Genomic DNA, 115,343 nt, shown 5'->3' on the forward strand with positions numbered 1-115,343 from the left:
CTTTAGGCGCTTTGACGCCGTAGGCCCGTGAGGATCCCCCCTATCGTGCTACCCGCTACCAGACCTACTTCGCCCGAATCGCCTGAATCGGGAGGGAGGCGTCCATTTCATTCTCCTGTCTGGGTGGGTGGACGGGGTGGGCGGATGTACAACCGGCCGCGACAGCAAAGCTGTGGCGGCCGGTGGCGTGTATCAATAAGGACCAGGCGATCAGTGGCGCGCTTTTGCCCGGCTATTGCTGCCGCCGCGCTGGATGCGCGGTTTCACCAGCGAGATTGGCGCAGCTTGCACCTTGCCGCCCTTGGCGACGCGGCGCAGTGCTTTGGCGGCCCGTTCCGGACGGTCCGCTTCCAGCAGCATGGTGGCGCTGTCGGCGATTTCCTGGGTGATATCCTTGTTCATCGTGGCCGAGGTTTTCGGCACGAGGATGGTGGAGCCGGCGCGCAGGCTGGTGCGCTGGGGAATGTTGTTGGCCTGGCGCAGCACGTCGGCCGTGGTGCCGAATTTCGACGCCAGGGTTTCGATGCGTTCGCGCGCATTGGTGATCTTGTGCGTGGTCCAGCTCGACAAGGCATGGCCCCATTGCGCCAGATTGGTGGTGAACTTGGCGGCGTTTTCCTGTGGCAACAGAATCTTGGTCTTTTCGCCGCCGATGATGACGGGGCGGTTAAATTGCGGATTCAAGGCCTTGAATTCATCCATCGACAGTTCGGCCAGCTGGGCGGCGACGGTGATGTCGATGTCGCTGGTCTTGTCGATGGCCGTGAAATACGGCTGGTTGTCGACCACGGGCAGGGTCAGGCCGAACTGGGCCGGATTGGCGATGATGTTTTTCACCGCTTGCAGCTTGGGCACGTAGTTGCGCGTTTCAGCCGGCATCAGGTCGGCCAGGCTTTCGAAATCGGTGGGCTTGCCCAGCGCCTGGTTTTTCTTGATGGCGCGCTGCACCGAGCCTTCGCCCCAGTTGTAGGCGGCCAGCGCCAGTTGCCAGTCGCCAAACATGTCATACAGGCGCTGCAGATACGTCAGGGCCGCATCGGTCGAGGCCAGCACGCCGCGGCGCTCATCCTTGAACATATTTTGCTTGAGGTTGAAATCACGCCCCGTGGCAGGCACGAATTGCCACATGCCGGCTGCATTGGCGCTGGAGAACGCTTGCGGGTTGAAGGCGGACTCGATGAACGGCAGCAAGGCCAGTTCCGTCGGCATGCCGCGCTTTTCCAGCTCCTGCACCACGTGGAAGATGTAGCGCGAGGCGCGCGCCGTCGTGCGGGCGATGTAGTCGGGGCGGGTGGCGTACCAGTTGACGTGGTTGGCGACCAGCTGGTTGTTGATGTCGGGAATCGCATAGCCGCTGCGGATGCGGCCCCAGACGTCGGCTTCGCGCAGCGGATCGGAATTGTCGCTGAGGTTTTTCAGCAGACGATCGGTCTTTTGCAGGCGGTTGTCGAGAGTGGGGAGTTTTGCCGTGACCTGGGCGGTCATCGGGATCAGGGCCGGTGCGGTGGCGGCGGCGACTGGCGCGTTATCGCTCTCAACACCGGCTTCGTACGCCTGGCTGAGGGCGGGCGCAAGCGCCAGGGCCAACGCCGCCAGGACGGTAGATTTAAAGGAGTTTTCGTGCATAGTGTTCCATTGTTGTCGTCGGAGAAACATCGGACAGACCCATGATTAAGCTGCGAGTGTACGTATATCCACATGCCGGAGTCAAGAATTATGTCAGCATGATGACAGGAAATACGCGGCAATAAGTGGAAAACGACTGGGTTTCCATTCGCAAATGCTGTCATTATTGCAAATTTAATTTGCCCAATGCGTGATTCGGCCGCTGTTATAACATACATGGTGAAGAGACTGGCGCAAGCTTGGCAGCCGTTCAGTATGAGACTGCGCAAAGAGTGCGTACAATTTGGCTTTGGCCGGCCATTCAGCTGCCGGCCGCCATATCGATAGAGAGTCATGCATATGAACACCCCGCCGCGCCACGACGACGACAACGCCGTCATCATCGCCAATACCGTTGCCTGGCTGGAAAAGGCCGTGATCGGCCTGAACCTGTGCCCGTTCGCCAAGGCCGTGCACGTCAAGAAGCAGATCCGCTATGTGGTGTGCGAATCGAGCAATCCGGAAGATTTGCTGGCGATGCTGATGGACGAGCTGCAAACCCTGGCCGACACGGACCCCGAGCAGATCGACACGACCTTGCTGATCCACCCCTACACCTTGAACGATTTCCTCGACTACAACGAGTTTCTCGATGTGGCCGATGCGGCCGTGGAAGACATGCACCTGGCCGGCGAACTGCAAGTGGCCAGTTTCCACCCGAACTACCAGTTTGCCGAGACGTTCGAGGACGACATCAGCAACTACACCAACCGTTCGCCGTATCCGACCCTGCACCTGCTGCGCGAAGACAGCATAGCGCGCGCCGTCGAGGCATTCCCGCAAGCATCAGAAATATTTGACAAGAATATCGCTACCCTGGAAGCGCTGGGCACCGGAGGCTGGGAAAAGCTCGGCTTGCCGAAGGTGGCCTGATGGGTGACAAGGAGTTGCCGCCCCGTCCTGATACGCCCTGCGTGGCCGTGTGCTCGACGACGTTCGATGAAATCTGCCGCGGCTGCGGCCGCAGCGTGGTGGAAGTGGCCCACTGGGTGTCGATGACGGATGAAGAAAAGGAAGTGGTGTGGGTGCGGATTCTTTCTCAAGGGTATCCGCGCCGGAATACTTAGGTAAGCCAGCAGCAACTGCTGGGGTCAGACCCCCTCACATGTCAGCGATGACTTTTGTGTGAACGGCATTGAGGGTCTGACCCCGGTACTATTGGCGTCAACTATTAATAGCTGCCGATAAAATCCTTTTTGCCCACTTCGATACCATTGTGGCGCAGGATGTCGTACGCCGTCGTCGCATGGAAGAAGAAGTGCGGCAGCGCGTAGTGGAACAGATACGTCTGGCCCGTGAAGTGCTTGGTCTTTTCGCCGCTGCCGGTGGTGATGGCGCGCGTTTCGCTGCCGGCTATGTCCGCTTGCGGCAGGCTTTCCAGGAAGGCGATGGTTTTCACGATGCGCGCTTTCAGCTCTGCAAAGCTCTGTTCGCTGTCTTCATACGGTGGCACGGCCACGCCAGCCAGGCGAGCGCCGCAGCCCTTGGCGAAGTCGGTGGCGATCTGGATCTGGCGCACGAACGGCAGCATGTCCGGGAACAGACGGAATTGCAGCAGGGCGTTCGGGTCGATTTTCTTGTCTTGCGCGTGCGTTTCCGCCTTGTCCAGGATGGCGGCCAGGCTGCCCAGGATCTGTTTGAAGACGGGGATGGAAGCGGAGTAGATGGAGAAGGTCATGGTGGTTCCTCTAGGTAAAGTGGCGCGATGATAGCAAGCTGCGGGCTTTTCTGCTGGCGCTGGCCGGGCGCGCCAGCCCGCGTGTGGTTTTTCAACCCTGTCTATATGGCATGACGTCGCCGTTGGTACGTGTTTATTGGTGACTTACCCCGCTTTTTCCATGCATAATTGCTCCTGAAAAAGTTTCTTCCCGCCTTATCACCCGGACTCCCCTGTAAAGTTCCATGATCGCCTGCCTGATCCCTGTCGCCCTGTTGCCGCATGTTTAATTCGCCCTATCAGCGCCTGCGCGCCAGCCTGCGCGTGCTGTACGGCTCGTCGATTTATGGCGCCTTGTTGCTGGTGGTGTTTGGCGGCCTGGTCGTGCCCGCCATTTTCGGCAGCTATCTGCTGGTCGGCGTGCATGAACGCCAGTCGGCGCGCACCAGTCTGAACGAGGCCTTGCAGCGCAATGCCGACATCCTGGCGCTGGGCATGCAGGAATCGCTGTGGAACATGAATGCGGAATCGGCCCATTCGCTGGTCGAGTCGGTGATGCGCGACCGCGCCGTGCTGCTGGTGAAGGTGCTGGGGCAGGGCGGCACGGAATTCATCAGCCTGCAGGCGCCGCAGCGGCCGGTGGGCAATCTGTACCGCGCCGAGCGCGATATCCTCGTGCGCGGCGAACGCATCGGCCACATCGTCGTCGAGATGGACGATGCGCGCAGCCAGCAGGAGCTGCGCGAAAAGCAGATGTCCTACATTTTCGTGCTGGGCGCGCAGCTGGCCGTATCGATGGCGCTGATCGTGCTGTTCCTGAACCGCCGCCTGTTGAAACCCCTGCGCCGCCTGACGCGCTTTTCCGACCGCCTGTCGCACGGCGATTTTGACACGCCGCTGGCCTCGCACAGCAATGACGAGCTGGGGCGCCTGACGGCCCAGCTCGAAAAAATGCGCGCGGCCATCGGCCACTTGTTCGAGGATGTGGGCCAGCGCGAAGAGCGTTTCCGCACCATCGTCACGCAGGTGCCGGGCGCCGTTTTCCGTTACCGGCCCGACGGTCCCATCGATTTCGTCAGCGATGCCATCGAGGACATCGCCGGCTATTCGGCGCGCCAGTTCATGCGCGGCACCACGCACGCCTGGGCCGACCTGATCTGCCCGGAAGACCGCCGCGAGCACCGCCGCGCCGTGTGCCGGGCGGTGCTTGAGGTGCGGCCGTATGCGCTGGAATACCGCATCATCGACGCTTCCGGCATCGAGCGCTGGGTGGCCGAGAATGGCCAGCCGCAGGCGGGCGAGCAGGGCGTCATCTGGGTTGACGGCATCATTGCCGATATCAGCCAGCGCAAGCATCACGAGATGCGCATCGAGGCGCTGCTGACGGAGCAAAGCGCGATACTGGACAATGTAATGTTCGGCGTGATGTTCGTGCGCCACCGGCGCATCATTTCCGTCAATCGCCGCTGCGAGGAACTGTTTGGCTACGGCCATGCCGAAATGACGGGCAGTTCAACCGCCATCGTGTTCCTGACGTCGTATGACTTCGAAGAGGCAGGCGGGCGCCAGTATCCGGCGCTGGCGACCGGCGGCGATTTCAGCGAGGAGCGCCAGTACAAGCGCCGCGACGGCAGCCTGTTCTGGGCGCTGGTGAGCGGCTGCGCGCTCGATCCGCTGCGCCCCAACGAAGGCAGCATCTGGGTGTATGCCGATATCACGGCGCGCAAGGAAGCGGAAGAAAAGCTGCGCCTGTCGGCCACCGTGCTGGAACACATCGCCGACGGCGTGATGGTCGTCGACGCGCATGGCATCATCGTTACCGTCAATCCCGCCTTTACGCAGATCACGGGTTACAGCGAAGCGGAGGCGCTGGGCCGGCATTCGTCGCTGAACCGCTCGGCGCGCCATGACGCGGCGTTTTACGAGGCCATGTGGCACGAGCTGAAGGCCAGCGGTTTCTGGCGCGGCGAAATCTGGCACCAGCGCAAGAACGGTGAAATTTACCTGGAGTGGCTGACCATCAGCGCCGTGCGTGACGCGCGCGCCGACACCACGCATTACGTAGGCGTGTTCAGCGATATCACGTTGATCAAGGAGTCGCAGGAAAAGCTCGACCACATGGCGCACCACGACCCGCTGACGGCGCTGCCGAACCGCCTGCTGTTCCACGACCGGCTGCAGCACGCCCTGCTGCGCGCCGCGCGCGAGCAGGAGCAGCTGGCCGTGCTGTTCATCGACCTGGACCGTTTCAAGAACGTCAACGACACCCTGGGCCACCATGTGGGCGACGAATTGCTGCAAAAGGTGGCCGGCCAGCTGGCGGCCCGCCTGCGCGAAGGCGATACGCTGGCGCGCCTGGGCGGCGATGAATTCATCGTGCTGCTCGAACGCGTCGATGGCGAATACGGCGCCACGCAGGTGGCGGAAAAGCTGATGACCATGTTTGACCAGCCGTTCACGGTGGCCGACCATGAATTGTTCGTCACCTGCAGCGTGGGCATCAGCCTGTATCCGGACGATGCGCTGGACTTGAATATGCTGATCCGCAATGCCGACGTGGCCATGTACCAGGCCAAGGCGCGCGGGCGCAACGGCTACCGCTTTTATGCGCCCTCGATGACGGGCGAAGGCGTCGAACGGCTGCGCCTGGAAACCTTTTTGCGCCGCTCGCTCGAAAAGAACGAGATGTTCCTCAATTACCAGCCGCAGGTGGAAATCGACACGGGCCGCCTGGTCGGCGTCGAGGCGCTGCTGCGCTGGAACCACCCGGAATTGGGCCTGGTGCCGCCGGCGCGCTTCATCCCGCTGGCCGAGGACAGCGGTTTCATCAACCAGCTGGGCAAATGGGTGCTCGACGAAGCCTGCCGCCAGATGATGCGCTGGCAGGCGCAGGGCTTGCACGTGCCGAAGATGGCCGTCAATCTGTCGGTGAAGCAGTTCGAGCGGGGCAGCATCGCCGGCATGGTGGCCGACATTTTGAAGGAAACGGGGCTGGAGCCGCAGCGCCTGCAGCTGGAAGTGACGGAATCGGTGATCATGAACACGGGCGATGCGCTCGGTTTCATCAACGATTTGCATGCCATCGGCGTGGGACTGGCCATCGATGACTTCGGCACTGGCTATTCCTCGCTCGCGTATCTGAAACAGCTGCCCGTGCAGACGCTGAAGATCGACCGCTCCTTCATCAAGGATATCTCGACGGACGTGAATGACGAAGCGATTGCGATTGCCATCATCCAGCTGGGCAAGAGCATGCACTTGTCGGTGATTGCCGAAGGCGTGGAGACGGAAGAGCAGGCCGCCTTCCTGCTGCGCCATGGCTGCAAGCTGGCGCAAGGTTATTTTTATAGTCGCCCGGTGCTGGCACAGGATATGCTGGAGCGCTGGATCGATCACTCACCACTATAAAGGATAGCCCATGGCCGCACAATCTTCCCCGTCGCGCCGCCGCTTCCTGCTCGGCGGCCTGGGCCTGGGCCTCGGCGTGGCCGGCGTGGGCGCCCTGGTACTGGGCTGGGGCGTGCTGCCGCCGCGCCAGCGCCTGCAGGGCAGCGCGCCGCTGCCGCTTCAGGATGGCGCCGTGGCGCTGAATGGCTGGCTGGCCATAGGCACGGATGGCATGGTGATCCTGGCCATGTCGCGCAGCGAGATGGGGCAGGGCGTGCACACGGCCTTGCCCATGCTGGTGGCCGAGGAACTTGACGTGCCTTTGACCAGCGTCAAGCTGATCCAGGCGCCCATGGACAAGATCTTCGGCAATGTGGCCATGCTCAAGGATAGCCTGCCGTTCCACCCGGACGACCAGGGCCGCGTCAAGGCGCTGGCCCAGTGGACGGTGGCCAAGGCGGCGCGCGAACTAGGCGTGATCGTCACGGGCGGCTCGTCCAGCGTGAAGGATGGCTGGGGCCCCATGCGCGAGGCGGGGGCGTCCGCGCGCGCCATGCTGGTGGGCGCTGCCGCCGCGCAGTGGCAGGTGCCGGCCGCACAATGCCGCACGCAGGATGGCGAAGTGCTGCACCCGGACGGACGACGCGCCAGCTACGCCAGCCTGGCGCAGCGTGCCGCCGCCATCGACCCGGGCACGCCCGTGCTGAAACTGCCCAAGGATTTTAAACTGATCGGCCAGCCGGCGCCGCGCCGTGATACGCCGTCCAAAGTGAATGGCGGCGCGCGGTTCGGCATCGATGCCCGTCCGCCCGGCATGCTGTACGCGGCCCTGCATTTGCCGCCGCGCCTGGGCGATGTCCTGGCCGCGTTCGATGCGGCACCCATTCTGGCCATGCCTGGCGTGATAAAAGTGCTGGACCTGACGCCGCAGCTGGCCAAGCGCAGCGTCTCTTGTGTCGCCGTGGTGGCCGATACCTGGTGGCGCGCCAAACAGGCAGCGGCCGCCTTGCCGACGCAGTGGAAGGCTGGTCCGCAAGCGAATTTGTCCAGCGCCGGCGTGTATGCGGAGTTTGCCCGCCTGTTAGATAGCGAAGCGGGCCATGCGTACCACGCCAGCGGCGAGGTCGAGGGCAAGCTCGCGCAGGGTTTGCGGCAGGTTACCGCCGAGTACCGCGCGCCGTTCCTCGCGCACGCCGCCATGGAACCCGTCAACTGCACCGCGCAGGTAAAAGATGGCAAGGTGATGCTGTGGGTCTCGACGCAGGCGCCCGGCATCGCCGTCGACGTGGCGGCGAAAGTGGCCGGCGTCGATGCGAAGGACGTGACCATCGAGGTGCTGCTGCTCGGTGGCGGTTTCGGCCGCCGCCTGGAGGTGGACATGGTGGCGCAAGCCGTGGCCATCGCGCTGCAGTGCAGTGGTGCACCGGTGCAGCTGGTATGGACGCGCGAGCAGGATACAACGCACGATATGTACCGTCCCGCCGCGCTGGCGCGCTTTACGGCACGCCTCGATGAGCACGGCCGCATCGCTTCCTGGGACAATCGCTCCGTCAGCGGCTCCATCACGCACCAGTTTCTGCAGCGCAATTTCGGCTTGCCCGGCGCGGGGCCGGACAAGACCACGGCCGAAGGCGAATTCGACATGCCGTATGAAATCGCCAACCAGCGCATCGCCCATGTGATCGCCGACAGTGCCGTTCCCATCGGCTACTGGCGCTCCGTAGGGCATTCGCACAACGCATTCTTCAAGGAAAGTTTTATCGATGAGCTAGCCCATGCTGCGGGGCAGGATGGCATCGCCTTCCGCCGCGCCATGCTGCTCAGGCATCCGCGTCACCTGGCCGTGCTCGATGCGGCGGTGGCCAAGGCGGGCAGTCCTCCGCCCGGCCATGCGCATGGCGTGGCCTTGCACCAGTCGTTTGGCAGCATCGTGGCGCAAGTGGCGCAAGTGTCCGTGGAAAATGGCGAAATCCGCGTGCAGCGCGTGGTGTGCGCCATCGATTGCGGCATCGCCGTCAATCCGAACATCATCGCCCAGCAGATGGAGTCGGCCGTGCTGTTTGGCCTGTCGGCGGCGCTGGGCGGCGAGATTACCTTCAAGGATGGTAAAGTCGAGCAGAGCAATTTCCACGACTATCCCGTGCTGCGCATGGGGCAAACGCCCGAGGTGGAAACCGTGATCATCGCCAGCGCCGAGCATCCCGAAGGCGTGGGCGAACCGGGTACGCCGCCCATCGCACCGGCCGTGGCCAACGCCGTATTCAGTTTGACGGGGAAACGGCTGCGCAGCCTGCCGCTGCGCCTGGGGTAAAGTTTATTAAGAACACCTAACAAAACCGTAGCGAGCGGCAGTGAGTTGTGGCTGAGAAGCGGAGCTGTGCGGATGCACAGTGAGCATCGGAGGCCGCAAATCGCGACGCGCAGTAGGTTTTGTCGGGTGTTCTAGGCCAGGGTGGCAGCGAGGAGGCTGCGCAGATTGCAGTCGCGCTGCCAATCGCGCCGCTCCTGCGTGCTGCTGGCCAGCGCCGCCAGTTCATCTCCGCTGAGGACTTGCTGCGCCTGCACCATGCGGTGCGCCAGGCCGCCGTCGGGCAGCACGGTGCCGAAGAAGGCCACGTTGTCCTCGCGCTGGATCAGCAGGGTGGGGAAGTTGTCGATGTCGAGGTCGCCCACCACGTCGGCCTGGTCTTCGATGTCGATCCAGACGAACACGGTATCCGGATGGCGCGCGGCCAGTTCCTCGAACGTGGTGCGGTAGCTGCCACAGGTGCCGCACCACAGCGCGCACAGGCAGGCCACCGTCCAGCGCGGGCCGGCCAGTGCTGCCGCGACGTCGGCGCGGTTATCGGTCGTGAGGGTCAGGCTGTGCATGGCTGTATATATTAGTAGGCGGATGGGCGCGGGGTGCCCGATGCGCGTATTCTACCTTGCCCGGCCCCCTCAGTCCTGAGAATGCATGAGCTTGTTTAGCTGTGTTTTTTGATGTAATACACCTTTCTGGTGGATAATGCTGGTTATTGCGCGCTGATTACGCTGGTCCATGCTGTTTCCTGGCCCCGCAGCCTGACTCCTCCAGTCTGTTTCATGCCCTGCCCGGTGTCAGCGCAGCCCCGCCTTTGTTTATTTTTATTATGGAATTAGCCAGCTTATGTTGAGTTACCGCCACGCCTTTCACGCGGGTAATCACGCCGATGTGTTGAAGCATTATGTGCAGATTCAGTTGTTGCAATATCTGAATCAAAAAGATACCGCCTATAGTTATATCGATACCCACTCCGGCGCGGGCGTGTATGCGCTCGACGGTGGTTATGCCTCGAAAAATGCCGAGTACGAAACGGGCATCGCGCCCCTGTGGGACCGCACGGACCTGCCAGCCTCGCTGGCCGAGTACATGAAGCTGATCAAGGAAATGAATCCGAGCGGCAAGATGCGCTATTACCCGGGTTCGCCGTACTGCGCCGACAAGGTCAGCCGCGAGCAAGACCGTCTGCGCCTGTTCGAGCTGCATCCTGCCGATGCAAAGATTCTGGCTGACAACTTCCGCAAGGTCGAGGCGCATGCGCTGGCCCAGGGCGAGCGTCCGAGCGTGCGCGGCAAGCGCGTGCTGATCACCAAGGCCGACGGCTTCCAGAGCCTGAAAGCCCTGCTGCCGCCGCCATCGCGCCGCGCGCTGGTGCTGATCGATCCGCCGTATGAAGACAAGATGGATTACCGCAAGGTCAAGGATACCCTGGCCGACGCCCTCGTGCGCTTCCCGTCGGGCATCTACGCCGTCTGGTATCCGGTGCTGCAGCGCATGGAATCGCGCCAGTTTGCCGACAAGCTCAAGCAATTGCCCAGCTCGGACTGGCTGCACGTGACCCTGACGGTCAACACCCCGTCGCCGGACGGTTTTGGCTTGCACAGCAGTGGCATGTTCATTTTGAACCCGCCGTACACCCTGGAGCCGATGTTGCGCGAAGTCATGCCGTACCTGGTCAAGGTGCTGGGCCGCGACGATGGCGCGAAGTTTGTGCTGGAGACGGGCAAGGGCGGTCAGAAAAATACCGGTACCCGTCGCGTGTAGTGACTGTCGTAGTGGGGTAATGCAAACGCCACGGCTAATGTGCCCGTGGCGTTTGTCGTTTACTGTCCCAACAACAAGAACACTGTCGGCTTCTTGTGGAAGTCGGGCGCCTTGCCTGCCGCCAATTGTTTCTTCCACTGGCCGCCATTCCACGTTTGCACGCTTTCCGTGTCCAGGCTCAGGTCGGTGGCGACGCAGATCAACGTGGAAGGTGCGCATTGTGCCACCAGCGCTTCGAGCATGGCGGCGTTGCGGTAGGGCGTTTCGATGAACAGCTGGGTCTGCTTTTCAGTGCGCGAACGCACTTCCAGTTCCTTGATGCGCTTGGCACGTAGGGCCGCATCGGTGGGCAGGTAGCCGTTGAAGGCGAAACTCTGGCCGTTCAAGCCGCTGGCCATCACGGCCAGCAGGATCGACGACGGGCCCACCAGCGGGCGTACTTTAATGCCGTGCTGATGCGCCAGGCGCACCAGGTCGGCGCCGGGGTCGGCCACGGCGGGCACGCCCGCCTCCGAGACGAGACCCGCATCGCGTCCCGCCAGCAAGGGCGCCAGCAAGCCGGCCAGCGCTTGCGCCGGGGTATTCACGTTCAGTTCGGAAATGGTGATTTCCTGCAACGGCTTGGCCAGCGGGTGCTGGTTGCCGATCAATTTCAGGAAGGCGCGCGCCGTCTTGGCGTTTTCCGCGACGAAATAATCGAGCTGCGAGGTGATCTGCCGCACCTGCTCGGGAATGATGTGGGTCAGCGGATCGATTGCGCCTTCGGACAGGCCAAGATGGTTGGGGATCAGGTACAGGGTGCCGGTCATATTATTAGCTTTGTATTGGCCGGGGTCAGACCCGTCGGGTCTGACCCCAGGGTGATTAAAATGTGAAAAATGCCACGCCCGCCTTGCGCAGCATGCCCGTCAGGGCGATCAGCGGCAAGCCGGTGAGGGCGGTGGGGTCAACGCTGTCGATGCGTTCGAGCAGGGCGATGCCCAGGCCTTCGTTCTTGGCGCTGCCGGCGCAATCGTACGGTTGCTCGATGCGCAAGTAGGCGTCCAGTTCCGCATCGGGCAAGTCGCGCACGGTGACGAGGGTCTGGATATCTTCTACTTGCGCCACGGCGGGCGAGTGGCGCCCGTCGAGCAGGCACAGGGCCGTGTGGAACACGGTCTGGCGCCCGCGCATGGTTTGCAGTTGCAGCAGGGCGTTGCTGTGGTTGCCCGGCTTGCCGATCTGCGCGCCATCCAGGGTGGCGACCTGGTCGGAGCCGATGACGAGGCTGCCAGGGTAGCGGTCGAGCACGGCCTGCGCCTTGGCCTGGGCCAGGCGCAGGGCCGTGGCGCTGGGGCTTTCGCCTGGCAGGGGGCTTTCGTCGAGATCGGGCACGGCCACCTCGAAAGGCAGGCGCAGGCGTTCCAGCAGTTCCTTGCGGTAGCTTGAACTCGATGCAAGAATCAAGCGCAATGGGGCGGAAGTTGGTATCATTCGGTAGTGGATGGCGGCCGGCATGGCCGCGCTGGTCGATGTCAGGGGAATTTCACGCAAATTCCAGGGCGCAGAGCCCATAACTGAGGCCCCATGCGGCATGACGGTGTTGATGAGTTTATAATTGAGTTTGTCACTGAGTTTGTCACGAATACGGCAATCAAGTCGTCAAAAAGATGCTAAGGCTTTGACTCGGTGCTGAAAACCCTGTTATTATCGCAGGTTTTCCGGGGAAATTTTCTACCAATGAATGCTTTTGTGATCGACGCCTTTGATTTTTGTCGTATCAGCGGGAGCCGCGAGGGTGTAACTCCTGTCGCTGAAATGACCCGGTTGACCAAGGATTGTGCAGATAGTTCCGGCGAAATCGCCTGGAAGATCGTCGGCGGCACCAGCAAGCTGGGCTACCCACAACTGACCTTGTCGGTCAACGGCACCGTTCAGCTGGTTTGCCAGCGCTGCCTGACACCGTATGCTTACGCAATTGATTCGACGACTACTCTGATGCTGGGCAAGGATGACGAGCAGGCGGACGAGATCGAAGAAATCATCAACGATGAAACGATCGACGTGATCGTCGGTAGTCGCAGCATGGATGCAGCGGCCCTGATCGAAGATGAAGCCTTGCTGGCCCTGCCGCAGGTACCCAAACACGACGTCTGCCCCGATACGGCGCAGCTCGATGCTCTCAAGACTGAAAAGAAGTCGCCGTTTGCGGCACTGAAGGACTTGAAGCCAGAATAAAGCAGTAAAGGGGTCTCCCCAATCAAGGAACGTGTCAAACGCGTGTAGTAATCGAGTATGGCAAGTGTAGTGAAATGTAATTGTAATAAACGATGTCGGTCCGGGCTATTTTCGGGTAGTCTTTGCCGCTGGGATACTCGATTCGCATGTATTTGCCAATCGATTGTGCTAAAATTTTAGAACTTATGTATTAGGAGTCATCATGGCAGTTCAACAGAACAAGAAAACCCCTTCCAAGCGCGGCATGCACCGTTCGCACGACTTTCTGGTCGCGCCGCAATTGAGCGTCGAGCCAGTTACCGGCGAAACACATCTGCGTCACCATATCAGCCCTAACGGCTTCTATCGTGGCCGCAAAGTGTTGAAGACCAAAAACGACGAGTAATCGACGTTTTTGTTGGGTAAGATGAAAGCGGTGTTGCGTGGTTATTCGGCGTGGCGCCGCTTCTTCTTTTTTATCGGCTGCAATTCATCTTGCATACCCGTCATTTTGAATCACGCTGTCCAGGTCTGTGCATGACATGCTGCGCCCTGCATATGCTCCAGTCCGATTCACATCTTGCCGCACGCCCGCAGCGGTATTGAATCAACACAAATGACAATCAAAATTTCTATCGACTGCATGGGCGGAGATCATGGTCCCTCAGTCACTATCCCCGCAGCAATTTCCTTCGTAAAACATGAGCCTGAAGCCGAACTGATCCTTGTTGGATTGGAAGACGTGATCCGTGCCGAACTGAAGAAACATAAAGCCGACACGCATCCGCGCCTGTCGGTATTGCATGCCTCCGAACAAGTTACCATGGACGATCCCCTGGAAGTGGCCCTGCGCCGCAAGAAGGATTCCTCCATGCGCGTGGCCATTGAACAGGTCAAGAGCGGCGCGGCGCAAGCCTCCGTTTCCGCCGGTAATACGGCAGCCCTGATGGCCGTGTCGCGCTATGTATTGAAAACCATGTCCGGCGTCGACCGCCCGGCCATTTGCAGCATCTTGCCGAATCAAAAGAACGGTCCCACCTATATGCTGGACCTGGGTGCCAACGTCGACTGCGAACCGCATCACTTGCACCAGTTCGCCATCATGGGCTCCGTGCTCGTTTCCGCCATGGAAGGCATCGAACGTCCGACGATCGGCTTGCTGAACGTGGGCACGGAAGATATCAAGGGCAATGAAGTGGTGAAACTCACCTCGAAGCTGCTGCAGGCCGACCACGAGCGTGGTGCGCTGAACTTCTACGGCAACGTGGAAGGCAACGATATCTTCAAGGGCACGACCGATATCGTCGTCTGCGACGGCTTTGTCGGCAATGTCACCCTGAAAGCCATTGAAGGCCTGGCGCGCCTCATGAAGGACGTGCTCACTACCGAATTCAAGCGCAACCCGATCACCATGCTGGGCGCGCTGATCGCCCGCGGCGCCCTGAAAGCCATCGGTAATCGCCTGAATCCTTCGCGTTACAACGGCGCCAGCCTGCTGGGCTTGCGTGGCCTCGTCTTCAAGAGCCATGGCAGCGCCGATGCCTATTCGTTTGAATGGGCCTTGCGCCGCGCCTTTGATGCGGCAAAAAATGACGTGCAAGCGCACTTGGCCAGCCTGATCGCCGAGCTGATGCCGCGCACGCCAGTACCGGACGAACCTACATCAACAAGCTCTACCATTTAGTGGACGGGTACTTGCATGACTGTTTTTAGCAAAACTTACAGCAAAATTATCGGCACTGGCAGCTACTTGCCGCAGAGGCGCGTCACCAACCAGGACTTGACTGAACAGCTCGCCGCCAAGGGCATCGAGACGTCGGATGAATGGATCGTCTCGCGCAGCGGCATTTCGGCGCGCCATTACGCGGCGCCGTCGCAAAACTCCTCGGACCTGGGCGTGGAGGCGGCCAAGAAGGCCCTGGAGATGGCGGGCCTGAACGGCAACGACCTGGACCTGATCATCGTCGCCAGCTCGACCCCCGATTTCTTCGGCAGCTTCCCCAGCACGGCCTGCATCGTGCAGAGCAAGCTGGGCATCACGAATAACTGCGCCGCCGTCGACGTGCAAGCCGTCTGCAGCGGCTTCGTGTATGCAGTCGCCACGGCCGATAGTTTCATTCAATCTGGCATGCACAAGAATGTGCTGGTGATCGGCGCCGAAGTGTTTTCGCGCATCCTCAATTTCGATGACCGCGGCACCTGCGTGCTGTTCGGTGACGGCGCCGGCGCCATCGTCATGACGGCCTCCACCGAGCCAGGCATCCTGGCCACCAAGCTGCACGCGGACGGCCGCCACTCGAACATCCTCAGCGTGCCGGGCAGCGTGGCTGGCGGCGCGCTGGCCGGCAGTGCCTTCCTCTACATGGATGGCCCGGCCGTGTTCAAGCTGGCCGTGTCCGTGCTGGAAAAGGTCGCGCACGAAGCATTGGCGCACGCCAACATGACGGCGGACCAGATCGACTGGCTGATCCCGCACCAGGCGAACATCCGCATCATGAACAGCACGGCCAAGAAACTTGGCTTGCCGCTCAACAAGATGGTCGTCACCGTCGACCAGCATGGTAACACCTCGGCGGCCTCGATCCCGCTGGCGCTGGACATCGCCGTGCGCGACGGCCGTGTCAAGAAGGGCGACAACGTCATGATGGAAGGCGTGGGCGGCGGCTTTACCTGGGGCGCCGTGCTGGTAAAGATGTGATGGCCGAAGGCTGACTTCGGGGTCCGACCCGTTGGGTCGTACCCCAGCAGTTGTATTTGGTTCTCTGAGTAAATAGTAAAAAAACGGAGTCGACATGACACAATTTGCATTTGTTTTCCCAGGCCAAGGCTCGCAAGCGATTGCGATGCTCGACGGTTTCGCCGGCAACCCCGTGGTGGCGCAAACCGTGGCCGAAGCGTCGGACGCCCTGCAATTCGACCTGGGCAAGCTGATCGCCGAAGGTCCGAAGGAAGAGCTGGACCTGACCACCAACACGCAACCCGTGATGCTGACGGCGGCCGTGGCCTTTTACCGCGCCTGGCTGGCAGCGGGCGGCCCCGTGCCGAACGTCGTGGCCGGTCATAGCCTCGGTGAATACTCGGCGCTAGTCGCCGCCGGCGTCATTTCCTTCAAGGATGCCGTGCCGCTGGTGCGCTTCCGCGCGCAAGCCATGCAGGAAGCCGTGCCCGTGGGGCAGGGCACGATGGCTGTCGTGCTGGGCCTGTCGGATGACGACGTGCGCGCCGCCTGCTTGGCCTCGGTGGCGGAAAACCCGGCCCTGGTGGTCGAGCCTGTCAATTTCAATGCACCTGCGCAAGTGGTCATCGCCGGCCATACGGCGGCGGTCGAGCGCGCCTGTGAACTGGCCAAGGCCATGGGCGCCAAGCGCGCCATGAAGCTGCCCGTCTCCGCGCCATTCCACTCGTCGCTGCTGAAACCGGCTTCGGACCGTTTGCGCGACTACATGGCCGGCTTGAGCTTCTCGGCACCGCAGATTGCCCTGATCAACAACGTCGACGTGGCCATCGTCAACGATGTCGCCGGCATCAAGGATGCGCTGGTGCGCCAGGCTGCCAGCCCCGTGCGCTGGGTGGAAACCATGCAGAAGGTCGCTCTTGATGGCATCACACAAATGATCGAGTGCGGTCCGGGCAAGGTCCTGATGGGCCTGGCCAAGCGCATCGATCCGGTGCTGGTGGGCGACGCCATCGTCGACCAGGCCTCGCTGGAACGCATTTTGACGCAGCTCAAATAAACATCAGATCGCGGCAGCTTGCCTGCCGCACTTGCTTTTAAGGATACTCATGAATTTAGCAAATCAAGTCGTGCTGGTCACGGGCGCCTCGCGCGGCATCGGCCGCGCCATCGCCACCGAACTGGGCAAGCAGGGTGCCACCGTGGTTGGCACAGCCACCTCGGAAAGCGGCGCGCAAGCCATCACCGATTACCTGGCCGCCGAAGGCGTGGCGGGCAAGGGCCTGGTGCTGAACGTGACCGATGCGGCGCGCTGCGCGGCCGTCGTCGATGAAGTACAGAAAACCTACGGCAGCCTGTCGATCCTGGTCAACAATGCGGGTATCACGCAAGACCAGCTGGCCATGCGCATGAAGGATGAAGAGTGGGATAGCGTGATTTCCACCAACCTGTCGGCCGTCGGCCGCCTGTCGCGCGCCGTATTGCGCGGCATGATGAAAGCCAAAGCTGGGCGTATCATCAATATTACGTCGGTGGTGGCCTCGTCGGGCAATCCGGGGCAAATGAATTACGCGGCGGCCAAGGCCGGCGTGGAAGGCATGAGCCGCGCCTTGGCGCGTGAAATCGGCAGCCGCAACATTACCGTGAACTGCATCGCCCCGGGCTTCATCGATACCGACATGACCAAGGCCCTGAGCGAAGAGCAGCACGCGGCCCTGTTGACGCAAATTCCCCTGTCCCGCCTGGGCAAACCGGAAGACGTGGCAGCGGCGGTGGCCTTTTTGGCCTCGCCACAAGCGGCGTATATCACGGGCACGACCCTGCACGTGAACGGCGGAATGTACATGAATTGATGTGAAAGGTAGACGGGACGGGCGTTTGTGGCATGATTCAACGGTCGTTTTTGTCTATAATCGCATCTTTTAACAGCAGCTTCGGTCGAATTAGCAGCAGACACCGAAATTAGTATTCGGACGCGCAAACCTGATAAAATGCGCGCACTTTCCGTAACACACACTTTGGAGCCATAACATGTCGGATATCGAACAACGCGTTAAGAAAATCGTCGCTGAGCAACTGGGCGTTGCAGAAGCAGACATCAAAATCGAATCCTCCTTCGTCGACGATCTCGGCGCCGATTCCCTGGACACCGTGGAACTGGTCATGGCCCTGGAAGACGAATTCGAAATGGAAATCCCTGACGAACAAGCTGAAAAAATCACCACCGTGCAACAGGCGATCGACTACGCCACCGCACACGTCAAGGCCTAAGCCTGTCTGACCGACTTCAGGAGAATCGCTTGAGCCGTTCTAAAAACCGTCGTGTTGTTGTAACCGGCCTGGGCTGTGTTTCACCTGTCGGCAATACTATTGCCGAGGCGTGGGGCGCAATCGTTGAAGGTAAATCCGGCATTGCCACGATTACCAAGTTTGATGCATTGCCCTTCACCACGCATTTTGCCGGTGAAGTCAAAGGTTTCAATATCGAAGAGTACATCTCCGGTAAGGAAGCCCGCCATATGGATACCTTTATCCATTACGGCATGGCTGCAGGCATCCAGGCGATGCAGGACTCCGGTCTGGAAGTGACCGAGGAAAACGCCGAGCGCATCGGCGTGATCATCGGTTCCGGTATCGGTGGCTTGCCGCTGATCGAGGAAACCAAATCCGAGTACGAAAAGCGCGGTCCGCGCCGTATCTCGCCATTTTTCGTGCCTGCCTCGATCATTAACATGATTTCTGGCAATCTTTCGATCAAGTATGGTCTGAAGGGCCCGAACCTGGCGATCGTGACGGCGTGTACCACCGGTTTGCACAGCATTGGCGCTGCCGCGCGCATGATCGAGTACGGCGATGCCGACGTCATGATTGCAGGCGGTGCTGAATCGACCGTGTCGCCGCTGGGCCTGGGCGGTTTCGCCTCGGCACGTGCCTTGTCGACCCGCAACGACGATCCGGCAACGGCATCGCGTCCGTGGGATGCCGACCGCGACGGCTTCGTGCTGGGCGAGGGCGCTGGTGTCATGGTGCTGGAAGAGTACGAGCACGCGGTGGCCCGTGGTGCCAAGATCTATGCCGAAGTGCATGGTTTCGGGATGAGCGCAGATGCTTATCACATGACCTCGCCGCTGGAAGATGGTAGCGGCGGCAGCAAATCGGTGATCGCGGCCCTCAACAACGCAGGTTTGAACCCGGATCAGATTCAGTACCTGAACGCGCACGGCACGTCGACCCCGCAAGGCGACGTGGCCGAAGTGATGGGCATCAAACGCACCTTCGGCGAGCATGCCAAGCATATTGTCGTCAACTCGACGAAGTCGATGACGGGACATTTGCTGGGCGGCGCGGGCGGTCTGGAAGCAGTGTTTACGGTCCTGGCATTGCACCATCAGGTGTCGCCACCGACCATCAACATTTTCAACCAGGATCCCGCTTGCGATCTCGATTTCTGTGCCAACACGGCGCGGGATATGAAGATCGATTATGCAGTGAAGAATTCGTTCGGCTTCGGCGGAACGAATGGCACGCTGATTTTCGGTAAAGCGAAATAAGTAGGAACTTTCAAGCGCTCGCTACGGTCAAACCGTAGTGAGCGCTGATTCGGCGCCAATGTTCGTTGGCGCCTGAATTTGCCCGGCATGGTGCCGGCGCGCCTGATGTTTTCCCTTTGAGTTGGCAATATGTCGATTGCGGTAGCGGCTGTTATTCGCACGCCTGTCTGTTTGCGCCTGCTGCAAGCGGTGCTGGGGCTGTGCGCCTTGCTGGTCGCCTGGCCCTTGAGTGGCGCGTGGCGGCCTGAGGCCGTGTCTGGCCAACTGGTGGGCGGCTATGCGCTGGGCTGGGCCGGTGCGCTGCCGAGTGCGGCTGGCGGCGTGTTTTTGCTGGTTTTGCTGCGCAGGCGCAGAAAGCCGCAGACGCTTGATATTTCGCCGGTCGGCCAGTTGCGGCTGGCGGTATATCTGGAGCATGGCGGAGCGCCGTCCGGCTCAGGGGTCTTGGTGCCGTCTGTGCTGCGCCTGTTGCCGGGCTCGACCCTGTGGCCGTCGCTGCTGGTGCTGTGTCTGGCCGATGTTGCGGGGCGGCGCACGCAGGTGCTGGTGCAGCGTGGCAGCAGCTGCGTCGCCTTCCGCCCGCTGGCCGTGGCATTCCGGGCCATCGCGGCGCGCAGTGGGGAAGAATAAAAGTGGGGCGAACACTGAACTTCTTGCAGCGGGCCAACTCTATATCCATACAGGCGCCCACGCTGCATGACTACAGGGACATTGGGCGTGAGGACAGAGCGCGAGTATGATCAGTTACTGGTCGAGCGGGTGCAGGCTGGCGACAAACGGGCATTCGATGTGCTGGTATCGAAATATCAGCGCCGCTTGATGCGTCTGGTGTCGCGCCTTGTGCATGACCCGGCGGAGGCCGAAGATGTGGTGCAGGAAACCTTTATCAAGGCATATCGGGCGCTGCGCCATTTTCGCGGCGATGCCGCTTTTTATACCTGGTTGTATCGCATCGGCATCAATACGGCCAAGAATTATCTCATCACGCAAGGGCGGCGTGCCGCCACGTCCAGCGATGCCGACGCCGAGCGGGCGGAGTCCTTCGAGGATGGCAATAAATTGCGCGATAACAATACGCCCGAATCGGTGCTGGCCAGCAAGCAGATCGCGGCCACCGTCAATGCGGCCATGGAGGTGCTGCCCATCGAACTGCGCACGGCCATCGTGCTGCGTGAGATCGAGGGCCTCAGCTATGAAGAGATATCGGAAATCATGGCGTGCCCCATCGGTACCGTGCGCAGCCGTATTTTTCGCGCGCGCGAAGTGATTGCGGAGAAATTGAAACCGTTGTTGGATATGCCGATTGACAAGCGCTGGTAATCTGGGAAGTATGAGGTTGGCATGGCTGCGTTTAGTTTTCGCAACTATCCTCTTGAAATGGCAGGACCCATCATGGATACGCATACACGATTGCACGAGACGATTTCCGCCCTGGCCGATGGCGAGCTGGCGGCGAGCGAACTCGAACTGGCTTTTGCCGCCCTCGATACGCCATCGGGGCGGCAAGCCTGGGATGCCTATCGCTTGATCGGCGACGTGCTGCGCTCGGAGCAGTGCGGCCATGCCCTGAGCGCCCAATTCGACGCGCGCCTGGCCGGCCACCTGGCCGCCGAGGCGGCGCCAGACGAGCCGGCTACCCATTTGCCACTGTCCGCTGCCATCGTGCCGCCGGGCGCAGCCGAGCCGCTGGAGGCGGGGCCGCTGGCGCAGCGCTAGGGCGATTTTCCATCTTATGCCAGGCTTAACGCCATCTTTGCCCTCTTGACACTGGACTTCGGTACGATTGACACTGCGTACAGGCAATATCTTGCTTTTGCGATATATTGTTGCATTGTTTGCCATGCGTGCTGTCAGGTGTAGTGCCCCTGGGATTCCGTCATGACGGCCAATCATGCACGCAGGCAATCGCCTGATCCGCGTTTTGATCCGTTTATATACTCGAAAAGATCCTTTCCATGAAAAAAAACATGTGTGCCGCCAGCAAGTCGTTTTCAGTGAAGACGCTTTCCGCCTTATTGTTCGGTATGGCTGGCGTCTTTTTCGCCCCGACCATGCTGGGCCTGGGGTCACAAGCGCACGCCGCCGTGCCGGCCGTCAAGTTGCCTGATTTCTCGGACCTGGTCGACGCCGTCGGCCCGGCCGTGGTGAATATCCGCACCACCGAGCGCCTGAAGATGAATGCGCCCGGCGCGGGTGGGCAGGATGAGCAGGAAATGCAGGAATTCCTGCGCCGCTTCTTTGGCGGCGCCATGCCCACGCCGCGCCAGCAGGCACCGCGCGGCGGCCGCCGTGCCGTGCCGCAGGAGCAGGAAGTGCAGCGCGGCGTCGGTTCCGGCTTCATCATCTCGGCGGATGGCTACGTGCTGAGCAATGCCCACGTGGTCGATGGCGCCGACGAGGTGTACGTGACCTTGACGGACAAGCGCGAATTCAAGGCCAAGGTGATCGGTGCCGATGCGCGCACCGACGTGGCCCTGCTGAAAATCGAGGGCGGCAACCTGCCGCGCCTGACCATCGGCGACTCGGACAAGATACGCGTTGGCGAGTGGGTCATCGCCATCGGCTCGCCATTCAACCTGGAAAATACAGTGACGGCCGGCATCATTTCCGCCAAGTCCCGTGATACGGGCGATTATTTGCCCCTGATCCAGAGCGACGTGGCCGTCAACCCTGGCAACTCGGGCGGTCCGCTGATCAATATGCGCGGCGAAGTGATCGGCATTAATTCGCAGATCGCCACCTTGTCCGGCGCCTACAATGGCATCTCGTTTGCCGTGCCCATCGATGAAGCCATGCGCGTGGGCGAGCAGCTGAAGAAGACGGGCAAGGTCGTGCGCGGGCGCATCGGCGTGCAGATCGGCGAAGTGAGCAAGGACGTGGCGGAATCGCTGGGCTTGCCGAATGCCAAGGGCGCGCAAGTGTCGATGGTGGAGCCGGGCGGTCCGGCCGACAAGGCGGGCATCAAGCCGGGCGACATTATCCTGAAATTTAACGGTGCCCAGATCGAGCGTTCGTCCGACCTGCCGCGTCTGGTAGGCGGCGCCGCCGTCAACGGCAAGTCCACGGTGACTGTCTGGCGCAAGGGGGCACAGCAGGATATTCCTGTCACCGTCGTCGAGCTGGAGGGCGAGAAAACGGCGAAGAAGAGTGCCAAGGAGCCGGAAGCGCAAGCCGTCAACGCACTGGGCCTGAAGGTCAGCGACGTGCCGGCCGCGAAGAAGCAGGAATTGAAGATCGACGCGGGCGTGCTGGTCGACGATGCAGATGGTGTGGCGGCCCTGGCCGGCCTGCAGCCTGGCGATGTGATCTTGCAATTGAACAACGTTGCCGTGAAAGATGCCAAGCAGTTCAATGCCCTGGTGGCCAAGCTCGATCCGAAGAAGTCGTCGGCCGTGCTGGTGCGCCGTGGCGACACGGCGCAATTCGTTTCGCTGCGTCCATCGGCAAAATAACTTTTCAACCCGCACCCCGCAAAGGCCGGGGTCGGACCTATGGGACCAGGCGTCCCCGTCCGTCCCCAGTCGCTGCTCCTGGGGTTATTCAAGTTTCCCATGCACTTCACCCTCTATTCCCGCAGTTACTGCCATTTATGCCAGGACATGCTCGACGCCCTGCTCTTGCTGCAGCCGCCTGAAAAACCGTTTACAGTGGATGTGATCGATATCGATGCCTCGCCCGATGCTTCGCTGCTGGCGCGCTTCGACGAGCTGGTGCCGGTGTTGTTTGGCGATCTGGCCCAACCCGAGCTATGCCATTATTTTCTTGACGAGGCCGCTGTACGGCGCTATCTGGTATAGCCTAAATACCAACATTTACACTGCATTGCACCATTCTGCTGCCGGAAACAGCTGAAAATGTCGCCTTGCTCCGGTGCTGGCCTCTGAAAGACGGGCTTTCCGCTCTGAAATCCGGTAAAATGGGGAGGTCGAAAAAGCTACTGTCCGAGGCAGCAGCTTCTGTCGCTTCAAAAGCGCTCGCCTGGGCATGCAGATGTCCTGCTCGGAGCGCTTTTTTCATCATGAGTGGGGTGCCCGGTTTTGGCCCGGTTTGGCCCGAGCATGATCCCCATGATTCCTGTTAAAGCAGTGTTGTCACTCGCACATATATTAGTTAATGAATAACATACGCAACTTCTCCATCATCGCCCATATTGACCACGGTAAATCGACCCTGGCTGACCGCATCATTCAATTGTGCGGCGGCTTATCCGACCGCGAGATGGAGGCGCAGGTGCTCGATTCGATGGATCTGGAGCGCGAGCGCGGCATTACCATCAAGGCGCAAACGGCGGCCTTGCACTACAAGGCACGCGATGGCCAGATCTACAACCTGAATCTGATCGATACGCCAGGTCACGTCGACTTCAGCTATGAAGTGTCGCGCTCGCTGTCCGCCTGCGAAGGCGCGCTGCTGGTGGTTGATGCGTCGCAAGGCGTGGAAGCGCAAACGGTTGCCAACTGCTACACGGCGCTGGACCTGGGCGTGGAAGTGGTGCCCGTCCTGAACAAGATCGACTTGCCGAACGCAGACCCACCGAACGCCATTGCCGAGATCGAAGACGTGATCGGCATCGACGCGGCCGACGCCGTGCATTGCTCGGCCAAGACGGGCTTCGGCGTGCTGGACGTGCTCGAGCAACTGATCGTCAAGGTGCCGCCACCGAAGGGCGACCCCGATGCGCCGCTGCAGGCGCTGATCGTCGACTCCTGGTATGACGCCTATGTGGGCGTGGTCATGCTGGTGCGCGTGGTCAACGGTACCCTGAAACCGAAGGACAAGATCCGCCTGATGGCCACCGATTCGGTGCAGTTGGTGGAAGACCTCGGCGTATTCTCTCCCCGTTCGCAATCCTTGCCGCAATTGTCGGCAGGCCAGGTGGGCTTCATCATCGCTGGCATCAAGGAGTTGAAAGCGGCGAAAGTGGGCGATACCGTCACCCTGGTCAGCCGTCCTGCCGCCGCGCCATTGCCTGGCTTCAAGGAAGTGCAGCCGCAAGTGTTTGCCGGCCTGTTCCCTGTGGAGGCGAACCAGTACGACGCGCTGCGTGACTCGCTGGAAAAGCTGAAATTGAACGACGCGGCCCTGATGTACGAGCCGGAAGTGTCGCAGGCGCTGGGCTTCGGTTTCCGCTGCGGCTTCCTGGGCTTGCTGCACATGGAAATCGTGCAGGAGCGCCTCGAGCGTGAATTCGATATGGACCTGATCACCACCGCGCCAACCGTGGTGTATGAAGTGATCCAGCGCGACGGCACCATGATCAACGTCGACAATCCATCGAAGATGCCCGATCCGTCGCGCATCGAGGAAGTGCGCGAGCCTATCGTCACGGTCAATCTGTACATGCCGCAGGAGTACGTGGGTTCCGTGATTACCCTGTGTATCGGCAAGCGCGGCATCCAGATGGACATGAGCTACCACGGCCGCCAGGTCAAGCTCGTGTATGAAATGCCGATGGCCGAGATTGTGCTGGACTTCTTCGATCGCCTGAAATCGACGTCGCGCGGCTATGCCTCGATGGATTACGAGTTCAAGGAATACCGCGCGGCCGACGTGGTCAAGGTCGACATGCTGATCAACAGCGAAAAAGTCGATGCGCTGGCCATCATCGTCCACCGTTCGAACAGCCAGTACCGTGGCCGCCAGGTGGCCGCCAAGATGCGCGAACTGATCCCGCGCCAGATGTTCGACGTGGCCATTCAGGCGACCATCGGCGCCAACATCATTTCGCGCGAGAACGTGAAAGCCTTGCGCAAGAACGTCTTGGCGAAGTGCTATGGCGGCGACATCAGCCGCAAGAAAAAATTGCTGGAAAAACAAAAAGCGGGTAAGAAACGCATGAAGCAAGTGGGTTCCGTGGAGATCCCGCAAGAAGCATTCCTGGCAATTTTACAAGTGGATGGTTGATCAATGAACCTGCAAGTGATTTTAGGAAATTTTGCTTTAATCCTGTTCGTGCTGATGGTGTTGACGGGCCTGGTCTGGTGCCTGGATGTGTTTTATCTGTCCAAGCAGCGCCGCAAGGCGGCCGACCGCGCCCTGGCTGAGTTCGATGCGCGCCAGTCCAAGCTGGCCGCCGAGGGCATCAAGTCCGATGCGGGCGGCAGCCGCGCGACCATCGAGGCAGCGCTGTTGCGCCAGCCCACCTGGGTCGAGTATTCGGGCAGCTTCTTCCCCGTCATCGCCCTGGTGTTCTGCCTGCGTTCCTTCCTGTACGAGCCATTCAAGATCCCGTCGAGTTCGATGGTGCCGACCTTGCTGGTGGGCGATTTGATCCTGGTCAACAAGTTCACCTATGGCATTCGTTTGCCGATCGTGAACAAGCGCATCATCGAAGTCAACGATCCGCAGCGTGGCGACGTGATGGTGTTCAAGTACCCGAAAGATATGTCGCAAGACTATATCAAGCGTGTTATCGGCGTGCCTGGCGATAAAATCACCTATGAAAACAAGCGCTTGACGGTGAACGGCAAGGAAGTGGCGTACACCCCGCTGGACGACTACCTGGACGATGAAAGCACTGTTTATCACAAGCAGCTGGAAGAAAATCTGACGGGCGTGAGCCACCGCATCCTCAACGACGAGCCTGCACCAACGTTGAACTTGCGCGAAGTGAAGGATTTCCCGCACAAGGATGCGTGCAACTACAACGAAGACGGTTTTACGTGTGTGGTGCCACAAGGCAATTACTTCATGATGGGCGATAACCGCGACAATAGCGCGGACAGCCGCTACTGGGGCTTCGTGCCGAACGAGAACATCGTCGGCAAGGCCTTCCTGGTGTGGATGAACTTCAGCAATCCGAAACGCGTGGGCGGCATACACTAAGCCGGCCTGGTCTGTAATGGACCGACCATGGCTGCCGCGCCGATTCCCCGCGCGGCGGCCAGCCGAATTACTCAGATGATACAGAAACAACAATGAATCTTCAGCTATTGCAAACCCGTTTAGGCTATACGTTCCAGGATGCTGGCCTGTTGCAGCAAGCCTTGACGCATCGTAGCCACAGCAGTTTGCATAATGAGCGGCTGGAATTCCTCGGCGACTCCATTCTCAACTGCGTGGTCGCTTCCATCCTGTACGAACGCTTCAAGTCCATCGACGAGGGCGACCTGTCGCGCTTGCGCGCCAATCTGGTGAAGCAGCAGTCGCTGTATGAAATCGCGCAAAAGCTGGAACTGTCGCAATTTTTGCGCCTGGGAGAAGGCGAACTGAAGTCGGGCGGTTTCCGCCGTCCGTCCATCCTCGCCGATACCCTGGAAGCCTTGCTGGGCGCCATTTTTCTCGATACGGGCTTTGACGCGGCCAGCACGGTGATCCGCGCCTTCTACATTCCCATCCTCGACTCGGTCGATCCGCAAACGCTGGGCAAGGATGCCAAGACCCTGCTGCAGGAGTTTTTGCAAAGCAAGAAAATTTCGCTGCCACAATACAACGTGGTGGCTACCCACGGCGCCGCCCACAGCCAGGAATTCGAGATCGAATGCCTGGTGCCGAAATTGAATATCCAGGTCTACGGCCGTGGCGGAAGCCGCCGCGCCGGTGAGCAAGCCGCCGCCAAACTGGCGTTGGACGTGGCCGAGCAGGCGCTGTTGAAGTCGCCAGCCGCCAGCCGCAAGCCCAAACCGCGCGCCGCCCAGCTCAAGCTGGCCGGTATTGCCACCATCCAGAGCGACGACGCGGCAGCCCCGGCTGTTCCGGCGCACGCCGCTCCTACTAAACAGAATCGACACTAGCATGACAGCCACCAAAATGCCCGACAACTTCCGCTGTGGCTATATCGCCATCGTGGGCCGCCCCAACGTGGGCAAATCGACCCTGATGAACGTGCTGATCGGCGCGAAGGTCAGCATCACTTCGCGCAAGGCGCAAACCACGCGCCACCGCATCACCGGCATCCAGACGGTGCCGGACGCGCAATTCATCTACGTCGACACGCCTGGCTTCCAGACGCGCCATTCGAACGCGCTGAACAAGACGCTGAATAAAACCGTGACGAACACGCTGATTTCCTCGGATGTCATCCTGTACGTGATCGAGGCGGGCACGTTCGGCCCGGCCGACCAGCAAGTGATGGATTTGCTGCCGAAGGAAGTGCCATGCATCCTCGTCATCAATAAATCCGATCGCGTCAAGGATAAGGCTGTATTGTTGCCGTTTGCGCAAAAGATCGCCGCCATGCGCGACTTCTCCGCCATCGTGCCCGTATCCGCCAAGCTGCATTTCCAGCTGGAAGGCTTGCAGAATGAGATCAAGCGTTTCTTGCCGGAAAACCAACCCATCTTTGGCCCGGACGACATCACCGACCGCAGCGAGAAATTCCTCGCCTCGGAAATCGTGCGCGAAAAACTCTTCCGCTTTGTCGGCGATGAATTGCCGTACACGAGCACCGTGCTGATCGAAAAATTCGAGCAGGAAGGCGATTTGCGCCGCGTGTTCGCCGCCATCCTGGTCGAGCGCGATACGCACAAGTCCATGATCATCGGCAACAAGGGTGCGCGCCTGAAGGAAGTCTCGACCCAGGCCCGCCTGGATATGGAAAAGCTGTTCGGCGGCCCCGTGTACCTGGAAATCTGGGTCAAGGTCAAATCGGGCTGGGCCGACAACGAGGCGGGCTTGCGCGCCTACGGCTACGAGTAATCCGCAACCCGGGGGCGACGCTACACGCATGAGCACCACCACGCCAGCGCAGCCTGACATTGCGCCAGCCTCACCTGCTGTCTCCGCACCTGTTCCCGCGCCGGTGGTCATCGCGCCGCCGGCCGCACCTTCCGCACCGCCGCCTCGGCGCAGCCGTCCGCCCGCGCGCGACGGCCGCATCACGGGCCAGCCAGCCTTCGTGCTGCACAGCTATCCGCATAAAGAAACCAGCCTCATCGTCGACGTGTTTACGCGCGAATACGGCCGCATCGCGCTCGTCGCCAAGGGCGCCAAGCGGCCCCATTCGCAGTTGCGCGGCGTGCTGCAAACCTTCCAGCCCCTGCAAGCGGGCTGGACGGGTAAATCCGAACTGCGCATTTTGACGGGCGCCGAATGGGTGGGCGGCATGTTGCCGCTGGAAAAGACCGCCCTGCTGTGCGGATTCTATTTGAACGAATTGCTGGTGAAACTGCTGGCGCGCGACGACCCGCATCCCGTCCTGTTCGACCACTACGTTGCCACCTTGAATCAACTGGCGCACAATGAGCCGCCGCCCATCGTGCTGCGCAAGTTCGAGCGCGCCCTGCTCAAGGAAACGGGCGTGGCGGCCGACCTGACGCGCTGCACGGGCACGCGCCAGGCCGTCGAGGCGGGGCAGGTCTACGTGGTCGACCCGGAACGGGGGCCGCGCCCGGCGCGCGTCGCCGACGCCTGGCCCAGGATCACGGGCAAGACCCTGCTCGACATGGAGCGCGAAGATTATCTTGACGTGGCCACGCAGGCGCAAAGCAAGCTGCTGATGCGCTTTTTGCTGGCCCATCAACTGGGTGGCGCCACCTTGAATACGCGCCAGATACTGATCGATTTAATGCAGCTGTAGCTGCGGTTTACAGCACGACAGCACTTTACGGATACCAACTATGAGCTTTTTGCAGCCTTCCGGCCCCGTCATCGACCTGGGCGTCAATATCGACCACGTGGCCACCTTGCGCAATGCGCGCGGCACCGCCTATCCGGACCCGATCCGCGCGGCCCTGCTGGCCGAACAGGCGGGCGCCGACGCCATCACCCTGCATTTGCGCGAAGACCGCCGCCACATCAAGGATGCGGACGTCATCGCCATCGCGCCGCAATTGCTCACGCGCATGAACCTGGAAGCGGCCGTGACGCAGGAAATGATTGACTTCGCCTGCCGCATCCGCCCGGCAGATGTGTGCCTGGTACCGGAAAAGCGCACGGAAGTGACCACCGAAGGGGGGCTGGACGTGGTGCGCTACTTCAAGGAAGTGCAGGCTGCGGTGAAACAATTGCAAGGCGAGGGCATCCGCGTGAGCCTGTTCATCGATGCGGACGAGCAACAGATCGCCGCCGCTGCCGAGCTTGGTGCTCCCGTGATCGAGCTGCACACGGGGCGCTATGCCGATACGGCAGGCGCCGAGCAATTGGCTGAGCTGGAGCGCATCCAGGCGGGCGTGCTGTTCGGCGTGGGCCGTGGCTTGAAAATCAATGCGGGCCATGGCTTGCATTACACCAACGTGCAGGCCATCGCCGCCATTCCCGATATTACTGAACTGAACATTGGCCACGCCATCGTCGCGCACGCCGTGTTTGTCGGCTGGGAAAACGCCGTGCGCGAAATGAAGGCCATCATGGTGGCCACGCGCCTGGCTGGCAAAGCCTAAACGCGCGGACAAAGGAGCTCAGCATGATCTACGGCATCGGCACCGATATCTGCAAGATTTCCCGCATCGAGGCGGCCCTGGCGCGTCACGGTGAGCGTTTCGCGAAAAAGATACTGGGGCCGCAGGAGCTGGAGAAATTCCGTGCCCGCAGCGCCAGGAATGCCGTGCGCGGCGTGCGTTTCCTGGCCACGCGCTTCGCGGCAAAAGAGGCGTTTTCCAAGGCCATCGGCCTGGGTTTGCGCATGCCGATGACCTGGCCCGCCGCGCAGATGCTGAATCACCCCAGCGGCAAGCCGATGATCGTCTGCAGCGGCGTGCTGGCGGAGTTCATGGAAAAAAACCGGCTGAGCGCGCAAGTGACCATCAGCGATGAAGAAGAATATGCGGTCGCGTTCGTGATCGTGGAGCAAGCAGTGTAACTATAAGTGCGCAATGAGCCAGCAATGACCGAAGCAAGCCCCGAACCGATCCCCGAATCGATCCCTGAATCGACCTTGGCCGAAACGCCGCCCGATCCCCGCGCGCACGTGCTGGCCACTGTCGCCAAGCTGCCGAATTTGCCCGGCGTGTACCGCTATTTCGACGCCGCCGACAAGGTGTTGTATGTCGGCAAGGCGCGCGACTTGAAAAAGCGCGTCTCCAGCTATTTCCAGAAAAACCTGGCCAGCCCCCGCATCGCCATGATGGTCGAGCGCATCGCGCGCCTGGAAACGACCGTCACGCACAGCGAGGCCGAAGCCTTGATCCTGGAAAACAACCTGATCAAGGCGCTGCAGCCGCGCTACAACATCCTGTTTCGCGACGACAAGTCGTATCCCTATTTAAAAATTACCAACGGCGACGCGCCGCGCATGGTGTATTACCGGGGCGCGGTGGACAAGAAGAACCAGTATTTCGGGCCGTTTCCCAGTTCCTGGGCCGTCAAGGAATCGATGCAGATCCTGCAGAAGGTGTTTTTGATCCGTACCTGCGAGGACAGCGTCTACGCCAACCGCACACGGCCCTGCCTGCTGCACCAGATCGGCCGCTGCAGCGCACCCTGCGTGGACCTGATCAGCAAGGAAGACTATAAGAACGACGTGGAAAACGCGGCGCGCTTCCTGCGTGGGCGCCAGAGCGAAGTGATGGCGGACCTGGAAAAGAAGATGCACGCGTTTGCCGCCGAGCTGAAATTCGAGCAGGCGGTGGTGGTGCGCAACCAGATTGCCTCGCTGTCGCGCGTGCTGCACCAGCAAAGCATGGAAACGACGGGCGACGCCGACGTCGATATCCTCGCCGTGCTGGTGCAGGGCGGGCGCGCCTGCGTCAACCTGGCCATGGTGCGCGGCGGGCGCCACCTGGGCGACCGCGCCTACTTCCCCAGCCAGCTCAGCGATGCGGCGGCGATTGCCGAAGAGCCCATCGAGGTGGAAGTGCTGGCCGCCTTCCTGGCCCAGCACTACACGGAAAAATTCATCCCCGGCACCCTGATCCTGAATATCGAGTTCGACCAGCCGGCCCTGATGGTGGCATTGATGGAGCAGTGCGGCCATCGCATCAACCTGATCTTCCAGCCGCAGGGGCAGCGCCGCCAATGGCTGGAGATGGCGCACAAGGGCGCCGAGATTTCGCTGGCGCGATTGCTGTCGGAGCAGGGTTCGCAGCAGTCGCGCACGCGCGCGCTGGCCGAAGCGCTGCGCCTGGAAACGGAAGACCTCGACAGCCTGCGTGTGGAGTGTTTCGACATCAGTCACACGCAGGGCGAGGCGACGCAGGCGTCGTGCGTGGTGTTCCACCACCACACCATGCAGAATGGCGAATACCGGCGCTACAACATCAACGACATCACGCCCGGCGACGATTACGCGGCCATGCGCCAGGTGCTGATGCGCCGCTACGAGAAGGTGGCCAATGAGGTCGCCAATGGCGATGGCGTGATGCCCGACGTGGTGCTGATCGACGGCGGCAAGGGGCAGATTGAAATGGCGCGCCAGGTGTTCGCCGAGCTGGGACTCGATATCAGCTTGATTGTCGGCGTGGCCAAGGGGGAAGGGCGCAAGGTGGGCCTGGAAACCCTGCTGTTCGTCGATGGTCGTCCAGCCCAGGAACTGGGCAAGGAGTCGGCGGCGCTGATGCTGATCGCGCAGATCCGCGACGAGGCGCACCGCTTCGCCATCACTGGCATGCGCGCCAAGCGCGCCAAGACGCGCCAGACCTCGCGCCTGGAAGAGATAGAAGGCATCGGCGCCAAGCGCCGGCAGAAGCTGCTGTCGCGCTTTGGCGGCTTGCGCGGCGTAGTCGACGCCAGCGTCGAGGATCTGATGTCGGTGGAGGGGATTTCCACGCAGCTGGCAGAGGAGATTTACAAGCAGTTGCATTAATGAAGGGATCGCCTGCTCCAGTGCTGCGGCAACCGGACTAGGCTAATACCCCCGGGCCATGTAGACTAGTGGCGCTTTCTTCATGCTTTCTTCATGTTCAATTTACCCGTCGGCCGATTGCTTCCTTATGCCTTTTAATATTCCCATCCTTTTGACCTGGCTGCGTGTGGCTCTGATTCCACTCGTCGTTGGCGTATTTTATTTGCCGCCGTCGCTGCTGCTGCATGGCGACCAGAATCTGGTTGCCACCCTGGTCTTCATTGTTGCCGCCGTGACTGACTGGTTCGATGGCTTTCTTGCGCGCCGCTGGAACCAGACCTCGGCCTTTGGCGCCTTCCTCGATCCGGTCGCCGACAAGCTGATGGTGGCGGGCGCCTTGCTGGTGCTGGTGCAGCTGGACCGTGTCAATGCCGTGTTGGCCTTTATCATCATCGGCCGCGAAATCACCATTTCCGCATTGCGCGAATGGATGGCGCAGATCGGCGCATCGAAATCGGTGGCCGTCAGCTCGATCGGCAAGATCAAGACGGCCGCGCAAATGACGGCCATTCCCTTGCTGCTGTACCACGACGTGATCTTCGGCGCGATCGATACCCACGTGTGGGGCGAAAAGTTGCTGTGGATCGCCTGCGTGCTGACGGTGTGGTCGATGTTCTATTATTTGCGCCTGGCATGGCCGCTCATCAAGGAAAAAGCGGGAAATTTGCACTAAGAATAAGCAGGTGGCTGCTTTATGCGGAATATTTTGCAAAACACCAGATATTGCCCGTTGACAGCCCCTGTAATCCCTCTATAATGCTGGCCTGTTGTTGATGACGCGGGAGTAGCTCAGTTGGTAGAGCGCAACCTTGCCAAGGTTGAGGTCGAGAGTTCGAGCCTCTTCTCCCGCTCCAGTTTTCTGGATCATGTCATAGGTAAAAACAGCAGGTGCTGTAAAAAGTAGTACTGGCGATGTAGTAGAGCTTCTGATACAATGTTGTCCACTGCGGGAGTAGCTCAGTTGGTAGAGCGCAACCTTGCCAAGGTTGAGGTCGAGAGTTCGAGCCTCTTCTCCCGCTCCAGTGAATACTGGATCAGCAGTAAAGAAGCACTGGTAAACGGTAATAAAAGGCAGTAAAATAGTGGTTCGTATGCGGGAGTAGCTCAGTTGGTAGAGCGCAACCTTGCCAAGGTTGAGGTCGAGAGTTCGAGACTCTTCTCCCGCTCCAGCGAAAGCTGGGGGCAGTACAGCAAGATGGCAGTAGCAGAAAATAGAAGCTCCAATGCGGGAGTAGCTCAGTTGGTAGAGCGCAACCTTGCCAAGGTTGAGGTCGAGAGTTCGAGACTCTTCTCCCGCTCCAGAATTCTAAAGGGAAGCTAAGCTGGCTTCCTTTTTTTATCCGCTACAGTACGCAGCGTGATTAAGCAGCAACCAAGCTCCAATGCGGGAGTAGCTCAGTTGGTAGAGCGCAACCTTGCCAAGGTTGAGGTCGAGAGTTCGAGACTCTTCTCCCGCTCCAGTTTTCAAGGTGTGCCGCAAGGCCCATCCAAGCAGTTCCTCTGGCGAGGTAGCAAAGAGGTTATGCAGCGGCCTGCAAAGCCGTTTAGACGGGTTCGATTCCCGTCCTCGCCTCCAGATGAAAAAAAATAGCCCACTTTCGAGTGGGCTATTTTTTTGTCCATATTTTTGCCGGCTGCGCATCTTGTATAATGCAAGCAAGCTCAGCCGCGCCGCCTGGCGCCTTGATGAAACTTCCCCTTTCCGCCATACCGATGTAGTCACTGACGACTTTCCTGCTCCGACCGACCTCAGCGTAGCTTTTCTGTGACGCCCGCTGGCATGGCTGCGCCTGATTATTGTCCATCAGGCCGGCATTTCCCTGTTCCGACCCTGGATTTGAATCAATGACCAACGCAACTTTTCGGGAAGAGTGCTACCCGAACGTACAAAAAATGTCCTGGCCGGCCTGACCACCTCATTCGCCCTGGTGCCCGAATGCATCGCCTTTGCCCTGGTGGCGCAGCTCAATCCCCTGATGGGCCTGTATGGCGCCTTTATCATTTGCGTGCTGACGGCCATCTTTGGCGGGCGTCCCGGCATGATTTCAGGCGCCGCAGGTTCCATGGCCGTCGTCATCGTGGCGCTGGTGGCCCAGCATGGCGTGCAATACCTGCTGGCTACCGTCGTGCTCAGTGGCATCCTGATGGTGCTGTTTGGCATCTTGCGCCTGGGTAAGCTGATCCGCATGGTGCCCCATCCCGTGATGCTGGGCTTTGTGAATGGCCTGGCCATCATCATCGCCATGGCGCAGATGGAACACTTTCGCCAGGCCTCGCCGCAAGGGGAAACCTGGTTGCAAGGCACGCCCTTGCTCGTGATGGTTGCGTTGGTGGCCCTGACCATGGCCATCGTGTACGTGCTGCCGCACATCACGCGTGCCGTGCCGCCGGCGCTGGTGGCCATCCTGGGAGTGGGCGTGCTCAGCCATGTCTTGAACTTGCCCACGCGCACCCTGGGCGACCTCGCGCATATCGCCGGCGGCTTGCCAGCCCTGCATTGGCCCACCGTGCCGCTGGACATGGCCACCTTGCACATCATCTTCCCGTATGCGGTGCTGATGGCCATGGTGGGGCTGTTGGAAACTTTGCTCACCTTTAATCTCACCGATGAGATCACGGAAACACGGGGCCAGCCGAACCGCGAATGCATCGCGCTCGGTGCCTCGAATGTCGTATCGGGCCTGTTTGGCGGCATGGGCGGCTGCGCCATGATCGGGCAGACCATGATCAACCTGAGTTCGGGCGGCCGCTCGCGCCTGTCGGGCGTGATGGCCGGCGTGATGATTTTACTGTTCATCCTGTTCCTGTCGCCGCTGATCGAGCGCATTCCGCTGGCTGCCCTCGTGGGCGTGATGTTTGTCGTGGCGCAGCAGACGTTTGCCTGGGGTTCCTTGCGCGTGCTGGGCAAGGTGCCGTTGCAGGATGCGCTGGTGATCGTCGCCGTGACGGTGATCACGGTATTCACTGACCTGGCGACGGCCGTGCTGTGCGGCATCGTCATCGCCGCCTTGAATTTTGCCTGGCAGCATGCGCGCGAAATCCGCGCCGACATCGATGACAGCAGCCCTGGCATGCGCGTCTACTTGCCGCACGGCACCCTGTTTTTTGCTTCCACCACGCATTTTCAGGAGCTGTTCCAGTCAGCGTCGGACCCGGCCCGCGTGATCCTCGACTGCCGGCACCTGCACATGGCCGATCACTCGGCCATCGCCGCCATCGAATCCCTGTATGAGCGCTATGACAAGGCCGGCAAGCATCTGCAGGTGACGCATCTGTCCGCCCGCAATGAGGCCTTGCTGCAGCGGGCCGGGGTGGACGTGAGCGTGGCGTAAAATGATGGATAGTCTGACCCGCGCAATTGCTCGAAAATGGGCGGGATTGTTGAATGTCTGTGGAGTGTGAATGCTGTCGAACGAACAAGAACAATTATTGCAGCAAAGCCAAACGGCTTTTGATGCCTACTATGACGCGTTGGGTGCCTCGCTGGTGAATTTTGTCGAGCGCCTGGGCATCCAGCCGGCGCACGAGGTATTGACGAACGCGGCCGAATACCTGCCATACATCGACGCAGCCATGCGCACCATCGTCATCCGCGACGAGAGCTGGCAGTGGGTGAAAACCATGCTCGGCTACTTTATCGGCGAATACTTCGTGCAAGGCCATGCGGGCTGCTGGTATGTGGAAACGCGGGCAGAATCGCCGCATTTCTGCCGCATCATGGTGGGCGGCTTCGAGCATGGCTTGCCGCTTGACGCCGCCATCGATCCGGAACAGCTGGCGCTCGATTTCCTGGCGCAGGCGGTGCCGCGCGAGCTGGCAACCCTGGTCGCGGATGCGCAAGCCCGCCTGAGCTGAAATACTGTCGTTGCCCCTGCCAAGGAGGAGGCTTGATGAAATGGATACCCTGTCTGAGACTGGCGCGCTGGTGCATGCCAGCCATTGCCTTTCTGCTCGTCGGTGCGGCGCCGCCGGTTCTTTCGCAGGACGGCCGCCACACCGCGTTTGAAACGGATCACGAATTCGATGCCGGCTCGCGCATCGCATTCGATGCCATGACGCCGGCGCAAGTCGACAACCTCGCCGTGCTCGGCAAGGTGTGGGGTTTCCTGAAATACCATCACCCCTTGATCACCGCAGGCGGGCGGCAGTGGGACTATGAACTCTTGCGTGTCATGCCCCGCATGCTGGCCGCACCTGACAGGGCGGCGGGCGATGTCGTGCTGCGCGACTGGATCGCCGGTTTGGGAGCGCTTGCCGATTGCGACCCTTGTGCCGTCCCGGCGCAAGGTGAGTTGCACCTGCGTCCCGCACTGCAATGGCTGGACGATGACGGCTTGCTAGGCGCCGGCTTGCGCGCCGATCTGCGGCACATTTATCTGCGCCGGCCGGCGTCGGCCAGCCAGTTTTATGTGCGCTTGCAGGAGCGGGTGGGCAATCCCGTCTTTGAGTATGAGATCGCCTACGAGAATATTGCGCTGCCCGATGCCGGCTTTCAGTTGCTGGCCTTGTTTCGCTTCTGGAATATCATCGAATACTGGGCGCCATACCGCGATACGACAGGCGACAACTGGGATGACGTTCTGCGCCAGTCGCTGCCGCGCATCGCGCTGGCCAGGGACCGTGCCAGCTATCAGCTGGAAATGATGGCCGTGATTGCGCGCCTGCACGATACCCACGCAAATCTGTGGAGTTCGCTGCGCGTGCGTCCGCCCGTGGGCGAATGCCACCTGCCAGTCAAGCTCCGCTTCATCGACAACAGTGCCGTGGTGGTCGGTTATCGGGAAGCCGAAGCGGGGGCGGCGACGCGATTGCAGGCCGGCGATGTCATCGCCAGCCTCGATGGCGTGCCGGTGGCGCAACTGGTCGCCGCCTGGCGACCTTACTATGCGGCATCGAATGAAGCGGCGCGGCTGCGCGACATGGCTGGCAAGCTGACGACTGGCGCTTGCGGCGATACCCGCCTGCAGATACGCCGCGGACAGCAGGACATGGAAATGACGGTGCAGCGCGTGCCAGTCAAGCGGCAAGCGGGGCCGGACACGCACGACAGGGAAGGGGGAACGTTCCAGCGCCTGGGCGACGATATCGCCTACCTCAAACTATCGACCCTCAAGCGGGCCGATGTGGCGGCGCATATGGCAGCGGCCGCGGGCAGCCGCGGCCTGATTATCGATATACGCAACTACCCGCGCGAGTTTGTCGTCTTTGCCCTGGGGGCCTATCTGGTCGACCGGCCCACGGAGTTTGCCCGCTTTACCAAAGGCGACCTTGGCAACCCTGGCGCCTTCCGCTGGAGCGGGGCCGTAGCCTTGCGCCCGCAAGCGCCGCCTTATGCGGGCAAGGTCATGCTGCTGGTCGATGAAGTCAGCCAGAGCCAGGCCGAATACACGGCCATGGCCTTGCGCGTGGCGCCGCGCGCGAAGGTGGTCGGCAGCACCACGGCTGGCGCGGATGGCAATATCTCGCCGTTTTCGCTGCCCGGCGGCCTGAGCACCCTGATCAGCGGCATCGGCGTGTTTTATCCGGACCGGCGCCCCACGCAGCGCGTGGGCATCATTCCGGATATCGAGGTCAGGCCCACGATTGCCGGCATACGGGCCGGGCGTGACGAGGTGCTGGAGGCAGCCATTGCAGAGATACGCCGGCAATAGCTGCTCTTGCTGCTGATGCGGACTTAAAACTCTTCCCACTCGCCTTCGGCCGGGCTTGCTGCCTTGCTGCTCTTGCGCGTCACGGGCAGGCGCAGGGCAGGGGGCGAAGCCTTGCGGACGGAAGCGGCAGGCGCTGCCGGCGCGCTGCGCTGCGCCGCTTTCACGCTGAAACGGCCGGTGGCCGCCGCGTTGGCGTCCAGGCGGAAGACGCTGACCACCTGCGCCAGTTCGCTCGCCTGTTCCTGCATCGCTTCGGCCGCTGCCGAGGCTTCTTCCACCAGGGCTGCATTTTGCTGCGTTACCTGGTCCATTTCGGAAATGGCCTGGTTGACTTGCTCGATGCCTGCGCTCTGCTCTTCGCTGGCGTTGCTGATCTCGCTCATGATGGACGTGACGAAGCCGATGCTTTGCACGATTTCTTCCATCGTCTTGCCGGCCTTGTCGACCAGATCCGTGCCTACGTCGACCTTTTGCACGGAGTCGTCGATCAAGCCTTTGATTTCCTTGGCCGCTGCTGCCGAGCGCTGCGCCAGGTTGCGCACCTCTGTTGCCACCACGGCGAAGCCGCGGCCCTGTTCGCCGGCGCGTGCCGCCTCCACGGCCGCGTTCAGGGCCAGGATGTTGGTCTGGAAGGCGATGCCATCGATGACAGAGATAATGTCGACAATTTTCTTCGACGAGGTATTGATCTCGCCCATGGTGGCCACCACTTCGGCCACCACGGCGCCGCCGCGGCTGGCGATGCCGGCCGCGTCGCCGGCCAGTTTATTCGCCTGGCGCGCGTTGTCGGCATTCTGTTTTACGGTCGAGGTCAGTTCTTCCATCGACGAAGCGGTTTCTTCCAGCGAACTGGCTTGCTGTTCCGTGCGCGATGACAGGTCCTGGTTGCCGGCGGCGATTTCCGCGGACGCCGTGGCGATGGTGTCGGTGCCGCTGCGCACCTGGCCGACGATGCCCACCAGGCTGTCGTTCATGGTTTTCAGGGCATGCATCAGCTGGCCCGTTTCATCGCGGCCTTGCGCCGTGATGATGCTGCTCAGGTCGCCTGCTGCCACGGTCTCCGCCACTTTTACGGCGTCGCGGATGGGGCCGGTGATCGAGCGCGTGATCCACCACGCAAAGCCGATGCCCATCAGCACGGCCAGCACGCCCATGGTGATGAGGAAGATGCGGGTGCTGCTGTAGGCCTCGATGATGCTGGCGCCGACGCCGTCGGCGGCCTTGATCTGCATGTTGGCAAAGCGCTTCACTTCGGCCAGGTAAGCCGTGGTGATCGGCGCGACTTCCTTCTCGAACACTTGCTTGGCGCCCGCCACGTCGCCGTCAGCCTTCATCTTGAAGGCGCGTGCGCGCGTCGTCACATAGTCGGTGCGCACCTTGCGCACGATCTTGAATTGCTCGATCACGGCCGGATTGAGCAAGGACGCGATGATGTCGTCCTGCAGTTTGCTGGAACGCTCCGCATCGACTTTCAAGTCTTCCTCGATTTTGGCGCGCACGACGGGATCGGTGATTTCAAACGAGGCGACGCCGCGCACGCTGTTCAGTTCAATGATCTTCGACCATTCAGCCACCATGCGCTGGTTCTTGATGCTGGTATTGATGAGGCGGTAAGTCAGGTCGCTGGCCGTTTGCATGCGCACGAGGGCGGTGACGGTCAAGGCGGCAAGCAACAGCAATACGACAGCAAAGCCGACGCCAAGGCGGCTGCCGATGTTCAGGTTTTTCATGTAAGTCCTAACAATTTAATAGTCATGATCGCCGCCGCCAGCAGGGGCGGACAGGCGCCGCAAGGCGCAGGGGATCGGGGTCTTCAGGTGCCGCGTGATGGCATTGCGGCGCGCCGCGCAGTGCGCGGCGTTGGAGATAAAGCAAGGGGTGTGGCGGCGTAGGGAGCCGCTAACCAGCAACCGCAAGTATAGCATTGACGCACGGAAATAGTTTTCCAAGGCAATTTTAATTTCTTATTGATATTAATTTCTTGTTGCTTTTTTACATCAAGTTGCGTGTATATAAGTACTATCACTTACATTTTGCCTTACGTTTCCCATCGCTGGCTGATATCATAATAATGATAATCATTCGTATTAAAACATCGACCAGGGAATTGTATGCAGCAACAGCGCAAGCCAGGATTCAAACCGATCACCATCGCCGTACTGGGCGCCTTGACCTTGGGCGCCGTGCCACTGGCGGCTTTGGCCCAGGAAAGCTTGCCCGCCGTCACCGTGACGGCATCGAAGGACAAGGATGCCTATGTCGCCGGCACCTCCGCCAGCGGCACCAAGACGGAAATGGCCCTGCGCGATGTGCCGCAGACGATCAATGTGGTGCCGGCCGCCGTCATCCGCGACCAGAACGCCATGTCGATCCAGGACATCATGAAGAACATCCCGGGCGTGGGCTTGTCCACGGGCGATGGCCAGCGCGACCAGGTGTTCATCCGCGGCTTCACGGCCATCGGCGACCAGTTTGTCGACGGCTTCCGCGATGACGCGCTGTATTTCCGCGACCTGTCGAATGTGGAGCGCCTGGAAGTGATCAAGGGGCCGGCCGCCGTGCTGTACGGCCGCGGCTCCTCGGGTGGTCTGGTGAACCGCATCACCAGGAAGCCGGGCGTGGATATCACGGACGTGGCCCTGAGCCTGACCAACACGGCAGGGCGCCGCGGCGAAGTCGACGTGGGCAGAGTGGGCGAGACGGTGGACTGGCGCGTCACGGGCGCGCGCGAATTGTCGGACAGCTACCGCAACCAGCAATTCATCAACCGTACGGCGCTGGCGCCGTCCGTGGCCATCCGCCTCTCTGGCGCCACCAAATTGCTGCTGCAGGGTGATTACCTGGAAGACCGCCGCCTGACGGACTTCGGCATTCCGTCCTACCAGGGCCGCCCGGTGGCTGTCGATGCGAGCACTTACTACGGCGCCGCCAACGCCCGCGATGCGGACTTCAGCCAGTCGCGCGTGGTCTCCACGGCCGCCACGCTGACGCACAAGTTCAGCGATAGCTTGTCGCTGCGCAATGCCTTCCGCTATTACGATTACCACCTGGACCGCAATAACACGAATATTTTCGGCAACGTCAACGAAGTCAATGGCACGATGCAACTGCGGCATGCCAAGCTGAACCGCGACGAGAGCGGCTGGTTCAACCAGACGGAACTGACGCAAAAGCTCGTTACGGGCACTTTGCGCCATGAAGTGCTGTACGGCGCCGAGTTCGGCAAGCAAAACAAGGACTCCAGCAGCTGGGCTGGCCCCGTGCCGAAGACTTCTTTTTCGATCTTCAAGCCTGTCCTGCCGGTGGTCAATCCGCGTGACCTGGGACCGCGCAGCGATACTTTCGGTACCTATGACACGGCCGCCGCCTACGTGCAGGATGCCATCAGCTTCAGCGACGAGTGGAAGGCGCTGGCCGGCCTGCGCTACGACCGCTACAAGCAGCAGTCGCGCCTGGCCAATGCGCTTGGTGTGACGACGGCCGACCTGTCGCGCACGGATTCGGCCTACAGCCCCCGCGCCGGCCTCGTCTGGCAACCCAGCGCGGTGCAATCGTACTACGCCTCGTGGAGCCGCTCGTTCCAGCCCAGCGGCGAAAACTTCGCCCTGGCCGCCAACAATGCCGACCTGGCGCCGGAAACCACGCGCAACATGGAAGTGGGCGCCAAGTACGACCTGTGGGGCGGCCGCGCCAACGCCACCGTGTCGCTGTTCCGCCTGGAACGCGACAACATCAAGAGCAGTGACCCCATCACGAACCGCATCGTGCCCGTCGGCACCCAGCGCACGGACGGCCTGGAGCTGACCTTCAATGCGGATCTGCACGATGGCTGGAAAATGATGGCCGGCTACGCTTACCTGGACGCCACCATCACCGATTCCATCGCCGTCGACAAGAGCGTCAACCTGCCGGGCGGCATCATCGCCAGAGAAGTGCCTGTCAAAGGCAAGCGCGCCACCTTGACGGCGCGCAATACGGCCAACCTGTGGCTGACGAAAGACCTGGGCCACGGCTTCACGGTGGGTGGCGGCGCGAATGCCGTCGGCAGCCGTTTTGCCAATTCCGGCAACACGGTGGTCTTGCCTGGCTACGTGACGGCCGACGCCATGGCCGCATACCGCACGGGCCGCTATGAAGTGCAGCTGAACGTCAACAATATCGGCGACACCCGCTACATCGTCTCGGGCCACGGTTCCAGCCCGAACCTGAGCCTGCCGGGCGCGCCGCGCACTGTGGCGCTGACCTTGCGCTACAGTCTGTAATTTTTCCCGCTTCCATACAAACCCGCTCGCGAGCGGGTTTTTTCATGGGCGGGTAGCGATATGCAAGCGCGCAGCGCGCGGGATGGGCCGGGACCGGCAGGTTGGCATTGTTTAGAGGAACTGTTCGATACCAATAAAATAATGTTGACTATGTGCAATTTTTTCCGGCGGTTTGGGCCTTGATGGGGTTTGAGGGGTAAAATGCTGTCATACGGCACAGGCATGGTGCTTATATCTTAGTGATATGACACTACCACACGTTGTATGACTTTTTATTTACTCACATCATAGAGGCCTGAATATGGTTCAGATGTCCAGGCGCCAGTTCCTTCGGGTAACTGGCGCGACCATTGCTGGTTCCAGTCTCGCCCTGCTCGGTTTCGCACCGGGTCAGGCGATGGCGGAAGTGCGGCAATACAAGCTGTCTCGCACCACCGAGACACGCAATACCTGTCCTTACTGTTCGGTAGGATGCGGCGTCCTGCTGTATGGACTGGGTGACGGCGGGAAAAATGCCGTCTCCAGCATCATCCACGTGGAAGGCGATGCCGATCACCCGGTGAACCGCGGCACCTTGTGCCCGAAGGGCGCCAGTCTGGTCGACTTCATCCACAGCCCGAACCGCCTGAAAGTGCCCGAATACCGCGCACCGGGCGGCACGGAATGGCAACCGATCGCCTGGGATGTGGCGCTCGACAAGATCGCGCGCCTGATGAAGGATGACCGCGATGCCAACTTGATCGAAAAGAATGCCGACGGCAAGACCGTCAACCGCTGGCTCTCCACCGGCATGCTGGCCGCGTCCGCCGGCAGCAACGAGGTCGGTTACCTGACCCACAAGACAGTGCGCAGCATGGGGATGCTGACCTTTGATAATCAGGCGCGTGTATGACACGGACCGACGGTGGCAGGTCTTGCCCCGACGTTTGGCCGTGGCGCAATGACGAATCATTGGGTCGATATCAAGAATGCCGATGTGATTTTGGTCATGGGCGGCAATGCAGCAGAAGCACATCCTTGCGGATTCAAATGGGTAACGGAAGCGAAGGCGCATAACAAGGCCAAGCTGATCGTTGTCGATCCGCGTTTTACCCGTACCGCATCCGTGGCAGATTACTACTGCGCCACGCGTACCGGCACGGACATCGTCTTCCTCGGCGCGATCATCAATTATCTGCTGACGAACGACAAGATCCAGCATGAGTACGTGCGCAACTACACGGACATGCCCTTCATCGTGCGCGAAGACTATGCGTTCGAAGACGGCCTGTTCTCGGGTTTCGACAAGGAAAAAGGCAAGTACACCAACAAGGCCACCTGGGATTACGAGATCGGCGACGACGGTTATGCCAAGGTCGACCCGACCCTGGAGCACCCGCGCTGCGTCTACCAGATGATGAAGAAGCACTACTCACGCTACACGACCGAGATGGTCGAACGTACGTGCGGCGTGTCGCCCGACAAGTTCCATAAGGTGGCGGAAGCATTGGCTTCGACCGCCGTGCCGGGACGCGCCGGCACCATTTTGTACGCACTGGGCTGGACGCACCACTCGACGGGCGCGCAAACCATCCGCACGGGCGCCATGGTGCAGTTGCTGTTGGGTAATATGGGTATCGCGGGCGGCGGCATGAACGCCTTGCGGGGCCACTCGAACATCCAGGGATTGACCGACCTGGGCCTGATGTCGAACCTGTTGCCAGGTTACATGACCTTGCCCAACGAAGCCGAGCAGGATTTCGATGGCTATATCGCCGCGCGCGCCACCAAGCCGCTGCGGCCGAACCAGCTCAGCTACTGGAGCAATTACCGCAAGTTCCACGTCAGCTTCATGAAGACGTGGTGGGGTGATTTCGCCACGGCCGAGAACAATTACGCCTTCGACTACCTGCCAAAGCTGGACAAGCCGTATGACTTGATGCAAGCCATCGAGAACATGCACCAAGGCAAGATGACGGGCTATATCTGCCAGGGCTTCAATGTGCTGGCGTCCGCGCCGAACAAGCAGAAAGTCACGGAATCGCTGTCGAAGCTGAAGTTCCTCGTCATCATGGATCCGCTGGCCGTGGAAACGGGCGAATTCTGGAAGCCGCACGGGCAATACCACGAAGTCGATCCCACCAAGATCATGACGGAAGTGTTCCGCTTGCCGACCAGCTGCTTCGCCGAAGAGCGCGGTTCTCTGGTCAGTTCCTCGCGCGTGCTGCAGTGGCACTGGCAGGCGGCCGAACCGCCGGGCCAGGCGCGCAGCGACCTGGAGATCATGTCGGGTCTGTTCCTGCGCATGCGTAGCATGTACCAGAAAGAGGGCGGCAAGTTCCCCGATCCTATCGTCAACCTGACGTGGAATTATGCGCAGCCGCACAACCCGCAGCCGGAAGAAATCGCCCGCGAATTCAACGGCCGTGCGCTGGCCGATCTGTACGATCTCAAGGATCCGACCAAGCTGCTGGTCAAGAAGGGCGAGCAGCTGGCTTCGTTTGCGCAATTGCGCGACGACGGCACGACGTCGAGCGGTTGCTGGATTTTTGCCGGCAGCTGGACGCAGGCGGGCAACCAGATGGGACGGCGCGACAATAGCGACCCGACGGGCATCGGCCAGACTTTGGGCTGGGCCTGGGCGTGGCCGGCGAACCGCCGCGTGCTGTACAACCGCGCCTCGTGCGACTTGAAGGGCAAGCCTTTCGATCCGACCCGCAAGCTCATCGAGTGGAATGGCACGAACTGGAGCGGGGCCGATATTCCCGACTTCAAGGTCGACGAACCGCCGGAAAACGGCATGGGGCCGTTCATCATGCTGGGCGAGGGCGTGGCGCGCTTCTTTGCGCGTGGCGCCATGGCTGAAGGACCGTTCCCCGAGCATTACGAGCCGTTCGAAAATCCGCTGGGCTATAACCCCATGCATCCGAAAAACCCGCAGGCGACCAGCAATCCGGCCGCGCGCGTGTTCGCCGCTGACCGCAAGCAATTCGGCACGCACGAGGAATATCCGCATGTGGCGACCAGCTACCGCCTGACCGAGCATTTCCATTACTGGACCAAGCATGCACGCTTGAACGCCATCATCCAGCCGCAGCAATTCGTTGAAATCGGCGAAGAGCTGGCCAAGAGCATCGGTGTCGTTGCCGGCGGTGAAGTGCGCGTCAGTTCCAAACGGGGGCACATCATCGCCAAGGCCGTGGTCACCAAGCGCATCAAGGCGTTGATGATCGAGGGCAAGCTGGTGCATACCGTGGGCCTGCCGCTGCACTGGGGCTTTACGGGCGTGGCCAAGCCGGGGTATCTGATCAATACCCTGACGCCGGGCGTGGGGGATGCGAATTCGCAAACGCCGGAATTCAAGTCCTTCCTCGTGAAGGTGGAAAAAGCATGATGGGAGCTCAATAATGGCACTGCAATCCTTAGATATCCGGCGCCTGTCGGCTACCACGGTGACGCCGCCGCAAGCACGCAGCCCGGTGACGGGCACCGTGGCCAAGCTGATCGATGTGTCGAAATGCATCGGCTGCAAGGCTTGCCAGACGGCGTGCATGGAATGGAACGACTTGCGCGATGAAGTCGGCGAAAACCATGGCACCTATGACAATCCGACGGACTTGACGCCGCAATCGTGGACGGTGATGCGTTTTGCCGAACACGAAGACAACGACGGCAACCTCGAGTGGCTGATCCGCAAGGATGGCTGCATGCACTGCGAGGACCCGGGCTGTTTGAAAGCCTGTCCGGCGCCGGGCGCCATCGTGCAATACACGAATGGCATTGTCGATTTCCATCAGGAAAACTGCATCGGCTGCGGCTACTGCGTGGCTGGCTGTCCTTTCGACGTGCCCCGCATTTCGAAAAAGGACGACCGCGCCTACAAGTGCACGCTGTGTTCGGACCGCGTCGCCGTGGGCCAGGAACCGGCCTGCGTGAAAACCTGCCCGACGGGCGCCATCGTCTTCGGCACCAAGGAAGACATGAAGGTGCATGCGGAAGAGCGCATCGTCGACCTGAAGTCGCGCGGTTTCGAGAACGCGGGCCTGTACGATCCGCTGGGTGTGGGCGGCACGCACGTGATGTACGTGCTGCACCATGCCGACAAGCCGAAGCTGTATTCGAACTTGCCGGAACGCCCACGCATCAGCCCGATGGTGGGCTTCTGGAAGGGCTGGTCCAAGCCGCTGGCGGTGGCCGGCATGGCTGCCACGGCACTGGCAGGCTTCTTCCATTACACGCGTGTCGGTCCGAACGAAGTGAGCAAGGACGAAGAGCACGAAGCCTTGGAAGAGGCCAAGCGCATCCGGGAGGAACAGCATGAAGCATAGTGAACAGCACGATGGCAAGCTGCGCGACAAGGATGGCAACCCGCTGATCCAGCGCTATGATCCCAACGAGCGGACGAATCACTGGGTCACCGCCATCACCTTCGTCATGCTGGCCCTGTCCGGCCTGGCCATGTTCCATCCTTCGATGGCGTGGCTGGCGAACCTGTTCGGCGGCGGGCAATGGACGCGCATTTTGCATCCGTTTGCCGGCCTGGTGATGTTTGTCTCGTTCGCGATCCTGGTGGTGCGCTTCTGGCACCACAACAAGTTCGAGGACGGCGACAAGCAGTGGCTGAAACAGATGGACGACGTGCTCCATAACCGCGAGGAAAAGCTTCCGAAGGTCGGCAAATACAATGCCGGCCAGAAGATCCTGTTCTTCGTGTTGTTGGCAAGCATGATTGGCCTGTTGCTGTCGGGCATAGTGATTTGGCGCGCGTATTTCGCGTTCTATTTCCCGATCGACGTGGTGCGTTTTGCCGCCTTGTTGCATGCCGGTTGCGCTTTTGCCATCATCTGCGCCATCATCGTGCACATCTACGCGGCCCTGTGGGTCAAGGGCTCGATCGGCGCCATGGTGCGCGGCACCGTCACCTACGGCTGGGCGCGCAAGCACCATCCGAAGTGGTTTGAAGCGGTGATGCGCAACAGCAAGGATTAAGCTGCTGCAAGCGATACCCTGCTGCAAGAGCCGGGGCCGGTCCCACAGGATCGGCCCCTTTCTCTTTATCGATTAAAATACTTTTACAGCACAGCCAACTCCGCTGGCTCTGCCTTGCTTTTTTTGATGGGAAAACTCCATTGGTACAACGCATTCTTCAACCAGGCGAAATCGAAGGCCTGGACCACAACGCGATTCCGCGCCTGCTGCTGCCGCAGCCTGACAGCCTGTTCACGGCGCGCGCCTTGCGCTTGCGCGAACTGGCGCAAGGCAACATCAAGGGCATCCCCGTCGACGCGGGCATGCAGGGCTACCTGGTGCTGATGGCCGCGCTGGCCGATGCGCAGGCCGCCGTGGTGGGCAAGCTGGCGCCCGGCGCCGTGCCTGCCGCCGACCCCGACGCGTTGCGCCGCGCCATCCAGCACCGCATGCCCGTGCTGCCCGTCAGCGGCGCCCGTCCACCTGTCTGGCGCGACATCTTTGCCAGCCTGCTCGATGAGCTGGCTGCCACGGCGGCCAGCCAGCCGGCCCTGTCCGGCGGCCTGACGCAGGTGCTGGCCCAGCTGCGCGCGCTCGACGCGTCGGCGCTGGACGCCTGCGCTGACGCCGTGCTCGATGAAAACGGCGACAACCTCAATCCCATGCACGCGCCGTTCGTCGCGGCCGCGCTGCAAATCCTGTGGTCGGTGTCGGCCAGCGAACTGCGCGCTGCGCGCGTGCCAGACCTGGAAACGGGTACCTTGTGCCCCGTTTGCGGTTCGCACCCCGTCGCCAGCGTGATCCGCATCGGCGGCCAGTCGCAGGGGTATCGCTACCTGCACTGCGGCATTTGCGAAAGCGAATGGCATATGGTGCGCGTGAAGTGCTCGACCTGCGAACAGAATGGCAAGATCGCCTACCAGGGCCTGGACGCGGCCGATGCAAAGCCGTTCGACCCGGTGGCGGCGAAGGACGACAAATTGCCCAACAAGGCGAATGATCCGAAAAAAGTGGCGCGCGCGGAAACCTGCGACGACTGCCATACTTATCGCAAGGTCTTCAACCAGGAGCACGATTACAACGTCGAGCCCCTGGCCGACGACCTGGCCAGCCTGATGCTCGACCTGCTGGTGGGTGAAGCGGGCTACCAGCGCGCCAGCGGCAATCCGCTGCTGTGGCTGGGGAAGAACGACAGCAGCGAGGGCCAGCAAGCATGACGACGGGGCAAACCGTGCGCTTGCCGTCGGTCGACCGCATCCTGGGCGACGCGGCTTGCCTAGCCCTGATTGCGCACTACGGCCGCGTGCAGACCCTGGCCTGCGCGCGCGCCGTGCTGGCCGAATTGCGCGCGGCCATGCTGGCCGGCGCAGTCTGCGAAGAGGGCGCATCGCTTGCCGCCATCGTCGCGCAAATGGCTGAACGGCTGCAATCGCAATCGCGCTCGCAGCTGCGCGCGGTGTTCAACCTGACGGGCACCGTGCTGCACACGAACCTGGGCCGCGCGCTGCTGCCCGACGCCGCCGTGCAAGCCGTGGTGGAAGCGCTGCAGTGGCCGATGAACCTGGAATTCGACCTGGAAACGGGCAAGCGGGGCGACCGCGACGACCTGGTCGAGGAATTGCTGCGCGAACTGACGGGGGCCGAAGCGGCTACCATCGTCAACAACAATGCGGCCGCCGTGCTGCTGATGTTGAATACCCTGGCGCAGAATAAAGAGGTGATTGTCTCGCGCGGGGAACTGGTGGAAATCGGCGGCGCCTTCCGCATTCCCGACGTGATGACGCGCGCCGGCGCCGTGCTGCGTGAAGTGGGCAGCACCAACCGCACGCACCTGGCCGATTACGCGAACGGGATCAACGAGCAGACCAGCCTGCTGATGAAGGTTCATTGCAGCAATTACGCGATCACCGGTTTCACGAAAAGCGTGGAACTCGACGAGCTCGTGCCGCTGGCGGCAAAACACGGCGTGCCGACGGCGGTGGATCTGGGCAGCGGTACCCTGGTCGACCTGGCCCAATATGGCTTGCCGCATGAAACGACGGTGCACGAAACCATAGCAGCGGGCGCCGACCTGGTGACCTTCAGCGGCGATAAATTGCTGGGCGGGCCGCAATGCGGCGTCATCGTCGGACGCGCCGATTTGATCGCGAAGATCAAGCGCAATCCATTGAAACGCGCACTGCGGGTCGGCAAGCTGACCCTGGCCGCTTTGGCCCCCGTGCTGCAGTTGTACCGCGCGCCGGACTTGCTGGCCGAACGTCTGACCACCTTGCGTTTGCTGACGCGCCCGGCGGCTGCCATGCGCGCGCAGGCGCAAACCCTGCTGCCGCTGCTGCAAGGCGCGCTGGGCATGCAGTACGTGGTGACGGCGGAAGCCATGAAAAGCCAGATTGGCAGCGGCGCCTTGCCCGTCGACCAGCTGCCCAGCTTTGGCTTGGGCGTCCGCAGCGCGCCCGGCTCGCGCCTGAGCAATCCATTGGGAACGCTGGAGCAGCGCCTGCGCGCCTTGCCGTGTCCCGTGATCGGGCGCATCGGGCAAGATACCTTGTGGCTCGATTTGCGTTGCCTGGAAGCGGCGCAGCAAACGGCCTTCATCGCGCAGCTCGCCGAGTTGTCCGCATGATCGTCGGCACCGCAGGCCATATCGACCATGGCAAGACGACGCTCACGCGCGCGCTGACGGGCGTGCACACGGACCGGCTGAAGGAAGAGCAGGCGCGCGGCATTTCGATTGAACTCGGTTATGCCTATCTGCCGCTGGCGGACGGCACTGTGCTGGGCGTGATCGACGTGCCCGGCCACGAAAAATTCATCCGCACCATGGCTTCCGGCGTGACGGGCATCGACTTTGCCCTGCTGGTGGTGGCTGCCGACGATGGCATCATGCCGCAGACGCACGAGCACCTGGCCATTTTGCAGCTGCTGGGGGTGACGCGGGGCGCCGTGGCGCTGACCAAGATCGACCGCGCCGATAGCGCCCGCGTGGCGCAGGTGAAAATGGACATCGAGGCGCTGCTTTCCGGCACGCCGCTGGCGGGCAGCCCCATCTTCCCCACGGCCGCCAGCCAGGAAAATGATCCTGGTGTGGCAGCCTTGCTGGCGCACCTGACGCAGGTGTCGCGCAGCCTGCCGCGGCGCGATGAACGGCGCTTGTTCCGCCTGGGCGTAGACCGCGTGTTCACCTTGTCCGGACAGGGCACCATCGTCACCGGCACGGCGCTGGCAGGACGCGCACAGGTGGGCGACATGCTGCGACTGGCACCCGGTGGCGCGCAGGCGCGCGTGCGCAGCATCCATGCGCAAAACCGCGCGGCCGAGACGGGCATGGCGGGCCAGCGCCTGGCGCTGAACCTGGCCGGCATCGACCGCGAACGCATTGAACGGGGCAACTGGATTGTCGCGCCGGAGCTGGCGCAATGTTCCGAGCGCCTCGACGTGGAACTGACTTTGCTGCCCGACGCCGGCGTGCAATTGAAAGCCTGGTCGCCGCTGCACGTGCATCTGGGCGCTGCGCACCAGCTGGCGCGCGCCGTCATGCTCGATGGCGAGAGCCTGTCGCCGGGGCAGACGGGCAGGGTACAGCTGGTGTTCGACGCCCCCATGCACGGCGTGCCCGGCGACCGCTTCGTCGTGCGCAATGCGCAAGCGACGCAGACGGTGGGTGGCGGCATGGTGCTCGATCCGTTCGGTCCCGCGCGCAAGCGCCGCAGCCCGGCCAGGCTTGCCTGGCTCGATGCCCTGGCCGCTTTTGTCGCGCAGGGCGATTATGCGGCCCTGCTGGCGCAAAGCCCGCTGGGTTTGCGCGAGTCGCTGCTGGTGCGCCTGTCGCTGCTGCCTGCGGCCGCCATCGCGCTGCCGCCCGATACGCGGCGCATCGCCCTGCGCGGCGGCGACGCCCTGCTGCTGGCGCCGGCGGCACAGGCCGCGCTGGAAGAGAGGGTGCTGGCCGCATTGGAAGCCTTCCACGTGCGCGCGCCCGACGAGGCGGGGCCGGAACTGTGGCGCCTGAAGCGCATCGTCGACGCCGAGATGGAAGACGCCTTGTGGAGTCACCTGGTCGAAGGCTTGCTGGCGCAGGGCAGCGTGCTGGCGCGCGGCGCCAGCCTGCACTTGCCGGCGCACAGCGTGGAACTGACGCCGCAGGAGCACGCGGTGGCCGAGCCCTTGCTGGCCACCTTGGAGCAGGGGCGTTCCGATCCGCCCTGGACGCGCGACCTGGCGCGCGACTCCGGCCTGGCCGAGGACGAAACGCGCCGGCTGTTGCGCAAACTTGCCAAGGCTGGGCAGATCAGCCAGGTGGTGCACGACCTGTTTTATCACCAGGCGGCGCTGGCCGAGCTGGCGCAACTGGTGCGGGAACTGGCGCAAAAAGCAGAAGAGGACGGCGGCTTGCCGGCTGGCAATGGCGCCGTGGGCGCCGCCACCTTCCGCGACGCCAGCGGTCTGGGCCGCAAGCGGGCGATCCAGGTCTTGGAATTCTTTGACCGTGTCGGTTATACTCGCCGTGTTGGCAATGGGCATCTATTACGCCCGCAGGCGCTGTGGTCCTATAGTGCAGCCTTGCCCAACAGCTAAGTATTAGCTCAGGCACCGCGGAAAGCACACTCATCCGGTGATGTGGCCGGGCTTCAAACCCGGTGGAGGGCGTCAGACGTTCTCCCGTAGGTTCGACTCCTACTGTTTTCCGCCAGTTATTCTTCCCCTTTTCCCCTGCATGGTGATCGTCCCGGCCTTGGCCTGTTGCCACGTTGCGGAAAATAAATGGTGTAGTTGACAATATGCGGCGATGCTGGCACGGGCCGATGGTAACATCGGTTTGAATCCCCTGTAGCAGATGAAAGCAAGCATGAAACAAGCAAGCATGGCATGGCTGCTGGCAGTGGTGCTGCTGATGCCGGCGCTGGCCGCGGCGGCAGGTCTGCGTATCGTTGGCGAGCACTTGCCGCCATCGAGCATGATGGAAGGCAATGTCGTCGTGGGACGCGAAACCACGAAGGTGCGCCAGATCATGGCGCGCGCCGGTCTTGCCTACAGTATCGAATTGCTGCCGTGGAAGCGCGCGTATGCGCAGGCGCTGCGCGAGCGTGATACCTGCATCTTTTCCACCACGCGCACGCAAGAGCGCGAAGCGCAATTTCGCTGGATCGGCCCCCTCAACGAAGCGGAGTGGATACTGTATGGCCTGGCCGAGCGGCATCTGACGCTGCGCACGCTAGCCGATGCGCGCGGCCTGGTGATCGGCACGGTGCTGGGCGACGCGCGCGATGACTATCTGCGCCAGCATGGCCTGAGCGTGGCGCCCGTGACGCAGGAGTGGCTCAATCCGCAAAAACTGCTGCTCGGGCGCATCGATCTGTGGGCCGTGGGCATGGCGGTGGGCAGCAAGCCGTTTGCCGGCAAGGAGTGGGAGGGCAAGGTGGTGCCGCTGCTGACCTTCAACCGCGTGCAGACTTACCTGGCCTGTAACCTCAAGGTGCCCGAGGCGCAGGTGGCGGCCATGCAGCGCGCGGCAGCCGCCATGCGCCGTGACGGCAGCATGGCGCGCGAGCATACCCGCTAGCTCCCCCGCTTCAGCTTTCCAGCCACTGGCGCACGCAGTTGCGTCCTTCGCGCTTGGCCTGGTACAGGGCCTGGTCGGCATGGCTGTAGGCCGTCTCAAAGGCCGTGCCGGCGCGGTTCCAGCTCAGGCCCACGCTGACGGTGACGGGACGCGTGATGGGCGCCGCATGGCGTTGGCGGCCGACGCTCTCGCAGATGCGCTGCGCCACTGTCGCCGCGTCGTCGCGCGAGGAGGTGGGCCAGACCACGGAAAACTCTTCACCGCCCACCCGCCCGATGGCCGTCTCCTGTCCCAGCAGTCCCTTCAGGCAGTCGACCACGGCCTGGATCACGCCGTCGCCGGCCGGGTGGCCGAAATCGTCGTTGACCTGCTTGAACAGATCGATGTCGAGCACGATCAGCGCCATGTCGCCCTGCGCCAGGCAGCGCGAGGCATGGTCGATCACGGCGCCGCGGTTCAGGGCGCCCGTCAGCGGGTCGTGCGTGGCGCGGTATTCGAGCTGGCCGGCCAGGGTTTGCAACTGGCGGTTCAGCAAATGCATGTCGCGCTCGGCGCGGTCGCTGCGGCCGATCAGGCGCCGCGTCTCGCGCATCAGCCGCTCGTAGTGGACGATCAGTTCACCGAGCACGCGGCGTTGCGCCTCGCCGCTGGCATGGACGTCGGCGTGCATGCGGCGTGCGGCAGCCAGCGCCGCCGCTTCCACGGTGAACAGGTCGGGTTCGAGGCCGGACTCGGAGATGGCGGCGCGCATGCCCTAGCTGCCCTGCACGGGATGGTCGCGGAAGTCCAGCGCCGTAAAGTCCTGCTGCAGCTCCTGGCCGAATTCCAGGATGGTGTCGTCGTCCTCGTCGTGGTACCAGTTCAGGCGCACCTGGTTGCCGTCCACAGCCGCCTGGTTCAGGGTGTCGAACAGGGTAAACAGCATCTTCGTACTGGAGCTGTTGAAGTAGGCCAGCGAGACGTTGACGGTGATGGCGCTCTCGCGGCAGCCTTCCAGGTAGGCGCGCACGGCGGCGATCAGCGGGCCATAGAAGGCGGCCGCGTTTTCCGGATATGACTCGCCCTTGATCGACAGGGTGTGCAGCTCGAAACGGAAGTCGATTTCGGGCGAACTCGGAGTCGCGGCGATGAACAGTGGTGGCGGTAATTGCATATGCTTTCCTGAGTCGGCTCTTTCAAATGATGGCTTTGATGCAGAAGATGGTGTGGCCCGGCTCCTGGGGATCCTGGACGAATTCGAATTCCAGCGGCTCGCTGGCGTCGCGCGCCATGGTGAGGAAACCCAGGCCCGCGCCCTTGCTGTCGGCCGGCGCTTCCTCGCGCAGGGCCTTTTTATACGCCAGGCGGATTTCTTCCATCGTCATGGTGTGTAGCGGTTCCAGGCGGGCGCGGATTTGCGCCACGTTGTCGGTCGAGACAGGGTTGGCGCACAGCAGAAAAAAGCTGTCGCCGCGCGTGCCGATGCAGAATGAGCCGCGCCGCATCTGCTGGTCCAGCTGCGCGTCGGGCGTCAGGCTGTCGGCGGAATAATGCATGATGTTTTGCGACATCTCGATGAACGAGGAAAAGATGCGCCGCCGCGTGGGCCCTGCCGCACCGGCCGTGTCGAGGCGCGCCTTGATGGTTTCGGAAATGGCGTTCACCACGTGCTGCGAGAAATAGCCCACGTAAAAAAAGATGATGTTGCGCTTGCGCGCCACATCCCAAAACTCGTTGAATTCTTCGTACAGCACGTCCGTGCTCCTGGCTAGCCGGTGACCCGGTTTCTTGTTGATAAGGTGGCTCGATGGCGCCAAAACTACAGGCGGAAACAGAAAAAGGTCAGGTCGTCGCGGCGCGGCTGCGCTCCCTGCCAGGTGGCGCTATCCTGCAGCAGCGCCGCCGCCACGTCGCCGGCCCGCGCATCGCGTTGCGCCAGCAGCTGCTCGCGCATGCGCCGCTTGCCATAGGCGATGTCGCGCGCGCCGCCGATCTGGTCGAGCAAGCCGTCAGTGGTGATGAACAGCAGGCTGCCGGCGGGTATGGCTAGCGTCTCGTTGTGCCAGCAGTAGTCGGCCGGCGTATCGACATAGCCCACGCCCATGCGCGCGCCTTCGATGGCGCGCACGACCTCTTCGCCGGGCGCGACCACGTGCAGCGCCAGTTTCGCGCCGGCGAAACGCAGGCTGGCGCTGGCGTCGTCATGGCACAGGAAGGCGCAATCCATGCCGTCGTTCGAACCGGCGTGGCCGCTGCCGGCGCCGTCCTGGCCGAGCAAAGTCTTGATGGCGCGGCTGACGGCGCCGATCAGGGCGGCCGGATCGTGCGGCCCCAGCTCGCGCAGGGCCTGGCTCAGGGCCGACGAGGCGATCAGGGTCATGAAGGCGCCCGGCACGCCGTGGCCCGTGCAGTCGGCGATGGCGGCGAACCAGCCGCCTGCGTGGCGCTCGAAGAAGTAAAAATCGCCTCCGACCACGTCGCGCGGCTGCCATTCCAGGTGGGCGTCGGGCAGGGTGGCGCGCAGTTCCGCATCGGAGGTGCGCAGCAGGGCGCGCTGGATCACGCTGGCGTAATCGATGCTGTGCATGATTTGCCGGTTCTTTTCCGCCTGCATGGTGGCTACCACGTTCATCAGCTGCAAGCCGAAGCCCACGCCGGCCAGCGCGCCATCCTCGGTGATGATGAAGCCGTCGGCCAGGGCCTTTTCGCCCGCTTCCACGGCGCGGAAGGTGAGGTCTTCGATGCTCATGGCACCGTCGACGATCAGCGGCTCCTTGTCCATGAATGCGATGCAGCTCTTCTTGCCGTACACCTCGTGGTAGAAGGGTTTGGACATCTGCGACATGAAGATATTGCGGCTGATCAAGCCGATGGGCTTCTGCTGCTCCGTGACGGGCAAACTCATCATATCGCGTCGTTCCGTGAACAGTTCCAGTACGGCGAAATTGCTGGCGTCGGCCTGCACCGATTCCGTGGGTATGCACAGATCAAACGCCACGGACGTGCGATAACGGGGAAGATGCAATCGAGAAGCGTTGAACTCCACAGCGGTTACCTTTACATGACGATCGGACCCTTGTTGTCGCGACGGCAAGGCGACTGACAAACAGGCAATATCATCATGGTAGCCTTTGAATATGACGGCTTGATTACCAGCTTGTCAAAACCGTATGCAAGATGGCTGCATGGCAAGCCGTTGCCGGGCCTACAGGCGCCGGGCCAGCGCCTGCGCCTGTTCCAGCCAGCGCGCCCGCTGCGCTTCGGTGGAATCGATCATGGGGCCAAAGCTGGCCACTTTGACCGGCTTGACGCCGCAAAATTCCAGGGTCGTCTTGCGCAGCTGGTGAATGCCGGGCATGTGGTAGACCCAGCGGAAATACCAGGGCGGCGTGTCCATCGTCACCAGCAGCTGCGCCGTGCGGCCTTTCAGCAGCTGGGCCGGGAAAGCCTTGCCCGGACGGTACTTGAAGGCGTAGCCGGGCAGGAAGACGCGGTCGACAAAGCCTTTCAGCAGGGCCGGCGCGCCGCCCCACCAGATGGGGTAGGCGAACACCAGGTGCTCGGCCCAGCTGATGGCTTCCTGCGCCGCCAGCAAGTCCGCTTCCAGCGGCTGTACCTGGCGGTAGCCTTCGTGCAGGATGGGGTCGAAGTCCAGCTGGCCCAGGCGCAGTTCGCGCACGCTGTGGCCTGCGCTGCGGGCCGTGGCGGCGTAGGCCTCGGCCAGGGCGGCGCAGAAACTGTCGCTGGACGGGTGGCCGAGGAGGATTAAAATGCGCTTGGGTGTCGTCTTGGTCATGATGCAGGCTTTCCAGTAAAGAGCAGCTTGCATGCTAAAGCCTGTCCCTAGTGGCAGAGTCAAGCGGCCGTTTGAAGGCGCTGGTGTGCCAGGCAGTCGCGGATTTCCGTGTCGATGTCGGCCAATTGCGCGTCGAGCCGGCGCAGGCGGGCGATATCCTGCTGCACTTGCGCGCGCTTGGCGGCGATATGCCGGGACAGGGCGGCCCAGTCGGTGTCGTCGCCGGCCAGGATGGGCAGCAGTTCGGCCAGGCGGAAACCCAGGGCCTGCGCCTGGCGTATGAGTCTGACTTGCGCCAGGTCTTGCTGCGTGTAGACGCGGTAGGCGCCGGAACGGCGCACGTCGCCCAGCAAGCCCAGCGTTTCATAGTGGCGCAAGGCCTTGGGCGAGGTGCCCGCCAGGCGGGCGATTTCTCCGATGTACATGGGTGATCCTTTCTCAAGCTTGAGCGAATCTTACCCCAAGGCACTGGCGCCCAGGCGGCCCAAGCGCCTTCAGGCGCGGCGCGGCGGAATTTTCTTCGCCGTGCACTCGGCACAGGTGCCGTACAGCGACAGCGCGTGCTCGTGCAGCACGAAACCCCGCTCGGCGGCGATTTCATTCTGGCGCAGTTCGATGCCTTCATCGACGAATTCGTCGACCTTGCCGCAACCGGTGCAGACCAGGTGATCGTGGTGCTGGCCTTCATTGAGCTCGAAGACGGCATGGCCCGATTCGAAATGCCGGCGAAACAGGATGCCCGCTTCGGCAAACTGCATCAGCACGCGGTAGATGGTGGCCAGACCCACGTCGATTTTTTCAGCCAGCAAGAGTTTGTAGACATCGTCCGCACTCAGGTGCTTGATCGTGCCTTCTTGAAACAGCTGCAGAATCCGCAAGCGGGGGATGGTCACTTTCAAGCCCGATTCACGCAGTTCCCTCAATATATCCATGTCTCCCATTCCTTTTATGATCGCCTGAGCGTGCGCTTAAGCGTGAACCTGCATTATATCGCAAATGATAATCATTACTATTCTCATGTGCGAACTGCAAGCATTATCCTGCGCGGGCAGGCGGCGATCCAGTGACATCGGCGCAAGTGACGATTGCGTGACGGGCAACTTGTGTCAGGGTTATGGGGACAATGGAAAAATGATGCTCAAATCGCTACACTGTGCAGCAGACAATAACAATGGAGGGGCATGGACCGATTTGCTGCGATGCGTCTGCTTACCCGGATCGTCGAGTTACGCAGTTTCACGCAGGCGGCACATGACCTTGCTTATCCGAAGGCGACCGTCACGCATGCGATCAAACAGCTCGAAGCGCGATTGCGCGTGCGCCTGCTGCAGCGGACCACGCGGCAAGTCACGCCCACGCCCGATCAAGCTGCGCATCGACTTGCACGCGACCTTGGCCATGCATTTCGTCATGCCCGTGCTGGATCAGTTCTGTGCCGCTATCCCTTGATCGAACTGGAATTCGGCATGGGCGACTGCCTCGTCCATGCTGGCGCGCCGGCTGGCGCTGCTGGAACAGGTGACGTGCGCCAGCCCCGCCTACCTGGCCGCGCACGGCACGCCGGAGAATCTGGCGCAGCTCGATGGCCACCGCGCCGTGAATTTCTTTTCCGCCCAGACGGGCAAGGTCTGGCCCTTCGATTTCAAGGTGGCAGGACAGCGGCACAGCGTGGCCTTGCCGGGCAGCGTGTCCGTCAACAATGCCGACGCGTATCACGCCTGCCGCCGAGTGGGCCTGGGCTTGATCCAGGCGCCCCGCCACCACCTGGAGCAGGCGCTGGCCACCGGCGAGCTGGTGGAAGTGCTGGGGGCCGTGCGTCCCGGCCCCTTGCCCGTGTCCGTGCTGTATCCCATCACCGGCAATTGTCGCCGCGCGTGCGCGTGTTTGCCGAGCGGCTTAATTTTGCAATGCCGCATTTTCTTGACCTGGGCAAAGAAAAAAATCCCTCTAGTGATGCCATCTAGCACTATTTGATGTGGATCAAAGTTTTTGTTGCACTGCACTCATAGACTTCGCAGCGTTACTTAACGACAGAGGAAAACATAATGAAAACGTCCGCAACTGCAGCAGCAATCGTTTTGGCCGCCATCGGCGCATTCGCCGGCAATGCAATGGCTCAGGAAAGCCCATGGCTGGTGCGCGCCCGCGCCGTGCATATCGATCCCGCCAACAAATCCACGCCGGTCTTGGGCGCTGGCGCATCGGACACGATACATGTCAGCAGCAAGACGATTCCTGAAATCGATATTTCGTATTTCTTCACCCCGAACATCGCTGCCGAGCTGATCCTGACGTATCCGCAAAAGCATGACGTCACCTTGGGTGGCAAAAATATCGGCACATTCAAGCATCTGCCGCCGACCCTGTCGCTGCAATACCACTTCATGCCGGAAAAACAGTTCAGCCCATACGTGGGTGCAGGCGTGAACTACACGAATATTTCGAGCGTGAAACTGCTGGATGGCGCTGGCCGCCTGGAGCACGACAGCTGGGGCTTCTCGCTGCAAGCCGGTGTCGATTACAAGCTGGATAAAAACTGGTCGCTGAACTTCGACATCAAGAAAGTACAGATCCGCAGCGACGTATTCGTCGGCGCCGACAAGGCCAGCGAAGTCAAGATCGACCCTGTCCTGATCGGCGTAGGCGTCGGCTATCGCTTCTAAGCATTGCGTGACAGCGCCTGCGTGGCGCGCAGAATAAAAAAGGACGGCCGGGTTTGCACCTGACCGTCCTTTTTGCATTGCCTGCGCCGGTTTATTTTTTCAGCGTCTTTTCCAGCGCCAGCTGGTAGTCCGTCTTTTCGTAGCCGGCCAGGTATTTGTTCGTTGCGTCGAGGAAGGCGCGCGAACGGTAGGCCGCTTCCAGGTCCTTGACCCATGGCTTGGCCTTGTCGGCCGTGCGGATGGCCACCAGGTTGATATAGCTGTCCGAGATCTTTTCCACGCTCAGGGCTGACGTCAGCTTCATGCCGGCAGCCAGGGCGAAGTTGCCGTTCACAAAAGCGTAGTCGGCGTCCGCCAGCGAACGTGGCAGCTGCGCCGCTTCCAGTGGCACCAGTTTCAGCTTCTTCGGGTTTTCCAGCACGTCGCGCTCGGAAGCGCGCAGCGGATCGACGTTCGGTTTGAGCTTGATCCAGCCCATCTTGGCCAGCATCACCAGCGCGCGCGCCTGGTTGGTCGGATCGTTCGGCATGGTGATGGTGGCGCCGTTCTTCACTTCGGCCAAGGACTTTTGCTTGCCGCCGTACAGGCCTATCGGCATGGTCGGCACGGTGATCAATGAGCTCAATGGCAGCTTGTTATCGGTGGCGAACTTGGTCAGATAGACGATGTGCTGGAACACGTTGGCGTCCAGCGAACCTTCGGCCAGCGCGTAGTTCGGCTGCACGTAGTCGTTGAATTCAACGATCCTGACCTTGTAGCCCTGTTTTTCCAGGATAGGCTTGATGCCCAGCTTCAGCTGGTCCGAATACGGGCCGGAGCTGGTGCCGATGACGAGTTCTTTCGGGTCCTTGGCGTGGGCAGCGGTGGCGAAGGCCAGGCTGGTGGCGGCCAGGAGCAGGGTGCGGCGAAGGTGGTTCATGTAGGTCCTTGTTTCTGAAGATGAATTAACGTTTGTCGAGGCGCTTGGCGATGCGTGTGCCGGCGAACTGGATGGTTTGCACCAGCACGATCAGGATGGCCACGGTGACGACCATGATGTCTGTCTCGAAGCGGTAGTAGCCGTAGCGGATGGCCAGGTCGCCGATGCCGCCGCCGCCCACCACGCCGGCTACGGCCGAATACGACAGGAAGCTGATCGACAACACGGTCAGCGCCAGCACCAGGCCGGAGCGCGCTTCGACCAGCAGCACGCGGAAAATGATCTGCATTTCCGACGCGCCCATGGCATGCGCCGCCTCGATCACGCCGCGCGGCACTTCGCGCAGGTTCTGTTCCATCAGGCGCGCCAGGTAGGGAATGGCGGCGAACGACAGCGGCACGGCAGCCGCCAGCGGGCCGATCGAGGTGCCCGCGATGATGCGCGTAAACGGCGTCAGGGCGACCAGCAAGATGATGAAGGGGAAGCTGCGTACGGTATTCACCAGCCAGCCCAAAATCGTCGACAGCGGACGGTTTTCCAGCGACTGGCCTTCCGAGACGAGGAATAGCACAATGCCCAGCGGGCCGCCGATCAGGATGGCGGCGCTCAATCCTATGCCCAGCATCGCCATGGTCTGGCCCAGCGCCACCCAGATTTCCGGCAGCAGCTTGATGACGTTATTGATCGATTCTTCAAACATGTGTTGCATCCTTCCATGCGGTGGCTTCAAACGCCTCGGTGCCGTAATACGCCAGCTCGCGTCCCAGCGCCGTCTTGCGCGGGGTGGCCGTGTCGCTCAAATCGAATTGTTCGGCGATGGCGCCGTTTTCCACGACGGCCACGCGGTTGCAGATGGTGCCCAGCACCGACAGTTCATGGCTGACGATGACGATGGTCACACCCAGGCGCGCATTGATGTCGCGCAAAGTGTCGAGCAGGGCGCGCGTGGTTTCCGCGTCCAGCGCGGACGTCGGCTCGTCGCACAGCAGCACGTCGGGATGGCTGGCCAGGGCGCGGGCAATCGCCACGCGTTGTTTCTGCCCGCCGGACAATTGCGCCGGATAGCTGTGCAGCTTGTCGGACAAACCCACGAGGGCCAGGCATTCCTCGACGCGGGCGGCGATTTGCTCGCCCTTGGTCGTGCCATGGATTTTCAAGGGGAAGGCGACGTTGTCGAAGACGCTGGCGTTTTGCAGCAAATTGAATTGCTGGAAAATCATGCCGATGTTCTGGCGCGCGTCGCGCAATTCGCTCTTGCCCAGGCGTGTCAATTCGCGCCCGGCCACGGTAATGGTGCCGCTGTCGGGACGCTCCAGCAGGTTAATCAGGCGCAGCAAGGTCGATTTGCCGGCGCCGCTCTTGCCGATCAGGCCGAAAATATCACCGGGATAGACTTCCAGCGTGACCGATTTGACCGCGTGGAATTGTTCGCCCTTGGGCAGCGCGAAGGTCTTGTTCGCGCCGTCGATGCGAATCACCGGCGTACGGTGTGGTGTGGTCATGCAGTGTTTCCTTTTTTATTGGACCGTGACAGGCTTGCTTGCAGGGGCCAAATCGCCCAGCCTGTTACGTCGGTTGCGTAGTATACCTCCGATCGTGTTATTACTCCTACGACAGAATCTTGCTTTGAATATGCAAATAATGTCTATGCGTCTGTTTTCAAGTTGTAAAAGCGGGAAAGTCGCGTTCTTGCCGAATTTAATCGCGTGGGCTGGCGTGGCGGAGCCGAATCCTGGTGAGAAGTTCGACGCGCCCCGCGCAGGCATCACGGTGTTTTTATGTGAAGTTCGGCTGACTTGCCGTTTTTTCGACGCGGGAAGGGCCGGTTACTGCTTGCCATTGCCCTCTTCGCGGGCAGATTCTGCTCCGCTGGCGGCAGGGCCTTCGGGACGCCGCAACAGGTAGATGAGGACGGCGATTTCCATGGCGCCTACCATGGCGATGACCCACCACGGCGGATGGCCCAGGCACATGGCGACAAAGCCGATGGCCATGCCCAGGCAAGCCATGGCCTTGCCGCGCCGCGAGACGGCACGGTGTTCGCGCCACTGGCGCAGCGACGGGCCGAAGCGGGGATGCTGCAGCAGCCAGTGCTCCAGGCGCGGCGAGGCGCGGCTGAAGCAGGCCAGGGCGAGGATCAGGAAAATCGTCGTCGGCATGACGGGCAGCACGGCGCCGATGATCCCCAGCAGCACCATCAGGGCGCCAGCGGCGGTCCAGGCCCAGCGGCGCAGGCGCACGCCGTGCGCTTCGCGCAGGGGGGCCTGGGCGTGCGGTTCCGGCATCAGGCGAAGGCGCCGGCTGTCAGGTCCAGGCTGCGGGACTGGGTGGTGGTGGTGTACGCGTTCACTGTGCTCGTATCGTGGCGGGTGGCCGTCATGGTTTTTCTGCTCTGTTTCTGCTCTATTATGGTTGAATCAAGGCGGCGCTGCATGCCCGCCAGGGCAGCGATGATAACCATCTCACAGGATAATAACAAGAATCATTCTCATTTAATGCAATATCTGAGAACCTGGATAACGCTGGATATTTTTGACAATGCAGATAATAATCGGCAGCAGAAGGCGCTGTCACGGCCAGTATCGTCGTTATTATCGATTTTATCGATGCTAACTAGGTATATTTTCCGTTTTACATCGATCTTCATGCCATGCATAATCCATTGCAACTGAAGCCAGACAATCAGCCCCAGGCGCCGTTCGCCTGCAGCTGCTTGCGGTTTTGACATCCTCCACTTTTTGTTAGGAACCTACAATGAAAAAACTGCTCGCTTTTATCGCCGCCGCCGGCTTCTCGCTGTCCGCCGTTGCCGCTCCTGAAGTCTATGTCATCGATGGCAGCCACACTTTCCCCCGTTTCGAGTACACCCACATGGGTTTCTCGACGCAGCAAAGCCGTTTCAATAACACCACCGGCAAGGTCACGCTGGACCGCGCCGCCAAGACGGGCGCCGTCGAAGTGCTGATCGACACCAAATCCGTCGATACGGGTTCGACCCTGTTCAACTCGCACATCCAGGGCGATGGTTTCCTTGAAACTGACAAGTTCCCGGTCGCCATCTACAAATCGACCAAGTTCAATTTCGACGGCGACAAGCTGGCCTCCGTCGACGGCAACCTGACCCTGAAAGGCGTGACCAAGCCAGTCACCCTGACCGTCACCTCGTTCGCCTGCGCACCGCACCCGATGCTGAAGAAAGACGCTTGCGGCGCCAACGCCGCGGCCAAAATCAAGCGCTCGGAATTTAACGCTGGCAAATATGCGCCAGCCGTCAGCGATGATGTGACTTTGACTTTTGCTATCGAAGCGATCAAGCAATAAACTGCTGGGGTCAGTCACTGCGTGATTGGAATGTTCCCCATTGGGTAACATTCCCCCGGCGGGTCTGACCCCACATTTTCGCTGCAACGTAAAAATGGCGGAGGACTTCAGTCCGCCGCCATTTTTTTCGTCTCTACACAGTGGTTCAGGACAGGTGATGCACCTGCTGCTGTCCATACACGGGGGTAGTCAAGCCTTCCATGCGCGCCTTCAGCTGCAGCGACAAGTACTGCGAATAGTGGCGCGACTGGTGCAGGTTACCGCCGTGGAACCACAAGGCTTGCTGCTGCGTAGGCTTCCACATATTGCGCTGCTCGCCCTCCCACGGGCCCGGGTCCTTCGTCGTGGCGGAACCCAGTCCCCATACCTTGCCCACCTTGTTGGCCACTTCGGGCGAGATCAGGTCGGCCGCCCAGCCATTCATGGAGCCGTAGCCGGTGGCGTACACCACCAGGTCGGCCGGCAGTTCCGTGCCGTCGGACAGCACGATGGAATGGGCATTCAGTTCCTGCACGCCGACGCCGCTTTTCAGCTTGATCTTGCCATCGGCGACCAGCTCGGAGGCACCCACGTCGATGTAGTAGCCGGAGCCGCGGCGCAGGTATTTCATGAACAGGCCGGAATCGTCATCGCCGAAATCGAGCATGAAGCCCCGTTCTTCCAGGCGCGCATAAAAGTCCGCGTCGCGCTCGCGGATGGCCTTGAAGACGGGTTTCTGGAAGTCGGCCAGGATTTTATAGGGGATCGAGGCGAACGTCAGGTCGGCCTTGGCCGTCGTCATGCCGGCCGCCAGCGCCCGTTCCGAATACAGGTCGCCCAGCGCCAGGTCCATCAGCGAGTCGGACTTGACGATGTGCGTCGACGAGCGCTGCACCATGGTCACGTCCACGCCCGCTTCCCACAGGGCGGCGCAGATATCGTGCGCGGAATTGTTCGCGCCGACCACCACCACCTTCTTGCCCACATACGCGTCCGGCCCCGGATGCTGCGACGAGTGCTGCTGCTCGCCCTGGAATACGTCCATGCCCTTGAACTTCGGCATGTTCGCCTTACCCGACATGCCCGTGGCCAGCACCAGCTGCTTCGGCTTCAGGGTGACGGGCTGGCCGTCGCGAAGCACTTGCACCGTCCACTCGCCGGTGGCGTCATCAAAGCTGGCCGATTCGCATGACGTCGAACCCCAGTAGTTCAGCTCCATCACTTTGGTGTACATCTCCAGCCAGTCGCCGACCTTGTCCTTCGGCGTGAAGACGGGCCAGTTGTCAGGGAATGGAATATACGGCATGTGGTCGTACCAGACGGGGTCGTGCAGGCACAGCGATTTGTAGCGCTTGCGCCAGCTGTCGCCCGGGCGCGCATTTTTCTCGATGATGATGGTGGGGACGTTCAACTGGCGCAGCCGCGCGCCCAACGCGATGCCGCCCTGGCCGCCGCCGATGATGACGCAGTAGGGCTGGCGCGCGTAGCCCAGTTCCGCTGCTTCGCGCTCGCGGTTTTCCAGCCAGCTGCTGCGATCCGTGCGCGCGCCATGTTCCGCGCCCATGGGCCGCCGGCCGCCCTTGGCTTCTTCAAAACCCTTCAATTCGCTCATGGTGGTGAGCAGGGTCCAGATCTTGCCGTCACGGATGCGGATGAAGCCCACGCCGCGCGCCACGTTCGTCTCCACCGTGATCCAGCTTTGCAGCACGCCACCGGCTTCCACCGTATGTTCGCCGTCGGCGATGCGGATGAAAACTGGCTGCACGGCGCCCAATTGGGCGGCCAGCATGGCGGCGATCTGTTCGCGGCCTTCCAGGGTTTTCAGGTTCCAGGTAAACAGCACCAAGTCGCGCCAGTAGCCGTCCTGTTCGAACAGTTGCGCGGCGCCCGTGCTGTCGCTGGCGCGCAGCGCGCCTTCGAGCTGCTCCAGGATGCCGGCCACGGCCAGGTCGTGCGGGTTACTATCGGTTTGCATCGTGTCTCCTCCAAGTCTGCTGACTTTATGATGGGATGCGGCTGTGTTGCCGCTGACGATGTTGTAACACTGGCGTTCTGGCCCCGCATCCCGCAGCGCAGCATGGCGGCGATTGAGACGGAAGTCTCAGCTTTTTCTGCTGCTTACTGCCGGTGCGGCGGCGCGATGTGCAGCTGCTTGAGGCGTCGGTACAGGGTGGCGCGCGAGATGCCCAGCATGGCCGCCGCTTGCAGCGGACGCCATTTGGCGGCGTTCATGGCGTGGACGATGCGCGTGCGCTCGGCCTGTTCCTGCGGCGTGTATGCCAGCACATTTGGCGTGCCTTGCGCAACAGCTACCTCGCGTGTGGCGCGCGGGCGCACGCTGGCCTGGCGCAGCGGCGCGCGCACGCGGGCGTGTAGCCAGGTGCTGCCGCCGGCCAGGCGCAAGGACAGCAGATTGTGTCCCGCGCGCGCATCGAACAGCCGTTCGGCGCGCACTTCCAGCACCTCGGCGACGGGACGCGGCAGGCTATCGAGGCCCCCGATGACGTCGCGCGCGCAGCGGTTGGCGGCGACGACGTTGCCATGTTCGTCGATGGCGAGCAGCATCTCCGGCTGCACTTCCACAAAGTGGCGGTTGCGATGCGCCAGCAGGATGCAGCAATGGCTGTAGGACTTGAGAAAAAAGCCGTCCTCGATCAGGGTCGCGCCTTGCCGCACCAGCTGCTTCACCAGGCGCTGGCTGTCGCGCGCGTCGGGCGAACTCAGTGCCGACGCATCGAGCACGCCGATCAGGTTGCCGTGCGGCGAAAAAATGGGCGCCGCGCTGCAGGTCAGGCCCGTGAACGCGGCGCGGAAATGGTCGGTCTTGTGCACGGTGATGGCTTCGTGGTCGAGCAGCACGGAGGCGATGCCGCAGGTGCCTTCCTCTTCTTCGGACCAGCACGAACCCGGATACAGGCCCGCCTTCTTGAAATCCTTGCGCTGATCCGTGTCGACCACGTAGTCGATCGTCACGCCGCGCGCATTGGCCAGGATGACGCAGTAGCCCGCTTCGCGCACCATGGCGTGCAGGCGCGGCAGGCACTGGCCCGTGGAGCGCAGAAAATCTTCTTCGGACTGCTGGATGGCGCGCAGTTCTGCGCCCGTCAGGATGCGCGGCCCCGTGGTGGAGGCGGGATCGAGCCGGTAGTCGTCCAGCGAGCGCCGGTACGACGAGGCCAGCCTGGCCATGTCGGCTCCTGGATTGACGATACGGCCGGCGATCAGGTCGCGCACGCGGTCGATATGGCTGGTCTGGCGGACGTAGGGCATGGCGCTCTCCAGTGTCGCATGTCTGGTGTTTATGGTGTTTTCGTTTGTAGCACGAAGCGCGGGACCGCGCATCCTGCGCTGCAGCATGGCGCGCGGGTGAGACGTTAGTCTCAGCGCGTGGCCCGCACAATAGGATGCCGTAGAACAAGATAAAAAGTTTCTCTGTTAGCATTCATCGCATGAAGTGAGTGCCGCTGCCGGCGCCAGCCACGACAGGAGAATATGCATGAAGACACTGCCACAAACCCGCCGCCTGGCTTTGGCCGCCGCCTGCCTGGCGCTGGCCGCCGGCGCCCACGCGGCCGAGACGACGGCGCCGCTGTCATCCGCCACCAGCGACCCGGCTGCATTGAAATGGATGGTGGGCGCGCCGCCGCCGGCCGATAAAATCATCCGCTTCGACGATGGCAGCTATTTCAATTTCCCCCAGCTGCGCTGGAGCGTGTCGCACTTCCGCCAGTTGATGCCGACGGTGGAGGTGGCGCGCGGCTTGAAAGCGCCCGTGCCTTTGCCGCGCGCGCTGCGCAAGGATATCGACAGCCTGCGCTTCACGCCTTTGGGCGCGAAGGACGCGATGACCTGGGAGCAGTCGCTGGGCGCCAACTACACGGATGGCATCGTGGTGCTGCACCGGGGCCGCATCGTGTATGAACGTTACCTTGGCGTGCTGAAGGACAGTGGCCAGCATGGCGCCATGTCGGTGACGAAGTCCGTGGTGGGCACCATCGGCGCGGCCCTGGTGGCCGAAGGCAAGCTCGATCCGAACAAGAAAGTGGCCGAGTATGTGCCGGAACTGGCCAGGTCGGCGTTTGGCGACGCCACCGTGCGCCAGGTGCTCGACATGACCACGGGCCTGAAATTCAGCGAAGATTACGCGGACCCAAAAGCGGAAGTGTGGCAGCACGCCGCAGCTGGCAGCCCGCTGCCCAAGTCCAAGGATTACACAGGGCCGCGCAGCTATTTCGAGTATCTGCAAACGGTGCAGCACGAGGGCAGGCATGGCGAGGCGTTCGGCTACCGCACCGTCAACTCCGACGTGCTGGGATGGATCATCGCCCGCGTCACGGGGCAGAACGTCAACGCGTATCTGTCTGAGCATATCTGGCAGAAGCTGGGCGCCGAGCAGGATGCCTACATGACGGTCGATTCGACCGGCACGCCGTTTGCCGGCGGCGGCTTGAATGCGGGCTTGCGCGACCTGGCCCGCTTCGGCGAGATGCTGCGCAACGATGGCCGCTACAACGGCCAGCAGATTTTGCCCAAGGCGGCTGTCGACGATATCCGCCGCGGCGGCGACAAGCAGCTGTTTGCCAAGGCTGGCTATGATTTGCTCAAGGGCTGGAGCTACCGCGACATGTGGTGGGTCACGCATAACGACCATGGCGCCTACATGGCGCGCGGCGTGTACGGCCAGCGCATTTATGTCGACCCGAAGGCGGAAATGGTGATCGTGCGTTTTGCGTCGACGCCGACGGCGGCCAATGCGGCGAACGATCCGACCACCACACCGGCCTTCGAAGCGCTGGGCAAGCTGCTGCTGGCCAAGCCGAAGTAAGCTGCCGGGCTGGCCCGTGCCAGCCGTGCGGCGGAACAGGCACAACTGCAATAGACTATTCTTTCGTCATCACCGGTGCTTGAATGATCATTCAAGCACCGTACGCAAAGGGAACGCACCGTGGAAACCAGCCAGCCGGATCAACCGCGCCCGCCGCTCTGGCGGCGCCTGCTGTGGCCGGTCGCCCAGCTAGGCTCGGCCTTCAAGCTGACGGGCACGCATCTGCTGCACCACGTGATCGGCGCCAGCCTGATCGCCGCGCTGATGCTGGCGCTGGAAGGTTTTCACGTGCTCGAATGGCTCGATGCGGCCATGCTGCGCGCCAGCGCGGAACAGGGGCAACTGCTGAACCGGGGCAAGGACCCGGGCGCCGCCTACCGGCCCGGCATCATCGAAATCGACCAGCCCGCGTTCGAACAAGTCTTCGACGAGCGCGAACCGCTGGAGCGTTCACGCCTGGAGCAATTGATTGCCAGCGCCGCCGCGCGCGGCAGCAAGGTGCTGGCCATTGACATCGACCTGGCGCCGGCCGTGTATGAACAGCACAAGGCGGGCGCACGGCCGCTGGACCGCCTGCTCGACCGGCTGGCTGCCGATGGCCGGCAACTGGTGCTGGTCCTGCCCGAACAATCGGACCGGAATGCGAACCTGCCGTGGATACGCGCGCGCTGCGCCGCGGGCGTGCATTTTGCCAGCCCGCGGATCCGTGAACGCATGGGCGCCGTCACGCGCATCGAACTGAAAAGCCCCGTGCTGGCGGCCGTGGCTTTCGAGCTGGCGCATGGTGCCGACGAGCAGGAGCAGAAGCAGCCCATGCCGGCCGTCTTGTCCGAGCAAAAGGAAGTGCTGGCGCTGGCCGGCCGCGTGTGCCAGTTGGCCCGGCGCACGGGCAGCGAAAAGGAAATGGCGCGCCGGGCATTCGAACCTGTCATCCACGGCGACGCGAAGGATGCGGCGGAGCAGAACGCCGTCACCGCGCCGGTTCACCCGGCCGCCGTGGCGCCGCAATTCCTGAACCCCACGCGCATGCGCGTCAAACTGATCGATGGCCAGGCTGGCGTGGCGGCCGACGCACTGCGCAAGAACGTCGTGTATATCGGCAGCACCTATGACGTGCGCGACCGCTATACGACGGCCGAAGGCGAGCAGGCCGGCTTGCATCTGCATGCGGCCGCCCACACGTCGCTGGGTATCGGCACGGCCGACGTCAACAAATATGCGGTGTTCGCGGCCGATATCGTCATCGGCGTGCTGCTGGGGTGCCTGTTCGGCGGCTTGTGGACCCTGTATGGCCGGGCCGAACTGGCCATCGAACAGCGCATGGCGGATCACGATTTCAGCCGTTTGCGCCGCCTGGGCACCCTGGCGGAATTCTATGGCATCCGCTTGATGCTGGTGCTGGTGTGGGCTTCGCCGTTCGTCATTGGCGCCTTGGCCATCTACCTGTCGCGCGGCTTGCTCGAGCAGGGCTGGTGGGTCAACCCCGGCCCCCTGATCGCCGGCATGTTCCTGCACGCGATGTCGCTGCGCGACGAAGCCCACCATCCGCACGAGGAAGTGCCTGGCCTGTCCGTGTGGGCCCAACTGCGCCGCACGCATCCGGGCATCGTGCTGGTGCAGGCGCCACTGGCGCTGATGCTGTTGGTGGTGGCGCTGGTGTAGAGGTCAGGAAGTTAAAGCGGCCAAGAATGTGCTTTTCTGAAAATTATCTTAAAAATAATTAAAAGTAGCGTTGTTTTTAATTATTTAATAATTTAAAATGCATTTTTGGTAACTCTGTGCCTGGCATCATTTGCCCCGCGAATGCCAACTTCCCATTCCTACGAAAGAATCTCAATGAACCTGATGAAAAAACAGTTGTGTTTTTTTGCACTGATGCTGGCTGCCTCGTCGATGCATGGCGCGCATGCCCAGGAAACGATGGATCCTTTGCAAACCAAGAACTTTTTGCTGACCGAGTATCCTGAGTACTATGGCAATACGCACAGTCAGCAATTGACTTTGTTGTCCGATACAAATGGGGTGACGAAAATCGGCCTCACCGGCCTAGCGACGAGCCTCTTGATGGATAATTACGGACAGTCGCTCTCAAATGGCAACCAACACACGGGAATGTTTGATGTGAGTGTGCGCGATGGTTATCGAGTTACGGGTTTTTCTTTTGCTGCAACGTTGGTCGGCGTGACGCTGGCCAGCGAAGCGCCGTTTGGCAGCGTCACGCAATTTCCTGGCCTGGCCAGTAACAATGGATGGTTTGGCGCCAATGCCCGGACAAGTCCAAATGGACATAGTCTCGCCGGCGAGTCCATGCAACTGGAAAATCTGAACGGCACGCAACAAGTTCTGCTACAGGGGAAGGGCTTGTCGCTGTCTGACCATTTTACGATGGCTGTCTTTGGTGCGAGCAGCATCAGCGCCACGGGCGGCCTTTATTACATGTCTGGTCATGACTGGGGCCAGAGTATTGGTCTTCCATCATATGCCAGCTTCCGTGTCGATAATCCCACCCTGACTATTTTCACTTCGCCTGTTCCAGAACCTGGAACCTACGCGATGCTGCTGGCCGGTTTGACACTGTGTGGTGCCGCAAGTTTACGGCGCCGCCATGGGGCGCGCAGCTCCGAGCTTAGCTAAGCAGCTTCAACCCCGGCGGCAGCGCCTCGCCCAGCATGCGCCGGGTAACTGCTTCGTCCAGCTGCGTCACTTCGCTGACCATCGCTTGCCACAGAGGCGGGGCGCCGACGGCTTTCAGGCGCGCCAACACGGTGGCGCGCAAGTCGTCGGCGATGTCGCGTGAGCGGTCGCCCGTCATGCGCGCCAGGTGGGTGGCGGCAAAGGCGGCCGGCTCGGTCTTTTTCCAGTCCAGCGCCAGCAGCACCTGCAGCCACCCGGCCACGGTGGCGCTGTCGACCACTTCGTGCGCGCTGCCGTGGAAGGGCTGGCGCGCGCCGACCCTTGCCAACGCCCACAGGGTCTTCGTGTCCGCCGCTTCTTCCTTCTTGCTGGCCTTTTGCAGGCGTTTGATCAGCCAGGCGCCCACTTCCGCCTTGTAGGCGCCGGGGATGCGCTCCAAGGAGGCGCCCAGGCGCAGCATGTCGTCGTCGCTGCCGTCGACCAGGGTGACGGGGCGGCTGCCGCGCTGCGCCGCATCGGCTTGCAGGTTGAAGGCAAAGTCGTCCAGCAGACGCAGTTGCTGCTGCGTGCTCAAGCCGCCGGCGACCCTGCGCCACAGTGTCCACCATTCGGCGCACACCTGGTTGTCCTTGTGGTGCTGTACGCCCGTGTCGAACAGGGCCCACAGTTGTTCGATGCGCCACGGGTCGAGCGCGTCGCCGTAGCCCGGCCGCAAACAGTAGCCGGCCAGGTTCAGCCAGACCCGCTCATGCTCGGCGGAGCGGCGCCGGCCACGGGCGCGCAGCATGAGGGCGTCGAACAGCTGGCGCAGCAGCGGCGTCTCCCAGCTCTCGCGCCCGCCCAGCCCCCGTTCCAGGTGCTGGCGCAGTTGGCGCACTTCCTTGGTGTCGACTTTTTGCGCCTTGCCGCCGAAGATGCGCTCGATCTTCTCGACCGCTTCCTTGATGCGTGGCGAAACGGCTTGAGCCTCGCCATCGCCTTGCTCTTCCTTACCAGCGCGCAACTGGAACTCCAGCAGCCAGCGCTGGCCGGTATCGGCTTCGGCCACGCAATGCACTTCCAGGGTGCCCACTTCCGTCATGACGGTAGCCAGCTGCACGGTGATTTCGCGCTTGTCGCTGGCATCCTGTTTATCGTGCAGCACGCTGGCCAGCGGCGGCAGGCGCAGGTACTCGCCGGCGTCCAGGTCGACGATGTCGCCCAGCTGCGGCGGCGTGCCCGCTTCGGCGAGGGAAGTGGCCAGGTGGAAGCGCACGGGCCGGCCCAGGCGCAGCGCGAACAGGCGCTCGGTCAGGCGGATTTCCTCGCCGCTGGCGCTGCCACGGGGCAGGATGCAGACGGCGCGGTGTTCCTTGCCCGCCTCGCCCAGCACGAGGAAATAGCTGCGCGGCGAGCCGCCGGCTATGCGCGGCGCCTGGCCGCGTCGGGCCAGCGCGTAGGCGACGGCGCCGCGCGCCACGGCCACGTCGGGATTGTCGTTATGCAGGATGGTGAGGGGAGCGCCGCGCCAGTGGGCCAAGGTGTCGGCCAGGCGGCGCGCCAGCGCATCGGCGCGGAACACGCCGCCGTTCAGCAGCAGTGTATCCGGCAGTGCGCCTTGATGCTGCTGCAGGAAACTGGCCAGCTGGCGCGTGATGGCCGCATCCTGCGCATACGGCAGTCCGAATTCGACGATGCCGGCGCGGCTTTTCCTGGCCACCTCGCTGAGTCCCACCATCGGGAAGAAGCCGTCGACCACCATGGCCGCCACCTCCTCGCGCGTGATGTCGGCGGAACGGCTGGCGCCAATCAGGCGAGAGCCGGCGCCCAGCAGGGTGACGCTGGCCTTGTCGGGTGCGTCGCTGGAAAGCAGCAATTCCTTGGCGGCGCGGCAGCGCTCCATCAGCTGCGACAGGCGCGCGGCCGATAGCTTCATGCCGCCTTCGCTGCCTGCCGCCATGCGCGTTTCGACCAGGTGGGCCAGCGCCAGATCCATATTGTCGCCGCCGAGGATCAAATGGTTGCCCACGCTGCTGCGCGTGAGCTGCGGTTCGCCATCGTCATCGAAGGTGACGTCGATCAGGCTGAAATCGGTGGTGCCGCCGCCCACGTCGCACACGAGAATGCGGCGCGTATTGGCCAGGTCGTCGCGCAGGGTGGCGCGCCGGCGCTGCAGGAAATCGTAGAAGGCCGCCTGCGGTTCTTCCACCAGACGCAAGGTGGACAGGCCCGCCATGCGCGCTGCTTCCAGGGTGAGTGCGCGCGCACCCTCATCGAACGAGGCGGGGATGGTCAGCACCAGTTCCTGGTTTTCGAGGGGAGCATGCGGGAAGCGCTGATTCCACGCGGCGCGTACATAGGCGAGGTAACTGGCGCTGGCGGCCACGGGCGACACCTTGGCCACGTCGGCATCGGCGCCCCAGGGCAGGATGGGCGCCTGGCGGTCCACGTTCGCATGCGACAGCCAGCTCTTCGCGCTGGAAACGAGCCGGCCCGGTACTTGCGCGCCGAGCTGGCGCGCAAGGGCGCCCAGCACTGGCTGTTCCTCGCCCGCCGCCTCGACTTGTGGCCACGGCAGCTGCAAATCGCCCGCCGCCAGCTCGCCGGTAGCGGGGTGGTAGCGCAAGGAAGGCAGCAGGGGGCGTGCGCCCACTTCGCCGGGAGCGATCAGCTGCTCGATGGGGAGCAGCTGTATGCCCGCCTGCGCATCGGCCACATTTGCATATGCCACCACCGTATTGGTGGTGCCCAGGTCGATGCCGACCAGGAAGGCCGGCTTGCCCACAGCGCTGCGCATGCTTATGGCTGCGGCGTGCCGCGCACGTCGAATTCCACTTTCCAGCGCTCGGCGCCGTCAGAGGAAACGGCCAGCAGCTCCAGCGTGCCCGCTTCCGTGACGCGCGCGTGCAGTTTGACCTGCACCACGTCGCCGGCCTGGCGGCCTTCGGCGGACAGCGTCGCCTGGATTTCGCTCAGTTCCTGCAATTCATCGGGGCCCCAGAAATCGAGCAAGTCGCCGATCTGGTCGTTGCGCCGCGTGGACGAGGCGAAGAAGCGGAAGTGCACCGGTTCTCCCACGACCAGGCCGAATTGCTGGCCTGGCAGTTCCAGTTCGCTGCCTTCTTCCATGCCGAACGGCGCCACGCACAGGGCCTGGATCGGCGGTTCCATGCCGGGGATGGCCGGCATGGCCGACTCTATGGCCACGTAGAAGGCGCTGGCCGTGCCGCCACGGATGCGCACGCCATGGCCGCGCCGCACGTAGCTATAGTAGGCCGCGCCGCGCGCCACGGCCAGGTCCAGGTCTGCCCCGGCCAGCATGCGCGCCGGTTCCGCGCCTTCCAGGTACAGCCAGTCGTTGACGGTGGCCATGATGCGCTGGACCAGCAAGTCCGATTTGAAGACGCCGCCATTGAACAACACGGCCGTCGGGTGCAAAAAGCTGGCGCCATCCGCCTGGCGGCCCGCAAAGCCTTCCAGTTCGGCGGTCGCCGCCACTTGCCGGCCCAAAAACGCGGCCAGGTGACGCGTGATGGCTGCGTCCTGCGCATACGGCAGGCCCAGTTGCGTCAGGCCGGCGCGCGTGCGCACGGCGGGGCGGCTCGACGCTTCCACCTGCGGGAAGAAGCCGTCGAGGATGAAGGTGGACACTTCCGCGCGCGTCAGTTCCGTGCGGATGGAGCCGCCGATCAGTTTCGAGCCGCGGCTCGGCACGACGATGGGCGCCGTTTCCATGCCGCTGTCGGCCAGCAGGCTTTCCTTGGCGCTGCGGCAGCCATAAGTGAGCGCGCGCATTTGCCAGGCGTCGAGCTGGGTGCCGTTGGCGGCCAGTTTACGGGCCACCAGGTGGGCCAGGGCCAGGTCCATATTGTCGCCGCCCAGCAGGATGTGTTCACCGACTGCCACGCGGTGCGGTTCCAGCACGCCGTCGCGTTCGAGCACGGCGATCAGCGAAAAGTCGCTGGTGCCGCCGCCCACGTCGACGACGAGGATGATGTCGCCCGGCTTGACTTCCTTGCGCCAGCGGCCTTCGCTGGTCTGTATCCAGCTGTACAGAGCCGCTTGCGGCTCTTCCAGTAGGGTCAGCGAGGTGTAGCCTGCCGCCTGTGCCGCTTCCATCGTCAGCTCGCGCGCGGCCGGGTCGAACGAGGCGGGGATGGTCACGGTGATTTCCTGCTGCGCGAACGGTGCTTGCGGGTGGGTGTTGTCCCAGGCCTGGCGCAAGTGCGTCAGGTAGCGCGTGGCGGCCATGATGGGCGAAATGCGCGCCACTTCGGCCGGCGCGTCGTGCGGCAGAATGGCCGCGCGGCGGTCCACGCCCGGGTGGCACAGCCAGCTTTTCGCGCTGGAGACCAGACGGATCGGCGTGGTGGCGCCGCGGCTGCGGGCCATTTCGCCGACGACGAACGGCGCTTCCGCTTCCTCGGTAACCCAGGGCAGGGCCAGGTCGCCCGCCGCCACTTCATCGGTGTGCGGCAGATAGACAAACGATGGCAGCAATGAAAGATCTTCGACGGTGCCCGGCGCCGACAGCTGCGGCACCTTCAGCACGCCATGGCTGGACTTTTCGCCGTCGCTTTCGACCAGGTTCACATACGACAGGGCGCTGTGGGTGGTGCCCAGGTCGATGCCGATGGCGTAGCGCGGAGTAGGGTTGACGGTATCGTTCACAGTTCCACCTCGGCCGGCGCCAGGATGGCAGCGTCGTGCTGCCCGCTCAGTTTCGGCAGGCGCACGCTGGAGGCGCGCCAGCCGCGGTGGCTGAGGGTGCCCGTGAACGGCGCCGAGCCGACGACGTTGCCCGTCAGGCGTACCTGGGCGCTGTCAAAGCCTTCCTGCAGCACGATGCGGCTGCCCTCGGTTTCCTGGCGCACGGCCTCGATGGTGAAGTATTCGCGCATGACCTTGGCGCAGCCTTCATGCACCACGCGGGCGGCTGCGCCGATGTCGGCATCGGCATGGCTGCCCAGATTTTCCTGGGTAAAGTCGATCAATCGCGCTTCGCGCTGCAGCAGGGCCAGCAATTGCAGGGCCGCGTCCGGCGTGGCTTCTTTCAAGATGATTGGTGCGGCGGCTGGCGCCGGAGCAGGGGCCACGGGCGCCACCGGGGCCACCTCGGGCAAGGACAGTTTTTCCACACGGGCCGCATAGGCGGCGTCCGACAGGGTGCTGAAGAAGGCGCCGAAAGCCAGCGGGACTCTGCGCCAGAACGATGGGTGGGACGATGGTGTGCTCATAGGAACTCGTTTCTCTGATCTGTAGGGGGAGGCGTCGGCGGCGCGGAACCGCTTCGCAAGGTGTTGCATGCGCCGGCCCAATGGGGCCGGCTGGCGTTTGCCCGCATGATACCAGCTACCGGGCTGTCGCCAAAGTCGCCGGCCCCCGCCCAGCGAGCTTGAAGCATGGATTTTCTTTGTTCCTGCGCAAGGAAACGCTCGATTGCGTGCCGCTTCGACTAAAATCGCGCATTATCTTTTCGCATTGCCTTTATGCCATGTCTACCGACTTTACCCCCTATCTAACCAGCAGCCTGTATATCGACAGCGACCATCCGGCCGTGCGCGCCAGGGCGGCCGAGCTGGCGGCAGGAGCGGTGGGCGACGCCGCCATCGCGGCCCGCTGCTTTGCCTTCGTGCGCGACGAGGTCGCCCACAGCTGGGATTACCAGCGCAATCCCGTTACCTGCCGCGCTTCCGACGTCTTGCAGCATGGCACTGGCTATTGCTATGCGAAGAGCCATTTGCTGGCCGCGCTGCTGCGCGCCAACGGCATTCCTGCCGGCCTGTGCTATCAACGCCTGGCTGTCGGCGAAGTGGGGCCGCCATTTTGCCTGCATGGCTTGAACGCCGTGTATCTGCAAGATTTTGGCTGGTACCGCATCGATGCGCGCGGCAACAAGCCCGGCGTCGCGGCTGCCTTTACGCCGCCGCAGGAGCAACTGGCCTTTCCCGTGCTGGCGCCCGAGGAGCGTGACTTGCCTGAAATCTGGCCGGCGCCGTTGCCGCAGGTGGTGGCTGCGCTGACCGGCTATGCGAACGTGCAGGACGTGGCGGCGCATCTGCCCGATGTCGAGATGCTTCCGCTTAGCAAATAATCCAGAGAAAGAAATCATGAGAAAAGTATCCATATGTCTGTTCGGCCTCTTGCTGCTGGCCGGTTGCGGCGGCAAGGGCGAGAGCGCGGGCCAGTCCAGTGCCGCGCGTCTCGATAGCAAGGAAAAAGGCAGCGAATTTCTTGCCTATGAACACAATGTCAGCGTCGATACGCACGAGGCGCAAGTGCGGCCGCTGTATGAAAAAGTGGTCGCCGCCTGCAAGGCCGACACGGACAATGGCTGTCTGCTGCTCGACTCCAGCGTCGACGGCGGCCGTTACGTGCATGCGCGCATCAGCATGCGCGCCAAGCCGGCCGGCATCAAGAAGCTGGTCGCGCTGGTCGCGGCCGAAGGCGACGTCACCAGCCAGGGCACCAAGGTGGAAGACCTGGGCCGTCCTGTACTCGACAGCAAGAAACGCCTGGAAATGCTCAAGCAATACCAGGCGCAACTGCAGGACCTGGAAAAGCGCTCGGGAGCGAACGTCGATGCCCTGATCAAGGTGACCAAGGAGCTGGCCACCGTGCAAGTGGAACTGGAGCAGGCGACGGCGGCCAACGCGTTGTTGATGCAGCGCATCGACACGGACTTGCTGAACGTGGTCATCGGCGCCGAAGGCAAGCAATCGTTCTGGCGGCCCGTCAAGCGCGCGCTGGGCAATTTCACGGAAAACCTGTCGGAAGGCGTGGCCAACGCCATCACGGTCATGGCGTATATCCTGCCGTGGCTGATCGCTTTCGTGCTGCTGTTCCCGCTGGGCCGCAAGGGCTGGCGCCGTTTGCGCGGAGTGCCGCGTAAGCATTGATTCGTATGGATTAACTTCTTCGGCGCACCGTTTTACGGCAATTTGAAACCTGGCTGCACAGTCCTTGTGCAGCCAGGTTTTTTTTCGTGCGGCGCTGGCTGCGTGCACCATGGCGGACGCCTGCTGGCGCTGGCATGCATTCTGCTTTAACAACATCGTATGCCCAGCTCGACCCCACGAACCCATCACAGGAGTCCCCATGTCACGACGCATCATCCTGAAAGCGGCCGCCGCCGGCGCCCTGGCCCTGGCCACATCCACCTATATGCAGGCAGCCCTGGCCGCCGATACCATCAAGGTGGGCATCTTGCACTCCCTGTCGGGCACCATGGCCATTTCCGAAACGTCGCTGAAAGACGTGGCGCTGATGACGATCGCGGAAATCAATGCCAAGGGTGGCGTGCTGGGCAAGAAGCTGGAAGCCGTGGTGGTCGATCCCGCGTCGAACTGGCCTTTGTTTGCGGAAAAAGCGCGCCAGCTGGTGGCGCAGGACAAGGTTGCCGTGGTGTTCGGCTGCTGGACGTCCGTGTCGCGCAAGTCGGTTTTACCGGTGTTCAAGGAACTCAACAGCCTGCTGTTTTACCCGGTGCAATACGAGGGAGAGGAGCTGGAAAAGAATGTGTTTTATACGGGCGCCGCGCCGAACCAGCAAGCGATACCGGCCGTCGAATACCTGATGAGCAAGGATGGCGGCGGCGCCAAGCGCTTCGTGTTGCTGGGCACGGATTATGTGTATCCGCGCACCACCAACAAGATCCTGCGCGCCTTCCTGAAAAGCAAAGGGGTCAAGGATAGCGATATCAGCGAGGTCTACACGCCGTTCGGCCACGCCGACTATCAAACCATCGTTGCCAACATCAAGAAGTTTTCCACGGGCGGCAAGACGGCCGTCATTTCCACCATCAATGGCGACTCGAACGTGCCGTTCTACAAGGAACTGGGCAATGCGGGCTTGAAAGCCACGGACGTGCCCGTCGTCGCGTTTTCCGTCGGTGAGGAAGAGTTGCGCGGCATCGATACCAAGCCCTTGCTCGGACATCTGGCGGCGTGGAATTATTTCGAATCCGCCAAGAACCCCGTGAATATGGCCTTCATCAAGCAGTGGAAGGCGTATGCGGTGGCACAAAAGTTGCCGAACGCGGGTTCCGTGGTGACGAACGACCCCATGGAAGCGACCTATGTGGGCATCCACATGTGGGCGCAAGCCGTGGAAAAAGCGAAATCGACGGATACGGACAAGGTGATCGCCGCCATGGCCGGCCAGAGCATGAAAGCACCATCGGGCTTCACCTTGACCATGGATGCGACCAACCACCATTTGCATAAGCCCGTGATGATCGGCGAGATCAAGGCCGATGGGCAATTTAATGTCGTGTGGAAAACCAAGGAAGCAATACGCGCACAGCCGTGGAGCCCGTATATCAAGGGCAATGAGGGCAAGCAGAAGTTGTAAAGAGCTTGCGCGTCGAATCGTCATCGCAACCCCAGGCAAAGCGCTGGGGTCAGACCCGCCGGGTCTGACCCCTGTCCTTGTCTTTGGGGGAAGGATACTTATCAAGACATCGGCTTTACTACATGGAATCCATGCGCATGCAGCTCCTCTCCAAATTACTGCTCCTCGCCTGCCTGTTGCTATCCTCGATGGCGCAGGCCGCCATCGATCCATCCTTACTCAAACCGCTGTCCGGCGACGACCCCGACACAAGGGTCGCTGCCGTCGCGCAGATCGCCGCGTTGGCCACGCCGGAGGCCGCCCGCGTGCTGCAAGCCTTGCAGGATGACGCTGTCTATGCCACGCCCGATGGCAAAGTGTATGTGGTCGACGGCGAGCAAGCCTACGATCCGGCAAGTGGCACGACCGGTCCGGTGCCCGATGGTATCGATGGCGTGATGGTCAACAACCGCTTGCGCGCCGCCGTGGCGGGTGCCTTGTCGGGCTTGCAGCTGCTGGCGCCGGAGCGCAGCGCCCGCCTGGCGGCTGCGCAAGCCTTGCAAAAGGCTGTCGATCCCGCGCAAATCCCTCTGATCCGCACCGCCCTGGGGCGGGAAAGCGATGCTGAAATTACGCAGATATTGCAGGTGTTGATCGCCAGCGCCAACCTGCAGGCGCCCGATGCGGCCACGCGCAAGCAAGCCGTGCAGGCGCTGGCCGGCAGCAGCGATGCGCGCTTGCTGCCCGAGCTGCAAGCCATGCTGGACAAGGGCACGGATGGGCGCGCCGGCGAGCCGGACGAAGCCGCGCAGCTGGCCGCCATCGAGACCATGCGCCAGATCAAGGGACGAGTGGCGCGCATGGAATTCGCCGGCAATGTGTTCTACGGCATTTCGCTGGGCAGCGTGCTGCTGCTGGCCGCGCTGGGACTGGCCATTACATTTGGCTTGATGGGCATCATCAACATGGCGCACGGCGAATTGCTGATGATAGGCGCTTACACGACCTATCTGTGCCAGCTGTTTTTCCGCAGCTACCTGCCCGGCCAGCAGGAGGCCTACCTGTTGGCCGCGCTACCGGCCGCTTTTCTCGTCGCGGGACTGGTGGGCGTGGCGCTGGAGCGCACGGTGATCCGCTGGCTGTATGGCCGGCCGCTGGAAACCCTGCTGGCCACCTGGGGCATCAGCCTGATCCTCATGCAGGCGGTGCGTACGATCTTCGGCGCGCAAAACGTGGAAGTGGCCAATCCGGCCTGGATGTCGGGCGGCGTGACCGTACTGGGCGGCCTCGTGCTGCCGTACAACCGGCTGGCCATCATTGCCTTTGCCATCGTCGTGGTCGTGGCCGTGTGGTTGATTTTGAACAAGACGCGCCTGGGCCTGTTCGTGCGGGCCGTCACGCAAAACCGCCGCATGGCCGATTGCGTGGGCGTGGCCACGGGCAAGGTCGACATGCTGACTTTCGGTCTCGGTTCCGGCATCGCCGGGCTGGGCGGCGTGGCCCTGTCGCAGCTGGGCAATGTGGGGCCGGACCTGGGCCAAAGCTACATCGTCGATTCCTTCATGGTAGTGGTGCTGGGCGGCGTGGGCCAGCTGGCCGGCACCGTGATCGCCGCGCTGGGCCTGGGTGAAGTGAATAAATTCCTCGAACCGGTGGCGGGCGCCGTGCTGGCAAAGATCGCCATTCTGGTGTTCATCATCATCTTTATCCAGCGCCGGCCGCAGGGCCTGTTTGCCATGAAGGGACGCAGCGTCGAATGATTACCTACTATCAATCCAAGCAGGGTCTGTTTACGCGGCCCGTCTGGCTGGCGATTGCCGCATGCACGGTGCTGGCGGCGCTGTTGCCGATTTTTAATCTGGCGTTTGCCGAAGGCCATGCGCTGCACGTGTCCGCCTACACGGTGGCGCTGGTGGGCAAGTTCATGTGTTACGCGCTGGCCGCGCTGGCGCTGGATCTCGTCTGGGGCTACACGGGCATCCTGTCGCTGGGACACGGCGTGTTCTTTGCCCTGGGTGCGTATGCGCACGGCATGTATCTGATGCGCGCCATCGGCGACCAGGGCCAGTACCACAGCAGCTTGCCAGACTTCATGGTCTTTCTCGACTGGAAAACCTACCCCTGGTACTGGGCCTTCACGGAACATTTCTGGTATTGCATGGCCCTCGTCGTGCTGGTGCCGGGCGTGCTTGCCTTCGTGTTTGGCTACTTTGCGTTTCGCTCACGCATCAAGGGCGTGTATTTTTCCATCATCACGCAAGCGATGACGTATGCCTTCATGCTCTTGTTTTTCCGTAATGACACCGGCTTCGGCGGCAACAACGGTTTCACGGATTTCAAGACCATCCTCGGCCATAGCATCACGGCGCCCGCCACCCGGGCCGTGCTGTTCCTGCTGACCCTGGCGTTCCTGCTGGCGGCCTTGATCGGCGCGCGCGCCATCGTGCGCTCGAAGCTGGGCCGGGTGTTGCAGGGCGTGCGCGACAGTGAGGCGCGGCTGATGTTCCTCGGCTACAACCCGCTGTGGTTCAAGCTCTTTGTGTGGACCCTGTCGGCCGTGCTGTGCGGCATCGCCGGCGCCCTGTACGTGCCGCAGGTGGGCATCATCAATCCGTCCGAAATGTCACCGGCGAATTCCATCGAGATGGTCGTGTGGGTGGCCGTGGGCGGGCGCGGCACCTTGATCGGCCCCATCCTGGGCGCCTTCACCGTCAATGGCTTGAAGAGCTGGTCCACGGCCGCCTTGCCGGAGCTGTGGCTGTTCGCGCTGGGCCTGCTGTTCATCGTCGTCACCCTGTTCATGCAGCAAGGCATGCTGGGTGTGTTGAACAAACTCAAACGTAAAAAAGTGGCCGCAGTGACAGAGGAGGTCGCATGAGCATCCGCATGTTGCCCGGCATGGCCAGCGTCGAAGCTGGCGCCAGCTATTCCCGCGTGAAAGGCGAGGGTGTCGATACGACGCATGGCGCGATTTTGTATCTGGAAGATATCAGCGTGTCCTTCGATGGCTTCAAGGCCATCAACAAGCTGAGCCTGGATATTTCCGTGGGCGAGTTGCGCTGCATCATCGGCCCGAATGGCGCGGGCAAGACCACGATGATGGATGTGATCACGGGCAAGACGCGCCCCACATCCGGTACGGCCTGGTTCGGCCAGACCATGAACCTGGCGAGCATGACGGAAGCGCAAATTGCCCACGCGGGCATCGGCCGCAAGTTCCAGCGCCCCACCGTGTTCGAGCAGCACACGGTGTTCGACAACCTGGAACTGGCCATGAAGATGGACAAGCGCGTGGCGCCCACCCTGTTTGCGCGCCTGACGTCGGAGCAGGCGGGCAAGATCGAATCCATATTGCGCTTGATCCGCCTCAATGGCCACGAGGCGCGGCCGGCCGGTTTGCTGTCGCATGGGCAAAAGCAGTGGCTGGAAATCGGCATGCTGCTGATGCAGGAGCCGCAGCTGATCTTGCTGGATGAACCGGTGGCAGGCATGTCGGATGCGGAAACGGCGCGCACGGCGGAGCTCCTCAATGAATTGCGCGGCAAGCATTCCATCATGGTGGTCGAGCACGACATGGGTTTCGTCACGGACATTGCCCAGCAAGGCATCGTCACCGTGCTGCATGAAGGTGCCGTGCTGGCGCAGGGGCGCATGGACGAGGTGCAGGCCGACGAGCGCGTGATCGAAGTCTATCTGGGAAGGTAATCATGCTTGAAGTGCAACAATTAAATCAATACTATGGTTCTTCGCATACCCTGCGCGGCATCAACCTGTCGGCGCGCAAGGGCGAATGCCTGGCCTTGCTGGGCAGGAATGGCGTGGGCAAGACGACGCTCTTGAAATGCCTGATGGGCGTGCTGCCCGTGGCGCAGGGCCAGGTCGTGCTCGATGGCCGCGATATCACCAGGGTGGCGCCGCATGCGCGGGCAAAGCTGGGCATGGCGTATGTGCCGCAGGGACGCGACATCTTTGCGCGCCTGACGGTCGAGGAAAACTTGCTGATGGGCATGGCAGTCAAGACGGGCAGGCAGGCTACACGCATCGACCCCCACGTGTATGAATTGTTTCCGGTATTAAAAGAGATGCTGCAGCGGCGCGGCGGCGATCTGTCCGGCGGGCAACAGCAGCAGCTGGCCATCGCCCGCGCCCTGCTGGCCGAGCCGCAGCTGATCATTTTCGACGAACCGACGGAAGGCATCCAGCCATCCGTCATCAAGGATATCGGCCGCGTCATTGCGCTGTTAAAGCAGCGCGGCGACATGGCCATCGTGCTGTGCGAACAGTATTTCGACTTCGCGCGTGAGCTGGCCGACGAATTCATCGTGCTGTCGCGCGGCAGTGTCGTCGCCAGCGGACCGGCTGCACAGATGGATAGCGACGAGGTGAAGCGCCACCTGGCCGTGTAGGCTTACACGAGTTGCAGCCAGCCCAGCACGGCGCCGGCCGCCAGCAGCCACAATAAATGGAGCTTCGTGCGCCAGATGATCAGGCCGGCCACGATGGACAGGCTCCACAGGGGCCAGTCCGTGCGGATGTCGTGATTGGCACCGCCCAGTATCATGCCGGTGGAAATCAGCAGGGCGACGACGATGGGCGCCATGCCTTGCTTGAAGGCGCGCACGGGGCGCAGGTTGCGGTTGCGGTAGCCCCACTGGGCTGCCACGTAGGTGAAGGTGGTGCTGGGCAGCATGATGCCCACCATCGTAATGAACACGCCGAGGTAGGCGGCCGTGTAGCTGCCCGCATTCATGCCCACGTTCCAGCCCATCAGGGCGACGAACAGCACGTTCGGTCCGGGTGCGGCCTGGGCGATGGCGATTGACTCATTGAATTGCGCCTGTGTCAGCCAGCCATGCTGTTCCACGAGGAAGCGGTGCATTTCGGAGGTGGTGGAAATGGCGCCGCCGATCGACATCAGCGACAGCATCAGGTAGTGGCCGAACAGGTTCAGCCAGTCGCCAGCGCTCAACACCAGTTGCAAGGGCGGATTCATGACGACAGCTTTCGATAGGTCAGCAGGCAGGCTATGCCGCCCAGGCCCAGCAGGATGTACAGCAGGGGCCAGCGGAAGATCGCCACCATCAGCACGCCCAGCACGACCAGGGGCAGGGTCAGCCACAGGGGCAGCGGATGCTTGCCCAGCGCGGCAGCCAGTTTCACGCCCGTGGCGGCAATCATGCCGGCCGAGACGGCCGCCATACCGCGCAAGGCACCCGCCATCTGCGCATTGTCGCCAAAGCGCGTGTACAGCACGCCCAGCACGAGCACGATGAGGAGGGGCACGGCCAGCATGCCGGCCAGCGCCGTCAGCGCGCCTTGCAAACCGAAATAGCGCCCGCCCACCATCAGGGACAGGTTGACGACATTCGGCCCGGGCATGATTTGCGCCACGGCCCAGTCTTCCAGGAATTCCTCTTGCGTCAGCCAACGCTTGCGCTCGACCATCTCGCGCTGGATCACGGCCAGCACGCCGCCGAATCCCTGCAAGGCCAGCCAGGTGAACGAGAAGAACAGGTCGGCCAGCGAGGCGGGTTGCGGGCGGGGCAGGTCGGGCGGGGGCGCGGAAAGGGGGGGTGAGGGCATGGCTGATTATCGCCGTGGCCGATTGCGCTTGTCCATCGCTTTCGGCTCCAGTTGTGCCTGCAAGAAAAAAACCGTGGCTCATGTTTCCCTGCCATTGACATCGAGAGTTTATCAGCAATACTTTATCGTCAACATGACCGCTGTCCCTGTCCGCGCTGGCGCAGTTCGCACCGGTATGCCGTCTCCGCCCCTCCTTCCCCCTTCGCAGGAGTTGTTCATCATGCCTAATTCCACAGAAACGCTGCATATGCCCGTCAAAACCGTGATGCTGCATGCCCGTCTCGATCAGAAGATGTCCGATATCGTCAACCTGGGCATCGCCGTGCAGGCTGCCTTCAGTACCTTGTGCGCACTGGAGTACCTGAAGTCATACAATGTCGCCCCCGAATTGATCGAGCGCGTGCTGCTGCACCCGGAGCAGCGCCGCCAGACCGTGCACTGAGTATCCGCACGGCAACTGTGTTGCTGGCAGCCGCAGTCCGGCGTTGTCGGATTGATCATTACGGCTCAGTTATGCACAAATGATGGGTTAGCGAAATTGACGAAATAATTTTCTTGTGATTATGCGTGACTTTTTAAGTGCTTGATTTTAATGGGTTTTATTTTTGCTGTTTGATTGAGCAGTTTATTGAAAGCCGCACGGGCTGTGGCTTTGAGGCCTGTCAATAGGTCCTTATCCACAAAGATATCCACAGTCCGTGTGGATATCTGAAAAAGCGCTTAACAATCCGCCACTTAGATAATGACGCCGGATCGGCGCAGCAAATGCAGCGTTGCGGCAGGCCAAAATGGGACCCTGCACAAGCCTGTATGCCTATCCAGTGCTCTTGTTTTTATGACTAAAAGTAGCGGCGGCGGTTCAGGGCGTGTCGTCGGCCGGTTCCGCTGGCGCGTCGCCGCAGTGGGCCAGGGCGGCGGCGAGCTCGGCGACTTGTTGCTGCGCTTCGCGCAAGGTGGCGTAGGTGCGCAACGAGGCGATCACGGTGGTAAACAACTTGCGCGTGGTCAGGTCGGTCTTGCACCAGAAATCGTTGATATCGTAGTCGATGATGATGCGGTGTTCCAGCGCCTGGCCGGGCTGGCCCGTGCGCAGGATGATGCGCACGGCACTGTTGTGCAGGTCTTCGCGGACCTGGCGCGCCACTTGCAGTCCCGCATCCTGGGTTTCCATGATGACATCGAGCAGCACCACGGCGATATCGGGCGTGTTGCGCAGCAGGCTGAGCGCCTCGGCGCCCGAATAGGCGTGCAGAAAGCTCAGCCTGCGGCCCTGGAAACTGGCCTGGCTGAGGGCGAACTTGGTCACCACGTGCACATCGACATCATCATCGACAATCAGCACGCGCCATGGCGCCGCGTTGGCAGACTCTGCCTCCACGTCTGCCCGCCCGGGTGGCTCGTCGACCAGCCAGTCGGGTTCGTCCGCCCCCTTGGCGGCGCTATCGCTATCCATATTCATGCATTTATCCACCGTTGATCGTGCTCGCTCACTCCACACTATGCCAGTCTGCGGGGTTTGTCAAAACAATGCTGTTCAGGCAAGACAGCCTGGAGCAGGATTACTTACGCACAGCAAAATATATTTTCATGGTGGTCGAGTAACTTTGCGCTAGCGCAAAATCATGATTCTAAGTCATTGATTTCATTGGGGTAAAAAAATGCCTGTGAAATCAGCAAATTGTTGAAACCCGCATCAATACTGGTGTTGCGGCTTGTCAAGAGGGGCTTATCAACAACTTTATCCACAGTTGCTGTGGATATCTAAAAAAGCCGTGCAAAAACCGGGGCTTAGCGCCCGTTCGCGCGGCAGGAGAAGAGGCTTTCACGCCGCAAGCTCAAGTCCGCCCAGCTGGGTGAAGGCATGCAGGAAGCGCTGCTTGGCTTCGGCCGGACCCATGGCCTCGATTATACCGGGCAAGGGGGCGATGCCGTCAAGGTAAGCCCAGCGCTCGGCCGAGTGGGGCATCAGATCGCGCTTTTCCGTGGCCAGTGCGATCAGGTCGGCCCGCTTGATGGGCGCGTAATCGGAATAATCCAGGCCATAGGTGGCGGCGATGATGACGCTGACCTTGTCTTCCAGCACGGCAAATTCCGGCAACAGCACTTTCAGGGGTTTCACCATATCGCCCAGGTAGGCTTCTGCCGCGTCGTGCAGCAGGGCGGCCAGGCGCAAATGGGGCGGCACCAGTTCGGCGACGATCAGGCTGTGCTGGGCGACCGAGTAAAACACTTGCGTCTGACCATTGAAACGGCACTGGTAAGCCAGGCCGTGGGCAATGTCTTCGATGGCGACCTTGTCGATATGCGGGCGCAAGGGATAAAAACGGTTGCCTGAATAGGTGGATACGTAGTCGGTGGTAATCATTGCCATGGCAGGGTGCTCGGAACGGTCAGGATGTTTCATCGTACACCCGATGGCGTGGGCTTGCCCCCGCCGCCGTGCGCAAGCAGCTTCCTGCCGGGATGGAACCTAAGCTATGCATATTGGCAAATCCTTTAATTTATTTCATATCATTCATTGATCTTTCTCATACACTGTAGCAATCTTGTTTGAATGAAACTTAAAGGGGACAGGGCAATGACGGCGCAACCTTCGGCAAGACCTTCGTATATCTATCAGGGCGGTTCGGTGATGATGCACTCGCCGCTGCAATTGAAACAGTCGGAAATGTACGGCTATTTCGTCAGGGGCGACCTGGCGAAATTGCAAGCGACCGTGAATACCACTTTGAACCAGGTGGCGGGCCGCAAGCTGACCCTGAAAGCCCTGTCGCCGTACGTGATGCTGACGTTTACGCGCGTCAACCATGCGGATTCGGCGAACCCTGTCGACCAGGCCAAGGGCTGGATCACGGAAGTGGACATCGTCACCTGGATCATGGTCGGCGAGATGGATGCGCAGGGCAAGCTCGCGCATATCTATTGGTATCCGTGCCATATTTTTGTTGATGACGCCATGGCCCTGATCAACGGGCGTGAACTGTTCGGCTATCCGAAATACCTGTGCGACTACGAGATTCCCGCTGCCGGCAGCGAGCCGCTGCGCTGTTCCGTGGCCGCCAAGGGTTTCCAGCATTTTTCGCCGGAAACCAAACTGGCGCTGCACCCGCTGCTGGAAGTCAATGCCACTGTGCAGACGGGGCAGCATAAGCCCGTCAACAGCTTCCTCGAACTGATCGAGCAAGCGTTCAAGATTTTCCTCTCCATCCCGGATTTCTTCGACATGGACCAGGCCGGCTGGGCCGATATTCTGTCCTTGCTGCGCAAGCCCCGCATCGACCAGATCTTCCTCAAGCAGTTCCCCGACAGCGCGGGCGTGAAAGCCGTGTACCAGGCCCTGGTGGCCGCGCCGGCCGAGATCAACCACCTGCACAGCGCGCGCCTGCTGGGTTACGAGTATGAATGCACCTTGCACGCCTTCGACAGCTTTCCGCTGGACCAGACCCTGGGCTTGCAGCTGGGACCGCAGGCGGCGATCTTGCCGTTCAACGTGAACTTCGACTTCACGGCCATGCCGGGCGAGGAATTGGTCGACAACTCGCAGATTGCGCCGGAAAAGATCGCCATCCTGGGCGGCGGCGTGGCGGCCATGACGGCCGCGTATTATCTGACGAACCAGCCGGGCTGGCAAAACCAGCATGCCATCACCGTCTACCAGCTGGGCTGGCGCCTGGGTGGCAAGGGCGCCAGCGGGCGCAATGCGCAAGTGGGCCAGCGTATCGAGGAACACGGTCTGCACATCTGGTTCGGTTTTTATGCGAACGCCTTCAAGATGATCAAGGAAGCGTACGCCAGCCTGGAGCGTCCGCCCGGCGCCCCGCTGGCCACCTGGCGCGACGCCTTCAAGCAGCACGATTACGTGGCCCTGTCGGAAGACGTCAAGGGCCAGTGGCGCAACTGGTCCATCGTCTTTCCCACCTTGCCGGGCGAACCGGGCGAGGGCGGCGAAGACATCACCCTGTGGCAGATGGCCATCGCCATGGTGGGCTGGATCGAGCAGTGGATACGCCAGATACGCGAGGTGGCGGACGCCGACGCGCGCATAGAGCGTGCCAGTGCCAGCGCCAGCGCGTCGCAAGGCGAGGGCGTGTGGCCGGGCTGGCTGCGCCGCCTGGCCGACGAAGTGGTGGGGCAGGCCGATGAGCTGGGCCTCGACGTGGGCCTGTCCGTGGGCGCGCTGGCAGCGCTGGTGGCCGACCTGGCGCCGGACTCCACGCGCCACGACCAGGCGCGCCATCAGCTGCTGGCCAGCACCCTGAACGGCATCCGCGCGTGGCTGCGCCTGCGCTACCGCGCGCTGATCGATGGCGACGATGAATTGCGCCGCCTGTTCACCTGTCTGGACCTGGGCATCACGGTGATGAAGGGCATGTTCGAGGATGGCGTATTCAAGAATGGCTTTGACGTCATCAACGACATCGATTTCCGCGCCTGGCTGAAAAAACATGGCGGCGACGAGCAGTTCAGCGTCAATTCGGCGCCCGTGCGGGGTTTTTACGACCTGGTGTTTGCCTACGAGGGCGGCGATTTTGGGAAACCTAATATCGAGGCGGGAACGCTCTTGCGGGCGATGGCGCGCATCGGCCTGGCCTACAAGGGCGGCATCATGTTCAAGATGCAGGCCGGCATGGGCGACACGATTTTTACGCCGATGTACGAAGTGCTGAAAAAAAGGGGCGTGGAATTCAAATTCTTCCAGCGCGTGGAAGAACTGGTGCCGGGCGCGGGCGACATCGGCAGCATCCGCATCACGCAGCAGGTGCAATTGAAGGACCCTGCCGCCGGCTACGCGCCGCTGGTGGATGTCAAAGGCCTCGCTTGCTGGCCCAGCGCGCCCGATTACGCGCAGATCGAACCGGCCCAGGCGGCGCTGCTGCAAGAGCAGGAAGTCAACCTGGAATCGTACTGGAGCGACTGGCCGCAGCAGTATCGGCAGGCGTTCGGCCGGCAGCTGCCCGCCACGGTATTGAAGAAGGGCGTGGATTTCGACAAGGTGGTGTTCGGCATTTCCATCGGCTCGCTGCAGGCTTTATGCCCGCAACTGCTGGCGCAAAGCCCGGCCCTGCAACTGGCGGCCGAGAAGGTGAAAACCGTGGCCACGCAGGCTTACCAGGTGTGGTTGAACAAAAGCCTGGCGCAGATCGGCTGGACCACGCAGCCGAAGGGCCAGCAACCGGTGCTGTCGGCCTTCACGGAGCCGTACGATACGTGGGCGCCGATGGACCAGTTGCTGGCGCACGAGGACTGGCCGGCGGGGCTGGCGCCAAAGAATGTATCCTACTTTTGCAGCGCTTTCCCCGTCGATAGTTACCCGCCCGTCACGGACACGGGCTTTCCCGCCCGCTGTGCGGCCAAGGCGAAGCAGGGCGCGCTGCACCAACTGGAGCAGGAAATCGGCGCGCTGTGGTCCGAGGCGGGCGCGCCGGGCGCGTTCCCGTGGCAATGGCTGGTCGATGCGAAGGCTGGCACGGGGCCGGCGCGCTTCGACAGCCAGTACTGGCGCGCCAACGTCGACCCGTCCGAGCGCTACGTGATGTCGGTGGTGGGCAGCACGCAGTACCGGCTGGCCACCGACCAGTCGGGCTTCAGTAACCTGTTCCTCACGGGCGACTGGATCAAGACGGGCCTGAATGCGGGCTGCGTGGAGGCGGCCGTGATGGCGGGCATGCAGACTTCGCGTGCCATGACGGGTTATCCGGCCGTGATCCAGGGCGAGACGGATTTCTAGCGATTTGCTTATCATGGCGTGTCATTGTTCCCTGCGCGAGCTTGCCCATGCAACGCTTGATGCTGCTGTGTCTTGTCCTTGTCCACCTGCACGCGGGTGCCGCACCGGCCGGGCCGCAGCGCGACAGCGCCAAAGGCTCCATCACGCAGGTCGATCAGCCTTACCTGTTCGTGCACCGCCCGGCGCGTCCGAACGGCACGGCCATCCTGCTGATTTGCGGCGGCGGCTATGCGCATATCGAGGCGGGCAAGGAAGGCGGCGGGGTGGCCGCGCCCTTCCAGACCGCGCGGGCGTGCCCGTCGAGCTGCACCAGTTCCAGAGCGGCGGCCATGGCCAGATACCTCAGCCAGCGGGCTGATCTTCCAGATCCCTGCGCGCCACATCGAGTGCCGCCTGCAACTGCGGCAGGAATGGCTCCACATTATCGAGCTGGCCATTCGAGGCCAGGGCCTCCATCTGGTGGCACAGGCTGTGCAGGGTGGGGCGGCTCAGGTAGCCGGCGCTGCCTTTCAAGGCGTGGAAGGCGGCCGCGGCCGCGCTGGCGTTACCATCGCGCACGGCGTGGCATGCCAGGTCCAGGCGCCGCGGCGCTTCCATCAAAAACGCTTGCGCGATGCGCTGCAAGTGCTGCGGCGACAGGCCTGCCAGCGGCAGGATGTGCACGGGCGCCGTCATGGGATCGGCCGGCGTCGGTGTTTCCGCCTGCGCCGGGGTGCTGGCGTCGTCCAGGCCGAACTGGCGCGCCAGCGTGTCGTCCGCGGTGGGCATGGCTGGCGGCAGTGCGTGGCCGCGTGCCAGCAGCAGATCGATGATGGCGTCGATTTTCCTGAACAACAGCGCTTCGTCGACGGGCTTGCTGAGGAAGTCGTCCATGCCGGCCGCCAAGTAGCGTTGCCGGTCATGTTCGCTGGCGTTGGCCGTCAGCGCGAGGATGGGGATGTGCGCGTCGGGAATGGGGAATCGGCCATTGCCGCCGTCGCGGATCAGGCGCGTGGCCTGTTCGCCATCCATCAGCGGCATGCGGCCATCCATCAGCACGCAGTCGTAGGAACCCGTGCCCAGCGCGTGCAGCGCCTGCTCGCCGTTTTCCACGATGGTCACGTCATGTCCCATGCCTTCGAGCAGGGTGCCGATGATGATCTGGTTGGTGCGCACGTCTTCGGCGCACAGAATGCGCAGGCGGCAGGCGTGGCGCGCGTGGCGCGTTGGCCGGAGCGCGTCGGCCGCCGGCGCGCTGCCGTCCTGCAGCGGCAAGGTGAAATGGAAGCGCGAACCGATGCCGACCCGGCTTTCCACGCCGATCGTGCCTTGCATCAGTTCGACCAGTTCCTTGCAGATGGCCAGGCCCAGGCCCGTGCCGCCGTAGCGGCGCGTGGTGGAATGGTCGGCCTGCTCGAATTTCTGGAACAGGCGTGGCAAGGTGTCCGCGTCGATGCCGGGGCCCGTATCGCTGATGATGAATTCGATGTCGCTGCGGTCATCGCGGCGCGGCGGCGTGCGGGCGCGCCGCACTTCCAGCAGCACTTCGCCATTCGCCGTGAATTTCAGTGCGTTCCCCAGCAGGTTGATGAGGATTTGCCGCAGGCGCGTGGGATCGGCGCGCACGTAGCGCGGCAGGTCCAGCGCCAGTTCGCGGCGCAGCAGCAGGCTCTTCGCGTCGGCCTGGCCCTGCACGATGCCGGCCGCGTCGCCGATCAGCGCCAGCAAGTCGAAGTCCACGGTTTCCAGGGTCAGCTTGCCCGCGTCGATCTTCGAGAAATCGAGGATGTCATTGAGAATGGTCAAGAGCGAGACGCCATTATGCAGGCCAATGCGCAGGTATTCCTGCGTGCGGCCTTTGACGGACTGGTCGCGCAGGGCGAATTTCAGCATGCCGATCACGCCGGCCAGCGGGGTGCGGATGTCGTGGCTCATGGCGGACAGAAAATCGATGCGGTGGCGGCTGACCACTTCCGCGTGCTCCTTGGCCTTCAGCAGGGCGTCGTTGCTGAGGGTCAGCGCCAGGGTCCGTTCCTGCACGCGCTGTTCCAGATTGTTGCGCAGCAGGCGGATCTGGTCGGCCAGGGCAAAGGCCAGCAGCAAGCCGTCGAGCGTGCCGCCGAGCAAGGTTACCAGCTGGGCGTTGGCCACCATGGCCGGCATCAGGCCCAGGTTGGCCGGCAGGATCAGAAAGCCGGGCAGCATCAGGGCGACGAAGGCCAGCACGAAGAAGCGCGCCGGCTGGTAGCCGCGGCACCAGACGACGATGCCGCAGATGAGCGCCAGCAGCATCCAGATGCTGATGGCGATGGTGGCCAGGGTGTGCGCATACGACAGGGCGAAGAAGCAGCTGGGCAAGAGCAGCAGGGGCAGCACCAGGTTGACCTTGCTGATGCGGTACAGCAGGGGCGAGTAGTCGCGCAGGCGCAGGAAATGCGTGTAGAACAGGGTGCTGAAGACGGGCAGCAGGAAAAACGGCACGTAATGCAGCTGCAGCAGGTGCCAGTCAAACAGGTCGGCAAAGACGTGGAAGGTCATGGCCCAGGCCAGGCCATACGTCAGCACGTACAGCGCGTAATAGGCCGAGGCTTTTTCCAGGGTGATGGAAAAGATGAAGAAATTGAACAGGCCCAGCGCCAGCAGGGCGCCGATGGAAGCGACCATCAGGAAATTTTCCTTTGCCACCAGCTTGCGGTAGTCCTGCTGCGTCGTCACGCCGAACAGGGGCGCGCGCGCGTAGTAGGGGCTGGAAAAGCGGATCAGGATGTCATACGTGGCGCCCGGCGCCAGCTGCACGTTCCTGCCGTAGTGCAGTAAATATTCGTGCGGGCGCTGGTAGCCCGTCAGCAAGGTGTGTGGCGCCGCGTGTGGCCCGGGGCCATACACGTAGAGGTCGACCAGGTCGATCAGGGTGTCGTTCGGGTCGAGGACCCAGGCCGCCACGTTGCTGTCGTTGCGCACCTGCGCATGCAGCCAGTAGGCGCCGCCGAACAGGTCGACCTGGTCGGCCGGGCGCTGGCGCGCCAGCCAGGCGGGCAGGGCGGCGCCATCGGCAGGCGCGGCTTCATTTCCGGCGAAAAACAGTTGCCCGCCGCTGCCCAGGTGCTGGATGCCTTGCTTGCTCAGGGCCAATGTGGCTGCCTGCGCCGCGCCCGCCAAGCCCAGCAAGCCGAACAGCAGGCCGAACACAAGCGGCCAGCCGCATAGCCAGGCGCTGACGCGGGAGCAGGAAGCGCTGTGGCGGGATGGGGGCGGGTGAACTGGCATCGATGAGTGTGGTGATGGTCGCGCGGGAATTGGCGGCAACGCCGTTTGCTTTGGAGTACTCATTTTAATCGACTCTCGGTGGCACACGGGTATTCATGTCCTGCCGGCATGGCCCCGCTCCGGTATCATGGCGCCTTTGCCTGCGAGTCCTCCATGCTCAGTCCCGACCAGCTCTTGGCCTTCCTGGCCGCCGCCGTCCTCATTACCGCCAGTCCCGGCCCCGACAACCTGATGGTGCTGGGCGTGGGCATGTCGCGCGGGCGCCGCCAGGGCATGGCGTTCGGCCTGGGCTGCGCCCTTGGCTGCCTCACGCACACGGTGCTGGCGACCATCGGCGTGTCGGCCTTGCTGGCCGCCTCGCCCACCGCATTTACCGCGCTGAAAGTGGCCGGCGGCCTGTACCTGGTGTGGCTGGGCATCGGCGCCTTGCGCAGCCGTGGCGGCGCCAGAGTCGATGGCGCGGCGGCCTTGCCGGACGAAACGCTGCTGCACCTGTTCGGCAAGGGTTTGCTTGCCAACAGTATCAATCCGAAAGTCGTGCTGTTTTTTCTCTCGTTCCTGCCGCAGTTCATCGTCGCGGGCCAGGGCAACGCCAGCTGGCAGACGGCGCAGCTGGGTCTGGTGTTTACGGCGCAGGCTTGCGTGCTGTTCGGCTTGCTCGGCTATTTTTCTGGCGCCGTCGGCCTGTGGCTCAACCGCCGCCCGCGCGCCGGCCTGTGGCTGGACCGGGTGGCCGGCACCATCTTCATCGGCCTGGGCTTGCGCCTGATCCTGGCGCGCTGATGTCTTGCCGGGCGGTAATGCGAAACGCCAGTTCCATCTGATCCTGTACTGCCATGGCGCCGCCCAGGACGGCGAAGGGCACGATGCCGAAGTCGCTCTGTTTTAACAGCAGGCTGCCGCTGGCCTGCAGGACGCGCCCATCGGCCGCTAGCGCTATCTGCACCGGCAGCTGCAGCGTGCGCGTCACGCCATGCACGGTGATATTGGCGTTGAGCACCTCGCCATTGCCGGCGCGCAAGGCCTCGATACGCACCCACGGATAACGCTCGGCCTCGAGCACGCGCAGCAGCATGTTGTGGCGCGTGCCGGCAATGGCGTCCGCCGACGGCGTCGTCGTCAGTCCGGCCGCCTGGCGCAAGCTTTCCTCATCCACACTCATCTCATCCAGCCGGAACTGGAATTGCGCGCGCCCCAGTGCGGGCGCCACTACGCCCTGCAAGGTGCGGCTGGCGATCACGTGGTCATGCCCCAACCGCGCCAGCGCGCCGCCGCGCCGCACGGTGATGGTCAGCAGGGATTCCTGCGGGGCGATGTGCAAGACATGCACGCCCGGCTGCTGCCACAGCGGCGCCTGCATGGCTGGCGCCGCCACTGGCGCGGCTGGCAGCGAGGCGGCGGGCGGCGGGGCGAACGGGGTGCAGGCCGCGAACAAGGTGCAGGCGCAGGCCAGCAGCGCGCGGCGGTGGACATGTGGCATCAATGAGGACTCCTGGCAAAGGGATGGCAACGGTGGTGGCGCAGGGCGCGATGGGGCGATAGTAAGCGATCCGGGCACCGGCGCGATAGGCGGATCGCGTGTGCGCCTTTTTGCAAGACCAATTCGTCTTGCCACATGCCCTGTCTTGCAGGGCAGCAGACGTGAATGCAGTGAGTTGGTATTAAAGCAGGCGCTGGAAAATGACTATGCTGCAACGCAAGATCGAATTATGGAATGCTGGTTATGGAAGGGAAGTGTGTATTGAAATAAATAGTGACAATCAGAATTAATAATTTCTTTTAGAAAACAAACTATGCGTTTGATAGTCTTTCATCATTATGTAAATGATAATTTAAAGATAATGTCGAGCTAGTCAGTATGCGGCAGAAAATAGAATATCAGCGTGACTGCACGATTAATTTGATCAATGTGTTGCGAAATATCAACGAGATAATTTAATTTCTTTGTTGGGAATAAAAAAACCACTGTTGTCGTACGCTTGAACTGTTACTTGTCCATATAATCATGACAAATAAATGTCATTCTCATATTAGTCTGCACCTTGCAGCAGTACATTTCTTAGCGAACAACATGATCAAAACACTACAGGAAACGGCAGGCCGCTCCGGCCGCCATGCAGCTTTTTCGTCCGCCGGGCGCTACATGGGGATGCTGGCCGCGGTTGTCGGCCGCGTCCGCCTACCCCATCTTTCCAAGTGTCATGTTGTGCCGCTGGCGCTCGCTTCCCTGCTGCTGGGTGCCGCCGCGCCTGCCACTGCACAGGTGCTGTGGGAGGATTACCGGGGCATCTCGCGGGTGCCGGCCAATCCGCCCGCGCCCAATTACAACAATGGCTTCAACGCGGGCAGCACTGGCCGGCTCGCCAGTCTGGCGGCGCTGGCCGCCAATCCCGCCGCCAACGCGGCGCGCACGGGCACCTCGGCGCAGCTGGACTGGGCCAATGGCACGGCCGCCAATCCCGCGCAGTTATGCAACCTCGACACGCAGCAAACGTCGGCTGCCTGCCGGGCCTGGATCATGGGTCGCGTGATGTACACGCTGGTGGTGTTTCCGCAGGCGGGAAACTACAAATTCAGCGTCTCGCACGACGACGACGTGAAGGTCGATTTCTCGACCCAGTATTCGACCAATTACCGCAATTCCGTGTACAACGTGGCTGTGGGCAGCGTGGCCGAATATTCGAATAATGAAACGGATTTCCAGAATTTGGCCGGCAATTTCAATAGCGCCACGCCCGGTGGCTGTTATCTGGCCCGCGTCCTGTGGAATAACGTGGGCGGCATCAACTATTTGCACCTGCGCTGGACGCGTCCAGACAATGTGACGGAAATTATTCCTGCGGCGCAATTGCGCGACCCCAGCCTGGCCAGTTCCTATGCCAGTTGCACCAATAGCAAGACCGACCTGGCCGTCGGCAAGGTGGGGCCGGCGCAGTTTTCCGTCGGCAAGCCAATGAGCTATACCATGAAAGTGTGGAACCGCGGCCCGGCCCTCAGCACGGGTGCCACCTTCAACGATGTGTTGCCAGCCAGCTTGAGTAACGTCAGCTGGACTTGTGCCGCCAGCGGCAGCGCTTCCTGCGGCACGAAAACCTCGGGTTCGGGCAGCAACAGCGTCGGTATTACCATGGGCAACCTGCCCGTGAATGCAGCCGTCAGCGACCCCACCACGGGTTCTTACCTGACGGTGACGATCACGGCCACGCCGGGCGACGCCGCCAGCATCGTAAATACGGCGAATGTGACCGTCTCGCCCAATGAAACGGATAGCGATCTCAGCAACAACAGCAGCAGCACCACGGCCACGGTCAGGACGAATACCTTGACGGTGCTCAAGGTACTGGCGCCCGCCAGCGACAGCGGCCTGTTCATCATGAATGCCAATGGCACGGCCGGCGCGCAGGGCGGCAACGGCGCCACTGCCAGCGCCGTGGTGCGCGTGGGCAACCTCGCAACGTTTGCGGAAAGCGCGGGCACGGCCACCATCCTGGCGCAGTACCAGAGCAGCTACAGTTGCGCGCGCACGGATACGGCCGCCGTCATCGGATCGGGCGCGGCCAACGCGGGCAACTTCAGCATGCCCGAGGCGCCCGTCACGTGTACCATCAGCAACCGCCGCCTGCAGGCGGACATGCAAGCCGTCACCACGGTGCCAGCCGGTCCCTACGATGCCGGTGCCCCCGTGACGGTGACGGGCGTGTGCACGAATAACGGTCCCGACAACGCGGCCGCGCCCACCTGCGTGATGAGCGGCTTGCCAGCCGGCGCCACGGCCAGCTGCAGCGCACCCGTGTCGCCCTTCATTCCCGGCTCGCGCATCAATTGCAGTTCCACCTTCAACCTGCCCGCCAGCGGCAGCTTGACGATCACTACCACGGCCGGCGCCACCACGCTGGACCCCATCCCCGCGAATAACGTGGACAGCGACACGCTGGGCATTGTCAGCCCGCTCGTGCGCGTGCAAAAAAGCGTCGACAAGAGCAGCGCCTTCATCGGCGACAGCGTGCAGTGGACCTTGACGGCGAACAATGCCGGCACGGGCGCCACCACGGCGGCCCTGACCCTCACCGATACCCTGCCGGCCAACCTGGCCAGCATCGTCGTCACGCCCACGGCGCCCGCCACTTGCGGGCCAGTGGCCGGCACTACCTTCACGTGCACCGTGCCGGCCGGCCTGGCGCCGGGCGCCAGCGCCCAGGTCAGCATCACTGGCGTGCCGACGGCGGCCGGCAATTTCGTCAACAGCGTGGCGCCGTCCGGCGGCAATGGCGCCAGCTGCGCCACGCTGGCCGCTTGCCAGACCAGCACTGTCGTCAGCAAGGCGCTGGTGGACGTGACCACCACCCTGAACGGCTTTCCCGGTTCGACGAACGCGGGCGATGCCATCAGCGGCAACGTCACCTACCGCAACATGGGACCGGGCACGGCCGAGAACCTGACGTACACGCTGCAGTTGCCGCCAGGCTTGACGGGCGTGTCCGTCACCGGCGTGACGGGCGTGTACAACGCGGGCACGGGCTTCATCGTCCTGTCGGGCTTGCCACCGAATCTGGCGGCCGGGCAGGGCGTCACCTTTAATCTCAGCTATACGCAGCCCGCCTCGAACAGCTCGTTCGTCACCAGCGTGATCGCCACCACCTCGGTCGAAGTGGCCAATGACTTGCCGAATACGGCCACCGTGATGGTGCCGGGGCCGAACGTGCGTGTCACCAAGGTGGCCGACAAGCTGACGGCCAACGTGGGCGAGAACATCACGTGGACGATCACGGCCAGCAATACGGGCAATATCGCCAACCAAGGCCTGGTTTCTCTGGCCGATTTGTTGCCGCCCAAGCTGGTGGTGACGAGCGTGACGGCGGCGCCGGGCGTGACGTGCCCGCCGCTGGCCAGCTGGGTGGCGTCGAGCACCCAGACCTGCACCATCGCCGCCGGCCAGCTGGCGGCCCTCAACGGCAGCCGCAGCGTCACGATCACCGCGCACGCCACGGCGGGCGGCAGCCTGGCGAACCGCATCATGCCGAACGGACCAGACAATCCTGCCTGCGCCACGGCGGAAAACTGCCGCACGGTCACCTCGATCACCAGCCCCAAGGTGACGCTGAAGAAAACTGTCGACCATGCCAGCATCAATATCGGCGCCAGCCTGACCTGGAGCGTCACGGCGACGAATAGCGGCGATGGCGTGAGCACCGCGCCCATCACCCTGACCGATACCTTGCCGGCCAACCTGACCGGCCTGGTGATCACGCCGATCTTGCCGACCACGTGCGCCATACCAGTGGGTAATATCCTCACCTGCACGGTGCCGGCCGGCCTGGCAGCGAATGGCGGCGTCGGCGGCTTCAGCGTCACGGCCCAGCCTGCGGCGGCGGGTACCTACAACAACAGCATCGTGCCGACTGGCGCCGACAACCCTGCCTGCGCCACGCCCGCCGACTGCGCCACCACCAGCACGGTGACCAGCCCCAGCGTGGCCGTGACGAAAGGCGTCGACAAGACCACCGTCAACTTCGGCGACACCATCACCTGGACCCTGAAAGCCGTCAACAGCGGCAGCGGCCCCACGAATGGCCCGATTACCCTGACGGACAGCTTGCCCGCCAACGTGGGCGCGCTGCAGATATTGCCCGTGGCGCCGGCCAGTTGCGGCGTGCCTGTGGGCACCACGCTGACGTGTACCGTGCCGCCAGGGCTGGGCAGTGGCATGCAGGCAACAGTGCTCATCAAGGCCGTGGCGAATGCGCCCGGCAGCGTCGCCAACAGCCTCGTGCCGAGCGGCATCGACAATCCCGCGTGCGCCACGCCGGCCCAGTGCCTGGCCACCACCACCGTTACCAGCCCGAACGTGGCGGTGAAGAAGAGCGTCGACAAGGTCAGCGTCAACGTGGGCGACACGCTCACATGGACCTTGACGGTGAGCAATAGCGGTACGGGCGCCAGCACGGGCGCCGTCACCCTGGCCGACACCTTGCCGGCCGGCCTGGCGAACATCGTCGTCAGCCCGCAGGCGCCCGCCACCTGCGCGCCCGTGGCGGGCCAGAACCTGACGTGCAGCGTGCCGTCTGGCCTGGCCCCCGGCGCCTCGGCGAAGGTCATCGTCAGCGCCACGGCCACCCTGGCTGGCGCCGCCGTCAACAGCGTGCTGCCATCGGGGCCGGACAACCCTGCCTGCGTGCTGCCCGGCGATTGCGGCACCACCACCACGGTGGTCAAGCTGCTGGTCGACGTCACCACCACCCTGAACAATTTCCCGCCGAATACCCTGGCGGGCGACACGATTTCCGGCACCGTCACCTACGCCAATGTGGGACCGGGCCCGGCCGAAGGCGTGACGTACACCCTGCAGCTGACGCCGGGCTTGAGCAACGTCACCTTGACGGGCGCCGTGGGCAGCTACAATCCCGCCACGGGCGTCGTGACCCTCAGCGGCTTGCCCGTGGGCCTGGTGTATGGCCAGAGCACCAGTTTCAACGTCAGTTACACGCAGCCGGCCGACAACCTGTCGATGGTGACGTCGAGCATCGCCACCACCTCGGTGGAGGTGGCAAACCACTTGCCGAATACGGCCATGGCCACCGTGCCCGGTCCCATCATCCGCGTGACGAAACTGGCCGACAAGACGACGGCCAACGTGGGCGAGACGATTACCTGGAGCATCAACGCCACGAATACGGGCAGCCTGGCCAACCTGGGCCTGGTCACCCTGACGGATATCCTGCCCGCCAACGTGGTCGTGCTGTCCGTCACGCCAGGCGCCGGCGTGAGCTGTCCGCCACTGGCCAGCTGGCTGGCCAACAGCGCGCAAGCGTGTACCGTCGCGGCAGGCCAGCTGGCTGCCGTGAATGGCAGCCGCAGCATCGTCATTACAGCCAGGGGCACGGCCGGCGGCAGCCTGGGCAACAAAGTCTTGCCGAGCGGCCCCGATAATCCCGCCTGCGCGCAGGCAGCTTCCTGCCAGACCACCACCACCATCCTCAGCCCGCAAGTGGCCGTGCATAAAAGCGTCGACAAGAGCAATATCAATGTCGGCGATGCGCTGACGTGGACGCTTGCCGTGGCCAATACGGGCACGGGCGCGACCACGGGTGTGGTCACCCTGACCGACACCTTGCCGGCCAACCTGACCCTGTGGCAAGTGCTGCCCGCGTCGCCCGCCACGTGTGCGGTGCCGAGCGGCAACCAACTGGTATGTTCCATTCCAGCCGGCATGGCCGCAGCTTCCACGCTGAATATCGTCGTCAAGGGCGTGGCCAATGCGGCCGGCGCCTATGTCAATACCGTCGTGCCAAGCGGCCCGGACAATCCTGTCTGCCCGCAGCCCGGCGATTGCAGCACCACCAGCACGGCCGTGAAATTGCTGGTCGACGTGACCACCACCCTGAACGGCTTCCCCGGCAGCACGCAAGCGGGCGACACGATCGCCGGCACGGTCAATTTCAGCAATATCGGTCCCGGGCCGGCCGAAGGCGTGACGTACAGCCTGCAGCTGGCGCCCGGACTGGCCGGCGTGAGCATCAACGGCGTGACCGGCAGCTACAACGCAGGCTCCGGCCTGGTGACGTTCAGCGGCGTGCCGGCCACCCTGGCGCAGGGGCAGGGTTTCAGCTTCCAGCTCAGCTACATCCAGCCGGCCAGCAACTTGTCAACCGTGGTCAGCCGCATTGCCACGACGTCGACGGAAGTACCGAACGACCAGCCCAATGTGGCGACCGTCACCATGCCCGGCTCCATCATCCGCGTCAGCAAGACGGCCAACAAGGCCGTGGCGAATGTCGGCGAGGAAATTATCTGGACGATTACGGCCAGCAACACGGGCAGTTTGGCCAACCAGGGCGCCGTGATCCTGACAGATTTGTTGCCGGCCAATATCATCGTCACCAATGTGGCGCCCGACAGTGGCGTGACGTGTCCGCCGCTGGCCAGCTGGGTGGCCAACAGTAGCCAGAGTTGCAGCGTGGCCATCGGCCAGTTGGCAGCCGGCAATGGCCAACGCCAGATCGTGCTGACCGGCAAGGCCAGCGCGGGCGGCACCCTGGCCAACCAGGTCATGCCAAGCGGCCCCGATAATCCAGCCTGCTTCCAGGCCAGCAGCTGCAAGACGCAGACCACCATTACCAGCCCCAGTCTGGCGCTGAGCAAGAGTGTCGACAAGCTGGCGCTGAATATCGGCGACAGCCTGACGTGGACGGTCACCCTGGCCAATAGCGGCACGGGGGCCAGCACGGCCGTCGCCACCATCACCGATACCTTGCCGGCCGGCCTGGCGAATATCGTCGTCACGCCCGCCGCGCCCGTCACTTGCGCGCCGCTGGCCGGCAATGTCCTCACGTGCAGCGTGCCGGCCGGCCTGGCCGCCGGCGCCAATGCCACGCTGCAAGTGACGGCGCGCGCTGCCGTGGCCGGCAGTCTCGTCAATGGCGTCAGCGCCAGCGGCACGGACAATCCTTCCTGCCTGCAGGCGGGCGACTGCCGCACTACCAGCACCGTCAGCGCGCCCTTGCTGAACGCCAGCAAGAGCGTCGACAAGACGGCGGCCAACGTGGGCGACACCCTGACGTGGAGCTTGACCTTGCGCAATACGGGCAGCGGCCCCAGCACGGCCATTGCCACTCTGAGCGATACCTTGCCGGCAGGCCTGGCGAATGTGCAGGTGACGCCGACGGCGCCCGTCACCTGCGCCGCGCCGGCAGGCAATGTCGTGACTTGCAGCGTGCCGGCCGGCCTGGCCGCCGGCGCCAGCGCCAGCGTAAAACTGAGCGCCACGGCCACCCTGTCGGGCAGCCTCGTCAATGCGCTGCTGCCGGGCGGAGGGGATAACCCCGTCTGCGCCGTCCCCGGCGATTGCCAGACCACCACGGTGGTGTCGAAACTGCTGGTCGACGTGACGACCACCCTGAACGGTTTTCCCGCCAGCAGCAACGCGGGCGACGCCATCCGTGGCGTGGTGACGTTTGCCAACGTGGGCCCGGGCGTGGCGGAAACGATGAGCTACAGCCTGCAGCTGGAAGCGGGCCTGAGCGGCGTTTCCCTCAGTCCCGTCAGTGGCGCGCCCGGCATCAGCGGCGTCTACAACAGCGGCACGGGCATGTATGTGCTGAGCGGCTTGCCAGCCACCTTGATCGCCGGCCAGAGCGCGAGCTTCAACCTGTTTTACACGCAGCCGGCCAGCAACAGTTCGCGCATCAGCAGCGTGGTGGGCACCAGTTCCACGGAAATCGTCAACGACTTGCCGAATACGGCGACGACGAACTTGCCGGGTCCCGTAATCCGCGCCAGCAAGACGGTCGACAAGGTGAACGCGGCCGTGGGCGACATCCTGACCTGGACCGTCACGGCGACGAACACGGGCAACTTGCCGAATCAAAACCCGGTCGTCGTCAGCGATGTGCTGCCGGCCAACATCGTCGTGCTTAGCGTGACGCCCGACGCGGGCATGAGCTGCCCGCCGGTCGCCAGCTGGACGGCTGGCAGCGTGCAGGCGTGCACGGTTGCGGCCGGTCAATTGACGGCCGCCAATGGCAGCCGCAAGGTCGTCATCACGGGCCGCGGCGCCGCGGGCGGCAGCTTGTCGAACCGCGTCGTGCCCAGCGGTGGCGACAACCCCGCCTGCGAACAGGCCAGCGCCTGCCAGGCCACGACGACCCTCGTCGCGCCGCAAGTGACGGTGCGCAAGAGCGTCGACAAGAACAATGTCAGCGTGGGCGAGGTGCTGACCTGGACCATTACCGCCAGCAATGGCGGCACGGGCGCGACCAAATCCGCTATCGTGCTGACCGACAACCTGCCAGCCGGCGTCAGCGGCGTGCAAGTGCTGTCCACGCAGTTGGCCACTTGTGCGCCCGTGGCGGGCAATATCGTCACGTGCAGCGTGACGGCCGGCCTGGCGCCGGGCGGACAGGCGCAAGTGGTGCTGCGCGCCACGGCCAGCGCGGCCGGCGTGCTGCAGAACACGGTGTTGCCAAGCGGTCCGGACAATCCTGTCTGCGCGCAGGCGGCGGATTGCAGCACCAGCACCACGGCCATCAAGCTGCTGGTCGACGTGACCACCACACTGAACGGTTTCCCCGGCACTACCAGTGCCGGCGACCAGATCAACGGCATCGTCAGCTTCAGCAATGCCGGTCCCGGCACGGCCGAGAACGTGACGTACAGCCTGAAACTGGCGCAGGGCCTGATGGGCGTGACCCTGAGCGGCGCGGCCGGCAGCTATGACGCCCTCAGCGGCATGCTGACGGTGACGGGCTTGCCCGCCAGCCTGGCGCCCAACGAGCTGCACAGCTTCGGTCTGTCGTATATCCAGCCGGCCAACAACGTCTCGACCATCGTCAGCCTCATCGCCACCAGCTCGACGGAAGTGCAGTACGACTTGCCGAACACGGCCACGGTAACCATGCCGGGCCCCGTGATCCGCGTCAGCAAGACGGCCAACCGCGGCAATGCCAACGTGGGCGACAGCATCATCTGGACCATTACCGCCGTCAACAGCGGCGGCGTGGCCAACCTGGGCGTGGTGACCCTGGCAGACATCCTGCCGCCGAACCTGACGGTGCTGGCGGTCAACGCCGATGCTGGCGTGACCTGCCCGCCGCTGGCGAACTGGGTGGCGAACAGCGTGCAAAGCTGCAGCATTGCTGCCGGTCAATTGGCTGTCGGTAATGGCACGCGCAGCGTGCGCGTGACGGCCACGGGCACGCTGGAAGGCACGCTATCGAACCGCGTGATGCCGAGCGGGCCAGACAATCCAGCCTGCGCGCAGGCAAACAGTTGCGAGTCCGGCATCGTGCTGACGGGACCTAAAGTGGCAGTGCGGAAAAGCGTCAACCGCGCCAGCGCCAATGTGGGCGACACCGTCGTGTGGACCATCACGGCCAGCAATACGGGCAGCGGTCCCACGCGCGCCGACATGACCCTGGTCGATACCTTGCCGGCCGGCCTGACGAATGTGCTGGTCACGCCTGTGCGCGCCACTTGCGCACCCGTGGCCGGCAATGTGCTGAGCTGCAGCGTGCCTGCCGGACTGATCGGCAATGGCGGCGAAGCCAGCGTGGAAGTGTCGGCTACCGTCACCCAGGCGGGCGCGGCGCTCAACCGCGTCGTGCCTTCCGGGCCCGATGCGCCGTTGTGCCTGGCCCCAAGCGATTGCCAGACGACGACCAACGTCACCAGCCCCAGCGTGATGGTGAAGAAAGTGGCGGACAAGGCCAACGCCAGCATCGGCGACACCGTCAGCTGGACCATCACGGCCACCAACAGCGGCAGCGGTGCCACTACGGCAGCCATCACGCTGACGGACGACCTGGCCGCCAGCCTGACGGACATTGTCGTCACGCCCGCCGCGCCCACCACCTGCGCGCCGCTGGCCGCAAATAAACTGGTGTGTACGGTGCCGGCCGGCCTGGCGCCCAATGCCGTGGCCGCCGTCACGCTGAGCGCGAAAGTGGCCGCCAGCGGCACCTTGAGCAACACCATCGTGCCCGCCGGTCCCGACCTGCCACGTTGTGCGCAGGCATCTGACTGCACGGCCGTCACGGAAGTGGCCAACCCGGCCATCGGCGTGGCGTTGGGCGTGGGCAAGGTGGCCCAGCTGTCGGCCAAGGTCTTCAATGTGCCGTACACGGTGGTGATCAGGAATGTGGGCAAGGGCACGGCATCGAACGTGCAGGCGCTCGACAGCCTGCGCGCCGCCTTCCCCGAGCCGGTCACGTGCCGCATCGTTGCGCCACCCGCCGCGCCCGCCATCGGCGGCAGCAGGCAGCTTGCCGTCAACCCTGGCTTCGGCGGTGGCTGCGGCAGCAGCGACCTGCGCTTGCTCAGCGGTGATGCAGCCCTGGGCGAGGGCGAGTTGAGCGTCATCACTTTCACCGTGGAAATCACGGTGCAGGAGACGACTTTGCCGCAGTACAACAACAGCGTGTTTGCCAGCGCCCTGGGCGGCAATGTCGCCAACGCTGGCGGCGCCATCAGCGTTCCGCCGGCCCCGGCTGCGGGCGTCATTGCCGCCAATCCGGCTTATACGCCACCCGTGGGAAGCCTGGTGTTTGACGCTTCCAACAATGGCGGCAGCCATGCAGGCGTCGTGGCCACGGCAGCCGACGTGGCCGCGCTGGCGGAAAAAGTCGATCCCAACCGCAATGGCAATGCCTCCGATACCGTGGGCGGCGTCGCCTTCACGGGCGAAGACACGCCCACGCCCGTGGTGTTGCTGCGGCAAGTGGTCGATGTCATCAAGGCAGTGTCGGCACAGCAGCAAGTCGACGCCAGCAAGTTCGAGATCAGCTACACGGTGCAGGCGGCCAACCGCTATCCTGCCGGCTACCCGACCTCGACCATGGTGCAAGTGGCGGAAAACCTGAAGGCCGTTTTCCCCACGGCGACCAGCGTCACCCTCAAACCGGGCAGCCTGGCCGTCACGGCGCTGCCCGCCAGCGCCACGGCCTGCGCTGCGAACGCCGACTTCAATGGCATCACCGTGTTTGGCTTGCTGAGCGGCAAGGGCGACTTGCAACCGCAGGAAAGCTGTAACATCGTTTTCACCATGCTGGTCGACTTTGGCAGCGTGGTAGCGATTCCCACCGTGCCGCAATTGAACCAGGTGTATGCGAGCACCATGCTGGGCACGGAAACAGGCGGCCGGAACATCGGCCACAGCTACAGCGGCACGGGTACGTCGATGACGCCGGTGGCGCCTGCCGGTGGGCTGGCTCTGGCCAGCTCGGCCGATACCTTGTTGCTGCCGGCCACGCCAGGCGCCACGCCACCGAGCTTTACGCCCGTGGTGTTCAATACGACGGACAAGCCGATGTTGTTGATCAGCAAGAGCGTCAACAAGACCCAGGCCGAGATCGGCGACAGCCTGCAGTACACGATCGAGGTGAAGAACACGGGCGTGGCGACGGCGTTTGGCGTCAGCGTGCTCGATAAACTGCCGGCCGGCTTCCGCTACATCGACGGCACCACCACGCGCAACAACGTGGTGCAGCCTGACCCGGGCGGCAAGCCGGGGCCGCAGCTGAGCTTCAAGCTGGAATCGCTGGCACCGAACGCCAGCGCCAGCTTCCGCTACCGCCTGCGCGTGGGCGTCGGTTCGCTGCAGGGCGATGGCATCAACCGCGCCCAGGCATCGACCACCAACGGCCCGCCCTCGAACGAGGCGCGCGCGAAAGTGAAAGTGACGGGCGGCGTGTTCACCACGGATGCCTGCATCGCCGGCAAGGTGTTTGTCGATTGCAACAACAACCACGTGCAGGATGGCGAGGAACTGGGCATCCCGGGCGTGCGCCTGTACATGGAAGATGGCACGAACTTCACCACGGACGTGGAAGGCAAGTACAGCTATTGCGGCATCACGCCAAACAGCCACGTCATCAAGGTCGATGGCGCTACGTTGCCACGGGCCAGCCGCATGATGGAAGCGTCGAACCGCAACCTGGGCGACCCGCACAGCCTGTTCCTCGATACCAAGAACGGCGAACTGCTGCGCGCCGACTTTATCGAAGGCTCGTGCTCGAATCCCGTGCTGGAGCAAGTCAAGGCGCGCCGCGCGCAGGGCGAGGTGCGCAGCGTGGAAAGGGAGGGCAGGGCGGGGCCGGGACTGAGTTTCAGCAGCCAGCCCGCTAGCGCGCCCGCGCAAGCGACGGACAGCGCCAACCAGCCTGTCGTCGCTCCGCGCGCACCCGCCGCCGCGCCAGCAGCAGGAGGCAGCCATGTGCAATAAGCCTCTTTCACCTCACTTGCCGCTTGCCAATGCTGCTAAAGAGAAACAAGCCATGAAGAGAACTTTCCCCGCGCCCCGGCGCATGGCCGCCGCGCTGGCCCTGCTGGTATTTCCGGCGCTCGGTCACGCGCAGCTTCCCCTGCCCGACAGCGTGGCAGCGCCATCCTTGTTTGCAGGCACGGTGGGCCTTGCCGACTATGCGATCAACCGGGGCGTGGCGCGCATCGCCGTCGAGACGGATGGGAACGGCGTGCCGGCCGATGGCCAGAGCCCCGTCACGGTGACGGTCAGGCTGTATGACGCGCAGGGCAAGCCCTTGACGGGCACGGCGCTGTTGACCATCGAGGCCAGCGGCGGGCGTATCCTGCTGCCCGGCGCCCGCACGGATGAGCTGGGCCCCGAGCGGCGCGACGTGGACAAGGTCACGCCTGGCACGCAGCTGACGGTGGAGAATGGTGTAGCGAGCTTCAGCCTGCTGGCCCCGTCCACGCCACAGGACGTGCTGCTGCGCGTGTCGGCCGGCAGCGTGGCGGCGCAGGGTACGATCAGTTTCCTGCCGGAACTGCGCGACATGCTGGCCGTGGGCTTGATCGACGGCATCATCAGCAAGCGCAGCCTGTCGAGCAGTTCCATTTCGCCATCGCGCTTCAACGATGGTTTCGAGCGCGACATTCAGCGCTGGAGCAGGGCGTTCAACAATGGCAAGGCCAACGTGGCGGGCCGCGCGGCCATGTTCCTGAAAGGGACGATTCTTGGCGACGCCTTGCTGACGGCCGCCTACGACACGGACAAGGATACGCGCGCGCGCCTCTTGCGCGATGTCAATCCGGAAGAGTTTTATCCCGTCTACGGCGACAGTTCCGTGCGCAACTTCGACGCCCGTTCCAGCGACCGCCTGTACGTGCGCATCGACCAGCAGAAAAGCTATGTGCTGTATGGCGATTTTGCCACCGGCGACGGCTTCAGCCAGATGACGGGCGGCGGCGCCGTGGCCAACTTGCAGCAGAGAAAATTGGGCCAGTACAACCGCACGGCCACGGGTGGGCGCGGCCATTACGAACAGGATGGTATCGTCGCCAATGCCTTCGCCATCAACGATAGCCTGAAGCAAGTGGTCGAGGAGTACCGCGCCAATGGCACCTCGGGGCCATTCGCCGTGCGCAACAATAACGCCATCGACAACTCGGAAAAGATCGAGATCGTCGTGCGCGACAAGAACCAGAATGGCAATATCGTGCAGGTGACGCAGCTGCGCCGTTTCGAAGATTACAGCTTCGAGCCGTTCAGCGGGCGCATCCTGTTCAAGCAGGCGATCCCCGCGCTGACGCCGAATGGCGATCCGCAATCGATACGCATCAGCTATGAGGTGGATCAAGGCGGCGAGAAATTCTGGACCCTGGGCGTGGATGGGCAGGTGCAGCTGGGCAAAATGGTGTCCTTGGGCGGCTCGGCCGTGGAAGATAGAAACCCCTTGTCACCGTACAAATTGCACAGCGTCAACGCGGGCTTGCGCTTTGGCGAGCACAGCCTGCTGGTGGTGGAAGTGGCGCGCACCACGTCCACTAGCTACAGCGCGGGCGGCAGCATCTACACGACGCCGTCCGGCCAGGCGGGCGAGTTGCGCGATGAAGTCAGCGGCAATGCGGCCCGGGTCGAGCTGCAGCACAAGGATGAGAAGCTGGAAGCGAAAGCCTTCTGGAGCCGCTCCGACAAGGATTTCAATAACACGGCGGCCGGCATCACTGGCGGACGGGGCGAGGCGGGCGTGAAGGCGGGCTACAAACTCAGTCCCGCAGTCACCGTGTATGGCGAGGCCATCCGCAGCGACGAGCGCAGCACGGACGCGCGCCGCGATGCGCAGCGCCTGGGCGTGGCCTGGAATGCCAGCGAACGGTGGCTGCTCGACGTTTCCGTCCAGCACATGAAGGAGAGCGGCGGCATGCCGTCGACGGCCGGCATTGCGCCCAATACCTCGCCGCTGGGCACGGGTCTCAATCCCACGGGCGGCTTCTTTGGCAACGGCACGGCGAACACGGCCATCGACCCCGTCACGGGCGGCAGCATCACCACGTTTGCGCCCATCAATCCCGGCGCGGGTGCGGGCGCGACGGTGCCGCTGGACGCCACTACCGTGCGCCTGGGGGCGCAATACAAGGCCACGGAGCGCTGGACCCTGAATGGCGACGTGGAAAAGAGCATTTCCGACGCGGACCAGCACCGCTACGGCCTGGGTGCGCAATACCAGCTGGCCGAACGCAGCCGGCTGTACGCGCGCTATGAAAACCAGACGGGGCTGGCGTCCGCGTATTCGCTCAATCCGGCTGACCGCAGCACCAGTTTCGTGGCCGGCGCGGACACGGGTTACATGCCGGGCGGCACTGTATTTGGCGAGTACCGCATGCGCGACGCCATGGATTACAGCCTCAGCAACCAGCGCGACCTGCAACTGGCGTCCGGCTTGCGCAACACGTGGAACCTGGGCGAAGGGCTGGCGGCGAACACGAATGTGGAATATCTGAAAGTCATGAACGGCCAGCAACAACAGGCCGTGGCCGTGGCTGCAGGCTTCGACTATTCGGTCAATCCGCTGTGGCGCGGCTCCGTCAAGCTCGAGTACCGGCGCTTGTTCGACAGCGAAATCGCGCCGGGCGACCAGCGCCAGGATCAATGGCTCAATACCATCGCCTGGGCGCGCAAGCTGAGCCGTGACTGGACTTTGCTTGCACGCAACTACCTGCTGTACACGCGCAACAACGACGATGCCAGTGGCGCGCCCGTGGGCAACGTGCTGCAGGACCGGGCACAGCTGGGCTTTGCCTGGCGCCCCGTGGACGACAACCGTTTCAACGGCCTGGCCCGCTACGAGTACAAGACCGTGCGCGACCAGTCGCAGATCGATGGCGACAATTACCGCGCGCACATCGTTTCCACGCACCTCGATTACCACCCCAGCCGTCCGTGGTGGTTTACGGGCAGGGTCGCCGCCAAGCACAACAACGACAAGAACTTGCCGGTGGGCCAGGAAAAGTACACGGCGTGGCTGTTTTCCGGGCGCACCGTGTACGACATCAGCAAGCACTGGGACATCGGCGTGCTGGCGGCCGTGATGGGCAGCCCGCAAGGAGGTAGCCGCCAGTGGGCCAACGGCGTCGAAGTGGGCTATCTGCTGGCGCAAAACCTGTGGCTGTCGGCCGGCCACAACTGGTCGGGCTTTTCCGACCGCGACCTGACGGGCGCCGACTACACGGCGCGCGGCCCCTACCTGCGCCTGCGCTTCAAGTTCGATGAAAATCTGTTCAAAGGCAAAGACGCCACCATCAACCGTACCCTGGCCCGGCCATGAAAACTACCATGACTCCCTCACTGATACCGACGATGACCCCGATGATGACCCCGATGATGAAACTGATACCGCTCGTCAGCCTGCTGTCCATGGGCCTGGCCCAGGCGGCCACGCCGACCCTGCCAACGGCGCCGCTGGCCATGCCCCAGCTGCGCATCAGCGACCAGGCCGTCTCTGCCGACCAACAGGCTTACCGCCTGCTGCAGGAACGCATCAAGAAGCTCAACGACGGCGGCGTGCGCGTGGGCGACTACTACCTGTCCAAGGCGCAATGCTGGCTCGACGTGTCTTTCCACGAATACACGCGCAACGACCGCTCGGCCTTTCCCCTGCAGGCGCTGCAGGAATCGGCCAAGATCGTTGCCGCGCTGGAAGACGGCAGCACGCCCAATCCCGGCGACGCCACGCCGCTGCTGAACGACGCCACGCGCCTGCGTGACGATCTGTGGGCCAGCTTCGGCAAGCTGCGCGAGTCGCCGGGCTTCGCCTGTGCGGCGCAAAAGGTGGCGTGCGGCGAAGTGGAACTGGTGCATGCTGGCAACGAATACAAGCAGCAGGGATGGCGCCACGCGAACCCGTATGTGCAGCTGGCCGAGGATGCGCAGACGGCAGCCCAGTCCGCCGCAGCCGCGTGCCCGGCCGACAAGCCGAAGCGGGATCCGCAGCCGGAAATCTTGCCGCCACGCATAAAGCATGAACGCATCACGCTCGATATGGATGCCTTGTTCCGCTTCGACAAGGCGGGCGCGGCCGACATGCTGCCGCAGGGCGTCGAGAAAATCCGCGCACTGGCGGCGCGCCTGAAGCATGGCTACGTGCAGATCGATACGCTTTCCGTGACGGGCCACACGGACCGCCTGGGCACGGACAGCTACAACCAGGCCCTGTCCGAACGGCGCGCCTTGACGGTGAAACAGTTGCTGCGCGAGCAAGGCATCGCGAATGTCATCAGCGCGTACGGCAAGGGCAAGGCGGAACCCGTCGCCGCCTGCGAAAAGGTGGTGCCGCGCGGCGCGCTGATCGCCTGTTTGCAGCCGAACCGCCGCGTGGAAATTGAATTGACGGGTATCAAAAGTTCCGCGAAGGAGGGCGGCGCACCTTAGCGTTACGTCATAAGCCGGTCATATGGCGCTGCTATGATGCTCTTGTTGGCACACAGCATGCGGTGCGCAGGTCACTACGCTCCGGGAGCGATAGGATGCAGGCATGACTCAACAGCTTAGCCGGTGAGCTCAACCATCGGCACCAGACAGGCTGGCGCAGCGTGAAATTGCTGCGATGGCAAGGCATGCAGGGTAAAAGCGGGAAAATGAAGGGACTTTAATGAAGTCCTAAGCCTGTGTCAACGAAGGGCTGGCATAGTGGATACATGGCGCACGGAAACCCCGGGCGCAGGGTTGCCGGACACCTCAATGACCGGCACGATTTCCACTTTTTTCATGTGTTTCCCGTTTTATCCCTGCGCTCTGAAACAGCGTTTCAACCGGCTACCGCAATCTGCGAAGCCGGTTTTTTTTTGCCTGTATTTGTTCCTCCAGGCGCCGCGGCACCGGGAGGTCTTCTTACCCCGCCTGTTGCGCCAACCACGCATCGACCGCCGGCAGGCGCTCGGCGCGTACCTTGATGCGGTACTTGATGCCGGCCACTGAACTGTCGGCGTCGCCGCGCGCGCTGGCCGGCAGGTGCGCTTGCGCGTACGCTTCCAGCTTGGCGATCATGTCCGACTGTGCCGAACCGGCCGCCAGGCGCGGGAAGTAGCGGCTGCGCGAGCTGGCGTCGATGCGCGCATTGACTTGCTCCAGGTGCGCCAGCGCGAAGTCGAAGGCCAGCTCGGGATGCCTGCGCGAAACGCGCGAGATCATGGCCGGGCTGTTGGTCACGCCCGGTTCATCCGTCAGCGCCAGCGCCAGCGCGCGTTGCGCCAGGGCCGCATCGTCGCTCGAGGCCAGCAGGTCGTACAGCTGGTTCTTGACCAGCGGCGTCTTTTCCTGCTGCGCCTTGGCGTGCAGCTGTTCCCAGGTGGCGGCGTCCGCATGCTGCGCCACCACGCCCAGGATGGTGCGGCGCAGCGGCGCGGGCATGGCGGTGGGGTCCTGTTCGCTGGCCGCGTAGCGGCGGCGCGCCTCTAGCAGCACGCCCGGCTCGCCCATGTCGCCGAGGATGGAAATCAGGCGTCCGCGCAGGGTCGCCACGCTCGATGCTTCGCCCGCGCGCGCTTCCCAGCCCGTCTGCGCCATCATCGGCGCCAGGCGTGCCATGGCAAAGCGGCCGAAAGCCTGCTGGCGCGCGGCATCGCCGGCGTATTGTTCATACAGGCCGTTCAGCGAGCCGGCCACCCGTCCCAGCACTTGCGGATCGGCCGACAGGGGCGTGGCCTTCACCAGTTCCAGGAAGCCGGCCGGGTCTTGCAAGCCCGCCATGCCCAGCGACTGGCTGTCTGCCAGCAAGCCCAGTTGGTCGATCGGCGCCAGCCGCGCGAAGCTGCCTGCCAGCGCGCGCGTGCCGGCCGGCGCGTACAGCGTGCGGTAGTAGCCGCTCTGGCCCGCATTCACCAGCAGGGCGCCGCAACCGGGCACGTTCAGGGTGGCCTTGCCATCCTTGAGCACCACCTTGGCCAGTTTACCGTTGCCGACCGTCGAAGCGATCACCGGCACTTTCCACGACAGCGGTTTCTTGTCCGGCTGGTCCTTGGAAAATTCCGTCTGCGTCAGGGTCACGCGCGTGCTGCCCTTCCTGCACACGGCCTGGCCCACCGTGATCATCGGCACGCCTGGCTGCAGGGTGAAATCATGGGCGATAGCGCTGACAGGCTTGCCAGCGGCGGCATCGACTTCGCGCCACAGGTCGTCGGACACCGTATTGCCATACGCATGCTTGCGCATGTAGCTGCGCACGGCCGTGCGCCAGGTGTCGGCGCCCACGTATGCTTCGAGCATGCGGATCACCGCTTCGCCTTTTTGATAGGTGATGCCGTCGAAGGCCTGGCTGGCTTGCTCGACGGTGGCGATGCGCTGCACCACCGGATGCGTGGTGCGCAGCGCATCCTGGCTCATCGCCGACTCGCGCCCGCCCACGTTGGACAGGGCCGTGTTCCACTCCGGGTGCAGACGCTCCGTGGTGCGGCTTTCCATCCACGACGCAAAACCTTCGTTGAGCCACAGGTCGTCCCACCAGCGCATGGTGACCAGGTCGCCGAACCACTGGTGCGCCATTTCATGCGACAGCGTGGTGTAGATGTTTTCCTTGTCGGTCTGCGTCGAGATGGTCGGGTCGAGCAGCAAGCCGTATTCGAAGGTGAAGACGGCGCCCCAGTTTTCCATCGCGCCGAAGAACTGGCTGCGGCCCGGCGCGGCGATGTTGTCGAGCTTGGGCAGCGGGTAGCGCACGCCGAAATAATCGTTGTATTCGCGCAGCAAGGCGGCCGATTCATCGAGTGCGAAGCGGCTTTGCGCCAGCGCGCCTTTCTTCGTGATGACGCCCACTTCCGTGCCGTCGGCCATCGCCGTGGCGCGCTCGAAGTCGCCCAGGCCGAAGAACAGCAGATACGTCGACATGCGCGGCGTGGTGGCGAAATACACGTGCTTCTTGCCATTGCCCAGCTCTTCGCTGCTGGCGATCGGCATGTTGCCGACGGCCATCTGCTTGCTCGGTACGATCACGTCCAGCGCGAAGGTGGCCTTGTAGTCCGGTTCATCCCAGGATGGCAGCATGCTGCGCGCATCCGAATTTTCGAACTGCGTGTACAGCGCGCGCTGGCGGCCCTGCGGCGTGTCGTAGTCGAGCGAGAACAGGCCCGTCGCCTGCGTGCCGATCTTGCCGCTGTAGTCGATGCGCAACAGGTACTCGCCCTTGGCCAGCGGCTCGGCAAAATGCACGGTGGCCGTCTGCTTGTCCGCATCGAACTCGATCTTGCGCGTCACCTGTTTGCTGCCGCCTGCGCCTTCGATGGCGGCGGCGGTAAACGCCAGGTTCAAGGCATTGAAGGTGATGCTGGCCGTTGGCGTGTCGACAGCCACCTTGATGGCGGCTTCGCCCTTGAAGGTGGAGGCGGCGGCGTCCGGCGTGATCGACAGGATGTAGTGCAAAGGCGTGACGCCGCGCGGCAGCTGCGTGGTGGTGCTGGTGGCATGGCTGGCCGAGGCATATTTGACGGCCGGTGCGGCGTGGCCCGTGTTGAAAGCGGTGACGGCGGTCAGCGCCAGGACGGCGGCGGCCAGTTGGCTGCGGCGGAAACGCGGAGTCGGTGTGCGATGCATGGTATGCCCTTCGTTCATGGGTAAAACGCCCGCCGGCCGGGTAGGCTGCGAGCGTTGATGGCGGTTGGGGACATCGCTGGAACTGAAAGCCAGCGTTCCCGTATAGCAATCTAAGGTGAAACAGGGGCAAAGTCAACGCGCCAGGGCCGTTGCGTGGCTGCCATGCGCTGGTATGATGGGCGCTTGACTGTACTGCCACAGGCTGGTGCCGCACCTGATTTTCCACCACCATAACAAGACGAGACCTGCACATGAAACTGACTATCAGCCCCCGCACGCCCAATCCGCGCCGCGTCACCATGTTCATCGCCGAGAAGGGCATCACCGGCATCGAGGAAGTGGCGCTCGACCTGATGGCGGGTCAGCACCGCGATCCCGCCTTCCTGGCGAAAAACCCGCTGGGCCGCGTGCCCGTGCTGGAGCTGGCGGACGGGCGCGTGCTGACCGAGACGCGCGCCATCTGCACCTACCTGGAAGGCTTGCAGCCGGAGCCTAACCTGATGGGCGAAGGTTTTGAGGAGCGCGCCTTCATTGAAATGGCCGACCGCCGCGTGGAACTGCACCTGTTCAGTGCCGCCGCCAACTGGGTGCGCCATGGCCATCCGGCCCTGGTGGCGCTGGAAAACCCGCAGTTTCCCGATTTCGCCACGGCGCAGGCGGGCAAGCTGCGCGAGACGGCGCAATGGCTCGACCAGGTGCTGGCGCAGCAGCCG

Annotated in this window: 89 protein-coding genes, 7 tRNA genes and 1 pseudogene (1 of these 97 running past the window's edge); 66 read left to right on the plus strand and 31 right to left on the minus strand. The window is 62.7% G+C overall.

Translation table 11 applies throughout. From position 1 onward, the window contains the following. Positions 1–210: 210 nt before the first annotated feature. Complete coding sequence (locus ACQ4WP_RS13435; protein WP_436521343.1) at positions 211–1,626, minus strand: transglycosylase SLT domain-containing protein; 1,416 nt, start codon at positions 1,624–1,626, stop codon at positions 211–213. 333 nt (positions 1,627–1,959) lie between these two features. Here ACQ4WP_RS13435 and ACQ4WP_RS13440 point away from each other — a divergent pair, with 333 nt between their 5' ends. After that, entirely contained in the window at positions 1,960–2,538 is a 579-nt protein-coding gene (locus ACQ4WP_RS13440) for a DUF1415 domain-containing protein (protein ID WP_436521345.1), read from the plus strand. After that, positions 2,538–2,732, plus strand: coding sequence for a DUF1289 domain-containing protein (locus ACQ4WP_RS13445; protein WP_133990271.1), 195 nt, complete (start codon positions 2,538–2,540; stop codon positions 2,730–2,732). Before ACQ4WP_RS13440 ends, ACQ4WP_RS13445 begins: the two co-directional genes overlap by 1 nt. Positions 2,733–2,836: 104 nt before the next feature. On the opposite strand, the gene ACQ4WP_RS13450 is transcribed toward ACQ4WP_RS13445, so the two are convergent. Beyond that, a complete protein-coding gene (locus tag ACQ4WP_RS13450) occupies positions 2,837–3,343 on the minus strand; it encodes a DUF1993 domain-containing protein (protein WP_436521347.1) in 507 nt (168 codons plus the stop codon). A gap of 261 nt (positions 3,344–3,604) precedes the next feature. Between ACQ4WP_RS13450 and ACQ4WP_RS13455 the strand changes: the two genes are divergently transcribed. Together ACQ4WP_RS13455 and ACQ4WP_RS13460 are read left to right on the plus strand one after the other, a co-directional pair. After that, positions 3,605–6,730 carry an EAL domain-containing protein gene (locus tag ACQ4WP_RS13455; protein ID WP_436521349.1) on the plus strand — a complete coding sequence of 1,042 codons (3,126 nt, stop codon included), beginning with the start codon at positions 3,605–3,607 and terminating at the stop codon, positions 6,728–6,730. A gap of 10 nt (positions 6,731–6,740) precedes the next feature. Beyond that, the gene (locus ACQ4WP_RS13460) at positions 6,741–9,020 is read left to right on the plus strand and encodes a xanthine dehydrogenase family protein molybdopterin-binding subunit (RefSeq protein WP_436521351.1); all 2,280 of its coding nucleotides are present in this window, start codon (positions 6,741–6,743) and stop codon (positions 9,018–9,020) included. 131 nt (positions 9,021–9,151) lie between these two features. Here the strand turns inward: ACQ4WP_RS13460 and ACQ4WP_RS13465 are convergent, their stop codons facing one another. Beyond that, positions 9,152–9,580, minus strand: a complete 429-nt coding sequence (locus ACQ4WP_RS13465; protein ID WP_436521353.1) for a thioredoxin family protein — start codon at positions 9,578–9,580, stop codon at positions 9,152–9,154. Between the two features lie 277 nt (positions 9,581–9,857). On the opposite strand from ACQ4WP_RS13465, the gene ACQ4WP_RS13470 reads away from it, so the two are divergent. Then, positions 9,858–10,775, plus strand: a complete 918-nt coding sequence (locus ACQ4WP_RS13470) for a 23S rRNA (adenine(2030)-N(6))-methyltransferase RlmJ (RefSeq protein ID WP_436521355.1) — start codon at positions 9,858–9,860, stop codon at positions 10,773–10,775. Between the two features lie 59 nt (positions 10,776–10,834). Here the strand turns inward: ACQ4WP_RS13470 and ACQ4WP_RS13475 are convergent, their stop codons facing one another. Then, positions 10,835–11,584 carry an SAM-dependent methyltransferase gene (locus ACQ4WP_RS13475; protein ID WP_436521357.1) on the minus strand — a complete coding sequence of 250 codons (750 nt, stop codon included), beginning with the start codon at positions 11,582–11,584 and terminating at the stop codon, positions 10,835–10,837. A 55-nt stretch (positions 11,585–11,639) separates the two neighbouring features. Further along, positions 11,640–12,248 carry a Maf-like protein gene (locus tag ACQ4WP_RS13480; RefSeq protein ID WP_436521672.1) on the minus strand — a complete coding sequence of 203 codons (609 nt, stop codon included), beginning with the start codon at positions 12,246–12,248 and terminating at the stop codon, positions 11,640–11,642. Between the two features lie 246 nt (positions 12,249–12,494). On the opposite strand from ACQ4WP_RS13480, the gene ACQ4WP_RS13485 reads away from it, so the two are divergent. The 31 genes from ACQ4WP_RS13485 (at position 12,495) to ACQ4WP_RS13635 (ending at position 37,565) form a co-directional block, all read left to right on the plus strand. After that, on the plus strand, positions 12,495–12,992 hold the full coding sequence (locus ACQ4WP_RS13485; RefSeq protein ID WP_436521674.1) for a YceD family protein: 498 nt from the start codon (positions 12,495–12,497) through the stop codon (positions 12,990–12,992). Positions 12,993–13,194: 202 nt separating this feature from the next. After that, a complete protein-coding gene (rpmF, locus tag ACQ4WP_RS13490; RefSeq protein ID WP_010399517.1) occupies positions 13,195–13,377 on the plus strand; it encodes a 50S ribosomal protein L32 in 183 nt (60 codons plus the stop codon). A gap of 210 nt (positions 13,378–13,587) precedes the next feature. Continuing rightward, positions 13,588–14,655 (plus strand): phosphate acyltransferase PlsX, encoded by a 1,068-nt coding sequence (gene plsX / locus ACQ4WP_RS13495; RefSeq protein WP_436521359.1) that lies wholly within the window; start codon positions 13,588–13,590, stop codon positions 14,653–14,655. A 15-nt stretch (positions 14,656–14,670) separates the two neighbouring features. Further along, complete coding sequence (locus ACQ4WP_RS13500) at positions 14,671–15,669, plus strand: beta-ketoacyl-ACP synthase III (protein ID WP_436521361.1); 999 nt, start codon at positions 14,671–14,673, stop codon at positions 15,667–15,669. A 94-nt stretch (positions 15,670–15,763) separates the two neighbouring features. Beyond that, entirely contained in the window at positions 15,764–16,705 is a 942-nt protein-coding gene (fabD, locus tag ACQ4WP_RS13505) for an ACP S-malonyltransferase (protein ID WP_436521363.1), read from the plus strand. A gap of 49 nt (positions 16,706–16,754) precedes the next feature. Further along, positions 16,755–17,498, plus strand: a complete 744-nt coding sequence (fabG, locus tag ACQ4WP_RS13510) for a 3-oxoacyl-ACP reductase FabG (RefSeq protein WP_141170041.1) — start codon at positions 16,755–16,757, stop codon at positions 17,496–17,498. Between the two features lie 178 nt (positions 17,499–17,676). Then, positions 17,677–17,916 carry an acyl carrier protein gene (gene acpP / locus ACQ4WP_RS13515; protein WP_008449912.1) on the plus strand — a complete coding sequence of 80 codons (240 nt, stop codon included), beginning with the start codon at positions 17,677–17,679 and terminating at the stop codon, positions 17,914–17,916. Between the two features lie 29 nt (positions 17,917–17,945). After that, positions 17,946–19,196 carry a beta-ketoacyl-ACP synthase II gene (fabF, locus tag ACQ4WP_RS13520; RefSeq protein WP_436521365.1) on the plus strand — a complete coding sequence of 417 codons (1,251 nt, stop codon included), beginning with the start codon at positions 17,946–17,948 and terminating at the stop codon, positions 19,194–19,196. A gap of 129 nt (positions 19,197–19,325) precedes the next feature. After that, positions 19,326–19,826 (plus strand): hypothetical protein, encoded by a 501-nt coding sequence (locus tag ACQ4WP_RS13525; RefSeq protein ID WP_436521367.1) that lies wholly within the window; start codon positions 19,326–19,328, stop codon positions 19,824–19,826. 66 nt (positions 19,827–19,892) lie between these two features. Continuing rightward, positions 19,893–20,516 carry an RNA polymerase sigma factor RpoE gene (gene rpoE, locus ACQ4WP_RS13530; protein WP_436521369.1) on the plus strand — a complete coding sequence of 208 codons (624 nt, stop codon included), beginning with the start codon at positions 19,893–19,895 and terminating at the stop codon, positions 20,514–20,516. 72 nt (positions 20,517–20,588) lie between these two features. Then, positions 20,589–20,912 carry a sigma-E factor negative regulatory protein gene (locus ACQ4WP_RS13535; protein WP_436521371.1) on the plus strand — a complete coding sequence of 108 codons (324 nt, stop codon included), beginning with the start codon at positions 20,589–20,591 and terminating at the stop codon, positions 20,910–20,912. Positions 20,913–21,151: 239 nt separating this feature from the next. Next, positions 21,152–22,648, plus strand: a complete 1,497-nt coding sequence (locus ACQ4WP_RS13540) for a DegQ family serine endoprotease (protein WP_436521373.1) — start codon at positions 21,152–21,154, stop codon at positions 22,646–22,648. Between the two features lie 99 nt (positions 22,649–22,747). Next, the gene (locus ACQ4WP_RS13545) at positions 22,748–22,993 is read left to right on the plus strand and encodes a glutaredoxin family protein (RefSeq protein WP_436521375.1); all 246 of its coding nucleotides are present in this window, start codon (positions 22,748–22,750) and stop codon (positions 22,991–22,993) included. Positions 22,994–23,309: 316 nt separating this feature from the next. Further along, complete coding sequence (gene lepA / locus ACQ4WP_RS13550; protein WP_436507676.1) at positions 23,310–25,100, plus strand: translation elongation factor 4; 1,791 nt, start codon at positions 23,310–23,312, stop codon at positions 25,098–25,100. Positions 25,101–25,103: 3 nt separating this feature from the next. After that, a complete protein-coding gene (gene lepB / locus ACQ4WP_RS13555) occupies positions 25,104–26,021 on the plus strand; it encodes a signal peptidase I (RefSeq protein ID WP_425254046.1) in 918 nt (305 codons plus the stop codon). Positions 26,022–26,128: 107 nt separating this feature from the next. Beyond that, complete coding sequence (gene rnc, locus ACQ4WP_RS13560) at positions 26,129–26,929, plus strand: ribonuclease III (RefSeq protein ID WP_436521377.1); 801 nt, start codon at positions 26,129–26,131, stop codon at positions 26,927–26,929. 1 nt (position 26,930) lies between these two features. Further along, on the plus strand, positions 26,931–27,833 hold the full coding sequence (gene era, locus ACQ4WP_RS13565) for a GTPase Era (RefSeq protein ID WP_436521379.1): 903 nt from the start codon (positions 26,931–26,933) through the stop codon (positions 27,831–27,833). Positions 27,834–27,861: 28 nt separating this feature from the next. Continuing rightward, positions 27,862–28,713, plus strand: coding sequence for a DNA repair protein RecO (recO, locus tag ACQ4WP_RS13570; protein ID WP_436521381.1), 852 nt, complete (start codon positions 27,862–27,864; stop codon positions 28,711–28,713). 40 nt (positions 28,714–28,753) lie between these two features. Beyond that, complete coding sequence (gene pdxJ / locus ACQ4WP_RS13575) at positions 28,754–29,515, plus strand: pyridoxine 5'-phosphate synthase (RefSeq protein ID WP_436521383.1); 762 nt, start codon at positions 28,754–28,756, stop codon at positions 29,513–29,515. 23 nt (positions 29,516–29,538) lie between these two features. Further along, entirely contained in the window at positions 29,539–29,934 is a 396-nt protein-coding gene (acpS, locus tag ACQ4WP_RS13580; protein WP_436521385.1) for a holo-ACP synthase, read from the plus strand. 24 nt (positions 29,935–29,958) lie between these two features. Next, positions 29,959–31,875 (plus strand): excinuclease ABC subunit UvrC, encoded by a 1,917-nt coding sequence (gene uvrC, locus ACQ4WP_RS13585; protein ID WP_436521387.1) that lies wholly within the window; start codon positions 29,959–29,961, stop codon positions 31,873–31,875. A 127-nt stretch (positions 31,876–32,002) separates the two neighbouring features. After that, positions 32,003–32,587 carry a CDP-diacylglycerol--glycerol-3-phosphate 3-phosphatidyltransferase gene (gene pgsA / locus ACQ4WP_RS13590; protein WP_436521389.1) on the plus strand — a complete coding sequence of 195 codons (585 nt, stop codon included), beginning with the start codon at positions 32,003–32,005 and terminating at the stop codon, positions 32,585–32,587. Between the two features lie 105 nt (positions 32,588–32,692). Continuing rightward, positions 32,693–32,768: transfer RNA gene (locus ACQ4WP_RS13595), tRNA-Gly, on the plus strand. 92 nt (positions 32,769–32,860) lie between these two features. After that, a tRNA-Gly gene (locus ACQ4WP_RS13600) sits at positions 32,861–32,936 on the plus strand. A 71-nt stretch (positions 32,937–33,007) separates the two neighbouring features. Then, positions 33,008–33,083 (plus strand) — tRNA-Gly (locus tag ACQ4WP_RS13605). A 56-nt stretch (positions 33,084–33,139) separates the two neighbouring features. Continuing rightward, a tRNA-Gly gene (locus ACQ4WP_RS13610) sits at positions 33,140–33,215 on the plus strand. Positions 33,216–33,298: 83 nt separating this feature from the next. Continuing rightward, a tRNA-Gly gene (locus ACQ4WP_RS13615) sits at positions 33,299–33,374 on the plus strand. A 42-nt stretch (positions 33,375–33,416) separates the two neighbouring features. Then, positions 33,417–33,490: transfer RNA gene (locus tag ACQ4WP_RS13620), tRNA-Cys, on the plus strand. 295 nt (positions 33,491–33,785) lie between these two features. Then, the gene (locus ACQ4WP_RS13625; protein WP_436521391.1) at positions 33,786–35,246 is read left to right on the plus strand and encodes a SulP family inorganic anion transporter; all 1,461 of its coding nucleotides are present in this window, start codon (positions 33,786–33,788) and stop codon (positions 35,244–35,246) included. 70 nt (positions 35,247–35,316) lie between these two features. Further along, the gene (locus ACQ4WP_RS13630) at positions 35,317–35,769 is read left to right on the plus strand and encodes a hypothetical protein (RefSeq protein WP_436521393.1); all 453 of its coding nucleotides are present in this window, start codon (positions 35,317–35,319) and stop codon (positions 35,767–35,769) included. A gap of 35 nt (positions 35,770–35,804) precedes the next feature. Continuing rightward, positions 35,805–37,565 (plus strand): S41 family peptidase, encoded by a 1,761-nt coding sequence (locus ACQ4WP_RS13635; RefSeq protein ID WP_436521395.1) that lies wholly within the window; start codon positions 35,805–35,807, stop codon positions 37,563–37,565. Positions 37,566–37,588: 23 nt separating this feature from the next. Here ACQ4WP_RS13635 and ACQ4WP_RS13640 read toward each other — a convergent pair whose 3' ends face one another. Next, positions 37,589–39,295 (minus strand): methyl-accepting chemotaxis protein, encoded by a 1,707-nt coding sequence (locus ACQ4WP_RS13640; RefSeq protein ID WP_436521397.1) that lies wholly within the window; start codon positions 39,293–39,295, stop codon positions 37,589–37,591. A 381-nt stretch (positions 39,296–39,676) separates the two neighbouring features. Between ACQ4WP_RS13640 and ACQ4WP_RS13645 the strand changes: the two genes are divergently transcribed. From ACQ4WP_RS13645 to ACQ4WP_RS13685, 9 genes are all read left to right on the plus strand, one after another. After that, a complete protein-coding gene (locus tag ACQ4WP_RS13645; protein WP_436521399.1) occupies positions 39,677–41,827 on the plus strand; it encodes a TonB-dependent receptor in 2,151 nt (716 codons plus the stop codon). 301 nt (positions 41,828–42,128) lie between these two features. Continuing rightward, a complete protein-coding gene (fdnG, locus tag ACQ4WP_RS13650) occupies positions 42,129–45,200 on the plus strand; it encodes a formate dehydrogenase-N subunit alpha (RefSeq protein WP_436521401.1) in 3,072 nt (1,023 codons plus the stop codon). A gap of 13 nt (positions 45,201–45,213) precedes the next feature. Further along, positions 45,214–46,134 (plus strand): formate dehydrogenase subunit beta, encoded by a 921-nt coding sequence (gene fdxH, locus ACQ4WP_RS13655; protein ID WP_289949802.1) that lies wholly within the window; start codon positions 45,214–45,216, stop codon positions 46,132–46,134. Continuing rightward, a complete protein-coding gene (locus ACQ4WP_RS13660; protein WP_436521403.1) occupies positions 46,124–46,795 on the plus strand; it encodes a formate dehydrogenase subunit gamma in 672 nt (223 codons plus the stop codon). Before fdxH ends, ACQ4WP_RS13660 begins: the two co-directional genes overlap by 11 nt. A gap of 140 nt (positions 46,796–46,935) precedes the next feature. Then, positions 46,936–47,991 carry a formate dehydrogenase accessory protein FdhE gene (fdhE, locus tag ACQ4WP_RS13665; protein WP_436521405.1) on the plus strand — a complete coding sequence of 352 codons (1,056 nt, stop codon included), beginning with the start codon at positions 46,936–46,938 and terminating at the stop codon, positions 47,989–47,991. Continuing rightward, positions 47,988–49,397: an L-seryl-tRNA(Sec) selenium transferase gene (gene selA / locus ACQ4WP_RS13670; protein ID WP_436521407.1), complete on the plus strand. Its 1,410-nt coding sequence runs from the start codon at positions 47,988–47,990 to the stop codon at positions 49,395–49,397. Before fdhE ends, selA begins: the two co-directional genes overlap by 4 nt. After that, positions 49,394–51,349, plus strand: a complete 1,956-nt coding sequence (selB, locus tag ACQ4WP_RS13675) for a selenocysteine-specific translation elongation factor (protein ID WP_436521409.1) — start codon at positions 49,394–49,396, stop codon at positions 51,347–51,349. Before selA ends, selB begins: the two co-directional genes overlap by 4 nt. A 19-nt stretch (positions 51,350–51,368) precedes the next feature. Next, positions 51,369–51,464 (plus strand) — tRNA-Sec (locus tag ACQ4WP_RS13680). A gap of 156 nt (positions 51,465–51,620) precedes the next feature. Continuing rightward, positions 51,621–52,334 carry a substrate-binding periplasmic protein gene (locus ACQ4WP_RS13685; RefSeq protein ID WP_436521411.1) on the plus strand — a complete coding sequence of 238 codons (714 nt, stop codon included), beginning with the start codon at positions 51,621–51,623 and terminating at the stop codon, positions 52,332–52,334. A 10-nt stretch (positions 52,335–52,344) separates the two neighbouring features. On the opposite strand, the gene ACQ4WP_RS13690 is transcribed toward ACQ4WP_RS13685, so the two are convergent. The 7 genes from ACQ4WP_RS13690 to fur form a co-directional block, all read right to left on the minus strand. Beyond that, positions 52,345–53,085, minus strand: coding sequence for a GGDEF domain-containing protein (locus ACQ4WP_RS13690; RefSeq protein WP_436521413.1), 741 nt, complete (start codon positions 53,083–53,085; stop codon positions 52,345–52,347). 3 nt (positions 53,086–53,088) lie between these two features. Further along, positions 53,089–53,487 carry a DUF1987 domain-containing protein gene (locus ACQ4WP_RS13695; RefSeq protein WP_436521415.1) on the minus strand — a complete coding sequence of 133 codons (399 nt, stop codon included), beginning with the start codon at positions 53,485–53,487 and terminating at the stop codon, positions 53,089–53,091. Between the two features lie 22 nt (positions 53,488–53,509). Next, complete coding sequence (locus tag ACQ4WP_RS13700; RefSeq protein WP_034756676.1) at positions 53,510–54,067, minus strand: SiaB family protein kinase; 558 nt, start codon at positions 54,065–54,067, stop codon at positions 53,510–53,512. Between the two features lie 65 nt (positions 54,068–54,132). Next, positions 54,133–55,278, minus strand: a complete 1,146-nt coding sequence (locus ACQ4WP_RS13705) for a SpoIIE family protein phosphatase (protein WP_436521676.1) — start codon at positions 55,276–55,278, stop codon at positions 54,133–54,135. Between the two features lie 240 nt (positions 55,279–55,518). Further along, positions 55,519–56,142 (minus strand): NAD(P)H-dependent oxidoreductase, encoded by a 624-nt coding sequence (locus ACQ4WP_RS13710; RefSeq protein WP_436521417.1) that lies wholly within the window; start codon positions 56,140–56,142, stop codon positions 55,519–55,521. Positions 56,143–56,168: 26 nt separating this feature from the next. Beyond that, positions 56,169–56,534 carry a MerR family transcriptional regulator gene (locus ACQ4WP_RS13715; RefSeq protein ID WP_436521419.1) on the minus strand — a complete coding sequence of 122 codons (366 nt, stop codon included), beginning with the start codon at positions 56,532–56,534 and terminating at the stop codon, positions 56,169–56,171. A 69-nt stretch (positions 56,535–56,603) separates the two neighbouring features. Next, positions 56,604–57,041 (minus strand): ferric iron uptake transcriptional regulator, encoded by a 438-nt coding sequence (gene fur / locus ACQ4WP_RS13720; protein ID WP_152258217.1) that lies wholly within the window; start codon positions 57,039–57,041, stop codon positions 56,604–56,606. 267 nt (positions 57,042–57,308) lie between these two features. On the opposite strand from fur, the pseudogene ACQ4WP_RS13725 reads away from it, so the two are divergent. The 3 genes and pseudogenes from ACQ4WP_RS13725 to ACQ4WP_RS13735 all read left to right on the plus strand — a co-directional run. Further along, a pseudogene (locus ACQ4WP_RS13725) lies at positions 57,309–57,458 on the plus strand (helix-turn-helix domain-containing protein); the annotation flags it as partial. Between the two features lie 136 nt (positions 57,459–57,594). Further along, complete coding sequence (locus tag ACQ4WP_RS13730) at positions 57,595–58,083, plus strand: LysR substrate-binding domain-containing protein (protein ID WP_436521421.1); 489 nt, start codon at positions 57,595–57,597, stop codon at positions 58,081–58,083. 71 nt (positions 58,084–58,154) lie between these two features. Further along, the gene (locus ACQ4WP_RS13735) at positions 58,155–58,772 is read left to right on the plus strand and encodes an OmpW/AlkL family protein (RefSeq protein WP_436521423.1); all 618 of its coding nucleotides are present in this window, start codon (positions 58,155–58,157) and stop codon (positions 58,770–58,772) included. A 91-nt stretch (positions 58,773–58,863) separates the two neighbouring features. Here ACQ4WP_RS13735 and ACQ4WP_RS13740 read toward each other — a convergent pair whose 3' ends face one another. The 6 genes from ACQ4WP_RS13740 to ACQ4WP_RS13765 all read right to left on the minus strand — a co-directional run bounded on the left by ACQ4WP_RS13740 (position 58,864) and on the right by ACQ4WP_RS13765 (position 62,419). Then, positions 58,864–59,691 carry a MetQ/NlpA family ABC transporter substrate-binding protein gene (locus ACQ4WP_RS13740; protein WP_436521425.1) on the minus strand — a complete coding sequence of 276 codons (828 nt, stop codon included), beginning with the start codon at positions 59,689–59,691 and terminating at the stop codon, positions 58,864–58,866. Positions 59,692–59,716: 25 nt separating this feature from the next. Next, positions 59,717–60,391, minus strand: coding sequence for a methionine ABC transporter permease (locus ACQ4WP_RS13745; RefSeq protein ID WP_436521427.1), 675 nt, complete (start codon positions 60,389–60,391; stop codon positions 59,717–59,719). Next, entirely contained in the window at positions 60,384–61,193 is an 810-nt protein-coding gene (locus ACQ4WP_RS13750) for a methionine ABC transporter ATP-binding protein (RefSeq protein ID WP_436521429.1), read from the minus strand. The genes ACQ4WP_RS13745 and ACQ4WP_RS13750 overlap by 8 nt, the downstream gene beginning before the upstream one ends. Positions 61,194–61,517: 324 nt before the next feature. Then, the gene (locus tag ACQ4WP_RS13755; RefSeq protein WP_436521431.1) at positions 61,518–61,976 is read right to left on the minus strand and encodes a YbaN family protein; all 459 of its coding nucleotides are present in this window, start codon (positions 61,974–61,976) and stop codon (positions 61,518–61,520) included. Further along, positions 61,976–62,170 (minus strand): hypothetical protein, encoded by a 195-nt coding sequence (locus ACQ4WP_RS13760; RefSeq protein WP_436521433.1) that lies wholly within the window; start codon positions 62,168–62,170, stop codon positions 61,976–61,978. Before ACQ4WP_RS13760 ends, ACQ4WP_RS13755 begins: the two co-directional genes overlap by 1 nt. Positions 62,171–62,179: 9 nt before the next feature. After that, positions 62,180–62,419 carry a hypothetical protein gene (locus ACQ4WP_RS13765; RefSeq protein ID WP_436521435.1) on the minus strand — a complete coding sequence of 80 codons (240 nt, stop codon included), beginning with the start codon at positions 62,417–62,419 and terminating at the stop codon, positions 62,180–62,182. Between the two features lie 26 nt (positions 62,420–62,445). Between ACQ4WP_RS13765 and ACQ4WP_RS13770 the strand changes: the two genes are divergently transcribed. Then, a complete protein-coding gene (locus ACQ4WP_RS13770) occupies positions 62,446–63,012 on the plus strand; it encodes a YceI family protein (protein WP_436521437.1) in 567 nt (188 codons plus the stop codon). 145 nt (positions 63,013–63,157) lie between these two features. Here the strand turns inward: ACQ4WP_RS13770 and ACQ4WP_RS13775 are convergent, their stop codons facing one another. Continuing rightward, positions 63,158–64,966 carry an NAD(P)-binding domain-containing protein gene (locus ACQ4WP_RS13775; protein WP_436521439.1) on the minus strand — a complete coding sequence of 603 codons (1,809 nt, stop codon included), beginning with the start codon at positions 64,964–64,966 and terminating at the stop codon, positions 63,158–63,160. A 143-nt stretch (positions 64,967–65,109) separates the two neighbouring features. Further along, positions 65,110–66,261, minus strand: a complete 1,152-nt coding sequence (locus tag ACQ4WP_RS13780) for a sigma-54-dependent Fis family transcriptional regulator (RefSeq protein WP_436521441.1) — start codon at positions 66,259–66,261, stop codon at positions 65,110–65,112. Positions 66,262–66,487: 226 nt separating this feature from the next. Here ACQ4WP_RS13780 and ACQ4WP_RS13785 point away from each other — a divergent pair, with 226 nt between their 5' ends. From ACQ4WP_RS13785 to ACQ4WP_RS13795, 3 genes are all read left to right on the plus strand, one after another. Then, positions 66,488–67,816, plus strand: a complete 1,329-nt coding sequence (locus ACQ4WP_RS13785; RefSeq protein WP_436521443.1) for a serine hydrolase domain-containing protein — start codon at positions 66,488–66,490, stop codon at positions 67,814–67,816. Positions 67,817–67,936: 120 nt separating this feature from the next. Continuing rightward, on the plus strand, positions 67,937–69,478 hold the full coding sequence (locus ACQ4WP_RS13790; protein WP_436521445.1) for a CHASE2 domain-containing protein: 1,542 nt from the start codon (positions 67,937–67,939) through the stop codon (positions 69,476–69,478). A gap of 174 nt (positions 69,479–69,652) precedes the next feature. Continuing rightward, the gene (locus ACQ4WP_RS13795) at positions 69,653–70,450 is read left to right on the plus strand and encodes a PEP-CTERM sorting domain-containing protein (RefSeq protein WP_436521447.1); all 798 of its coding nucleotides are present in this window, start codon (positions 69,653–69,655) and stop codon (positions 70,448–70,450) included. Here ACQ4WP_RS13795 and ACQ4WP_RS13800 read toward each other — a convergent pair. Genes ACQ4WP_RS13800 through ACQ4WP_RS13810 form a run of 3 tightly spaced genes read right to left on the minus strand, consistent with a single transcriptional unit; the run spans position 70,443 to position 75,666 of the window. Beyond that, the gene (locus tag ACQ4WP_RS13800) at positions 70,443–73,226 is read right to left on the minus strand and encodes an Hsp70 family protein (protein WP_436521449.1); all 2,784 of its coding nucleotides are present in this window, start codon (positions 73,224–73,226) and stop codon (positions 70,443–70,445) included. The genes ACQ4WP_RS13795 and ACQ4WP_RS13800 overlap by 8 nt on opposite strands. Before the next feature lie 2 nt (positions 73,227–73,228). Beyond that, positions 73,229–75,100: an Hsp70 family protein gene (locus ACQ4WP_RS13805; protein WP_436521451.1), complete on the minus strand. Its 1,872-nt coding sequence runs from the start codon at positions 75,098–75,100 to the stop codon at positions 73,229–73,231. Beyond that, positions 75,097–75,666 (minus strand): DUF2760 domain-containing protein, encoded by a 570-nt coding sequence (locus ACQ4WP_RS13810; RefSeq protein ID WP_436521453.1) that lies wholly within the window; start codon positions 75,664–75,666, stop codon positions 75,097–75,099. Before ACQ4WP_RS13810 ends, ACQ4WP_RS13805 begins: the two co-directional genes overlap by 4 nt. Positions 75,667–75,923: 257 nt before the next feature. Here ACQ4WP_RS13810 and ACQ4WP_RS13815 point away from each other — a divergent pair, with 257 nt between their 5' ends. The 7 genes from ACQ4WP_RS13815 to urtE all read left to right on the plus strand — a co-directional run bounded on the left by ACQ4WP_RS13815 (position 75,924) and on the right by urtE (position 83,166). After that, a complete protein-coding gene (locus tag ACQ4WP_RS13815; protein WP_436521455.1) occupies positions 75,924–76,523 on the plus strand; it encodes a transglutaminase-like domain-containing protein in 600 nt (199 codons plus the stop codon). Positions 76,524–76,539: 16 nt separating this feature from the next. Next, on the plus strand, positions 76,540–77,328 hold the full coding sequence (locus tag ACQ4WP_RS13820) for a DUF4349 domain-containing protein (protein WP_436521457.1): 789 nt from the start codon (positions 76,540–76,542) through the stop codon (positions 77,326–77,328). Between the two features lie 199 nt (positions 77,329–77,527). Further along, positions 77,528–78,781 carry an urea ABC transporter substrate-binding protein gene (urtA, locus tag ACQ4WP_RS13825; RefSeq protein ID WP_436521459.1) on the plus strand — a complete coding sequence of 418 codons (1,254 nt, stop codon included), beginning with the start codon at positions 77,528–77,530 and terminating at the stop codon, positions 78,779–78,781. A 137-nt stretch (positions 78,782–78,918) separates the two neighbouring features. Continuing rightward, entirely contained in the window at positions 78,919–80,520 is a 1,602-nt protein-coding gene (gene urtB, locus ACQ4WP_RS13830) for an urea ABC transporter permease subunit UrtB (RefSeq protein ID WP_436521461.1), read from the plus strand. Next, positions 80,517–81,638, plus strand: coding sequence for an urea ABC transporter permease subunit UrtC (gene urtC, locus ACQ4WP_RS13835; RefSeq protein WP_436521463.1), 1,122 nt, complete (start codon positions 80,517–80,519; stop codon positions 81,636–81,638). Before urtB ends, urtC begins: the two co-directional genes overlap by 4 nt. A gap of 8 nt (positions 81,639–81,646) precedes the next feature. Continuing rightward, positions 81,647–82,465, plus strand: a complete 819-nt coding sequence (gene urtD, locus ACQ4WP_RS13840; RefSeq protein ID WP_436521678.1) for an urea ABC transporter ATP-binding protein UrtD — start codon at positions 81,647–81,649, stop codon at positions 82,463–82,465. Between the two features lie 2 nt (positions 82,466–82,467). Continuing rightward, positions 82,468–83,166, plus strand: a complete 699-nt coding sequence (urtE, locus tag ACQ4WP_RS13845; protein ID WP_436521465.1) for an urea ABC transporter ATP-binding subunit UrtE — start codon at positions 82,468–82,470, stop codon at positions 83,164–83,166. Positions 83,167–83,168: 2 nt separating this feature from the next. On the opposite strand, the gene ACQ4WP_RS13850 is transcribed toward urtE, so the two are convergent. Both ACQ4WP_RS13850 and ACQ4WP_RS13855 read right to left on the minus strand, forming a co-directional pair. After that, entirely contained in the window at positions 83,169–83,753 is a 585-nt protein-coding gene (locus ACQ4WP_RS13850; RefSeq protein WP_436521467.1) for a chromate transporter, read from the minus strand. After that, positions 83,750–84,343, minus strand: a complete 594-nt coding sequence (locus ACQ4WP_RS13855; RefSeq protein ID WP_436521469.1) for a chromate transporter — start codon at positions 84,341–84,343, stop codon at positions 83,750–83,752. The genes ACQ4WP_RS13850 and ACQ4WP_RS13855 overlap by 4 nt, the downstream gene beginning before the upstream one ends. Before the next feature lie 220 nt (positions 84,344–84,563). On the opposite strand from ACQ4WP_RS13855, the gene ACQ4WP_RS13860 reads away from it, so the two are divergent. Next, complete coding sequence (locus tag ACQ4WP_RS13860; RefSeq protein ID WP_436521471.1) at positions 84,564–84,785, plus strand: hypothetical protein; 222 nt, start codon at positions 84,564–84,566, stop codon at positions 84,783–84,785. Positions 84,786–85,202: 417 nt separating this feature from the next. On the opposite strand, the gene ACQ4WP_RS13865 is transcribed toward ACQ4WP_RS13860, so the two are convergent. Then, positions 85,203–85,802, minus strand: coding sequence for a hypothetical protein (locus ACQ4WP_RS13865; protein ID WP_436521473.1), 600 nt, complete (start codon positions 85,800–85,802; stop codon positions 85,203–85,205). A gap of 363 nt (positions 85,803–86,165) precedes the next feature. Next, complete coding sequence (locus ACQ4WP_RS13870; protein WP_436521475.1) at positions 86,166–86,747, minus strand: phosphohydrolase; 582 nt, start codon at positions 86,745–86,747, stop codon at positions 86,166–86,168. A gap of 174 nt (positions 86,748–86,921) precedes the next feature. Here ACQ4WP_RS13870 and ACQ4WP_RS13875 point away from each other — a divergent pair, with 174 nt between their 5' ends. Next, on the plus strand, positions 86,922–90,071 hold the full coding sequence (locus ACQ4WP_RS13875; protein ID WP_436521477.1) for an NAD(P)-binding protein: 3,150 nt from the start codon (positions 86,922–86,924) through the stop codon (positions 90,069–90,071). A 342-nt stretch (positions 90,072–90,413) separates the two neighbouring features. On the opposite strand, the gene ACQ4WP_RS13880 is transcribed toward ACQ4WP_RS13875, so the two are convergent. Beyond that, on the minus strand, positions 90,414–93,239 hold the full coding sequence (locus ACQ4WP_RS13880; RefSeq protein ID WP_436521479.1) for a hybrid sensor histidine kinase/response regulator: 2,826 nt from the start codon (positions 93,237–93,239) through the stop codon (positions 90,414–90,416). 231 nt (positions 93,240–93,470) lie between these two features. On the opposite strand from ACQ4WP_RS13880, the gene ACQ4WP_RS13885 reads away from it, so the two are divergent. After that, positions 93,471–94,100: a LysE family translocator gene (locus tag ACQ4WP_RS13885; RefSeq protein WP_436521481.1), complete on the plus strand. Its 630-nt coding sequence runs from the start codon at positions 93,471–93,473 to the stop codon at positions 94,098–94,100. On the opposite strand, the gene ACQ4WP_RS13890 is transcribed toward ACQ4WP_RS13885, so the two are convergent. Continuing rightward, positions 94,063–94,797: a YceI family protein gene (locus ACQ4WP_RS13890; protein WP_436521483.1), complete on the minus strand. Its 735-nt coding sequence runs from the start codon at positions 94,795–94,797 to the stop codon at positions 94,063–94,065. The genes ACQ4WP_RS13885 and ACQ4WP_RS13890 overlap by 38 nt on opposite strands. Before the next feature lie 591 nt (positions 94,798–95,388). On the opposite strand from ACQ4WP_RS13890, the gene ACQ4WP_RS13895 reads away from it, so the two are divergent. From ACQ4WP_RS13895 to ACQ4WP_RS13905, 3 genes are read left to right on the plus strand one after another with little or no spacing between them, the layout of a single operon-like run. Then, entirely contained in the window at positions 95,389–107,031 is an 11,643-nt protein-coding gene (locus ACQ4WP_RS13895; RefSeq protein WP_436521485.1) for a hypothetical protein, read from the plus strand. Positions 107,032–107,083: 52 nt separating this feature from the next. Beyond that, positions 107,084–110,374, plus strand: a complete 3,291-nt coding sequence (locus ACQ4WP_RS13900; protein ID WP_436521487.1) for a hypothetical protein — start codon at positions 107,084–107,086, stop codon at positions 110,372–110,374. A gap of 8 nt (positions 110,375–110,382) precedes the next feature. Continuing rightward, complete coding sequence (locus ACQ4WP_RS13905) at positions 110,383–111,477, plus strand: OmpA family protein (protein ID WP_436521489.1); 1,095 nt, start codon at positions 110,383–110,385, stop codon at positions 111,475–111,477. 459 nt (positions 111,478–111,936) lie between these two features. On the opposite strand, the gene ACQ4WP_RS13910 is transcribed toward ACQ4WP_RS13905, so the two are convergent. Then, a complete protein-coding gene (locus tag ACQ4WP_RS13910) occupies positions 111,937–114,630 on the minus strand; it encodes a M1 family metallopeptidase (protein WP_436521491.1) in 2,694 nt (897 codons plus the stop codon). A gap of 251 nt (positions 114,631–114,881) precedes the next feature. Here ACQ4WP_RS13910 and ACQ4WP_RS13915 point away from each other — a divergent pair, with 251 nt between their 5' ends. Beyond that, on the plus strand, positions 114,882–115,343 hold the 5' portion of the coding sequence (locus ACQ4WP_RS13915) for a glutathione S-transferase family protein (protein WP_436521493.1). Its footprint extends 162 nt past the window's final position; only the first 462 of its 624 coding nucleotides appear in the window; its start codon is at positions 114,882–114,884; its stop codon lies beyond the right edge, outside the window.

Origin of the sequence: Janthinobacterium lyxosi, assembly GCF_051380665.1 — a bacterium.
Taxonomy (GTDB): Bacteria; Pseudomonadota; Gammaproteobacteria; order Burkholderiales; family Burkholderiaceae_D; genus Janthinobacterium.

Excerpts from the sequence above, each read along its gene's own strand:
- ACQ4WP_RS13435 (WP_436521343.1), bottom strand. The coding sequence starts at position 1,626 with ATGCACGAAAACTCCTTTAAATCTACCGTCCTGGCGGCGTTGGCCCTG.
- ACQ4WP_RS13440 (WP_436521345.1), top strand. The coding sequence starts at position 1,960 with ATGCATATGAACACCCCGCCGCGCCACGACGACGACAACGCCGTCATC.
- ACQ4WP_RS13445 (WP_133990271.1), top strand. The coding sequence starts at position 2,538 with ATGGGTGACAAGGAGTTGCCGCCCCGTCCTGATACGCCCTGCGTGGCC.
- ACQ4WP_RS13450 (WP_436521347.1), bottom strand. The coding sequence starts at position 3,343 with ATGACCTTCTCCATCTACTCCGCTTCCATCCCCGTCTTCAAACAGATC.
- ACQ4WP_RS13455 (WP_436521349.1), top strand. The coding sequence starts at position 3,605 with ATGTTTAATTCGCCCTATCAGCGCCTGCGCGCCAGCCTGCGCGTGCTG.
- ACQ4WP_RS13460 (WP_436521351.1), top strand. The coding sequence starts at position 6,741 with ATGGCCGCACAATCTTCCCCGTCGCGCCGCCGCTTCCTGCTCGGCGGC.
- ACQ4WP_RS13465 (WP_436521353.1), bottom strand. The coding sequence starts at position 9,580 with ATGCACAGCCTGACCCTCACGACCGATAACCGCGCCGACGTCGCGGCA.
- ACQ4WP_RS13470 (WP_436521355.1), top strand. The coding sequence starts at position 9,858 with ATGTTGAGTTACCGCCACGCCTTTCACGCGGGTAATCACGCCGATGTG.
- ACQ4WP_RS13475 (WP_436521357.1), bottom strand. The coding sequence starts at position 11,584 with ATGACCGGCACCCTGTACCTGATCCCCAACCATCTTGGCCTGTCCGAA.
- ACQ4WP_RS13480 (WP_436521672.1), bottom strand. The coding sequence starts at position 12,248 with ATGATACCAACTTCCGCCCCATTGCGCTTGATTCTTGCATCGAGTTCA.
- ACQ4WP_RS13485 (WP_436521674.1), top strand. The coding sequence starts at position 12,495 with ATGAATGCTTTTGTGATCGACGCCTTTGATTTTTGTCGTATCAGCGGG.
- rpmF (WP_010399517.1), top strand. The coding sequence starts at position 13,195 with ATGGCAGTTCAACAGAACAAGAAAACCCCTTCCAAGCGCGGCATGCAC.
- plsX (WP_436521359.1), top strand. The coding sequence starts at position 13,588 with ATGACAATCAAAATTTCTATCGACTGCATGGGCGGAGATCATGGTCCC.
- ACQ4WP_RS13500 (WP_436521361.1), top strand. The coding sequence starts at position 14,671 with ATGACTGTTTTTAGCAAAACTTACAGCAAAATTATCGGCACTGGCAGC.
- fabD (WP_436521363.1), top strand. The coding sequence starts at position 15,764 with ATGACACAATTTGCATTTGTTTTCCCAGGCCAAGGCTCGCAAGCGATT.
- fabG (WP_141170041.1), top strand. The coding sequence starts at position 16,755 with ATGAATTTAGCAAATCAAGTCGTGCTGGTCACGGGCGCCTCGCGCGGC.
- acpP (WP_008449912.1), top strand. The coding sequence starts at position 17,677 with ATGTCGGATATCGAACAACGCGTTAAGAAAATCGTCGCTGAGCAACTG.
- ACQ4WP_RS13525 (WP_436521367.1), top strand. The coding sequence starts at position 19,326 with ATGTCGATTGCGGTAGCGGCTGTTATTCGCACGCCTGTCTGTTTGCGC.
- rpoE (WP_436521369.1), top strand. The coding sequence starts at position 19,893 with ATGACTACAGGGACATTGGGCGTGAGGACAGAGCGCGAGTATGATCAG.
- ACQ4WP_RS13535 (WP_436521371.1), top strand. The coding sequence starts at position 20,589 with ATGGATACGCATACACGATTGCACGAGACGATTTCCGCCCTGGCCGAT.
- ACQ4WP_RS13540 (WP_436521373.1), top strand. The coding sequence starts at position 21,152 with ATGAAAAAAAACATGTGTGCCGCCAGCAAGTCGTTTTCAGTGAAGACG.
- ACQ4WP_RS13545 (WP_436521375.1), top strand. The coding sequence starts at position 22,748 with ATGCACTTCACCCTCTATTCCCGCAGTTACTGCCATTTATGCCAGGAC.
- lepA (WP_436507676.1), top strand. The coding sequence starts at position 23,310 with ATGAATAACATACGCAACTTCTCCATCATCGCCCATATTGACCACGGT.
- lepB (WP_425254046.1), top strand. The coding sequence starts at position 25,104 with ATGAACCTGCAAGTGATTTTAGGAAATTTTGCTTTAATCCTGTTCGTG.
- era (WP_436521379.1), top strand. The coding sequence starts at position 26,931 with ATGACAGCCACCAAAATGCCCGACAACTTCCGCTGTGGCTATATCGCC.
- recO (WP_436521381.1), top strand. The coding sequence starts at position 27,862 with ATGAGCACCACCACGCCAGCGCAGCCTGACATTGCGCCAGCCTCACCT.
- pdxJ (WP_436521383.1), top strand. The coding sequence starts at position 28,754 with ATGAGCTTTTTGCAGCCTTCCGGCCCCGTCATCGACCTGGGCGTCAAT.
- acpS (WP_436521385.1), top strand. The coding sequence starts at position 29,539 with ATGATCTACGGCATCGGCACCGATATCTGCAAGATTTCCCGCATCGAG.
- uvrC (WP_436521387.1), top strand. The coding sequence starts at position 29,959 with ATGACCGAAGCAAGCCCCGAACCGATCCCCGAATCGATCCCTGAATCG.
- pgsA (WP_436521389.1), top strand. The coding sequence starts at position 32,003 with ATGCCTTTTAATATTCCCATCCTTTTGACCTGGCTGCGTGTGGCTCTG.
- ACQ4WP_RS13630 (WP_436521393.1), top strand. The coding sequence starts at position 35,317 with ATGCTGTCGAACGAACAAGAACAATTATTGCAGCAAAGCCAAACGGCT.
- ACQ4WP_RS13635 (WP_436521395.1), top strand. The coding sequence starts at position 35,805 with ATGAAATGGATACCCTGTCTGAGACTGGCGCGCTGGTGCATGCCAGCC.
- ACQ4WP_RS13640 (WP_436521397.1), bottom strand. The coding sequence starts at position 39,295 with ATGAAAAACCTGAACATCGGCAGCCGCCTTGGCGTCGGCTTTGCTGTC.
- ACQ4WP_RS13645 (WP_436521399.1), top strand. The coding sequence starts at position 39,677 with ATGCAGCAACAGCGCAAGCCAGGATTCAAACCGATCACCATCGCCGTA.
- fdxH (WP_289949802.1), top strand. The coding sequence starts at position 45,214 with ATGGCACTGCAATCCTTAGATATCCGGCGCCTGTCGGCTACCACGGTG.
- ACQ4WP_RS13660 (WP_436521403.1), top strand. The coding sequence starts at position 46,124 with ATGAAGCATAGTGAACAGCACGATGGCAAGCTGCGCGACAAGGATGGC.
- selA (WP_436521407.1), top strand. The coding sequence starts at position 47,988 with ATGACGACGGGGCAAACCGTGCGCTTGCCGTCGGTCGACCGCATCCTG.
- selB (WP_436521409.1), top strand. The coding sequence starts at position 49,394 with ATGATCGTCGGCACCGCAGGCCATATCGACCATGGCAAGACGACGCTC.
- ACQ4WP_RS13685 (WP_436521411.1), top strand. The coding sequence starts at position 51,621 with ATGAAACAAGCAAGCATGGCATGGCTGCTGGCAGTGGTGCTGCTGATG.
- ACQ4WP_RS13690 (WP_436521413.1), bottom strand. The coding sequence starts at position 53,085 with ATGCGCGCCGCCATCTCCGAGTCCGGCCTCGAACCCGACCTGTTCACC.
- ACQ4WP_RS13695 (WP_436521415.1), bottom strand. The coding sequence starts at position 53,487 with ATGCAATTACCGCCACCACTGTTCATCGCCGCGACTCCGAGTTCGCCC.
- ACQ4WP_RS13710 (WP_436521417.1), bottom strand. The coding sequence starts at position 56,142 with ATGCAAGCTGCTCTTTACTGGAAAGCCTGCATCATGACCAAGACGACA.
- ACQ4WP_RS13715 (WP_436521419.1), bottom strand. The coding sequence starts at position 56,534 with ATGTACATCGGAGAAATCGCCCGCCTGGCGGGCACCTCGCCCAAGGCC.
- fur (WP_152258217.1), bottom strand. The coding sequence starts at position 57,041 with ATGGATATATTGAGGGAACTGCGTGAATCGGGCTTGAAAGTGACCATC.
- ACQ4WP_RS13730 (WP_436521421.1), top strand. The coding sequence starts at position 57,595 with ATGCTGGCGCGCCGGCTGGCGCTGCTGGAACAGGTGACGTGCGCCAGC.
- ACQ4WP_RS13735 (WP_436521423.1), top strand. The coding sequence starts at position 58,155 with ATGAAAACGTCCGCAACTGCAGCAGCAATCGTTTTGGCCGCCATCGGC.
- ACQ4WP_RS13740 (WP_436521425.1), bottom strand. The coding sequence starts at position 59,691 with ATGAACCACCTTCGCCGCACCCTGCTCCTGGCCGCCACCAGCCTGGCC.
- ACQ4WP_RS13745 (WP_436521427.1), bottom strand. The coding sequence starts at position 60,391 with ATGTTTGAAGAATCGATCAATAACGTCATCAAGCTGCTGCCGGAAATC.
- ACQ4WP_RS13750 (WP_436521429.1), bottom strand. The coding sequence starts at position 61,193 with ATGACCACACCACACCGTACGCCGGTGATTCGCATCGACGGCGCGAAC.
- ACQ4WP_RS13755 (WP_436521431.1), bottom strand. The coding sequence starts at position 61,976 with ATGCCGGAACCGCACGCCCAGGCCCCCCTGCGCGAAGCGCACGGCGTG.
- ACQ4WP_RS13765 (WP_436521435.1), bottom strand. The coding sequence starts at position 62,419 with ATGTCAAAACCGCAAGCAGCTGCAGGCGAACGGCGCCTGGGGCTGATT.
- ACQ4WP_RS13770 (WP_436521437.1), top strand. The coding sequence starts at position 62,446 with ATGAAAAAACTGCTCGCTTTTATCGCCGCCGCCGGCTTCTCGCTGTCC.
- ACQ4WP_RS13775 (WP_436521439.1), bottom strand. The coding sequence starts at position 64,966 with ATGCAAACCGATAGTAACCCGCACGACCTGGCCGTGGCCGGCATCCTG.
- ACQ4WP_RS13780 (WP_436521441.1), bottom strand. The coding sequence starts at position 66,261 with ATGCCCTACGTCCGCCAGACCAGCCATATCGACCGCGTGCGCGACCTG.
- ACQ4WP_RS13785 (WP_436521443.1), top strand. The coding sequence starts at position 66,488 with ATGAAGACACTGCCACAAACCCGCCGCCTGGCTTTGGCCGCCGCCTGC.
- ACQ4WP_RS13795 (WP_436521447.1), top strand. The coding sequence starts at position 69,653 with ATGAACCTGATGAAAAAACAGTTGTGTTTTTTTGCACTGATGCTGGCT.
- ACQ4WP_RS13800 (WP_436521449.1), bottom strand. The coding sequence starts at position 73,226 with ATGCGCAGCGCTGTGGGCAAGCCGGCCTTCCTGGTCGGCATCGACCTG.
- ACQ4WP_RS13810 (WP_436521453.1), bottom strand. The coding sequence starts at position 75,666 with ATGAGCACACCATCGTCCCACCCATCGTTCTGGCGCAGAGTCCCGCTG.
- ACQ4WP_RS13815 (WP_436521455.1), top strand. The coding sequence starts at position 75,924 with ATGTCTACCGACTTTACCCCCTATCTAACCAGCAGCCTGTATATCGAC.
- ACQ4WP_RS13820 (WP_436521457.1), top strand. The coding sequence starts at position 76,540 with ATGAGAAAAGTATCCATATGTCTGTTCGGCCTCTTGCTGCTGGCCGGT.
- urtA (WP_436521459.1), top strand. The coding sequence starts at position 77,528 with ATGTCACGACGCATCATCCTGAAAGCGGCCGCCGCCGGCGCCCTGGCC.
- urtB (WP_436521461.1), top strand. The coding sequence starts at position 78,919 with ATGCAGCTCCTCTCCAAATTACTGCTCCTCGCCTGCCTGTTGCTATCC.
- urtC (WP_436521463.1), top strand. The coding sequence starts at position 80,517 with ATGATTACCTACTATCAATCCAAGCAGGGTCTGTTTACGCGGCCCGTC.
- urtD (WP_436521678.1), top strand. The coding sequence starts at position 81,647 with ATGTTGCCCGGCATGGCCAGCGTCGAAGCTGGCGCCAGCTATTCCCGC.
- urtE (WP_436521465.1), top strand. The coding sequence starts at position 82,468 with ATGCTTGAAGTGCAACAATTAAATCAATACTATGGTTCTTCGCATACC.
- ACQ4WP_RS13850 (WP_436521467.1), bottom strand. The coding sequence starts at position 83,753 with ATGAATCCGCCCTTGCAACTGGTGTTGAGCGCTGGCGACTGGCTGAAC.
- ACQ4WP_RS13855 (WP_436521469.1), bottom strand. The coding sequence starts at position 84,343 with ATGCCCTCACCCCCCCTTTCCGCGCCCCCGCCCGACCTGCCCCGCCCG.
- ACQ4WP_RS13860 (WP_436521471.1), top strand. The coding sequence starts at position 84,564 with ATGCCTAATTCCACAGAAACGCTGCATATGCCCGTCAAAACCGTGATG.
- ACQ4WP_RS13865 (WP_436521473.1), bottom strand. The coding sequence starts at position 85,802 with ATGAATATGGATAGCGATAGCGCCGCCAAGGGGGCGGACGAACCCGAC.
- ACQ4WP_RS13870 (WP_436521475.1), bottom strand. The coding sequence starts at position 86,747 with ATGAAACATCCTGACCGTTCCGAGCACCCTGCCATGGCAATGATTACC.
- ACQ4WP_RS13875 (WP_436521477.1), top strand. The coding sequence starts at position 86,922 with ATGACGGCGCAACCTTCGGCAAGACCTTCGTATATCTATCAGGGCGGT.
- ACQ4WP_RS13885 (WP_436521481.1), top strand. The coding sequence starts at position 93,471 with ATGCTCAGTCCCGACCAGCTCTTGGCCTTCCTGGCCGCCGCCGTCCTC.
- ACQ4WP_RS13890 (WP_436521483.1), bottom strand. The coding sequence starts at position 94,797 with ATGCCACATGTCCACCGCCGCGCGCTGCTGGCCTGCGCCTGCACCTTG.
- ACQ4WP_RS13895 (WP_436521485.1), top strand. The coding sequence starts at position 95,389 with ATGATCAAAACACTACAGGAAACGGCAGGCCGCTCCGGCCGCCATGCA.
- ACQ4WP_RS13900 (WP_436521487.1), top strand. The coding sequence starts at position 107,084 with ATGAAGAGAACTTTCCCCGCGCCCCGGCGCATGGCCGCCGCGCTGGCC.
- ACQ4WP_RS13905 (WP_436521489.1), top strand. The coding sequence starts at position 110,383 with ATGACTCCCTCACTGATACCGACGATGACCCCGATGATGACCCCGATG.
- ACQ4WP_RS13910 (WP_436521491.1), bottom strand. The coding sequence starts at position 114,630 with ATGCATCGCACACCGACTCCGCGTTTCCGCCGCAGCCAACTGGCCGCC.